Source organism: Mesorhizobium hawassense (genome assembly GCF_003289945.1).
Classification (GTDB): domain Bacteria; phylum Pseudomonadota; class Alphaproteobacteria; order Rhizobiales; family Rhizobiaceae; genus Mesorhizobium; species Mesorhizobium hawassense.
On sequence record NZ_QMBP01000003.1, the window covers coordinates 455,373 to 565,973 of the forward strand.

Genomic DNA, 110,601 nt, shown 5'->3' on the forward strand with positions numbered 1-110,601 from the left:
CCACCATCGCCGCCATGGCGATGAGCAGCTTGTCTTTTTCACGCGGCGTCAGGTTCATGCAAAGTCCCGGTGTTCAAATCAGAGTGACCACAATTTGGGCAGGCCCGCCCGTCCATTGAGCAGTTCGACGAGCGGAACCAGCCGTTTGCGGAGCTGGTACCCGTCGCCGGCGCAAAGCCTCGCAAGAAGCTTGCCAGATCGGCCGACGCTCCAGAAACTGGCGCCACCCGAGCCGCCCATGGTGGGGTCGCCGATGATGGCGCGGGCCGGCTCCAGCAGGCTTTCCGCCTGCGGCGAAATGAGCAGCAACGTGGCCACGGCAAGCGCACCGCCTGTCGCCGCCGGCCGCTGGAGCGTTGCCGCGATCTGCGGGCCGACCCGGAAATCCTCCGCATGGAACAGCACGCCGTTCTGGCGGATTCGCCAGCGGTCGTGGAAACTGCCGTTGACCGTGCGCTCGCCCATCGCAAGCCGGCCGAACAGCGTGGCTTCGAGCACCAATGCCTCGGCATCTTGGGCGAGCTCGACATCCAGCGTGCGGGCGAAGGCGGCATTGTCGAAAACGATGGTTTCCTGCGGCAGCCAGGCGATACGGCCGCCCGGACCGACGCGCAGGCCGACACTCGTCTCGGCCCTGTCGGCGGCGGCGCGATAGACCTTTTCGCAGGCCTGGGTGGTGACGGAGGCAGAGGCGTCGGCATCGACCTCGACCGTCCAGCCGAGACGGTCACCGCCGGTCAGCCCCCCGGCCGTGTTGATCAGCACCGCCTCGAGCGGATCGCCTTGCACCGCCGGCAGTCGGATTTTGGCCGATCCGTCCTGATAAAGCCGCCGCAGGCGCGTGCGGCCACGGCTCTTGCCGCAGAAAAGCCTGCCTAGCCCGGCAACACGTTGCGCGACCGGCAAAGCAGCGGCGTCCGAAGGAGAGGCAGGTTGGGGTGCCAAGGTGTCGTCGGTCATGTCCACGACCCCAGGTTAAGCACTCCGGCGGCTTTGTCGATATATCGCTTGTTGCTTGACATCGTTTCGGTTTCTATAGAGGGAAGCCACCCTGGAGCGGTCGCGCGGTGTCCGGCGAGGCAACGGCAACGGCGTTTGTTGGATCCGGGGATCAAAAAAGGGGCGCTGATCAGTCGGCGTCGGGAACGACAGGGAAGGAACCGAATGGCTGACCAGCTGACGACCGAGATCATCGAAAAGATCAAAGCGCATGCCGATACCGGCGGCGAGGAGATCACCACCAGCACCGATCTCAGCACGCTTGGCATCCATTCGCTGGAGCTGACGGAGATCATCTTCGACCTCGAGGAAAAGTATAACATCGAGATCGAGATGAACACGGTCGACGCCTGGAGCAATCTCAAGAACGTCGGCGACATGGTCGAGGCGGTTCGCGAACTGATCGCGAAAAAAGCCTGACTGCATGCAAAAACGCGTCGTCATCACCGGCATTGGCGGGATTTGCGGGCTCGGCAACGACGTGCCGGCGATGTGGGACGCCATGCGCGCCGGCCGCTCGGCCATCGGCGCGATCGAGAATTCGTCGCTGCACGACCTAAAGGTCAAGGTCGGCTCCGAGGTCAAGGCATTGCCGGACCACGGCATCGACCGCAAGCAGCTGGTGTCGATGGATCGCTTCAGCCTGCTGGCGGTGATCGCGGCCCGCGAAGCCATGCGGCAGTCCGGATTGACGGCGCATGCCGACAACACCTACCGGATGGGCGCGATCATCGGCGTCGGCGTTGCCGGTTTCGAGACCATCGAGGAGAATTATCGCGCGATCCTGGTCGAGGGGCGCAACCGCGCCGCCATCTTCACGGTGCCGAAAGTGATGCCGGGCGCGGCAGCCGGCCAGGTGAGCATGAGCCTCGGCCTGCGCGGACCTGTCTACGGCGTGACCTCGGCCTGCTCGTCGGCCAACCATGCGATTTCCACGGCGGTCGACCAGATCCGGCTCGGCCGCGCCGACGTGATGGTCGCGGGCGGCACCGAGGCGCCGCTGGTGTGGGGCGTTCTCAAGGGCTGGGAGGCGCTCAGGGTGCTTTCGCCCGATACGTGCCGGCCGTTCTCTGCCGACCGCCAGGGCCTTTCGCTCGGCGAAGGCGCCGGCATGGCGGTGCTGGAAAGCTACGATCACGCCATGGCGCGCGGCGCCACCATCCTGGCCGAGATCGCCGGTGTCGGCCTTTCCGCCGACGCCTCCGACATCGTCGCGCCGACCGTCGAGGGGCCGGAAGCGGCGATGCGCTTCTGCCTGGCCGATGCCGGGCTCAATCCGGAAGACGTCGACTATCTCAACGCGCACGGCACCGGCACCAAGGCCAACGATCAGATCGAGACCGCGGCGATCAAGCGCGTCTTCGGCGAGCATACCCGTTCGCTTTCGGTGTCCTCGACCAAGTCGATGCATGCGCATTGCCTCGGCGCCTCGGGCGGACTTGAGATGGTCGCCTGCGTGATGGCGATCCGCGAGGGCATCGTGCCGCCGACCGCCAATTTCCGCGAGCCGGACCCGGAATGCGACCTCGACGTGACGCCGAACACGGCGCGCGAACGCAAGGTGCGCTCGGCGATCAGCAACAGCTTTGCCTTTGGCGGCACCAATGCGGTGCTGGCCTTCAAGGCGGTCTGATCACTGCCCCGGTTGACTGTGTGTCCATGGGCGGCCGGCGCCAGGTGTATTGATCCGGGCCGGCCGGAATCCTAATTCTTCCTCACCTGCCACGAGTGCCGTCCGGCGCCGACCCGCATCCGGAGTTTCCGATGACCGACCTGTCCACCTTTCCGATCACCAAGCGCTGGCCGGCCAAGCATCCCGAGCGCCTGCAGCTTTATTCCGCCACGACGCCCAATGGCGTGAAGGCTTCGATCGCGCTGGAGGAGATCGGCCTGCCCTATGAGCCGCACTACGTCGACATCGGCAAGAACGAGAGCTGGACGTCGGAATTCTTGTCGCTCAACCCGAACGGCAAGATACCGGCGATCATCGATCCGGATGGTCCGGGCGGCAAGCCGATCGGCCTGTTCGAATCGGGCGCCATCCTGCTCTATCTGGCCGACAAGACCGGCAAGCTCATTCCCGCCGATCCGATACGGCGCTACGAGACGATCCAGTGGGTGTTCTTCCAGATGGCGTCGATCGGCCCGATCTTCGGACAGGTCGGCTTCTTCAATAAGTTCGCCGGGCGCGAAATCGCCGACAAGCGGCCGCTGGAGCGCTATCGCGACGAGTCGCGACGGCTGATCGGCGTGCTGGAAACGCGGCTGAAGGGTCGCAAGTGGATCATGGACGACGACTACACCATCGCGGACGTGTCGATGCTGGGCTGGGTGCGCAACCTGATCGGCTTCTACGAGGCACGCGAACTGGTCGGCTTCGATGATTTCCCGACCGTCGCCGATTGGCTGGAGCGCGGCCTGGAACGGCCGGCCGTGAAGCGCGGCCTCACCATTCCGGCAAGGGGCTGAAAGCGATTTCAGGAAAAGGGGCGACGCTCAGGCTCAGCGACTTCGCCGCCTCCTGTCCGGAATTGCATAAAACGCCTATTTCGTCTTGGCCTTGGCGCCACCGCGGCCGAACATGGAGGCCGCAAGTCGCGCGGTAGCGACGACCGCTCCTGTCGCGACGCTGGCCGCGGTGCGGATAGGACCCGACGTCTTTGCCGCCGGCTTCGGATGCTTCGCGGCCTTGGCAGCGACCTTGTGGGCTGTGCCTGGCGTCACCTTCTTCGGCGCCGCCTTGCCGAAAGCCTGCTTGGCATCTTTCGACCGCTCGGCGAGCGCCGGGCCGGCGCCAGCCTTGGCCTGCGCCGTCCTCGATTGGTTGGCCCTGGTTTTTTTGGGGGCGGGTTTTCTGCTGTTGGTTGCCATCTGACGGCTCCTGCTTGTTTTCGTTCGCAATTCCGGGCGGAAAGCGGTTGCGCGCCTTCCTGGAATTGCTCCGGCGCCGGACAATTCGGGATAGGGGCATAACGGCGTGAAAACCTTAAAGTTCCCGCCGGAAAATATTGAAAATTGAGCAGGTTAACCAATGACCATGTCGGCCGGCCGGCGCCGCGCCAGCACCCGTTCGATGTTGGGCATGTCGTTGGAGGCAATCCAGGCGCGGGCATCTTCATCGGACTTGCCATGCTCGCGCCAGCGCTCCATCAGCCGGCGCTCGAGCTCATTGCGCGGCACGTCGACGAAGATGGTGAAATCGAACAACGGCCCCAGCCGCGACCACGGCTCCTCGTCGAGCAGCAGGTAATTGCCCTCGACCAGGATGAACTTGGTGTCGGTGCCGACGATTTCGGCCGCCGCGCGCGATAGTTCGATGGTGCGATCGAACACCGGGATAGCGATGTCGGGCTCGCCGGAGCGGATGCGCTTCAACAGCGTCTCGAAGCCGGCGAAATCGAAGGTTTCCGGCGCGCCTTTGCGAGGGCGCAGGCCGCGGCGGTTGAGAATGATGTCGTCATAGTGGAAGCCGTCCATCGGCACGACCTCCGAGCTGCCCTCGGGCAGAAGCTCATGCAATGACGCCGACAGCGTCGACTTGCCGGAGCCGGGCGGACCGGCGATGGCGACGACGAAGCGCTTGGCCTTGCCGGCGCGCTTGAAGATGGCGGCTGTGATATGGGCGATCTCGGACATCGGCGCCTTTCCGGTAAGGTTGCGGCCCGCATCTTGGCGGTGAAAGGTGGAAATTTCAAACCTCGTTCGCTTATGCCGAAGTTTCGACCGCCAGCCGCTTGGAGATTAGCCGAGGCGCCCATCCCTTCGTCATCCACGGGCGAAGCAAGGAGCGAAGCGACGCGCGCAGACCCTGGAATGACGAACCAGCGGGCCTACGCCGGGATCGAACGCCCGATGCGCAAGAACTCGCCGTCGAACGGCACCTCCTTGGCGGCGCCATCGGCGGCGACGATGCGCAAGCGATCAGGCGCGGTCTCAACGTCGGCCGGCGCCTCGACCTCGGCGAACGGAACCGAGCCGATGACGTGGCGGAAGGAGACCGAGCGGCCTTCGGCCAGCGCGAAGGCCGTCGCCACGCCTTCGTGCTTCAGCCAGTTGTCGCCGAGCGAAGCGGCGTGACCGACCGCGGCGCGGCCGTCCTCGATGCCGAGCACGCCGAGATGGCGCCCGCTCCATGGCGCGTAATCGCGGCCGCCATTCGAAAGCCACAGCATGGTGACCGGCAGTTCGGCCGAGTTCTTCAGCACCAGAACGAGATCCTGTTCGGCGCGCCGCGCGACCGCCGTCCAGCCCGGACCGCCATGATCGGCCTCGACCAAAGTGATGAAATCCTCGCGCCTGTCTTCCATGCGGTAGTCGGTGAGGTCGGTCGTGCCGCCGGCGGCGAGCGGGAACTGGGCAAGATCGGTGGCGCGGGCGGGATATGCCAGTATGAAGCGGCCGCGCGCCGGATCGGGCTCCAGCGGCGTCGCGGGCGTGACAGCCGCGCGCTTGGGCGAGAAGGCAAGCCGGCCGCCGTCCTGCATCGCCGTCATCGGATGATGGGCGACGGAGATGGCGCCGGAGCCGCCGGAAAAGATGTGCTCCTGGTAGAGGAAGGGATGGCCGTCGCGCAGCGTGAAGACCTTGTCGACCGCCGCGCCCATCACCTTGCGGCGCAGCCGGAAGACGGCGCGCCAGCCGCCGGGAACCGCGCCGCTCTCGACGACGTCCCACTCGCTGTTGGCCGGCCAGCCATGCAGGGGCGCTTCCTCGACATCGCTGGTGGAGAACGGCGCGCAAAGGAAATCGCCAGACAGGCGTACGGTGCCGTCGGGGATGTTCGCGGGCAAAGTCTCGCGCGGCGAGCCGACCCAGGGCGCGCGATGCAGCGGTTTCAGGATATGGCCGTCGATCTCGACCTGCATGGCGGCGATATGGCCGACGGAAAGATCGAGCGAAACCGAGATGCCCTTTGCGCCGATCGTGACCGTGTCCATTGATGCCTCCCGCGAATCTTTTGCTGGGCGGCAGGAAAGCCTGTCCGCCGCCGGGTAGGCAAGAGCGGTGATTGGCAATTTGCATCAGCGATTAGTACGACAGCCAATTATCGGCGCCGGCGCCGCCCCTCATTGCCCTGCCGGGCATTTCTCCCCCTGAACGGGGAGAAAGAAGCTAGCTACTGCCGCTTATACTCCCGCACCGGCGACTTCGTGCCGTCGGTATAGGTCACCTGCACGGCCATCGATTTCACGTCCTCCTTCACCTTGAAGTAGGGCTGGTAGTCGGAGGGAATGGCATAAGGGTCCTTGGCGTCACAGGGAGGCATCTTGATCTCTTGGTCGAGCGCCGTGCCGTTCAGGCTGTAATGCACCGCTTTGATGGCGCAGCGGTAGGACAGCATCTGGGTGAAATAGACCAGGCCATGGTTGCCGCCGGAATCGAAGGCGATCCATGAGGTCCAGAACTGGTCGAGGATCTGCTTGTTCTCCTGCTGGAGCGCGCCATCCGGGTCGAAGCGGATCGCGAACGGGCCGGTCTCGCGGCCCCTTATGTCGAGATATTTGATGGCGATGGTGGTGGCGGCGGTGCTGTCGGGCAGCTCGAAGCTCGGATTGGGCATCGGCTTGCCGGTGCGCTGATCGTTCATCGCCATCACGCCGGTATCGGTGAACGGGCCTGAATCGCCGAGACGCCAGGAAATCGCCGTCGCGGCCTCGGGCAGCGAGATCGTCATCGACCAGCCGGCATTGGAGCGCATCGGCGTCAGCGTCGGCGCGAAGCGCGAGGGGTCGAGCACGTCGCCCAGAGCCGTCAGCCGGCTGCGGCTGCGGTCGAGCCAGTCGGCCAGCTGCGTCTGGTCGACGAAATATTTGAGCAGGCCGCCGTCCTTCTCGTAGGAGACGAATTTGGTCAGCGCCTGCGCCTCGCTGCGCTTGTCGGCCAGCGTCTGGCTGCCCAGGCGATCCTCGGAAAATTCCTGCGCCAGGAGAAAGTAGGCCGGCGCGTAATCCGGGTTGGCCGCCAGGAAGGCGTTGAGCTTGTCGAGCCGCTGGGCATCGTCGAACTGCAACAGATGCACGAGCTTGATCGACGGCGCCTTGGCCTTTTCGGCAAGCTGTCCGAACACTTCGCGGGCGCCGGCCTTGCCGTCCTGGACACGAAGCAGCGTGGCAAAGCGCGTGTAGGGGTCGATGGCGTCGACATCGAAGCCGGCAAAGGCGAGGTAGGAACGGCGGGCGTTGAGCATGTCGCCGGCAAGCTCATAGACGCGGGCATTGTGGTAGAACTCGTCCGGACGCTTGGGATCGGCGATCGCGCCGCCCTGCGCGGAGAGCTGGGCAAAGCCCTTGGCGATGGTGTCGATCGAGGCGGCGATCTGCTCGGTAGTCGCCTGCAATTTTTGCGCTTGCGCCTGCTGTTGCTGCTGGCCGGCAGCCAGCGTGTCCGTGGTCTGCTTGACCGCCTCGACGGTCTTCCGCGTCTCGGCGCCCTGCGTCGCCTGCTGCTGCTGGGCGGAGGCGATCTCTTCGGTCTTCTGCGCCACCGTGTCCGTGGTCTGTTTCACCGCTTCGACGGTCTTTTGCGTCTGAGCGCCCTGCGCGGTCTGCTGCTTCTGCGTCGCGGCGATCTCTTCGGCCGTCTTCGCCACCGTGTCGGTGGATTTCTTGACCTCCTCGACGGTCTTCTGGGTCTCGGTGACGGTCTGCTCGATCTTCGCCACCTTTTCGGAGACGATGCCCAGCGACTGCTGCAATTGCGCCACCGCCGGCACGAGGTTGGCGATGATGCCGTTCTGCGAATTGCTTTCCTGCTGGATGCCGTAGACGCCGCCGGCGATCGCCGCGGCACTGGTGGCGAAGATCAGCGCCGGCATGGCCTTGGCCGCCAGCACCAGCCGCAGCACCATGGCGACGGCGATGATGATGGACGCGACGGCCGCGACCAGCGCGATATAGGCTGCGAAGGGTCCGAGCGGGTTGAGCACGTCGCCGACCGCGCCGCTGACAAAGGCAAAGCTCGCCGCCCATTTGCCGGTGCGGCTGAGCGATGCCCTGAGCAACGAGGTCGTACCCGCGGCGATTTCCGACATGCCATTCCCCCCGAACCAAGCCGCACACATCATAGCGGCAAGGCGGTGGGGAAGGCAAAGCGGGGCTGTTGATTGCCAATGGCTTAGGTTGGCGCCGCCCCTCATCGCCCTGCCGGGCACTTCACCCCGTGAACGGGGAGAAGGAATTGGCCGCAACGTTAGCGATTGGCGAAATCGGCGGTGGGAGCGTCCCTCGCCCCGTTCACGGGGGAGAGGATGCCGGCAGGCAGGTGAGGGGCGGCGCCGGCCTCTGAAAGCAAGCAAAAGCTGGGCAAATGCCTTGCTATGCGCGTTAACCAGTTGGACGCGGCACATCGGTTACGTTAGCTTCGCCGCATCTCAGCAACAGCTTTAGAACCACCTTGCCCCGTCCCTTTCTCCTCCTCCAGAAACTGATCGCCGTGTTGGCACTGCTCGCGCTGGTCGCCGGCTGCACGACGGCCGCGCCGCCGGAAAGCGTGCTGACCGTGCCGGCGCAGCCGCAGAAATACGCGGCGATCGTGGTCGATGCCTCGACCGGCAAGACCTTGTTCGAGGTCAATTCGCGGGCGCAGCGCTATCCGGCGTCGCTGACCAAGATGATGACGCTCTACATGCTGTTCGAGGCGATGGAGAGCGGCCGCGTCACCAAAGAGACGCAGATCCCGGTTTCCGCGCATGCCGCCTCGCAGCCGCCGACCAAGCTGCGTTTCAGGCGCGGCGAGACGATCGACGTCGATTCCGCCATCCGCGCCATGGTGGTGAAGTCGGCGAACGACGTGGCGGTGGCGGTGGGCGAATATCTGGGCGGCGGCAGCGAGGACCAGTTCGCCGCCATGATGACCGCCAAGGCGCGCTCGCTCGGCATGACCAGCACCAATTTCCACAATGCCTGCGGCCTGCCCGATGATGCGCAGGTGACCACGGCGCGCGACATGGCGGTGCTGGGCATGGCGCTCGAGCACCGCTTCCCGCAGCATTTCCACTATTTCTCCGAAAGCGACTTCATGTTCCGCGGCCGGCTGGTGCGCGGCCACAACGACATGCTGGGACGCGTGCGCGGCGTCGACGGCATCAAGACCGGCTACATCCGTGCTTCCGGCTACAACATCGTCAGCTCCTACAATGCCGACGGCCGGCACCTGATCGTGGTTGTGATGGGCGCCGACAGCGCGCGCCAGCGCAACGACCATGTCGAGCAGCTGATCCAGCGCAGTCTCGGGCCGACGGTCGCCGACGCCTCTCAACCTAAGCTGATGTATTCCGGGCAGCAGCCGGCCTCGGCGCCGCCCGGCCTGCCGCCGCCAGACATGACGGCGACCGGTTTGCCGGCGTCCGATTCCTCGCTGCCGGGTCTGCCACCGCCGCCGGGTTCGCCGGCGTCCGATCTGCCGTCGCCGGATCTGGCCTCGACCAATTCGCCGCTGCTGCCGACGCAGTAGGGCGGCGCGAGGGCCGTGCCTATCAGCCTCGTCATTCCAGGGCGGAGCAAGGAGCGAAGCGCCGCGCGCAGACCCTGGAATCCATGCCGTGATCTATGGGCGTCACGGCGATGCAGACAATGGCACCGGCGCGCCAGCGTAGACACTTTCTGCTCCGCTGCATTCCTCGGCCGGCGTCACGGCATGGATTCCAGGGTCTGCGCTACGCTCCTTGCTTCGCCCTAGAATGACGAACTGAAAGTGGCGCGCCGCCCTATCTGTAGACCCTACCGAACCACCAGCACCGGGATCCGCGTCAGCGATACAACCTCCGCCGTCTGGCTGCCCAGCACCAACCGACCCAGCCCGCGGCGGCCGTGCGAGGCCATGACGATGAGGTCTGAGCCTTCGCTGGCGGCGACCTCGAGGATCGCCTCGGCCGGCGCCTTGTTCTCGACATACAGGCCCTTCGAGGCGACGCCCTTGGCGTCGGCGTCGGCCTTGCACTTGTCCAGCACCTCGCGGCCGTATTTGCGCGCGCTTTCCTCATAATCGACCAGCGCGTCGGCGGCGACATAGCCGGACATGGCGCCGCCCCAGGCGAGCGCCGGGAAGGCTTCCGAGACATTGAGGAAGGTAACAGTGGCGCCGAGGCCCTTGGCGAGTTCCAGGCCGTGGGCGACGCCCTTGCCGGCGAGTTCCGAGCCGTCGGTGGCGATCAGGATTTTCTCGTACATGATGACGATGCCTCATTTGCGGGGCGAGGCCCCGGTGGTGGCCTGGCCGTGATCAGGCTTAAGCTTGATGTAGTTTGCCGGGTTGGCAAGCCACAGGGGCGGAATGGGGCCAGGCGGCAGGGATTGTCGCGCCAGGGCGGCGTGTACTCGCAAAAGGCGCTCCCCTCTCCGTCTTGGCTTCGCCGAGCCACCTCTCCGCTACGCTATGCACACATCTTCTGTGATTGGCGTGACTGATCGGCCTGAGGCTTGATTGCCAGGTGGTTCCCCCAATCCGTCGCTGCTTCGCAGCGCCACCTTTCCCCCCTCCGGAGGGAAAGGAAGGGAGCGTTGCTGGACGAGCGTTGACGGCAAAAAAGCTTGGCGCGCCTTTCCTCTACCCCGTCGATCGGGGGAGAGGTGGCTCGGCGCGCAGCGCCGAGACGGAGTGGGGGTCGACCAGCGCTATACAAGACAATGCATGCGCCAAGCTGCAGTCCGAGACGGAGAGGGGGCAGCGCCAGCGTATGCAATTGCGCGCCAAGGCCGGCGCGCTTTCCATCCTCATCACAAGAACTTGTTCTGTCATACGCATTACACACTCGGCATGGATATGCCGCGCCGGCTTGGCGTATCGTAGCCGCAGAGACAGGAGCACCGGACATGGCCAGCGAACCCAAGGCGCACAAGAATGCCGACAACGAGAACGACGTCGCCGGCGAATATTTCGAGGCGACCACCGTGCCGGAGGACGCGCATGAGGCGCTGGACGAGATCCTCGAAGCGCCGGAAGTGCCGGATTCCGAGCCGCACGCCGAACCGCATGTGCCGGGCAGGATCAAGCCGAAGAAAAAGCCCTCGGCGATATCGGGGCGCAAATTCCGCAAGCGCGACCTGGTGCGCATCGACGATCTGCGGCCGAGCCTCGCCGACCGCATCCGCTCCGACCATCCCGACCTGCCGCGCGGCGCCCGCATCAGCCGCGAGGAGCTCGGCCGCTACCGCATGCGCTACATGGAGGAGCTGCTGCAGCAGGAGCATGGCGAATTCTCCGAGCTCGACCGCCAGGTGGTGGAATCGATCGCCAGGCAGGACACGATCTCGGAAAACTCGGAAGAGGAATTCGAGGAGCACCGCTCCTTCGCCGACCGCGTCTCCGACGGCATGGCCGAATTCGGCGGCAGCTGGTGGTTCCTTATCTCGTTCGCCAGCGTGCTCTTGATCTGGATCGGCATCAACCTGTTCGAGGGCATGGCGGGCGCCTTCGACCCCTACCCGTTCATCCTGCTCAACCTCCTGCTCTCCTGCATCGCCGCCATCCAGGCGCCGGTGATCATGATGAGCCAGAAGCGGCAGGAAGCCAAAGACCGGCTGCGCTCCTTCAACGACTACCGGGTGAACCTGAAGGCCGAGCTGGAAGTGCGGCACCTGCACGAAAAGCTCGACTACCTGATCTCGCGCCAATGGCAGCGGCTGGCCGAAATGCAGCAGATGCAGCTCGACGCCATGCACGAACTGGCCAGCGCCAAGAAGCAGAAGCGGGCGACGCACGGAACCAGGCGCCGGGTGGCGAAAGCGGAGGTGGAGGGGTGAGGCGGAGGCGCTCGGGTTCCTCGCCCTCACAAAGTGGGGGAGCTCGGCGAAGCCGAGACGGAGAGGGGGAGCGCCATCTCCGATAGTCTATCGGTGACACAATCGACCCATCAGGTGGCCGCCGCCACCAATTGGCCGTTGAAGCCCGCGGCGGCTTCCGCTAAGAAGCCGTGGCTGGCCGGCTCACCGGCTGGTTCGTTTTCCGGTCCCCGGGAAGCACCCGTAGCTCAGCTGGATAGAGCGCTGCCCTCCGAAGGCAGAGGTCGCAGATTCGAATTCTGCCGGGTGCGCCAATTTCTCATTGCATACCAAGTAGTTAGCTCAAAACTTTGCTTACCTGAAGTCCTTCGGGGCTGAGCGGCGTAAGCACTGGGAACCCGAGTTTAGGCAAAGCCATGTCGCCTTATCTCGGAGATTTTCGGGTAAAAACAGTACGAAACGCCAGCTTCCGGCGGGCGAGCTTCAAAAATGAAGGTTGAGCGTTGCCCACAAGAGCAGCGCTCAAGACGACGAAATGGACCGGAGGCGGAAAGACCGGACAGGATTGATTTGTCGCCGTAGCCACGGCCACGCCGTTCATTCCCTGCTCGTTCCGTACTGGAGCACCTGCACTTTCTCCAGCGTCACGAGGCCGCTCGGCATGATGCCTTCCAACACCGGCAGGAAGGCGTTGACCTTTTCCTCGCTGTCGACGATCTCGACGACGAGAGGCAAATCCAGCGACAGCCTGAGGATCTTGGCAGTGTGCAGCCGGCTGGAATGGCCGAACCCCAGTGCGCCGCGCAGCACCGTCGCGCCGGCAAGGTGCATCTCGCGAGCCTTGAGAACGATCGACTCGTAAAGGGGATGGTCGGGACCTCGGTCGTCTTCACCGATGAAGATGCGGAGAAGCACGGCTTGTCGTGGTATCTGCATGGTCATATTCCTCCCAAGCGGGTGCAGCACGCGGCGTCATCGCTTCGGCTTTGTCGTGGCTGATACCGCTGACTTCTTTGTGCGCCGTTCCTTCAAATATTCTGCTGTACAGGTCCTGGCCGAAGCTCGTTTGCAAGGGCGCAGACTCAGACAGTTTAAAGGTTCTTGCCCCATCCTCCCGTCTTTCGGCACGCAGAAACATCGCGTTCCGCAGGTTGCGTTCGTAAAGGCCGTGGGCGAACTCGAAAAGATGGGTCACGAAGTATACCTTGATCCCGGTTTCGGTCAGGGCCCCTACGACCTGTCTTGCAATCTCGGAACCCTCGCGCTCGTTTGTTGCTGCAAATGACTCGTTGAACAGCACCAAGGAACCGGAACCCAGGCGATCAACGATCTCGCTCATCCGGGCGAGCTCCTCGTCGAGCTTGCCGCTCTTCATCGTGGTGTCTTCCTCCCGCTTGAAATGCGTGAACACGCCGTGGGCCACGTCGGCTTGGAAAGTGGTCGCCGCCACGAACATGCCGGCCTGCATCATCAACTGAGCCAGGCCGACGGCGCGAAGGAAAGTGGATTTGCCGCCCTGGTTTGCGCCGGTTATGACGACAAGGTTCTTGCCCTCGGCATGAAGATCGTTGCCGATCACCGGCCGCCCAATATTGACGGCCAAGCACACATCATAAAGCTGTTCGCCTGACTGCCGGTCTCGACCGACACCAGACGCGATCGGAAAGCAGACGGGCTCGCCGATCCGGGCCAAGCGCTCATGGAGGTTCTGACACCCCAGATAGAATGCCAGTTCGGTCCGCAGTTGGGTGAAGAAGCTCAAAATGTGGTCGTTCGACTGCGCGAGCGCATTGGCGACGAGATTCACACCCCGGTCCTGCAACTCCGATAGCGCCCTTGCGCCTTGCTCGTCGCGCGGATGGAGATGATATGTAAGGACCGGTGGTCCCTTAATGAAAAGGCGCCTCAACCAGCTTCGGTCGGTGTTGAGGGGCTTGCGAAGCACGTAGTTGCCGCCCTTGTTTCCGGTCTGCAGCTCGGCGCTCATCAGCACGCCGTCGTTCAGCTTCAACTGCCGGAGATGATACTGGATTTCGGCGAAGTAATCGGCGTCCAGTTCTGCACGGACCATGGCGAAAAAGCTCTGGAATCCGACGGACTTGAAGCCGGCCGCCTGCTTCTCGGCGATCGTCCTCAGCTTGCGCAGGCGCGATACGAACATTGTCAGCACCTCGACCGACCGGCGCAGGACGGTATCGGGGTATCCCATCAGGAGGCCCCAGTGGTTGTTTTTCTCGCTTTCGATCGTATCAACGGCGAGGGCGTAAAGTTCGCGGACCAGCTCCGGATGGCTCAGACAATCCTGCAGGACCTCCTGCCGGTACAGGATCGCCTCCTCGTCCTCCAGGGAGGCCAGGATGACCTTTCGCACGACCTCGAGAAGGAAGCCGTCCTGGGCTGCCATCGCCTTGAACAGAGTGTCGAGCTCGAGGTCCTGCACAAGCGGCCCTGCTTGCCAGGGTAGCGCCTCTTCCCGGTCGAAGTCTCTGTCCTTGAAGAGGAGAAAAGGCTTCATGACGCCAGCCTTTCTCTCAGCTCTTCATAGGCGAGGCGATGTTGGTTGGCGATCGCCATGGCATGGGACAGCCCGTCGGCGGGTCGCCGCACGACCTTGAAGGTTCGCCGAGCCGGAACCTTCGGATCGACCGTGCTGACCATGCTCACCGTCGTCTCGTTCAGCTTGCTCAACTCGTCGACGAAAGTGACGCACACGGCCAGAAGGTCGAGCCCCGTAAGCTCTTCCATGACCTTTTGGCCGAGGAACAGCGCGTCATGCAGCGTCGTGGACGTGAATATCTCGTTCATGATGACGACGCTTTGGGACGTCGCCTGACCGAGTATGGCGTGGATGCGCAAAAGGTCGTCTTCGAGCTTGCCGTGCAGCGACCGGGTGTCCTCTTCCTTTTCGAAGTGGCTGAAAAGCCGGTCGAACAAGAAGAGACGGGCGCTGTTGCCCGGTACTGGACATCCAAGGCTCGCCAGGTAGTGCAACTGACCGAAGGCGCGGGCAAAGGTCGTCTTGCCGCCCTGGTTCGGCCCTGTCACCACGATAATGCGCTCGGGACCCTTCAGATGAAAATCGTTCGCGACGACGACCGCATTCTCGGCATGCAGCTTCTGGGCAAGGGCGAGGTCGAAGCCGCCCGCGCTGCTGACGTTCTTGCCGCCGCACAGCATTTCGGGATAACAAAAATCGAGCCCGTCACGGCGCAGCGGCGCGATGTATTCCAGATAGGCGAGATAGAACTGCACCTGCCGGTCGAAGGCACTGATCTTCGGGTCGACGAAGGTCGCGTTTGCCTCGCAGAAGGCGTGGAGCGCCTGGAAGATCTCCGGATAAAGTTGCGCCACCATGCCAAGCACCGCCGCCTCGACATGGTTCATCTCGAAGAAGTCGGAGAATTTGGCGAGATAGCTCTTCGCAGCACCGCGTTTGAATTTGTCGAAGGTCTTTTCGACCTCAGCGCTGTAGTCGATTTCCATCTCCGGTTTACGGACCCTGATGCGGCCGCCCTTGATGTGAAGGCAGTAGCGGACGTTCGAAAGCTCGTCCTTGATTCGTATTGCCTCCCGGCGAAGCGCCTGGAAATGGCTGGAATTGGCGTGCTGGGCCAGGAAGTCCCGGAACGCGATCAATCCGCGCGACTGCAGTCGCGCGTGGGATAAATCGCCTCCGAGAGCGGTCACAGCATCGCAATGGGCCGTCACCGCGTCGAGAATGACCCGCTCCTTTTGGTAGCGATAGTGGAGCTTGGCCGCCGTCGCGAGGGTCTCACGCATTTCGCGCATCCGCCGCGCAAATTGCCTGACCGCCTGCTTCACGGCTTCGTCTTCAAGGTCGCCGAATACCTCATGCCGGTAGCGAACGACGCCGGCCCGGCGCGCCGGGGCATGGAAGAACGGGATCAGGTTGTATTCGCTCCGCCCGGCCGTAACGGCGGCGACGATCTGGTCGAGATTAAGGTCGACGAAACAGGCCGGTTCGGCGTCGACTTCCTCCGGCGATCCGCCGAGGATGCTTTCCGTAAGCCCAGGTTCAGGGTGCAACGCCACCCTTTGCGCGTTCGGCTGCAAGGCGCTCATCGGACCTGCGCCGTCGGCGGATTCTGTGGGCATGGGCTCCCTCATTTGACGACCAGCACATGGCAGGGTGCGAGTTCGACCAGGCGATCCGTCGTGCTGCCGATCAGCCGATTGTAGAGGGCGGAATGACCCATATAGCCGATCACGAGCAGGTCGAAGCCGCCGCGTTCGATGAAGTCGATGATGCAGGGAACGGCATGGCCGGCGACGACATGGGTATCGAGCTTTACCTGCGCGGCCCTGGCGTGAAATTGCGCCTGCGCGATCACCTGCTGGTAACGGTGATCTTCATCGAGCCTGTCCTCGACGACTTCATCGATCATCGCCGGCACACGCGGCATCTCCTCCACCGAGATCATGGCAAGCTTGGCCTTGAGCCTATGAGCCAGCTTCAGGGCGACGGCGAGCGCCTTGGCGGCTCCGTCCGAGCCGTCATTGGCTATGAGAATGTTGCCGTACATGTCAGGCCTCCTCCTCTGCCGGTCGTGCCGAACGAGCGGCATCCTCGATCGGCTTGAAGCTCGGCTGGAACCAGCGCTGGGCTATGATCGTCGGCACCAGCGCGCTGCCGATCACAGCCGTCACCAGAATCGTATATTGCTGCTGGTCGATGATGTGATTGGTCAGGCCGAAAAGCGCCGAGATGGTGCCGAAGGTCAGCCCGGTCGACATCAGCAAAGTGGTGTACATGCCTTCCCGCGCGCCAAAACGAAACGCCTTAGTGAGCGGCAGGATGCCGACGAATTTGGTGGCCATCTTGATCGCCAGAAAGACGGCGATCAGGCCGGCTGCCGAGAGAACCGCATGGAAATCGACCAGCGATCCAGCCTTCAGGAAATAAAAGGGCGTCAAGATCGTGAAGGCGATGATGCGCATCCGGTGGGGAAGTTCCGGATCGGCGAGGAAGGCCGGTGCCAGCGCCATGCCGACGAGATAGGCCGGAAGCACCGCCTCGCTGCCGGCAACCGAAGCCAGCCCGCCGAGCCCGAGCAGGACAAGGGAGATGAACTTCGTTTCCGGTTCGCTGACGCGGTGGCCGACCCTTGCAAAGAACCACGGTGCGAAGCGGGGCAGCATCCAGAGCGCCACAGCCGTCACGGCGCCGAAAAGCGCCAGCCAATAGTCGAAATGCGCAAAGACGACGCCGAGGGCGAACACGGTGCCGAGATCGTTTATGAAGCAGGCCGCAAGGATGATCTTGCCCATCTCGGTCTTGTTGAAGCCAGTCTCGACCATGACCGCGTAGACGACGGCAACGGAGGTCGTCGAAAGCGATATCCCGGCGATCTGGGCTTGTGGCCAGGGCCAGCCGATGACGTAGCGGGCGTAGAACAGGACGCCGACATAAGGCGCCAGGAAACCCACGACGCCGATCGACATGCTCGACTTGAAGTGCTTGCGCACCACGGTGGGGTCGATTTCGGTGCCGGCCAGGAAAGTCAGCAGGATCGCCCCGAACCCAGCGAGAAAGTTCACCCATTCGGTGAGATGCAGACCGATGGTATTGCCGGCCACACCCCCGACGATGATTTCCACAAGGGCGACCGACATCGCCACCCTGATCGAAATGACTGAAGCCAAAAGGGCCAGTCCTAACCAGACCGCCGAGACCAGCCAGACATTCTCCATCGCACGTTCCCTTCCCAGCCTCGCGGGCTGAAAGCGTTGGCAGGCGTGGCGACGGGCAATAAAAAACCCGCCTCGCGGCGGGCCGATCTCCTGACTCGACTCCCACCGCGCGTTTCCACTCGGCAGGAGTCATTAGCCCCATTGGGCGGTTTTGGGGGACTCCATCCCCTACCAACAAAATAGGAAGTCCAGGCGAAATCGGCAAGGGCGGGCTTCGCGGCGGGCTTTCGCGGCGGTCGCTTTGTGCAGTTGAAATGTTACGACCGTTACAATACAATCTTCGATATGGTAACTCGCCCATGGCTACTGCTGACCTATAAAGTTCCTCCCGAACCCGCCGCCAGGCGCATCGCGTTTTGGCGGCGCCTGAAGGGCATGGGGGCGGTGTATCTGCAGAACGGTGTCTGTCTCCTGCCCAAGACGGATGACCACATTCGTCGACTGAAGATGCTTGAGAACGAAGCGTCCGAAATAGGCGGCGAAGCTGTGATCCTCGAGACCGTTGCCCTCGATCGCGCTCAGGAAGAGAAGGTCATTGCCCGTTTCAAGGCCGACCGGGACGAGGCATACCGCGAGTTCATCGACAAATGCGCGGACTTCGAGGGCGAGATCGCAAAAGAGCGGGCGGCCAACCACTTCACCTACGCCGAGTTGGAAGAGAACGACGTCGACTTGAAGAAACTGCAGGGCTGGCTCGAGAAAATCCGCAAGCTGGACTTCTACGACGCAGCACTGAGCGCGGAGGCCGAAGAGCGCCTTCACGCCTGTGAAGCGCTGCTGGACGCTTATGCCAAACAGGTGTTCGACGCTCATGACGAGAACCGCTGAAGATCAGGCGAAAGAGGCGGCAGCAGCCGGCAATGCCGAGGGGCTCCGTTCGCACTGGCGCGATGTGCCGACCGGCGTGTGGGCCTTGGGCTTTGTCTCGATGCTGATGGACATCTCGTCGGAAATGATTCACGCCCTGCTGCCGGTCTATATGGTGACGGTGCTTGGCACGTCCGCTCTGACCGTCGGCATGATCGAGGGCATCGCCGAGGCGACGGCGTCGGTGACGAAGGTTTTCTCGGGCGCCCTGAGCGACTGGCTTGGCAAGCGGAAATGGCTGGCGGCGTTTGGCTATGGTCTTGCGGCATTCACCAAGCCGATCTTCCCGCTCGCGCCGACAGTCGGATGGCTGGTGGCGGCCCGCTTCATCGATCGGGTCGGCAAGGGCATTCGTGGCGCGCCCCGCGACGCCCTTGTTGCGGACATTAGTCCGCCTCACCTCCGCGGAGCCAGCTTTGGCTTGCGGCAGTCGCTGGACACGGTCGGCGCCTTCCTTGGCCCCCTCATCGCCATTGGCCTGATGTGGCTTACGGCCAATCATTTCCGGGCTGTTTTCTGGTTCGCCGTGGTCCCGGCGTTCCTTTCGTTCGCGCTCATTTCCGTCGCTGTAAGTGAGCCGGAGCGGCCCCCAAACCTTCGGCGTGTGAGGCTGCCGCTGCACCGGAGCGAGCTCGGACGCCTTGGCGCGATATACTGGTGGATCGTGGTCGTCGCCACCGTGTTCACATTGGCCCGTTTTAGCGAAGCGTTCCTTGTCCTGAAGGCGCAGGCGATCGGGGTGCCACTCATGCTGGTGCCTGCTGTACTGGTCGTGATGAACGTCGCCTACGCGATGTCGGCATATCCTGTCGGCATCCTTTCCGACAGGGTCGACCGGGTGGTGATTCTGATCGCGGGCTTGCTGCTGCTCGCCGCCGCCGACCTTGCCTTGGCCTTCGCGCCGGGGCTTTTGGGCCTCGGCATCGGGGTGGTGCTGTGGGGCCTGCACATGGGATTCACGCAAGGGTTGCTCGCAGCCCTCATTGCGGACGCGGCTCCCGCGGAACTGCGCGGCACGGCCTTCGGAATGTTCAACCTGGCTACAGGCGTCGCCCTGCTGGCGGCGAGCATGATCGCCGGCGGCCTGTGGGATGCCGTGGGTCCTGCCGGTACTTTTCTTGCCGGCGCCGCGTTCTCCGCGCTCACGTTGATTGGTCTGTTGACGTTGCGAACACGGCTGGCTTCGCCGGCGGGTTGACGCCCCCGCGGAGGGCCCTCGCGACGGGTGCCCGCCCTCGGCCAGAAATGCCGAGCTTTGCGCCCAGAGTGGTGCCCTTTACGCCAGAGGTCGACCGAGCGACAGCCATTCGTTTAGTAGTACCTGACGTCAACGACACCTGACACCGCTCGGCCGTTATCCAACGTAGACCGCAGGCCTTCGTCGCGTAACAAGCCAACCCAGGAGCAGAGCGAGAAAAAGGTTCGCCAGAGCGAGGCCTGCCAGGGCGGCCAACATGCCTTGGGCACCCCAACGTTCCGACAATAAAGCACCAACAGACGGCGCCGCCGCCTGCGCCAGCAGACTTGGCATGGCGAGTCGGCCCATGAGCTTCGCGTAGCCTGATGGCCCGAACAGGGCGAGCGGAAGAGTCCCTCGCGCAATCGACTCCAGACCGATGCCGGCGCCGTAAAAGGCAAGCGCTCCTGGGATCAATGGCAGACCGGCCCACAGCGCCGAAACGCCGATGGCCACGAACGTCACAGACGCATATTTGGTCCAGATCGGATGATGGTAACGAGCAACCATCATTTCCATCGCCCGAGCCCCTACCTGCGAAGGACCGACGAGAGCTCCAAGCGCGACCGCGGCAGCAAGTGCCATTCCCTTGCTTTGCAAGATCGACAGCAGATGTACCGATAGTGTGGAAGAAATCACCGCTGCGAGCGTGAGCGTGGTGGCGAGAACGACCATGATGCCGAGATTGGAATTGTTTTCACGAAGCGGCGCCGCCAGATCCTTCGAAGCAGATCTGGCCGCTTGCTCGGGCGCGTCTGGGGGCAGGATGAAGAGATACAGGGGAAGCGCGATCAACAGCTGAATCGCGGCGTAGGAGAGGCAAGCTCCTCGCCAGCCGATTTCGGCCATCAGGAACGCCGAGATCGGCCAGCAGATTGTGCTTGCGAACCCGCCGAACAGCGTGAGCGTGGTGATCGCGGAACGCGCACCGTAGCCGTAGAGGCGGCCGAGCGTGGCGAAAGCCGCGTCGTATAGACCGGCGCCCATCCCTAACCCGATAACGAGCCAAGCCATGATGTAGGCGACAAGGTTTGGCGCGGCCGCAAGGCCGATCTGACCGACCCCTATCGCGACAGCACTGAAGGCTAGGACGCCGCGCCCACCGTGACGTTCGATCGACGAGCCTACCCGTGGCGAGATCAAGCCGGCCACCAACAGGCCGAGCGACAGGCCGCCCACCACCCAGGCGAGGGGCCAGCCGGTGTCGGCCGCCACCTTGGGTGCGATAACGGCCGGCAGGTAGTAGGACGATCCCCAGGCCATGATCTGTGTCAGGCCAAGCACCGTCATGATCGTGGCGCGCTTCGGTGTGTTGGTCGTGGATGCCGGCGAACTCATGCCGCGACGCCGCAACCGCAGCCGCTCTTACCCCCAGCTTTTGCTTCGGCATCGGCAATGCAACAGGCGTCGACTTCTTTCGGGGCTGGGCCGCCACAACAGCCTTTCGAGGCTTCGGAGATCGATGAAATCGATCTTGTGGTTGTGCAGGCCCCGGTCTCGGGCAGAGCAAGATGCACCGCATCGGCGGACGCCACGTCGCCGGCAATTGCTGCGGCCACCGAACGCACCTGTTCATAGCCGGTCAACAGCAGGAAAGTCGGCGCCCGACCATAGCTCTTGATGCCGACCGTATAGAAACCGGGCTCGGGATGGCTGAGCTCGCGATGACCGTGCGGGGGGACATCGCCACAGGAGTGCTCGTTCGGATCGATAAGCGGACCTAGCGCTTTCACACCTTCGAGCCAGGGATCTAGATCAAGTCGCAACTCCCTGGTCATTGAAAGGTCAGGGCGTTGGCCCGTCGCAGCGATGATCCGGTCGCCGAGGCCCACCGTTCGCATTCCGTCTGCCGTCAGCCCCTCCACCACAAGGCGACCGTCGACCTCGCGGATTGCCGTCGTCGCGAAACCGGTGACCAACTGGACGCGGCCGCTCTCAACGAGATCTCTAGCATCGGATCCAAGTTCGCCGCGAGCCGGCAATTCGTCGAGATCGCCGCCGCCATAGATGCGGACCAGATCGGTGCCGCGCGTCAACCATATTGCCGAGGTGCCTGGCTCGGCCTCCGCAAGTTCGGCCAGTTCTAGCAAGGCGTTCGCAGCTGAATGGCCCGAGCCTGCCACGATCGTGGTGCGGCCGGCATAGTGGTGACGGTCTCGTCCGAGGACATCCGGTATGCCGTAAGCAATCCGGCTCCCAAATTCTGCTTCACCTTCGGCGGGAATACCACCGGCGCCGAGGGGATTTGGCGTTTGCCACGTTCCCGAAGCATCAATCACCGCGCGAGCGCTGTCGCGCCGTCTCCCGCCAGCGGTCTCGATCAGAAGCATGAACGGTTTGTGTTCCCGCCCCTTGCTTAGGACCTTGTCCGCTCCCCATCGCGAGACTGCCATGACGCGCGCGTTAGTCTCGATTGACGGCGCAAGTTCGGGAAGAGCTGCGAGCGGCGCGACGTATTTGTCTACGATTTCACCGCCGGTTGGAAATGCCCCCGCTTCCGGCATTCGCCATCCATGGCTCTCAAGAAGTCTCCTGGCCGCTGCGTCGACACAATATCGCCAAGGGGTGAACACCCTGACGTGACCCCAATCGCGAAGGTTTGCCCCGACCTGGGCGCCGGCCTCGTAGAGCTTCACCGGGATTCCGCGACTGACAAGGTGTGCCGCTGCGGCCAAGCCGACCGGCCCACCGCCGATCACGGCAACCGGAAGATTTCCAAGGTTCGTCATTTCTTCACCTTCCATGCTTCCAGAATTATCGAAATAACAGACAAAGCAAAAAGGAGAGGCTAAGCCGCGGCCTCCTCCGCCCTCGACACACAGGCGGCATCAGCGCAGCACTCGTCCGCCAGGAAACCGATCAGACCGTTCATCGCGGGATAGTTGGCGCGGCAGATAAGTGTCGTTGCCTGCCTTTCCTGCGTCACCAAGCCGGTGAGAACGAGGCGATGCAAATGATGTGAAAGGGTCGAGGCGGCGATGCCTAGTGTCTCTTGGAGGCTTCCCACAGGTCTGCCCGCCTCCCCTGCCCGGACGAGTAAGCGATAGAGGTTGAGCCTCGTGGGGTTTCCAAGGGCTTCCAGCTGTTTTGCGGCTTGTTCGAGTTTCATGGAAATAAGCTAAGCTCGCGGTCTGGCGCTGTCAAACGCTATTTCGATGATGTTGGAAATAATGTGCCAGCGAGCCAAGACGCGCTGGATCTGGCCAATATGGAGACGCACGACCAGAGCCTGATCCTTGGGCATACGCTGGGTGGCGTGGCGGAGCTGAGCGGCGGCTAGAGGTGGCGACGAGAGCCATGCGGAAGGCGCTAGTTATCTGACGTCCACGGCTCTTGTCGGTGGGTAGGCGAGGCGGGCCTAGTGACCGGGCACATCGAGGGAGAGCGTCCCGTCGTGGTGTTGGCACAGACTATGGTCAGCAAGCGTGTTGATCACAGGGCAGTTCTCCACGCGCTCGTGATCGCAACGTGCCATGCGCTCAAGCTCCGCCTCCAGGGACCGAAGGCTGGCCATCCTGTGCCTTACGTCTGCCAGCTTTGCGACGACGATGGCGTCTGCTTCCGCGCAGGGCTCGCTGGGTCTGTCCTGCAGCTTCAGAAGCGCCCTGATGTCCTTCATGTCGAACCCAAGTTCACGCGAATGGCGGATGAATTTGAGCCGATGGAGATGACGCTCATCATAGAGCCTTCGATTTCCGCCTGTCCGCGGAGGCGAAGCGACTAGCCCGATCTGCTCATAGAAGCGGATGGTGGGCACCTTGACCCCCGTGATGTCCGCTGCGACGCCGATGGTTACCGCTTCCTGCATTTTGTCCTTGCTCCTCTAGTCGCTAGAGGATGTAGGAGCAGGGTCACCGTTTGCAAGCCCGCGAGGTTTCCGTGACCGAAGCTCAAACCCGATACCGTCTGACTGGCATGGACTGCGCGTCCTGCGCGTCCAAAATCGAGACCGCAGCACGCCGTATCGGCGGCGTCGAGGACGTAAGCGTCTCGGTGGCGGCGGGCACGATGACAGTGCGGCACCGCGCCGACAGCGACCTTCCCGCGCTTGAAAGGTCTGTTAAAGGGCTGGGGTACGGTATCTCGCCAGCCAGGCGCGGTGCCGCCGACAGCGCGGCCAGCGACCGGCACGAACATGCCGCAGGAGAGCATCATGAACATGATCATACTGTGCACACTCACGGCGACCACGGGGCGGAGATCGAGGGGCGTTGGTGGAGGTCCAGAAAGGGCCTGCTGACGATTGCCAGCGGCGTTGCGCTCGTTGGCGCTTACGGGATGGGAAAGGCGCTGCCTGAAATCGAGGCATGGGCGTTCATCGCGGCGATGCTTGTCGGGCTGATACCAATAGCGTGGCGTGCGCTGATGGCCGCGCTCAATGGGTCCGTGTTCACCATCGAGCTGCTGATGACAATCGCTGCGGTCGGTGCCCTGATCATCGGAGCGACTGAGGAGGCTGCAACGGTTGTCTTTCTCTTTCTGGTCGGCGAGCTGCTTGAAGGAGTGGCTGCTGGACGCGCCAGGGCGAGCATCAAAAGCCTTACGGCACTCGTCCCGAAGACCGCGCTGGTCGAACGAGATGGCAAAACCGAAGAGGTCCCGGCGGATCAGCTCCAAGTCGGGTCGACAATCCTCGTTCGGCCAGGTGAGCGCATTCCGGCAGACGGAACAATCATCGAAGGCGAGAGCGCCGTGGACGAGGCTCCGGTCACAGGTGAGAGTACGCCTGTGCGCAAGCGCAGCGGGGATGGCGTGTTTGCAGGCACCATCAGCACCGATGCAGTTCTGCGCGTCAAAGTCACGGCGGCAGCGGCGGACAACACCATTGCGCGCGTCGTGCGACTTGTGGAGGAGGCGCAGGAGAGCAAGGCACCCACGGAGCGTTTCATAGATCGGTTCTCCCGTTACTACACGCCCGGCGTGCTCGTGGCTGGGTCACTCGTCGCTGCCGTCCCTCCGTTCTTGTGGGGCGCTGATCTAAGGGAGTGGATCTACAAAGGCCTGGCAATCCTACTTATCGGCTGCCCTTGCGCGCTCGTCATCTCAACCCCTGCTGCCATCGCCGCTGCTCTTTCGGCGGGCGCTCGGCGAGGTCTTCTGATCAAGGGCGGCGGCGTCCTCGAAATGATGGGGTCGATTACCGCAGTGGCTTTGGACAAAACCGGGACGTTGACCGAAGGCAAGCCGAGAGTGACAGACGTGGTTCCTATTGATCGCAGCGAACGCGACGTGATCTCGCTCGCGGCCGCCCTGGAGACCGGCTCGACCCATCCGCTTGCTGTGGCAATCCTTGACCGAGCCAAGGCCGACAAGGTGCCAGTGCCTCCCGCGTCTGAGGGGTCGGCCATTGGCGGCAAGGGGGTGATCGGCAAGGTTGGTGGAAGGAAGGTCTTCCTCGGTTCGGCCTCTGCGGCTCAGGAAAGAGCGGAGGTGGTCGGGGACCAAGCCCGCCGCATCGCAGCCCTCGGCGACGAGGGGAAATCCGTCTCCGTGTTGCTGGTCGACGATCAGGTTGCAGGGATCATCGCCATGCGCGATGAACCTCGTGCCGATGCCAAGGAAGGCTTGGGGGCGCTCAAGGCCGTGGGCATCGAAACTGTCATGTTGACTGGCGACAATCGCCGCACAGCCGAAGCGGTGGGCAAAGCCCTCGACATACCCGTGAGACCGGAAATGCTGCCGGAAGACAAGCAGCGGGTCGTCAAGCAGCTTCAGGCTCGGGGTAAGAAGGTGATCAAGGTCGGCGACGGCATCAACGACGCGCCGGCTTTGGCCGCAGCAGACGTCGGCATTGCCATGGGTGGCGGCACGGACGTGGCGCTGGAAACAGCCGATGCCGCAGTGCTTCACGGTCGGGTCCGGGACCTCGCGGACATGGTCGAGCTTTCAAAACGGGCGATGGCTAACATCCGCCAGAACATCACGGTCGCGCTTGGGCTGAAGGCTGTCTTTCTGGTTACGACGGTGATCGGTGTGACAGGGCTTTGGCCGGCCATCCTCGCTGACACGGGTGCGACAGTTCTCGTCACCGCAAATGCGATGCGGCTGCTTGGTTGGCGAGGTCACGCGGCCCGTTGACGTCCATAGGCTAGGCCGTTCGAGGGGCAAACAGGATTACGGCCACCGCAACAAGTGCGGTAGCGCCGCCCACGAGATCCCACCTATCTGGTGTATGCCCCTCGGCGAGCCACAGCCAAAGCAGCGACGCGATAATGTAGATGCCTCCGTAGGCGGCGTAGGCGCGGCCTGCGTAGTCACTGGGGCTGAGGGTCAGCAGGTACGCGAACAGGACCAGTGATGCGACGCCCGGAACCAACCAGAGGGCTGATTTCCCCAGCTTGAGCCAAGCCCAGAAGGCAAAGCAGCCGGCGATCTCGGCGAGCGCAGCCGCCGCGAACGTGAGGAAAGAGCTGAAGATGATGGTCATGCCGTCGAACTTGTCACAAGCTCGTGGTGATGGCCACCAGCCAATCTGGCAGTGCCTGTTCAAGACCGATTTGGATGGTGCGGTCGAACCCAGTGAGCGTCATGACACCGGCCGCGACGAGCAGGGCACCGAGGGCCATTTTGATCCCGCTGGACGCACTGAGCATTCGACCGCGCCAGCGTAGCAGCGCTTCGCGAGACATCATCGCCAGAACGAGCAGCGGCACTGACGTGCCTACCCCGAAGGCCAGCATGGTGAGAATGACCGAGCCAAGGTTCTCGCCGCGCGCCGCCATGATGGAGGCGGCCCCCAGTGTTGGTCCAACGCAGGGCGTCCATACTGCACCGAGCAGCAATCCGACGCCGAATTGACCTGACATGCCTGAGGTGGAGAACCCGCCAAAGCGGCTCTGCGTCCAGTTGCTGACGGGGCCGGCCGCTGTTGCGAACTGGGTCTGGAACCGGGGCACGAGCAGCACCGCTCCGACTACGATCAGCAGCACTGCGGCAACCATACGAAAGACCGTCATGTCGAGGCCGATAGAGAAGCCGATTGTTGCGACGAAGACACCTATCGACGTGAAGGAGGCCGCGACGCCAGCCGCAAGGGCTAGCGGTGCCAGCCGATGTTCAGCAACCGCGCCCGTTAGGACGACTGGAAGTAAGGGCAGCACACAGGGCGAAAGGATCGAAAGAACACCGGCGAGAAGGGCAAGCACCATGTTTCACAGCGCCTCGCGCAATAACGCTTCAATCACCGCAGGGTCGGTCTGCCCAGTTTGCCGGTCGACTTCCTTTCCGCCCTTGTAGACGATCATCGTGCTTTGCATCTGCACACGGTATCGGGCCAGGATTTCCTTTTGCGTGTCGAAGTCGACATCGAACTTCTTCATGGTCGTGAACTCCGGCGAGGCCAGCAGTGCCGCCACAATCGGCTTTTGCGCCTGACACACTTCGCACCATGGCGCGGTCACGTGGATCAGGATCGGACCTCCGGCCTTGAGCGCCTTGTCGAACCCCGGAATGGTCTCGTCGCCGTTATGGCCCAGCGCCGGCCCGACAGCAGCAGCGACCCCAGCAGCCGCCGAGATGATCAGAAAGTGACGACGTTTCATGTTACGCGATCTCCTTGATGTTCGATGCGGCGAGTTCAGGGGCAAAGTGGCCGAACAAGATGTCCGCCGCTTCGCCAGCTTCGGGCGGCGCGGTGATGGTGAGGATCACTTCGCGAGAGTTGGTCTTCAGATCGAACCCAAGGAATGCACAGCAGGCTTGCTCCTTGCGCATCAAATCTGTGACCTCTTCAAGTGCTTCCCGTCCGTAGATCAGCTTGAGTGACAGGGGCGTGCGCTCGGCGCAATGAAGTGACCGACGGGCCAACGCGCGAATGCTGTCGACGCGTTCCTTGAAATCAAAGGCACCAAGGGTGCAGGCGATAGACAACGCGTTGTTCTCGACCGCAGAGGCACACGATGGACCGCAGCCACACTCGGCCTGCGCTATCAGTGACTGGAATGCGGTGGCAGGCGCGGCTCTCCGGCGTGAGAGCAAATAGACGCCACCGACCGGCACCGCGAGCGCGAGCAGGCCAACACCCCCAGTGCAGACGGCCTCGGTGATGGCTGCCAAGGTTGTCCCAGCCAGTGCTGTCGGGACCACAGCGACGGCGCAACAGGCCGTACAAGCGGCGGCGGCTGCACCGGCCCATTTGAACGTCTTCTTCATCAAAACGGCCTCTTCAGTTTCTCACTTTGCAAAGGCGTACTCCTTCAAGTAACTTGAGGTTCAAGGAGAATTTTTCGATGAACCTTCACATCCGCGTGTTCACCATCGGAACCCTCGCGAAGGCTGCCGGCGTCTCGACACCTACGATCCGTTACTACGAAGAGATCGGGTTATTGCCGCCGGCTCACCGGACGGCGGGAGGTCAGCGCACTTATGACGATGACGATTTGGGGCGGCTGACGTTTATCAAGCAGTGCCGGGATTTCGGCTTCGGCATTGATCAGGTGCGCGTGTTGCTGGATCTATCGATCAGCGACAGCCGTGATTGCACTGAGACGCGCGACATTGCCCAGCTACACCTGAACGAGGTGCGAGAAAAACTTTCCGAGTTGCGCCTTCTCGAACAGAGGCTGGAAGGATTTGTGAGTCGCTGCAATGTCGCTTGTGCCGGCGGGCCCGGCCAAGACTGCGTGATTTTTAAAGACATGTCGGCACCGGCCAAAGGCGGCTGCTGCGGGTAGGCGCGCCTACTATCGGGGAGCAAGATTCCCTCCTTCTTGGCGGGCCAGCCTCGCCGAATTGCCTGATCATCCCCAGCACCGCGCAGGCGATGGGTGGGACGCCACGGCAACATCACCCGCCCTCCGAAGCCCTCGGACGGGCTTCCGACCCTCGACATATCGTGCGACTACACGGCGGTTGCCGCCTTTGCACAACCACCGCTTTAAATCGAGCGTTGGCAACCCGCCTAGCAACCTCCTCCGCGCTTTCGACGCGCTCGGAATAACGGTTGGTGAGACAGGCCGTTCGATCGCGCAGGAGCAGCGTGAACTTCATCAGTTCCTCCATGACGTCAACGATGCGGTTGTAATAGGGCGATGGCTTCATGCGGCCAGCCTCATTGAACTCATTGAAGGCCTTTGCCACGGACGACTGATTCGGGATGGTGAACATCCGCATCCAGCGGCCGAGGATCCGCAATTGATTGACGGTGTTGAAGCTTTGCGAGCCGCCGGACACCTGCATAACGGACGGGTCCGGCCCTGGGTGGGCCGCACGCCACCCAGAGAGAGACAGCCAGTCGATCTGCGCCTTCATCACGCCCGTCATGGCGCCATGACGTTCGGGAGAATACCAGACCTGGGCTTCCGACCAGAGCGAGAGATCCCGCAGTTCCTTGACCTTGGGATGGTCGGCCAACGTCGAATCCGGCAGCGGCAGGCCGGATGGGTTATAGATGCGCACCTCGGCCCCAGGACGACGCAAGATGCGCGCCGCCTCCTCGGTTACGAGCCGCGAATAAGATCGCTCGCGCAACGACCCATAAAGCATCGACACGCACGGCTTGCGGATCGAGCGCGGGGTTTCGAGCAACGCCTGCAGGTCGATTGGCTGAAACTGTTCCTCGTCGACGTTCGGCAAGGAGTCGTCAGGCACGCGGTCAGGCAACGCGCCGACCCTGCGTGTCGATGACGACGTCGCCATCTTCCTTCGTAAACGGACCGATATCCGGATTAGGGAGGATGCTGAACACAGCTTCCGACGGCCTGGCGAGGACGACACCGAGTGGCGTGACGACGATCGGTCTGTTGATCAAAATCGGATGCTCGAGCATGAAATCGATCAATTGATCGTCGGTCCATTTCGGGTTGCCGAGATCGAGCTCCGCGTATGGCGTCCCGTTCTCGCGCAATAGCTTGCGCGGCGTCATGCCCATCTGGCCGATCAGTTCCCCCAGCTTCTCCCGCGACGGCGGGTTCTTGAGATATTCGATGATCTCTGGTTCCTCGCCGGACTGCCTGATCATCGCCAACGTGTTGCGCGAGGTGCCGCAATCGGGGTTGTGATAGATCGTAATAGTCATTCCGCGGCTTTCAATTTCGGGTTGGCCACGGGGGCGGGTTTCGGTTCCGCAAGGAGCCATCCGGCAAGGAGCAGAGCGACAACCGCTCCGAGGATTTCGGCAATGATGAAGGCCGGCAGGTCAACTGGTCGGATGCCTGCGAATGTGTTGGAAAAGGCGCGCGCGATCGCCACCGCTGGGTTGGCGAAGGACGTCGAGGCGGTGAACCAGTAGGCGGCCGTAATGTAGAGCCCGACCAGCCACGGAATGGCATCGGAGCGGAAGCGCAGGCCGGCCAGGATGGTGAAGACAAGGCCGAAGGCGGCAACTGCTTCCGCAAACCATTGACCTGACCCCGTCCGCGCGTGTGTCGAAATCTGGATGAGCGGGAGCTCGAACATCCCGTGCGCGACCAGTGTGCCAACGATGCCGCCGACAATCTGCGCCAGGATATAGAGCGCGGCAGCGTTGACCGAAATATCGCGTCGCAACCCGAAAACCAGCGTCACAGCAGGGTTGAAGTGAGCGCCTGACATCGGACCGAGGATGGTGATCAGCACGACGAGGATGGCGCCCGTCGGCAGGGTGTTGCCGAGAAGCGCCAGCGCAACGTCACTGGTCAGCTTGGCGGCCATGATCCCCGAGCCGACAACGGTCGCGACGAGGATCGCGGTGCCTAGTGCTTCCGCCACAAGGCGGCGTGGCAAATCGGCGACCATCGCCTCAGCCTGCTTTGCGCAGATCGCGACCAATCTCGTCCAGGCTCGTTTGCAGAGCGAGGTTGTCGAGCTTGTTCATCGGCAGGCTGACGAAGATCGAGATCCGGTTGTTGAGCATCCGGTAGGTATCAGCAAAGGCGAGGCGCTTTTCGGCCTCGGAGCCTTCCACCGCCGCCGGATCGGGCACGCCCCAATGAGCCGTCATCGGCTGACCCGGCCATATCGGGCAGGACTCGTTGGCCGCGTCGTCACAGACTGTGAATACGAAATCCATCTGAGGCGCGCCTGGCTTCGCGAACTCTTCCCAGTCCTTGGAGCGTGCGAACGAGATGTCATAGTTGAGGCCCTTCAGAAGCTGCAGCGTGTAAGGATGAACAGTGCCCTTTGGGTGAGAGCCAGCTGAGTAGCCTTTGAATTTGCGTGCACCCACACGATTGATGATCGCCTCGGCGATGATCGATCGAGCCGAATTACCGGTGCAAAGAAACAGGACGTTGTAGATCGGATCGCTCATGGCACCCTCCTTTAGCAATCGCACGTAACTGCCTTGATGACCGGCTGGCAGAGCTCCGGTTTGCCGTTGCAGCAATCTTCCATCAGGTATGCGAGCAGGTCCCTGAAGCCCGTCATGTCGACGACGTAGCGGATCATTCGGCCGTCACGTTCGGCCCGGACGAGCCCGGCGTGGTCGAGCACCTTAAGGTGCGCGGACATTGTGTTTTGGACCGCGCCAAGGAGCGCTCCTATTTCGCCTGCCGGCAGGCCATCCGGCCCGGCTCGCACCAGAAGCCGAAAAACCTCAAGCCTGGTGTCCTGGCCGAGCGCAGAGAGTGCTGCAATTGCTTTGATCTTATCCATATATCCCTATATCTCGATTTATCGTACCCGTCAAAAAAAGCGGGGGTGGAGGTTAGTAACCCGGCGCGACCAAAGGCGCCTCACTCCCGCTCTCACCAGCCTTTCGCGTCGATCTGGCAAAGCCCGATTCCATGTCGGAGCGTTTTACGCTAAAAGGACTTCGCGTCTGCACGACGCGATGGGCGGTTCTCGTGGGGGAATGAAAATCTACAGCGCAGCGCAACTGTCTGCTTTGACCCGGCTGTTCTCAGCAACCGTTTTCCGCGAAATGGCGAAGAACGGCCGATCCGGCTTGTTCCGTCGGCTGCTCGAGCAGACCAATCTGGTCGAGTGCGCGGGCACGCGAGCGACTGTCGGCGACATCTTCGACTCGGCGTTCGAGATTCTAAAGGTCGCAGGGCACCGCGACGAGTACATCTATCGCGCGGCGATCAGCCACAAAGTGCTGTTGGGCACGCACTCGTTGCGTACTGCCTCGATGCTCAACGAATTCCGGGCAGGTAACTGCAAGGCGGACCTCGTCATCTTGAATGGCACGGCGACAGTTTATGAGATCAAGTCCGAGAGGGATACGCTCGCGCGGCTTGCCAACCAAGTCGACAATTACAAGCGCGTCTTCGCCAAGGTTAACGTGATCGCGAGCGAAGGCCATGTTGAAGGCGTGCTGGCCACGGTTCCGGGCGATGTCGGAGTAATGTGCCTGTCGAAGCGCTATCAGATCACAACGGTGCGCGACGCGATCGACCGCCCGGCGCGTATCTGCCCGGTCACCGTCTTTGAATCGCTGCGCACGGGCGAGGCTACCGCGATCCTCAAGGCGATGGACGTGATCGTGCCGCAAGTCCCGAACACGCAGCGGCACGCGGTGATGCGCGATCTCTTCGCCGCGCTCGATCCGGCTACGCTGCACGTCGAGATGGTACGGACACTCAAGCGGACGCGCGATCTCGCACCGCTCGGCGAACTCATTGACCATCTTCCGGCGTCCTTGCAAGCGGCCGCCCTGTCGGTGTCGGTGCGACGCGTCGACCATCCGAGACTGGTCGACGCCGTTTCGACGCCGCTGCACGCGGCCATGACCTGGAACTGACGAGCGGATGTATCACCCCTATTTTCGCGGCAAGCAGTTTGAACTTCTGACCGTCCGGGAAACCGCGAAGCTGATGGCGGAGCAGAATTTTGTGCCAGTCATCGAGCCCGTGAAGGAGTCGTTAGGCGGCCTTGAAAAGGCGCTAAAGGAGATTTGTGATGCCAAGGGCCAGGCGATCGTCATCGTGAACCCGTACCATGGCGACCATCAGGAGAATGGAACCGGCATTTCGCAGCTTTTGCAGCAGGGCCTGTTCGGCGGCGCGATCTCGGCGGGTATCCTCCTGCGCGGCAACATAAACCTCGCCGACGCGGTCGCATGTCACCAAGCCCATCTCGGCCATAATCCGACCTTCGTCCACGCCGGGTTCACCGAGCAGAAGGGGCTCGCCGGCTACCTGCACAACACGCTGCCGCAGACCCGGCATGTCTTCATCGAGGAACATGCCAATACACTTTACCGCAAGCACTTCGAGGGCAGCACCCGCATCCTAGTTCGCGACGGCTTCAAGCGGCGCAAGAACGCCGAGTTCGCCAAGATCCCGGTCGAGGAATTCTCCGAACTCCATCTCACCTTCAAGAGCGATCTCGGAATGGATGGCTTTGGTGATTTCCTGATGGTCGGCGACGTCTATTCCGAAGGTGGCGGCCCCGCCTATGCCGTTGCGATTCACCTGACCTTCATCGACCCCGATGCCGACGAGGTCATGTACATCTATCACTTCGTTTCGATCACAAACGACACGCCCACGGACCCCGCAGGCAAGTTTGGCCAGGCACTACAGAAGCTAATCCTTAAGCTCAACTCGGGAACGTCGAAGCTTTTGGAAACGAGCGCAATCAAGGAGTTTCGCGACCTCCACGCTAAGGGTCATTTTCCGGGCCTCGGCTATGTCAAAAAGCTCTCGATGAAGCACCATATCGAGACGCTCGCCGACTATCTTGGCTGAGCCTATGGCACAGCGGTTCTGCTGCCCGGAGTGCTTCGACGATCGCGGTCTGCGCGATCAGCTCTTCCCGTCGCTCGACCCGGGTCGTGGCACCTGCGATTTCTGTGGGACAGCTGACACTCAACTCCTCGAGCCAGGCAAGCTCGCCAATTATTTCGAGCTGTTGGCCAACGTCTATGAGCCGAGTGACGACGGGAAATCGCTAGTCGAATGGATGAAGGACGATTGGCAGATCTTCAGCCATCCGCGCATGGACATCGCACACGCCAAGGAATTGCTAGGCGAGATCCTCAATGATGGTGAGATCGTGCGGCGTAGCTTCGCCCCGTCGGCGAGCTATATCAGCGAAGGGCTCGCGCAGTGGGATAAGCTGCGCGACGAGATGATGTATGCCAATCGCTGGTTTCTCGACGTCGCCATCGATTTGGACCGTCTCCGCCAGTTGCTGGACATGCTGCTGGCGCCTCCCTTACCCCGGCAATGGTACCGCGCGCGAATTCGCACTGAGGATGAGGTCTTCCCGATTGAAAAGATGGGCGCACCGCCGAAGCGACGGTCGTCACACGGCCGGGCTAATCCGGCCGGCATCCCCTATCTCTATCTAGGGTCGCTTCCCGAAACGGCTGCGGCCGAGATCAGGCCCCATACCGGCGAGGTTGCTTGCGTTGCGGATTTCACCATTCCCGAGATCAAGGCCGTGGATCTGCGCTATCCGCGCAAGCTCGTGTCGCCCTTCATCCTGACCGACGCGAGTGAGATCGGCCAGTTGCGCGCCGACTTGCCGTTCCTCGAACGCCTGGGCGAGGAGTTGACCCGGCCGGTGCAGCCGGCGGGGGCGGCGATCGACTATATTCCGAGCCAATATCTGTGCGAGTTCATCAAAAAGAGTGGCTTTGATGGCGTGGTCTATCGCAGCTCGGTCAGCGATGGCATCAATCTCGCCCTGTTCGATCCCACTCAGGCGGTTGGCGGGACGGTGGCGCTCTACAACGTGTCCAAGGTGTGGGTCGAAGTTGCCGCCGCCTGAAGCAGAACGCATTTGACATGGGCAGTCTCGTGAACAGTAGCTTCTTGAACCTGCGGGCCGATTGTTGGACTGTCCGCGATGAAGGCGAAGCAGACTTTCGGTAGGACCCCAATCATGCTGCTGAGCGTTGAATAACCCTTCCTTCCGATGTCGGCTCGCCCAGGAAAAGCGCAAGGGCCGCCTTCCTGGAATCGCGATCCAGCGCATAGGCGGTGTGGGTGAAGGCGACACCATTAAGCAGGCCCTGGATGTAGCCAGCGATGCTGTCAGCCGCCATGATGAGAGCAGTGTCCACGGTATGGATGTAGCGGCTCGTCACCGTTCCGCGTGAGTGCCCAACCAGGGCGGCGATCGTCGCCTCGGTGAACCCAAGGTCATTGCCGATGCTGGCGAAGCTGTGTCGCAGAACATGCGGCGTGATGTCGGCCAGGTCGGTATCCTTGAGCAACTTCGTCCACTGCCTGGGGAAGCTCCCGAATGGCATGCCGTCCTCCCAGCCGGGAAAGACGTAGTCTTCAGCACCCTGTTCCTCGTCGCGGCGCTCTTCGAGGTATTCCAGGGCGGGCAAGCCGATGGGACGCACCGATGCTCCCTCTTTGCTGTCGGCGAGGCGCAGGCAACTGCCCTCGATATCGACTTCGCTCCAACGCAGACCGATGACCTCGCTGCGCCGGCAGCCCGTCAAGGCTATCACCCGGATCATTGCCGCGGTGGTCTCGTACTGTCCGTCCTCGGCCGCTTTCCGCAAAATATCGCCGAGCGTGCGGTATTCCTGCTCACTGAGACGGCGGGCATTGACCTGGTCCTTCGGCTTTCGAACCCCATGCACAGGGTTCTGCTCGATAATGCCGAGTTCGCCCGCGTAGGTGAGAATGCCGCCGAAGAGACCGATCGTGCGAGATGCAGTGCCAGCTCCGCCACGCACGATTGCTCGCCCACGCAGCTTTTCCGTCTTCACGTTCGCTCGGGTCTTGCCCCCCATGATGTCCTTCATGGCCTGCGTTATGTCGGACTTGGCCAAATCCCGCACCCGTCGACGCCCGAGCAGAGGAACGATGTGGCGCTCTATGCGCCCGACATCGGTGGAGATCGTCGTGGCCTTCTTAGGCCGACCTCGCTTGCCGAGCACAAGGCCGTTCCTCAGGTCTTCGAGGTAGCGGGTGCAGAGTTCCTTGACCGTGATCGCTTCGCGATCGAGCTTGCGTTCCTCGGCAGGGTTGCCGCCTCGTGCGACCTGGCCAAGCAGGACTTTTGCTTCGCGCCTGGCCTCCTCAGGAGTCCAAACGCCATGCAGCCCGATCGTGTAGCGACGCGACCGGCCTGCAGCCCGGTATTGGACGACGTAGCTTTTCTTACCCGAGGCGAAGGCGCGCAATCCGAAACCGGGCAACTCCTCGTCCCAAATGACATAGTCCGCTAAACGAATTTCAGTGGTATCAACAGTTCGCTTGGTCAGCTTCGCCATGCTCGGGCGCCTCCTTGAAAGATTCCGCGCGTAAGCAAAGCGTAAGCACGGCAGGGCAGGGTTTCGGTCGCCCTGTCGTAGCGCCGGCGCTGATTGAATTCAAATTTGTTTTGTGCTTTCAGTGACATAGCGCGCAATCGGATAGAAATGGACAGGTTCGGCGAAAGCCATTATCCATTCTCCGAAGGCAGAGGTCACAAGTTCGAATCTTGTCGGGTGCGCCATTTCTAACATATTGATTTAGCGTAATATTTTTCGGACCAGACGATAAAACCGGGAACCGGCGTGTGCTTACGCTGTTGGTGCAGCGGCGAATGCCAGCTTCTCAGTGAATCAACAGCTAATTTTCGACACCACATAGAGGATCTTGCCGCTCATTATAGATAGGCACCCATTGAATCGTTATTTTGCAGCTGTAATTGTACGAGACATGCCCCAAAACGTCTTTTTTGTGATCCTCGCCTGTCGATACTATTTTTATTTCATGTTCCGGTCCAATGCCTCGGCCCTTAAGGCTTTGATTTATAAGTTCGTTACACCAATTACCTGGATTGGAACCTCCACCGACCCACCCTGAGGTTTGTGAGATGTCTTCACTCCTGGCCCAACCAGATTGGCCGAACTCCGGTCGGGGGCAAGTTTTATAAGTTACTGGCTTTTTGCAAACCTGCGCTATAGCCACATCGACCATCTTCTCACGGCAAGTCCTGACGTTGAATAGTTCCCCCCCAAGTTGGTCCTGAGTAACGTTCTCGAACGTTTTCACCAACACTTGGCCAGATACGTCAGCAGATCCATTCCCTACAATCTTGGTGATGATGTTGCCCACGGTAGCGTCAAGCTTGCCATTGGCGTCGACGGTCGTGGATTTACCGGACGTTTCAATCTCTCCGCAAATCCTGATCGCAAATGTAGAAACATCGTCCAGGCAGCTTGCAAAGGCGGGAGCCGATGGCAAACAAGCTATAACCAAAGCGAAAAGTAACCTTTTCATGCTGGCCTCCTTCGCGGACGTCTTGCAGAATGCCAATGGTACACGCGTGTTGCAAGGATATTATGTTGCAGAATTGCTGGAAGGCTGAGTTTTTATAGGACGGACCGATCCAGGCTACTTTTGTCGAGGCTCGTGCGGGCCGCGCATCTGTTCAAGTGGGCGGGTCAACTCACGGACTTCCCGGCGGCGGGCTCCCACCTCGTCGGTGCGATCGAAGGCCCGGCGGGTGTACGGCTTGGTCCATTTGCCAGTCTTCGGCGAGATGACGGTCCACCAGCACTTCGGAGTTGCGGTCACAGTGCATTCAAATTCTGCGCCTGGCCGTTGTCTAAGACGGTCACCGATCTTCTATCTTGAGAAATTACCTCGTACAAACAATGACATACGAGTGCCCGGTTTTATCCCGTCGGGCGCGCCAAAAATAACTTTTCTATGTAGCGGAACCTCGATAGCACGCCAGCCGCCTACGTTAGATATAGGGGTGACCGATTGTCGTTTGCCGACAACCATCGCAAATAGCCATCTACAGATGGGCCTCCAAGGTTGATCGCAAATTCTTCTCCAAATATGCAGATAACTCCGTAAAGTTCATTCTCATCTGTCACTAAAATTGAATACTCGTGGAGAACTTGGTGGTTTGAGTCACCGTCAAAAAATACATGGTCTTCATGATATATTCGACGCCGACTGATAGGCCACTTTTCTGGCTGATCCCCGCGCCGTACGAAGCGGCGAATGGGCTTTAGCTCCTCTGAAGCAATCATTTGCGCTACGGTGATACCTCCCTCTAGCGCCTTGGCTACATACGCTTCGGTGGCGATCTTTGCTATGAAACGAGCAAGCAACCGCTCGTCAATTGGTTCCGAGAAGGGGAGACAAAACGTGCCTCTTCGCGCATTGTTCACAGTCCGCACAAACTGGACATCGTCCTTGGCGTGCCAAGCGCCTACCGACGTTCCTTCGTCAGGTGAAGTTCGTAGAGCAATCGGGACTGCCGCCTGTGGAAAGGTGCCATACTGAAACGGGATAACACCGCGCTTGTTCGTAATCTGTTGGCGACCCCTCAGGTTTTGGAAGTGCGTCGACGACAGGATCGGCTCTTCTATCTTCGACGCAAAATAATTATTGCATTTGTCACAAACTATTCCACGAGCAAGGATGTGCTCCTTGTTTCCAAGAGATTCAGGAATGACATGCTCTACGCTCCGCGACGTCGACGTGTCATGCTCGCAAAAGACGCACCACATTAGTCCCGCCCTCTTCCTCAAATGAAGCCAATTGGTGAAGGCGCTTTGCCTCCGACGCGGTTATTCGAGAAAGCACCTGCGGTGGATGGAACCCTTGCTTCCAGTCACGCAACTGCTCGATTCCGATTGGCTTTATCCGTTGAACCTTCGAAAGGCGGATGCCTATCGCCTCTCGCGCTCCCAAAAAGTAACGGTCAAAATCGCTACGATTGATCGCGATGCGATCAAAGTAGGTTTCCCAGACAGCTTGGGGCGTACCCCGAAGGATCGTGTCTATGACCGTAACTCCCGCTACAGCACCTACTGGCCGCGTGACATAGATCCATAGGCGCGCGCCCACCTCTATGGGCGGAATCCGACGACGAAGTTCGACCGTTTTATTGCCGGACAAAATCGCCTCCGCAAACGCGGGACGAATTGAAATGATTGCTTCAGTGAGTTTTGCCAATGGACCACCCGCACGCGAGGATAGAGTCGATCTGCTCGCTTGAGAGTGAGACGGCAGATATCAGGTTCGCTGGGCCTACCGCATCGAAGCGCTTTAACGTTCCGAATGTCACCGGCGAGGGGAATGCCATCAAATTGTCAAATGTGGTTAAGAGCAAATCGTCCGTTGCAGAAAAACCGTCGGACTTGTCGATTACCAATCGTCTGTCAGATTTAGGATCCAGCTGCGATTTGGAAACTACAATGGAATTGACAATTCGTGCCACGGCTACAGCGGCTCCGCGCCCATTGCCCTTCCCCTTCGACTCGTAAAATATGATAGGAGCACCGGCGCTCATTTTCTTCGCCGATCGTGGCGAATTGACGTAGCCACGTAAAGAAAGGAACGCCGCGTCGCGGTTCGCTACAAACGCCAAATTTGGTTGAACCGCCGTGCCTAACAACTCGTCGGCGTATGCTCGTGTTATCGGAACAATAACTCCGCAACGCCCGGGCCAAACCAAGAGCGTTGGGCCAAGCAGGTCTTCCAAAACGGCAACGCCGACCCTCGCTTTGGTTCCGTTAGGCGTCTGGATGTCAATCTCTTTGCCGGTAGAGGCCGCAGGTAGTGCGTCAGGTAGAATAAGCCCCGTTCGCCGCCGCACCTGTTGAACAACGGCAGGCCATGTGCTTGCTGAGCAAGGTTTCCCAACTGCAATTTTGAAGAACGCTGACGAATTCCCGTGCCGATGAAATCCTCGCGCAACAGCGAGTTTATGGACGATCGATTGCCCCGGAAGATGAGCCAATTCGATCGTGACAGGTGCGCCTTGGCTCGATGCCCGTATTAGCGCACTTAAGAGATAATCTGCGTACAACTCGGCATCGTGTTCGTGTCGAACATGTACAACCATTTTCGCGATAGGTTCGACGCCCTTGGGAACTTGAATCATGCCTGCCGCAACGATGCGCCCCCCGCATTCAATTCCTTCGCGGTAGACGAGTTCCTCCGAGGAAGCCTTTATCAGTTCTGAGACTGTCGAGGCAGCGACACCTGCCTCCAATAGATAACTGCACAATTTTGCACTATCTATTGACCCTATTTCGAACCCTTGGCCATGCAAGCCGACCCCGGAAGTGCCGAGAGGTTCGGGTAATAAGTCTAGAACTTCTTCGACTGTCGCTATGTCAATTCCAATCGTCGAAAGAAGTTCATTGCGCGCGTTTAGGATCGGACCATCACGCGTAATAAACGCCGCGGCGCGCGAGATGACGGCATGCGCAAGATGCCTTGCGTCGCTCTTGGCTTGTTCGGTGCCTACCCCCTTCGCATTTCGCTGCACGAATACCGTGTCGTAGATTTGGTTTGCCAATTCATGTAACGCGGCTCCGTCAGGCTTTGGCAATCGTGGTAGCTGCAAAGCCATTTGAAGGACAGGGTCGGCAGTAGGCGCCCTAGATGTTCGACGAAGTTCGGCTACGAATTCGTCCGCGACAGCAAGACGAATTGTATGTCCTAGTGCTTCACCAAACAGCCTACGAGCATGCTCCGATTGATTTCTCTCTCTCACAAGATCGAAGTACACATTCAAATCGAATGCAAAAACCGGGGCTTCCCCGGGATTGCGATGGCGTACTGCGAGATCAGTCAAAGCCGCCGCTTGGACCGGCGTCGCAAGGGAAAAAAGGTTGTCAGTGTCGAGTTGACGCGAATGAACAATGATCTTCCGCCCGCGCGTTTTTCCTCCAGCACGCTCAAGCACTGCCTCAAAGCCGCTTTTGGCGTAAAATGCGAGTGCCCCAGAAAGATCGGACGCTATGTCTGCTCGAATGGACATAAATCCCAAGCGTTCAAGGTCTGAAACAAGTGATCTGAGCAAAGTCGACGCGACACCAATCTTACGCGCCTTGCGGATCGACGCGATCTGTTGGATTTTTGCGTTGGGAAACACGCCACTGTGCAAGAGATAGCCGGCAAAGGTGCGAGAATTCCCATCGTTAGTGACGGCCACAAGCAACCGGCCGCGCCCAATTGCGTCTTCAAACGCCCTCGCCGGCAAAAAACCAAGCGCATCTTTTTCAGAGTCGGCGAGGGCTTGAACCTCTTGAAGAAGCGAGGTCAGTACTCCGACGTCTCGTTCTATGCTGACACTAGGCCGCTTCATCGCTCAGAGAGTCTTGGTGAGATTCGGGCTGGATTGGAATGTCATAAGTTGATTACTAGCAGAGAACTGCACAGGCGCAACGCCGCTCGTGTAACGGGATCTCGTCCGATTGGGCTTGGACACTTATAATGCGCTCGCATGGCTGGTGGCGGTGGAACCAGAAGCGCAAAAATCCTGACAAGACAACTTTATTAGATTTCGGCCCGTGTGACGTCGCGAATCACCTCTATAACTGCCGAGATCAGTGCGGCTCATCTCACCCCAGCGTCTCCCTGATCGCCGCCGCCAGCCTCTCCACCCCTTCCCTTGTCTGCGCCGCGTCGCACGCGGCATAGCCCAGCACCAGCCCCTGGGTCGGCGCGGTGTTCTGGAAATATTTCGACAGCGGCGAGACGTTGATCGCCCTTTTCGCCGCCGCCTGGCTGACCTTGATGTCGTCGATGCCTGCCTTGAGATAGCCCACCACCTGGATGCCGGCTTCGGCGGGGGAGAGGGTGATCTCGTCGCGCAGGCGCTCGGCCACGATCTCTCGGAAAAGCTGGCGGCGCTGGGCGTAGATGCGGCGCATGCGCTTCAGGTGCCGGCTCATATGGCCTTCGGTGATGAAATCGGCGAGCGCGGCCTGCAAGAGCAGCGGCGCGAATTGGCCGGTGGTGGAGAGCGCGTTGACGATGCGGCCGGCGAGCTCCGGCGGGAGCACCATGAAGCCGATGCGCAGCGCGGGGAACAGGAGCTTGGCGAAGGTGCCGACATAGATGACGCGGCCGGCGCGGTCCATGCTCTGGATCGCCGGCACGGGCCTGCCTTGAAAGCGGTATTCGCCGTCGAAATCGTCCTCGATCACCCAGGCGTTGGCGGTCTCGGCGATGTCGAGCAGGCGCAGCCGCTCCTCCATGCGCATGGTGATGCCGAGCGGATGCTGGCAGGCCGGCGTCACATAGATGAGGCGGGGCGAAAACTCCGGCGCGTCTGACTCTTTGTTGGAGCATGATCTTTGTCCGAGAACCGGTTCCCACTTCTCGGGATCATGCTCAAAACGCCAGCCGCGCTCCTGGTCGACCGGGATGGGCAGGATCTTTGCGCCGGCCACGGTGAAGGCGGCCTTGGCGCCGTAATAGCCGGGCTCCTCCATCCACACCGTGTCGCCGGGGTCGAGCAGCAGGCGGGCCAGAAGATCGAACGCGGCCTGCGCGCCGGTGGTGACGACGATCTGCTCGGGACGGCAGCGCACGCCGCGCGCGGAGAACAGATAGCCGGCGATCGCCTCCTTCAGCGCCGGATGGCCGGTGACGTCATAGGTGCCGAACAGCGTCTCGCCGCCATGGCTGGCGCGGCGCGCCACCAGCCGGCCCCAGACGCCGAAGGGAAAGCTCTCGTGATCCGGCATGCCGGGGTGGAAGGCGACATGGCCCGGCCTGCCGTGGTGATAGGGCTGGCTGAGCAGCTCCTCGCCACGGCGCGAGGGTGTGCGCAACGGCATGGGCGCCGCTTGGGCCGGTGTTTCGCGCGGGCCTTCGGGCAGGTCGACGATGACCGGGCGAGCGCCCTGGCGGTTGGCGAGGTAGCCTTCTGTGACGAGCTGGTCGTAAGCGGCGACGATGGTGTTGCGGCCAAGGCCGAGCTCGGCGGCCAGGGCGCGGGTCGAGGGCAGCTCCGAGCCCGGCGCCAGCGTGCGGTCGCGGATGATGGCGACGAGGCCGTGATAAAGCTGGCGGGACAGATGCTCGGGGCTGGCGCGGTTCACCGCCAGCATGTCGAGCGGGAAGGCCTGGGGTTTGGGGTGGGGGCGCATGGGCTATGTCGCGCCGTGTGTGCGATGGCGTGCCGAGACAGGCTTGTCCTGTAAGGTCGAGTTCCTTCGCCCCCCTCTCTGTCCTGCCGGACATCTCCCCCTTAAGGGGGGAGATTGGCAGTTCGAGCGCCTCGCTTCTCTTTGCAACGTTGGCGATAGGCCAAAGCCGCCGCGACATCCGATCTCCCCCTTTGAGGGGGAGATGCCCGGCAGGGCAGAGAGGGGGGCCTCGCGCCGCCGCGTGATGATTTTCCGATGTCCCATCCGCCCATCCTGCCACAGCCGTGACCGCGCACAACTGGTTCCTTCATTTTCCGGAAAACTGGCCCTCGCGAGGGAGACAGAGCGGCGTAGACTTCTCTCGCTGACGTTGGGGTAGGACGTCGACGAGACGACAGGTTCGGCAGGACTCCGGGAGGGCGTCCGGCCGAACGAAGAACAAGCGGGGCTTCGCATCCGCCACCAGAACCGCAGCCATCTCCTCCCGAGACCATGACCCCCGCAGCCAGCCTGCTGCGGGGCGGAAAGCGCGCAATGACGACAGTTCGACTTGGCATCAATCCGATCACCTGGACCAATGACGACGTGCCGGAACTGGGCGGCGACACGCCGCTCGAGACGTGCCTCAGCGAAACCGCCGAAGCCGGTTACGCGGGAACGGAGCTTGGCGGCAAGTTCCCGCGCGACAGCCGAGCGCTGCGGCCAATCCTCGACCATTACGGGCTGGCGCTGGTCTCCGGCTGGTATGACGGGCGCATCTGCGAGAAGGATGTGGATGAGGAATTCGAGGCGATCCGGCCGCATCTGACCTTGCTGCGCGACCTCGGCGCTGGCCAAGTCGTTTATGCCGACACCTCGCGCGGCCGGCATGGCGCCATCCACGACCCGATCTCGCAGCGGCCGACGCTGATGGACGGGGAGTGGAAGGCCTACGGCGCCAAGATCACCAGGCTCGCCGAACGGTTCTCCGATTTCGGCGTCGGCATGGCCTTCCATCACCACATGGGCACGATCGTCGAGACCGACCAGGAGATCGACAGGCTGATGCACACAACCGGCGAGGCTGTCGGCCTGCTCTACGACACCGGGCACTGCGCTTTCTCCGGCGGCGACCCGGAGCAATTGCTGCGCCGGCATGTGAACCGCGTCGTGCATGTCCATTGCAAGGATGTGCGCCCGGCGATGCTGAAGAAGGCGCGCGACACCGATATGAGCTTCATGGGCGCGGTGATGGAGGGCATCTTCACCGTGCCCGGCGATGGCGCCATCGACTATGCGACACTGCTGAAAATCCTCGCCGGCCGGGGCTATTCCGGCTGGCTGGTGGTGGAGGCCGAGCAGGACCCGGCCAAGGCGCACCCCTTGACCTATGCGACGATGGGGTATCGCAATCTGAAGCGGCTCGCCGAGGGCGCAGGCTTCCACGTCCACGAGCGGAAGGGGTGAGACACGAGCGGGGGCGCCGGGGAGGGCGATGAGTTCGGTTCTGTACAAAAACGTGGTCAAGAATTTCGGCGCGCTCAACGTGCTGCGATCGCTCGACCTTGCCGTGCCGGACCATAAATTCCTCGCCCTCCTCGGTCCATCGGGCTGCGGCAAGACGACGGCGCTGCGCATCCTGGCGGGGCTCGACATGCCGACATCCGGCAAGGTGTTCATCGGCGAGCGCGACGTCACCCGGCTGCAGCCGCGCGACCGCGACATCGCCATGGTGTTCCAGAGCTACGCGCTCTACCCGCAGATGACGGTCGCCGAGAACATCGGCTATCCGCTGTGGATCCGCGGCACGCCGGACGCCGGGCGCAAGACCAAGATCGGCGAGGTCGCCGCCATCCTCGAAATCGGCCATCTGCTCGACCGCCGGCCGCGCCAGCTCTCCGGCGGGCAGCGGCAGCGCGTGGCGCTGGCGCGCGCCATCGTGCGCGATCCGGCGGCCTTCCTGATGGACGAGCCGCTGTCCAATCTCGACGCAAGGCTCAGGCTCACCATGCGCGGCGAGATCAAGCGGCTTTGCCAGCGCCTCAGCGCCACCACCATCTATGTCACCCACGACCAGGTCGAGGCGCTGACCATGGCCGACCTCGTCGCCGTCATGCATGGCGGCGAGCTGCAGCAGATGGCGCCGCCCATCGACATCTACGACCGCCCGGCCAACCGCTTCGTCGCCACCTTCGTCGGCAATCCGCCGATGAACATCCTGCCGGCGGCGCTTTCCGAGCAAGGCGTGATGGTGGGCCGCAAGGTCGTCCCGCTGGAACGGACGCGGCTCACCGCGTGCCGGCTGGCCGAGATCGTCGAGATCGGGCTTCGGCCCGAAGATTGCAGCGTCGCCCAATCGGATGCGCCGGATGCGCTGCCCGGCGAAATCTACGTCGTCGAACCGATGGGCAACGAGACGCTTGTCAATGTGCGGCTCGACGGCGGCAACGTCTCGGTCCGGGCCGGGCGCGATTTCCGGGGTGTGGTGGGTGAAAGCATCGGCGTCGCCTTCGACCCGGCGAACGCCTGTTTCTTCAATTCGGCCGGCCTCACCGCCGTCCACAGGGTCAACAACAATGGGAGAGTGACATGATGCATTCCAGCAGACTTACTCGCCGCTCCGTCATCAAGGGCGGGCTCGGCCTGGCCTTGGCGACCACCGCGCTGACCACGCTCGGCCTGCCGCTGCCGGCCCGCGCCGCCGGCAAGAAGGTGATCATCGGCGCCTTCGCCGACGGCGGACTGACGCCGTTCAAGGAAAAGATCATCCCGCTGGCGAAGGAAAAGGGCTTCGACATCGAGTTCCTCGAGGACGAATACGGCGTGACGTTGGAGAAGTGGTTCGCCGATGCCCAGAGCGGCGCCGGCCAGTACGACCTCTATCTGCTCGACGATCCGTGGGTGCCGCAGTTCGGCGCCGCCAACGTGCTCGAGGATCTCGGCGCCGGTGGCATCGATGCGACCGACAAGGACTGGATCGGCTCTATGATCGACATGGGCTACTGGCCACCGCAGCAGGGGCCGCGCGTCAAAGGCTTCGAGAACGCCAAGCCGACGCTGATCTGCGTGCCTTTCGTCGGCGATTTGCAAACGCTCACCTATCGCAACGACGTCTTCACCGGCGGCGCGCCGAAGACCTGGGACGAGGTGATCGCCAAGGGCAAGGAAGGCGTCGCCGCCGGCAAGATCAAATATCCGGTCGTGTTCCGCGGCGTCACCGGCAACCCGATCGTCACCAGCTGGTATCCGATCTTCCTGTCGTTCGGCGGCTCGTTCTTCGACGACAAGTGGAACCCGATCTTCAATTCGGCGCAAGGCAAGGCTTCCGCCGATTTCTTCGTCGGCACGATGAAGCAGAACACGGCGAGCGGCGTGGTCGAGTTCGATTCCGACCAGGAGGGCGCGGCGATCCTGGGCGGCGATGCCGGCGCCATCATCCAGTATTCGGGCAACGCGCTGAAGGCCGACGATCCGGCGCAGACCAAGGTCGCCGGCAAGCTCGATTTCGGCGTCGTGCCGAAGCAGGAAAAAGCGATCGCGCAGATGGGCATCTTCATCGCCGGCGTGCCGAAATCGGCGCCCAACAAGGCGAACTCGATCGAGTTCCTGAAGTGGTATGTCAGCGCCGAAACCCAGGCGAAGCTGTCGGAAGCCGGCTCCATTCCCGTCAAGCGCAGCGCCTTCGGCATCGCCAAGCCCGGCAACCGGCTGATCCCGGTCGCGCTGCAGCAGCTCGACGCCGGCGCGCTGCCCAGGCCGCGCACGCCGGACTGGGCGAAGGTCGAGGAACTGCTCGGCATCGAGCTCAACAAGGCGCTGCAGGCCGGCTCCGGCGGCGGTGCGGCGCTCGACACGGCGGCCAAGCAGGTCAAGGACTATCTGACCACGGCCGGTTACTACTGATGCAAGCGGGCACGCAGGCGCGCAAATATCGCCTGCAGGGGGCGGGGCTCGACCTCGCCCTCCCCTATCTCATGCTGGCGCCGGGCCTGACGATCGTGCTCGGCGTGCTGGTCTATCCGCTCTGGGATGGGCTGCGCGCCAGCGCAAAAGCCTACCGCTACGGCTCGCCGGTCGCCGATGTCGGCCTGCAGAACTATCTGCGTCTGTGGAGCGACGCGCAGTTCCTGAATTCGCTCTGGGTCACGGTGAAGTTCGTCGCGCTCTCGGTGTCGTTCGAGGCGGTGCTGGGCTTCGCGCTGGCGCTGTTTTGCCTGCACGAATTCCGCGGCATCCGGCTGCTCAGGACCGTGCTGATCATCCCGATGGTGGTCACGCCCGTCGTCGTCGCCATCGTCTTTAGGCTGATCTATGCCAGCGACGCCGGCATGCTGACGGCGCTGTCGGAGGCGATGGGCGGCGGCGCGGTGCAGATCCTCGGCAATCCGCTCAATGCCTTCATCGGGCTGGTCGTGCTCGACGTCTGGGAATGGACGCCGCTGATGTTCCTGATCCTGCTCGCCGGGCTGCAATCGCTGCCGCACGAGCCGTTCGAGGCGGCGCGCGTCGACGGCGCCGGCGCCTGGCGCGTCTTTGCCGACCTCACCTTCCCGATGATGCGGCCGGTGCTGGCGGTGGCGATCGTGCTCCGCACCATCGACGCCTTCGGCACTTTCGACCAGGTTTTCGTGCTGACCCGTGGCGGGCCGGGCGAAGCGACGCGGCTGATCTCGATCTACGGCTACGACACCGCGTTCAAGTTCCAGCAGACCGGATATGCGGCGGCGCTGTTCGTGACGATCGGCCTCGTCGTGCTCGCGCTCGCCTTCAGCGCCATCAGGCTCCTGCGCAGGGTCGACGCGTCATGAGCACCCGTATGGCGCGCATCCTCACCACCGTCTTCGTGCTGGCCGTCGTGCTGTTGCCGATCTACTGGCTGGTCTCGACCTCGCTCAAGTCGAACCGCGAGATCACCCAGGAAGGCACGCTCTACCCGCATGTGCCGACGCTCGACAATTACGTGCGGCTGTTCACCGAAAAGCAGTTCGGCTCCTACCTGACGAACTCGCTGGTGGTGACTTTCTTCTCGGTCGCCATCGCGCTCGCCGTCGGCGCGATGGGCGCCTATGCGATCGCCAGGTTCCGCCTGCCTTTTGCCGCGGAGCGCAAGGTCGGCCTGTTCCTTTTGACGCTTCGCATCATTCCGCCGGTCGTCATCCTAATCCCGGTCTATCTCCTGATGCTCAGCCTCGGCCTGCTCGACAGCTGGCTCGGCCTGATCGCCACCTACACCGCCTTCAACGTCACCTTCTGCGTCTGGATGATGGAGAGCTTTTTCCGCGAGATCCCTGTCGATCTCGAGGAGGCCGCGATGGTCGACGGCGATTCGCGCTTCGGCGCCTTCCGCCGCATCACGCTGCCGCTGGCGGCGCCGGGGTTGGCGGCCACCGCCATCTTCGCCGTGCTGGTCACCTTCAACGAGTTCCTCTTCGCGCTGGCGCTGACGGCGACGCCGCGCGCAATGACCATGCCGCGCGGCACCGCGACGCTGATCGGCCGCATCGACACCGACTGGGCCTCGATGTCGGCGGCCGGCGTCATCGGCGCGCTGCCGATCGTCTTCTTCGCGCTCCTGGTGCAGCGCCATCTGGTGCGCGGGCTCACCATGGGCGCGGTGAAATGAATGCCGCGCGGGCAATTGAACCGGCCGCTCCGCCAAGGCGCGGCCCGATAGGAAAGTCGAACGCATGATGGATGTCTGTCTGTTCGGAGTGGGGCTGATCGGCCGTGTGCATGCGGGCAATCTGGCGCGCCACCCAAAGGTGCGGCTGCGCTACATCGTCGATCCCAATCGCGAGGCGGCGCAGAAGGTCGCCGCGGTTACCGGCGCCGAGATCGCCGACACCGAGACCGTGATGAACGATCCGGCAGTGAAAATGGTGTTCATCGCCTCGGCGACGCGCACCCATGCCGAGCTCGCCATGGCCGCGGCGGCGAAAGGCAAGGCGATCTTCTGCGAGAAGCCGATCGATCTCGACCTCAAGCGCACCGACGAATGCCTGGCCGCGGTGGCGAAGGCCGGCGTGCCTTTCCAGATCGGCTTCAACCGTCGCTTCGATCCGAGCTTCCGGGCGCTGAAGGAGCGCCTCGACGGCGGCGAGATCGGCGCCGTCGAGCAGGTCATCATCACCAGCCGCGACCCCGAGCCCGAAACCGAGGAAGCGCTGGCCGGAGGGGGGGGCGTCTTTCGCGAGATGACGATCCACGACTTCGACATGGCGCGCAACATGCTCGGCGAGGAGCCGGTGGAGCTGTTCGCGACCGGCTCCTCGCTGGTGGCGCCGCAATACGGGAAGCTCGGCGACTACGACACCGCGATGTTCATCCTGCGCACCGCGTCGGGCCGGCAATGCCACATCAACAACAGCGTCAGGGCCGCCTATGGCTACGACCAGCGCATCGAGGTGCATGGCGCCGACGGCATGCTGCAGGCAGGCAACCGGCTGCCGACCTCGGTGGAAATGTATGGCGGTACGGGCATATCGCGCGACAAGCCCTATTACTTCTTCGTCGAACGCTATGCGGAATCCTACGCCGCCGAGATCGATCACTTCATCACCTGCGTCGAAACCGGCGGGAAGCCGGCGGTTACCGCCAGCGACGGCCGCAAGGCGATGATCCTTTGCGAAGCGGCCATCGCGTCGGCCCGGTCCGGCCGGTTCGAGCCGGTAAAGCTCTGAGCGGATGACCTGAAGGCAAGCGGGAGTCCCAAATGAAGATTGGCATGATCACCGACAGCCTGGGCAACCTGTCCTTCGACGAGATGCTGCGCGCCTCGGCCGAGCTCGGGCTGGAGACGCTGGAATTCGCCTGCGGCAACTGGTCGTCGGCGCCGCATATCGATCTGACGGCGATGCTGGACAGTGCCGCGACCCGCGCCGAATTCGTCGCCAAGGTCCGCGACCACGGGCTGACGATCGCGGCGCTCAACTGCTCGGGCAACCCGCTGCATCCGGGACCGCAGGGCAAGAAGCACCGCCAGGTGACCGAGGACACGATCCGGCTGGCGAGCCTGATGGGCATCGACCGCGTGGTGATGATGTCCGGCCTGCCCGGCGGGCCCGGCGATGCCAACCCCAACTGGATCATCACCGACTGGCCGCCAGAATGCGCCGACATCCAGCGCTACCAGTGGGACGATTGCATCATCCCCTACTGGCGCGATCTGGTGAAATTTTCGAACAATCTCGGCATCGGCAAGCTGTGCCTGGAATTGCACGGACATCAGGCCGTCTACAATGTCCAGACCTTGTTCCGCCTGCGCGATGCGGTCGGCGAGACCGTCGGCGCGAACTACGATCCGAGCCATCCGATGTGGATGGGCGCCGATCCCCTAGCCGCCGTGCGCAAGCTTGGCTCCGCGATCTACTATGTCCACGCCAAGGATACGCGCGTCGAGCCGGTGCCGGCCGGCATCGACGGCGTGCTCGATGCGCGTCCGCCAAATCACTATGCCGAAAGGGCCTGGAACTACATCACGCTGGGCTACGGCCATGGCGAGACCTGGTGGCGGCAGTTCTGCACCGCCCTGAAGCAGGCCGGCTACGACGACGTGCTGTCGATCGAGCACGAGGACATGATGCTGTCGCCGATGGAAGGCATGCGCAAATCCGTGGCGCTCTTGCGCAACGTCGCCATCAATCTGGCCTGAATGCCCGGGTCCGATCTCGAATTAGAGCGCCGGCCGTCACATCGGTCCCGACGCTTGGCTCGATTACCTCACATCGACCCAGCGCTGTTCCTGGAACGAGCGCGCCATCGCATGCACGGTGCGCTCGATCTCCAGCCCCTCGTCGAAGTCGATGATGCGGGCCGGGTTGCCGGCGATGCGCATCAGCAGCTCGCGGCATTCGATCATCTTGAGGTCGTTGAAGCCGAGGCCGTGGCCGGGCGCCGGCAGGAAGGAATCGTAGGGCTTGTGGTGCGGTGCGACCAGGATGGTGCGGTAGCCCTGCTCGGTCGGCCGGTCGGCGGTGAGGTAGAGCTGGAACTCGTTCATCCGCTCCTGGTCGTAGAGGATCGAGCCCTTCGAGCCGAAAATCTGGATGGCGATACGGCCCTTGCGGCCCCAGGCCGAGCGGTTGACCAGCAGCGTGCCGGCCACGCCGTTTTCGAGATGCATCAAGACGCTGGCGATGTCGTAGGTCTCGACGGTGCGGCGGCCGCCGGAAGCGAGTTTGCGGTCGGCATAGGGCTTCGCCATGTCGCACATCACCCGGCCGACACGGCCGAACAAAACCTTGATCAGCGACAGCGGATGCACGGCGAAATCGTCGAGCGCGCCATAGCCGGAAGCCGCCTCGTGCTTCCAGAAGAACAGTGCCTCCGGGTCGGCCATGAAATCCTCGTCCATCTCGATGCGCACGAGGTTGACGTCGCCGATGATCTTCTCTTCCAGCAGCGCGCCGATGTGGCGGATGGCGGGGTTCTGGATGTAGTTGTAGCCGAGCACCGCGACCTTGCCCGATTGTTTGGCGGCCTTCGCCATCGCCTCGGCCTCGGCAAAGCTCGGCGCCATCGGCTTCTCGCACCACAGATGCTTGCCGGCTTCGAGGATGGCGATCGCCATTTCGGGATGGAACTGGTTGGGCGTGGTCAGCGAGACGATTTCGACCTCCGGATCGTTGACCACGGCGCGCCAGTCGCCGGAGGCTTTGGCGAAGCCGAACTCGCCGGCCTTGCGCCTGGCAAGCTCGTCATTCACCTCGCCCAGGTGCACCAGCCTCGGCTTGTCGACGTCGGGGAAGACGGTGCCCACCGCGTTCCAGGCGATGGCGTGGCACTTGCCCATGAAGCCCGTGCCGATGAGGCCCACTCCGACCATGTCGATCGTCTCCGAGATAAGGAAAGAATTGGTCTGGATGAATTAGTCCATTTTCCTAAAGAATGGAACATCCAAATCATTTTTTATGGTGTTCTTGCGCGAACTCGCTATGATGAGGCAGGAGAGGGACAAAACCTTATGGGCGCTGACGGAGCGACGATGGACGAACGGGTGCCTCGCGATTTCGAAACGCTGCGCGCGACCATCCTGGACAGGCGCGCCAGCCTGCCCAAACGCATCGCGCAGATCGCCGCCTACGCGCTCGACAATCCCGACGACATCGCCTTCGGCACGGCGGCCAGCATTGCAGCTTCGGCCGGCGTGCAGCCCTCGACACTGATCCGTTTTGCCCAGCAGCTCGGCTTCGACGGCTTCACCAGCCTGCAGCAGGTCTTCCGCGAGCGGCTGCGCGAGCGCAACTCCTCCTATGACGAGCGGCTGGCGGCGCTGCGCGCCAAGGCCGAGGACGGCGGCGGCCACCGGGCGATCTTCGACGGTTTCGTCGCCGCCGCCAGCACGTCGCTGGGCGATATTTCGCGGTCGCTCAACGATGCGCATTTCGAGGAGGCGGTGGCGCTTCTGGCGAAGGCCGAGACCATCTATGTGCTGGCCAGGCGCCGCTCCTATCCGGTCGCATCCTACATCGCCTACGCGCTGGGCAAGCTCAAGATCCGCAACCAGTTGGTGGAATCGGCCGCCGGGCTGAACGCCGAGATGATCGGCTTCGCCACGCCGCGCGACGCGGTGATTGCCATCAGCTTCTCGCCTTACGCGCCCGCGACCATCGACGAGACGCGCGCGATCGCCGAACAAGGCGTGCCGATCGTGGCGATCACCGACTCATCCTTCTCGCCGCTGGCGCAATTCGCCAAGGTCTGGTTCGAGGTCGCCGAGGCCGATTTCGGCGGCTTCCGTTCGATCTCGGCGACCATGGCGTTGGCCATGGCGTTGACCGTCGCCGTCGGCGAGAAGCGCCGCGAAGCCGGGCGTCGGCGCAAGGGCTGAGCCTTCAGACAAGCGCTTTTCGCTTCGGGAACGCTCATTCCATATTGACTACAGATTGGAATTAATATTTCATATTGATGGCGCCACGCCGTCGCTTGCGCGTGCTGTCCAAAACGACGCTGCTCTGCATAACAAGGCCGATGGGAGGTTCGAATGGGCGAAGCCGTGGAAGGGAAATACCCGCCGCTCGACGTCATCACTATCGGCCGCGCCTCGGTCGATCTCTATGGCCAGCAGACCGGCTCGCGGCTGGAGGACATCGCCTCTTTCGCCAAGTCGGTCGGCGGCTGCCCGGCCAATATTTCCGTCGGCACGGCAAGGCTCGGCCTGCGCTCGGCGCTGCTGACGCGCGTCGGCGACGAGCAGATGGGCCGCTTCATCCGCGAGCAGCTTCGGCGCGAGGGCGTCTCGGTCGACGGCTTGAAGACCGACAAGGAACGGCTGACGGCGTTGGTCCTGCTCTCGGTCGAGAGCGAAGGCGTCTCGCCGATGATCTTCTACCGTTCCGACTGCGCCGACATGGCGCTCGCCGAAGAAGATATCGACGAGGCCTTCATTGCCTCGGCGCGCTCGGTCGTCGTCACCGGCACGCATTTTTCTCGCCCCAATTCGGATGCCGCGCAGCGCAAGGCGATCCGCCTGATGAAAGCCAAGGGCGGCAAGGTCGTCTTCGACATCGATTACCGCCCGAACCTTTGGGGCCTCGCCGGCCATGCCGAGGGTTTCGAGCGCTACGTCAAATCCGACCGCGTCTCGGCGCAGCTGAAGACCGTGCTGCCGGATTGCGATCTCATCGTCGGCACCGAGGAGGAGATCATGATCGCCTCGGGCGCCGACGATTGCCTGAGCGCGCTGAAGACCATCCGCGCGCTGTCTTCGGCCACCATCGTGCTGAAGCGCGGCGCCAAGGGCTGCATCGTCTATGACGGGCCGATCAGCGACGACCTCGAGGACGGCATCGTCGGCAAGGGTTTTGCGATCGAGATCTACAACGTGCTCGGCGCCGGCGATGCCTTCATGTCGGGCTTCCTGCGCGGCTGGCTGGGCGGCGAAAGTTTCGCCACGGCCGCCACCTGGGCCAATGCCTGTGGCGCCTTCGCCGTGTCGCGCCTGCTCTGCGCGCCGGAATATCCGACCTTCGAGGAGCTGCAGTTCTTCCTCAAGCACGGCAGCAAGCATCTGGCGCTGCGCAAGGACGAGACGATCAACCACATCCATTGGGCGACGACGCGCAGGCGTGACATTCCTTCGCTGATGGCGCTGGCCTGCGATCACCGCGTCCAGCTGGAAGACGTCGCGGCGAAAGTCGGCGCCGACGCCGCGCGCATCCCCGACTTCAAGGTTCTTACCGTCAAGGCGGCGGCCAAGGTGGCCGCCGGCCGCGACGGTTACGGCATGCTGATCGATGAGAAATACGGCCGCGACGCGATGTTCGAATTCGCCCGCCATCCCTTCGCCTGGCTCGGCCGCCCGGTCGAATTGCCAGGATCACGGCCGCTGCGCTTCGAATTCTCGCAGGATATCGGCTCGCAGCTCATCGAATGGCCGATCGACCATTGCATCAAATGCCTGTGCTTCTATCACCCGGACGACCCGGAAGCGCTAAAGACCGAGCAGCAGCAGAAGATCAGAGCTTTGTTCGAAGCCGCGCGCAAAGTCGGTAGGGAACTTCTCGTCGAGATCATCGCCGGCAAGCACGGCAAGCTCGACGACACCACCATTCCGCGCGCGCTGGAGGAGCTCTACGCGCTGGGCATCAAGCCCGACTGGTGGAAGCTCGAACCGCAGGCCTCGGCCGGCGCCTGGGCGAAGATCGAACAGGTGATCGTCAAGAACGACCCGTGGTGCCGCGGCGTCGTGCTGCTCGGGCTGGAGGCGCCGCAGGACGAGCTGGTCGCGGCGTTTGCCGCAACGAGCAACGCGCCGATCGTCAAGGGTTTCGCCGTCGGTCGCACCATCTTCATCAATGCCGCCGAACAATGGCTGGCCGGCAAGATGTCAGATGACGAGGCGATCGCCGACATGGCCGCTCGCTTCGAACAGCTGACGGAGGCGTGGCTTGCCGCGCGCGGCCGCAAGGCCGCATAAGAAGAACGGCGCCAACGAAAGCCGGAGGAAACGACAAATGATCAAGACCGTTCGCCTGACGATGGCGCAGGCTGTTACCCGCTTTCTCAGCCGCCAGATGACCGAGATCGACGGCAAGCAGGTGCCGATCTTCGGCGGCGTGTGGGCGATCTTCGGCCACGGCAATGTCGCGGGCATCGGCGAGGCGCTCTACCAGGTGCGCGACGAGCTGCCGACCTTCCGCGCCCATAACGAGCAGGCGATGGCGCATGCGGCGATCGCTTATGGCAAGGCCAATTTCCGGCGCCGCTTCATGGCCGCGACCACTTCGATCGGCCCCGGCGCGCTGAACATGGTGACGGCTGCCGCGCTCGCTCACGTAAACCGGTTGCCCGTCCTGTTTTTACCGGGCGACGTCTTCGCCAACCGGCTGCCCGATCCGGTGCTGCAGCAGGCCGAGGATTTCTCCGACGGGACGGCGAGCGTCAACGACTGCTTCCGTCCGGTATCTCGCTATTTCGACCGCATCACCCGGCCGGAGCAGATCATCCCGGCGCTCAACCGCGCCATGCAGGTGCTGACCGATCCGGCCGAATGCGGCCCGGTGACGTTGTCGCTCTGCCAGGACGTGCAGGCCGAAGCCTATGACTATCCCGAAAGCCTGTTTGCCGAGCGCGTCTGGACGCCGCGCCGGCTGCGCCCGGACCGCAATGAGCTGGCGGCAGCCGTCGCGGCGCTGAAGGGGGCGAAGAAGCCGCTGGTGATCGCCGGCGGCGGCGTCCTCTATTCGCAGGCCTCGGACGAGCTCGCCAAGCTGGTGCAGGGCGCCGGCATTCCGGTCTGCGAGACGCAGGGCGGCAAGTCCGCCTTGCCCGACGACCATCCCCTCAACATGGCGGCGGTCGGCGTCACCGGCACCTCCGCGGCCAACCGGCTGGCGGAGGAAGCCGATGTCGTGCTTGCCGTCGGCACCAGGCTGCAGGACTTCACCACCGGCTCCTGGGCGCTGTTCAAGAATGCCGGCCGCACCATCATCGGGCTCAACACGCAGGTCTTCGACGCCGGCAAGCACTGGGCGCTGCCGCTGGTCGCCGACGCGTCCGAGGGGCTCGCCGAGCTTTCTGCCGCGCTGAAGGGCTGGAAGGCGCCGTCCGCCTGGACCGACAATGCGCTGAAAGGCAAGACCGACTGGCAGGCCGCCGCCGCCAAGGTGACGGCGTCGACCAACGCCGCCTATCCTTCGGACGCGCAGGTGATCGGCGCCGTGCAGCGCGCCATGGGCTCGGGCGTCACCTTGCTGCATGCCGCCGGCGGGCTGCCCGGCGAATTGCACAAGCTCTGGCAGGCCGGCGCGCCTGGCTCCTACCATGCCGAATACGGCTTCTCGACCATGGGCTACGAGATTGCCGGCGGGCTCGGCGTCAAGATGGCGAAGCCCGACCAGGAGGTCGTCGTCATGGTCGGCGACGGCTCCTATTTGATGCTGAATTCCGAGATCGCCACTTCGGTGATGCTCGGCCTGAAGCTCACCGTCGTGCTGCTCGACAATCGCGGCTATGGCTGCATCAACCGGCTGCAGATGGCGACAGGCGGGGCCAACTTCAACAATCTGCTCAAGGACTCGCGCCACGAGATTCTGCCTGACGTCGACTTTGCCGCGCATGCGGCGAGCCTCGGCGCCGTCGCCGAGAAGGTGGCCTCGATCGCCGAACTGGAGACGGCGCTGGGCAAGGCGAAGAAGACCGACAAGACGACGGTGCTGGTGATCGACACCGATCCGCTTGTGTCGACCGAGGCAGGCGGTCATTGGTGGGATGTCGCCGTGCCGGAAGTCTCGTCGCGGCCGCAGGTGAACGCCGCGCGCAAGAAATATGAGGAAGCCGTGGGCAGCCGCCAGGGCTGAACCGGCCTCGCAACGAACCGACATTGGAGTGACGACTTGAAAGCCAAACTGGGCATGTCCCCCATCGCGTGGTGGAACGACGATCTCGTGGAATTGAGCGACGACGTGTCGCTGGAGGAATGCCTGCGCCAGTCGCGCTCGGCCGGCTTCACCGGCATGGAGATGGGCCGCCGCTTCCCCAACGACCCGAAGGTGATGCTGCCGATCCTGAAAGAGGCCGACGTGACGCTTTGCGGCGGCTGGTTCTCCGGCACGCTCGTCAACGAGGATCTGGCGAAGAACAAGGACCGCATCCAGCCGATGATCGACCTGTTCAAGGCCGTCGACGCGCCCTGCATCGTCTATGGCGAGGTCGGCCGTTCCATCCAGGGCGATCGCTCCAAGCCCCTGGCCACCAAGCCGAAGCTCACCGGCGACGAAATGAAGGCCTATGGCCGCCGCGTCACCGAATTCGGCGAATGGTGCGCCGAGCAGGGCATGCCGCTCTCCTACCACCACCATATGGCGGCGGTGGTCGAGACCGAGCCGGAGGTCGATTCCTTCATGCACCATTCCGGCGAAGGCATCCCGCTTTTGCTCGACGCCGGCCATCTCGCCTTTGCCGGCGGTGACGTGCTGCGCGCCATCGACAACCACCACAAGCGCATCAACCACGTCCATGTGAAGGACGTGCGCATGGACGTCATCGACGGGCTCGACCGCTCGAAACAATCCTTCCTCGATGCCGTGGCGCTCGGTGCCTTCACCGTGCCGGGCGATGGCTCGCTCGATTTCGGCGCCATCGTCCAGCGTTTCGCCGATCACGGCTATGAGGGCTGGTTCGTGGTCGAGGCCGAACAGGATCCGAAGAAGAACCCGCCGCTGAAGATGGCTCAAGTCGGCCACAAGGAGCTGATGCGGGTGATGACGGCCGCCGGCTATACGGTCGAGACGCAAGGGTTCCCGGCCTGAACGGTGGATTGGCCATGAATGATGGATTAGTCGGGGCGTCCGGTCTATCTGATACGCTTTGGGCAATCCTGGATTGGCGCGATGAAAGACTATGAGCATCCCTTCTTCCGGCCGCTGTGGCGACGCATCGCCGTCGTCGCGGTCTGCCTGATCTGGTCGGTGATCGAGTTCGCCTCCGGCACGCCATTCTGGGGCGTCATCGCGCTCGGCTTCGCCGGTTATGCTGTGTGGCAGTTTTTCTACCTCTACAAGCCGGTTGAGGAGACCAAACCTCCGGCCGAGCCGAAGGAATGATCTAACGGAGCTCCCTATGTCGAAACTGCTCGTCAAGGCCGACAAAGGCCACGGCCACGTCGCTCACGTCACGCCGCAAAGCGCCGGCTGGACTTATGTCGGGTTCGATCTGCATCGGCTGAAGCCCGGCGAGACGGCGTCCGGCAAGACCGGCGACCGCGAGGTCTGCCTGGTCTTCGTCACCGGCAAGGGCAAGGCTTCGGCCGGCGGCAAGGATCTCGGCCTGCTCGGCGAGCGCATGTCGCCCTTCGAGGGCAAGCCATGGTCGGTCTACGTGCCACAAGGCTCCGACTGGTCGGTGACGGCGGATACGGAACTGGAGCTCGCCGTCTGTTCGGCGCCGGGCTTGAGCGGCGGCCTGCCGGTGCGCGTCATCGGGCCCGACGATCTCGGCCAGGAAGTGCGCGGCAAGGACACCAACACGCGCTACGTCACCAACATCCTGCCGGAAGGCAAGCCGGCGGATTCGCTGCTGGTGGTGGAGGTCATCACGCCCGGCGGCCACACCTCCAGCTATCCGCCGCACAAGCACGACCAGGACAATCTCCCCCTGGAATCCTATCTCGAGGAGACCTATTACCATCGCCTCAACCCGCCGCAGGGCTTTGCCTTCCAGCGCGTCTACACCGATGCCGACCGCAACGGGGTGCGCGAACTGGACGAGGCGATGGCGATCGAGGATGGCGATGTCGTGCTGGTGCCGAAGGGCTATCACCCCTGCGCCGCCTGCCACGGCTACGACCTCTATTATCTCAACGTCATGGCCGGCCCGAAGCGGACGTGGAAATTCCACAATGCGGCCGAGCACGAATGGCTGATGAAGGCCTGATCAAGCAGCTCGGCAAAGCCGTTGGTCCAGTCGGGAAAAATCGTCGGCTAACGACCTTGCGGCTGGACTTGCCTTCGAAAACCCATGAAAGCTTCGTCAATCCGTCATGGAAATCACCTATGGCAGCGGGTCTGATGCATGTCGCCGCAAGCGCTGACGCGTTTTGGGACACGACTTGCCAAAAACAATGACTTGAAGCGCGTCGCATACTCCTTCGGGCGCAGCGCGCTTTGATGAGGACCGTTCATGCGCTACGCCATCTACTACACCCCGAGGCAGGACGAGGCTCTGGCGCGCATTGCCGCCAACTGGCTGGGCCGCGATCCGTTCGGCGCGGCGACGCGGCCGGTCGAGGCCGTGGGTGATCTGTCGGCGGCGGAAGTCGCCTTCCACACCGCCTCGGCGAGGCGTTACGGGTTCCATGCAACGCTGAAGGCGCCGTTCCGGCTGGCGCCGAACGAGACGGAAGCCTCGCTGCGCGCCGCGCTCGACACCTTTGCCGAAGCGACGCCGCAGGTCGTCGTTCCGCGTCTCGTCCTCGGCCAGATCGACGGCTTCTTCGCGCTGGTGCCGGAGACCCAGTTCGCGCCGCTCAACGGCTTCGCCGGCGAGGTGGTGCGCGCCTTCGATCGCTTCCGCGCGCCGCTGACCGAGGCCGAGATCGAGCGCCGCAGCCCGGACGCACTGAAGCCGGACGAGTTCCGCAACCTCTGCCAATGGGGCTATCCTTACGTCTTCGACACGTTCCGCTTCCACATGACGCTGTCGGGACGCGTCGGGCCCCAGGAAAGCCTGCGTCTTCGTGCAGCGATCGACGGATTGTTCGCCGACGTGCTGCGGCAGCCGGTGCCGGTGGATGGGTTGACATTGTTCGTCGAAAACGAGCCCGGCGCCCCGTTCATGGTGCTTTCCCACCATGCGCTTGGCCGTGGCCCGGCCCGCAAGACCGCCTAGGGCGGATCAGCGGAAACGCTGAACCGCCCTATCTCTTTGATTTACGCAATTCCGAACGGAAAACCGCAAAACACTTTTCCTGGAATTGCTTTGGATGACCGCTGACAGACCGCTCGAGATAGGACGCCTGAGATGACCGCCGAAACAATTCTCACCAATGCCCGCATCGTGCTGCCCGACGAAATCGTCGAAGGCTCGCTCCTGTTGCGCGATGGCCTGATCGCCGCCATCGAGCCGGGTGCCGCCCGCACCGGCGAGGATATGGGCGGCGACTACATCATCCCGGGCCTCGTCGAACTTCACACCGACCATCTCGAAGGCCATTACGCGCCGCGCCCTAAAGTGCGCTGGAACCCGATCGCCGCCGTGCTTGCCCATGACGCGCAGGTCGCGACCGCCGGCATCACCACCGTGCTCGACGCCTTGCGCGTCGGCATGGACGAGGATGCCGACCTCACCTCCGACGACATCCGCAAGCTCGCCGACGCGATCGAGGACAGCGTGCGCGAGGATCGCCTGCGGGCCGATCATTTCATCCATCTGCGCTGCGAAGTCTCGGCGCCGGATTGCCTCAAGGCATTCGCCAATTTCGAGACCGACGAGCGGGTGAGGCTTGCCTCGCTGATGGACCACGCGCCCGGACAGCGCCAGTTCGTCAACCTCGAGACCTATGCCTATTACTATCAGCGCAAGCTGAAGCTGACCGATCAGGACTTCAAGAAGTTCTGCGAAAAGCGGATGGGCGAATCGGCCCGCAATTCCGGCCCGAACCGCGTCTTCATCTCGGCGGCCTGCCATGAGCGCGGCATCGTGCTGGCCAGCCATGACGACGCCACCGCCGGCCATGTCGACGAGGCGATCGAACAGGGTGTGCGCGTCGCCGAGTTCCCGACGACCGAAGAGGCGGCCAAGGCTTCGAAGGCAGCCGGCCTCGGCGTGCTGATGGGCGCGCCGAACGTCATGCGCGGCGCTTCGCATTCCGGCAACGTCTCAGCGCGCACGCTTGCCGCCGACGGCCTGCTCGACATCCTGTCGTCGGACTACATTCCCTTCAGCCTGATCCAGTCGGCCTTCTTCCTCGGCGATGTCGTCGAGGGCATAACGCTGCCGCAGGCCGTCGCCATGGTGACGAAGAACCCGGCCGAGGCAATCGGGCTTGCCGATCGCGGCGTCATCGAACCCGGCCGCCGCGCCGATTTGGTGCGGGTGCGCCTCGACGACCATGTGCCGGTCGTGCGCACCGTGTGGCGTCAGGGCGGCCGGGTCGCATGATGGTCTCGGCTTTGATCGAGCGCGAGCTGGCCGAAAGCCTGCCGATCCGCAACGGCGTCTTCGTCGCGGTGGTCGGCCCGAGCGGCGCCGGCAAGGATACGGTGATCGGTTATGCCAAGGCGCATTTTGCCGGCGAGACGCGGCTGGAATTCGTGCGCCGCGTCATCACCAGGCCGAGCGACGCGGCGAGCGAGGACCACGATACGCTGGCCGATGCCGCCTTTGCCGAAGCGGAAGCCGACGGCGCCTTCTCACTTTGCTGGGACGCGCACGGCCTGCGCTATGGCCTGCCGGCCGATGTCGACTGGGCCGTCGCGAACGGCCATGTGGCGGTCGCCAACGTCTCGCGCGCCGTCATCCCGGCGCTGCGTGAACGCTACGCCAATCTGGCCGTGGTCGAGATCACCGCCACGCCGGAGATCCTCGCCGAGCGGCTGGCGGCGCGCGGCCGCGAATCGCGCGGCGAAGTGCTCGCGCGCCTGGCGCGCAGCACCAGCGTCAAGCTGACGGGGCCGGACGTGACCTCCATCGACAACAGCAGCGACAAGCAAATCGCCGGCGAACGCTTCGCCGAGGTGCTGCGCAAGGCGATGGCGTTCTCGGACCTGTCGGACATGATCTAAGATGTGCTGATATTCAGGTGAGGCCGGCCTGCAAATGGCGGCTTCCTGCGCTTCCGGTGCTCACGTACGAAAAGTACGCTCCGCTCCGGTTCTCGGAAGCCACCACTTTCGGCTCGGCCTGACCTGAATCTCAACACATCTTGGTGCCGAGCAGCCCGGTCTTCACTTGTTGAAGTTGGCGATGAACTGCTTGAACTGCGGCGTCGGCGGCTTGGCGAACATTTCCTTCGGTTCGCCAACCGAATCCACCTCGCCCTTGTGCAGGAACATCACCTTGCTCGATACGTCGCGGGCAAAACCCATTTCATGGGTAACGACGAGCATGGTGCGGCCTTCTTCGGCGAGCGAGCGCATGACGCGCAGCACCTCGCCGACCAGCTCCGGATCGAGCGCCGATGTCGGCTCGTCGAACAGCATGACCTTCGGGTTCATCGCCAGCGCCCGCGCTATGGCCGCGCGCTGCTGCTGGCCGCCCGACATGTGCGGCGGATAGTAGTTGCGCCGCTCCCATATGCCGACGCGCTTCAACAATGCCTCGGCCTGTTCCAGGCATTCCGCCCGCGGCCGCTTCAGCACATGCGTCGGCGCTGCGACGAGGTTCTCGAGCACGGTCATGTGCGACCAGAGATTGAAGCTCTGGAAAACCATGGCGAGGTTGGCACGGATCCGTTCCACCTGACGGATATCGGCCGGCATCTGGCGGCCATCCCGTGCCTGCTTCATCCGGATTAACTCGCCATCCACCCGCACTTCGCCGGAGTCCGGCGTCTCCAGGAGGTTGATACAGCGCAGCATCGTGCTCTTGCCCGAGCCCGAGGAGCCGAGAATCGAAATGACATCGCCCTTGTGCGCCTCGAGCGAAATGCCCTTGAGCACCTCATGATCGCCGAAGCACTTGCGCATGTCCCTGACGCTGATGGCGGACTTGTCTTCCGGGGACGGTGCCGCTTTCGCGGCAGCGGCGACATTTGCCGACATCACAACACCTCCGGGACGGGTTTGATTTGCTGGCTCTGCTCAGGCGGGGGACGCAGATGCGGCGAAAGCCGGTATTCGACCCAGGCGAACAGCCGGGCGATCGACAAATTGAGCAGCAGGTAGATCACGCCGGCGCAGGTCAGCACCTCGATCGGCCGGAACGTGTCGTGCTGGATCTTCTGCGCCGTTCCCATCATCTCCATGATGGTGACCACGGAAGCGAGCGCGGTTGCCTTGGTCATCAGGATGATTTCGGTCGAATAGGCCGGCAGCGCCAGCCGCAGCGCGATCGGCAGCGTGACAAGGCGGAAGCGGGTGAACGCCGGCATACCGAACGCCTTGGCCGCCTCGATCTGGCCGACGGGCACCGCCCGCAGCGCGCCGCGGAAAATCTCGCTCTCATAGGCGGCCGTGTTCAAGGCCATGGCGACGATCGTGCAATACATCGGATCGCGCAGGATCGGCCACAGTATCGGGCTGTGGCGAACGAAATCGAACTGGGAGAGCCCAAAATAGATCAGATAGAGCTGCACCAGCAGCGGCGAGCCGCGGAAGACGAAGACATAGGCGCGGGTGAAATATTCACCCAATTTGTGGCCGGAAGCCCGCAGCCAGGTCAGGCCGGTGGCGATGATGAGCCCGAAGGCGATGCCGAAGAACCAGATTTCGAGCGTCAGCGGCAGCGCCTTCAGGACGCTCCACATGGTCGAAAGGTAGAAATCAAAATCCACCGTCACCTCTCACTTCGGCCGCGTGAAACTGCGCGAGGTGTAACGCTCGGCCTTCTCGAAAATCGGCGTCGAGACCGAGGTCATCACCAGGTAAAGGATGCCGGCGACCGTGTAGAAAAGCAGCGAATGGTGCGTCGAGCGCGCCGCCTTGTTCGCCGTCAGCATCAGCTCGGCGACGCCGGTAACCGAGATCAAAGCCGAATCCTTGATGGTGAGCTGCCAGACATTGCCCAGTCCCGGCACCGCCAGGCGCAGCACCTGCGGCATTATCACGAGGCGAAAACGCTGGAAGGCCGACATGCCGTAGGCGCGGGCCGCCTCGAGCTCGCCGCGATGGATGGCGAGGAACGAGCCACGGAAGACCTCGGCCTGATAGGCGCCGGAAATGATGCCGACCGCGAGAACGCCGCCGAGGAAGCTCGGCATGTTTAGAATATCCGTCGAGCCTATCGATCCGGTCGACCGCGCGACGCCGGTCAGGACCTGCGTGCCGCCATAGTAGAAAAGATAGATGATCAGGAGTTCCGGTTCGCCGCGGAAGACGGTGGTGTAGCTCTCACCGATAAACCGCAACCCGCCGCGAGGCGAAAGCTTGGCCGCCGCCACCAGCGACCCGAGCATCGCGCCGATCAGCATCGAGACCATGGTGACGGCGAGCGTCCAGGCGATGCCCCAGAGCAGCTGCACGCCCCAGCCGGCGGCCAGCAACTCATAGGCCGTCGAAAACTGCGCCTGCAGATCGCTGAGAAACTCCACGTACGCCTCCCTCCCGGCGCCGGTTGCTTATCTTAAAGCGCGTCGCGTCGAAACGGAATCAGGCGACGCGCTTTAAGTCTCTGTTCTGGTGCATGTCGTTCTCCCAAAACCGCATGCACACTTTTGGGCGACATGCACTCGATGCAAAAACGGGAGCAGCCAAGGCTGCTCCCGTCGCGACATTACTTGGTAATGTCGATCTTGAACCACTGCAGGCTGTATTTCGACACCGAGCCGTCGTCGATCGCGGCCTTGAGCGCCTTGTTGTAGATGTCCTGCAGGTCCTTGTCGGTCTTGCGGAAAGCGGCGCCGATGCCCGGTCCGAGGATCGGCCCACCCTTGAACTGCGGGCCGACGAAGGCCAGGTCCTTGGCATCGGGCTTGGCCAGCGTGCCGAGGAAATAGGTGGTGTCGGCGAAGGCGACGTCGATACGGCCGGCCATCAGGTCGAGGTCATGCTCGTCGGTGGTCTTGTACTCATGGACGTTGGCGACATCCTTGAGATACTTGTCGGCAAACGTCGCCTCCGTGGTCGAAACCTGCAGGCCGAGATTCTTGCCGGTCAGTTCCTTGCGCAGAGTGTCGAGCGCCGCCTTGGATTCGGCGTCGTCCTTCGAGAGGTCGATCATCTTGCCGCTGTTGGAGAGCTGCGCCAGCGGACCGTTCTTGTCGGCAAGGAAAGCCACCGGCGAGGACGCGTAGGGGATCGAGAAGTCGATCGTCTTCATGCGCTCTTCGGTGATCGACATGCCGTCCATGACGATGTCGAATTTGCCCGCGGTCAGGCCGGGAATGACGCCGTCCCAATCCTGCGCCACGATGTTGCATTCGAGCTTCGCGCGGGCGCAGACGTCGTTTAGGATGTCGACCTCGAAGCCGACGATCTTGCCGCTGGCATCCGTCTGGTTCCAGGGGGCATAGGAGCCCTCCATGGCGACAGACACGGTCTTCCAGTCCTTGGCCATCGCCGGCGTCGAACAGGTCAGCGCCAGCGCGGCAAGTGCGATCCAACGTGAAGAAGTCACAGTATTTCCTCCCATATTTTGTCCTGGAACAATGCGATTACAGATTGCTTAGCCCAGCCCCAATTCGCCGACAAGGGCTGTTTTCGGGTTCACGCGTTGTTGCAATCCGCCCGCGAATCCGGACTTGCCCGGCGGCTTCCACCGCGAGCATCGATCCAATCGGGATCGTTGACGGAAGAGGGAGGCTATTCCGCGGGCGCGCCGGCGACGTTCTGGCGCGCCGCCTCGACCATGCGGCGCCGGGCGCGGAAGACACCCCATTGCTGGTCGACCAGCACGCCGATCAGGATCACGCCGCCCATCACCGCGAAGTTCAGCGAAGACGGGATGCCGAGCAGATTGACGAGGTTCTGCAACTCCTGCAGCAGCACGGTGCCGAGGATGACGCCGACCAGCGAGCCCTCGCCGCCGCGCAGCGAGAAGCCGCCGAGCACCGCCGCCGCGATGGCATAGAGCTCGTAGAACTGGCCGTGGCTCGCCGGCGAGATCGAGCGCGTGTACATGGCGAAATAGATCGCCGACAGCGCCGTCAGCACGCCGCAGATGACGTAGGCCGCGATGATCACCCGGCCCGTGCGGATGCCGGAATATTTCGCCGCTTCCTCGTTCTTGCCGATGGCATAGAGATAGCGGCCGAACACCGAGCGGTGCAGCACCACCCACATGACGATGGCGATGATGATCAGCGCGATGAAGCTGTTCGGCACGCCGTATGAACGGCCGGCCGTCAGGAATTCCAGGTCCGGGAAATTCTGACCGAAGGCGAAGCCCGCCGTGCCGTCGGCGGTGTAGAAGCGCGCCACGCCGCGATAGATGAGCAGGCCGCAGAGCGTCACCACGAAGGGCTGCAATTTCAGCCGCGTGATCAGCCAGCCATGCACGAAGCCGATGATGGCGCCGAGCAGGATGATCACCACGAAGGCCAGCGGCCAGTCGAGCTCACGTACCGCGATGAAGTCGATGAACAGCGTGCCGAGCAGCGCGACCAGCGAGCCGACCGACAGCTCGATGCCGCCGGTGATGATGACGAAGGCCTGGCCGATGGAAAGGATGCCGAACAGGCCAATCAGGTTGGAGGTGTTGGCGAGGTTGATCGGCAAAAGGAAGCGCGGGTTGATGGCCGTCACCACCGCGCCGACCACCAGAATCAGGATCAGCAGGCCGAGATCTTTCTTGCTCATTGCGCTTCTCCCGCCGCTTGCAGCAATTTCGGCTTCTTGCCGACCGCCAGCAGGAGCACGTTCTCCTGGCTGAAGTCGTCCTTGTCGAGGATGCCGGAGATCTGCCCCTCATGCATGACCGCGATGCGGTCCGAGACGCCGATCACCTCTTCCATGTCGCTGGAGATCATCAGCACCGCGACGCCGGCGTCGGCCAGCGCGCGCATCAGCCCGTAGATTTCGGCCTTGGCGCCGATGTCGATGCCGCGCGTCGGCTCGTCCAGGATCATCACCTTCGGGTTCATTGCCAGCCATTTGGCCAGAACCACCTTCTGCTGGTTGCCGCCCGACAGCGTGCCGGTGCGGGTCAGGACCGACGGCGCCTTGATGCCGAGGTTCTTCTTCTGCTTTTCGGCCGTCGCCAATTCCGCGTTGGTCGAGACCAGCGAGCGCCTGGCATGCGCCGGCAGATTGGGCAGCGATATGTTCTGGGCGATCGACAGATCTAGCAATATGCCGGTCAGCTTGCGGTCTTCCGGCACAAGGAAGATGCCGTTCGCCACAGCATCGGCGGCCGATCCGACATCGAGCGGCTTGCCGTCGAGCGTGACATTGCCTGCCAAACGCTCGTCGATGCCGAACAACACGCGCGCGAGCTCGGTGCGGCCGGAGCCGACAAGGCCGGCAAGGCCCAGGATCTCGCCGCGCCGAAGCTCCAAGCTGACCGGGCGGTCGGGATAGGTGCTGGTGCGGATCGCTTGCGCCGATAGCGCGACCGGGCCCGGTGCCCGCGTGGCCTCGCCAGCCTTCTCGCGCTCCTTCAGCATGCGGCCGATCATCAGCCTGACCATCTCGTCGTGATTGATCTGGGCCTTCGGCAGCGTGCCGGCCAGCGTGCCGTCGCGCAGCACCACGACACGGTCGGCGACGCGCTCGATCTCGTGCAGCCGGTGCGAGATGAAGATGACGCTGATGCCTTCCGCCTTCAGCCCCTTGATGACGTCGAGCAGCTTTTCCGTCTCGGCGATCGGCAGGCTGGAGGTCGGCTCGTCGAGGATCACCAAGCGGGCCTTGATCGACAGCGCCTTGGCGATCTCGACCATCTGCTGCTGGGCGAGCGACAGCGAGGCGACCGGCGCGTCGGCCGAGAAATTGGCCCCGACGCGCTTCAGGAGCGGCGCCACCATCTCGCGCAATTTGGCGCGATCGACCAGCTTCAGCGGCCCGGCGCGCAGTGGCTCGCGGCCGAAGAAGACGTTGGCGGCGACATCGAGGTTTTCGAACAGGTTGAGTTCCTGGTGCACGAAGGCGATGCCGGAACCGATGCTTTGTTCGACGGTCAGCCCGTCATGCGCCGCGCCATCGACGGTGACGGCGCCGCTGTCGGGCCGCGTCACGCCGCCGAGGATCTTCATCAGCGTCGATTTGCCGGCGCCGTTTTCGCCGACCAGGCCGATGACCTCGCCGGGTCGTACCTCCATCGAAAACCTGTCCAGCGCCACAACACCCGGATAGGTCTTGCGCACGGCCTCAAGGCTCAGGAACGGAGCGGTGTTTGGGTGAGTGGTGTCGGTAGGGATCATCACGCCTGAACAGCAGCCGGTGGGCCACAGACTGACGGGCCTTGGCGGCTCCGTCAATACGAACGCCGGCTCAAGGAGACCCTTGAGCCGGCGCAACGGTTTTGGACTTATTTGCCCGCCATCGCCTTGAGGTTGGCGGCGTAGGCGTCGACGTCATCCTTGCCGATGATCTTGGTCGGGATGATGATCAAATTGCCGGCCGGGATGCCCGACTTGTCGCCCTTGAGGTAGGCGGCCATCAGCTTCATGCCCTGATAGGCCCATTCGAAGGGCTGCTGCACCACGGTCGCGGCGACGGTGCCTTCCTTGACGCCGCCCAGCGTGATCGGATCGTCGTCGAAGCCGACGACGGTGATCTGGCCGAGCTTGCCGGCGTCGCGCAGCGCTTCATAGATGCGCGGCGTGTTGTAGGAATAGAAGCCGACCATGCAGGTGATGTCGGGGCTGGCGACCAGCGCGTCCTCGACGTTCTTCTTGGCGCGCGCCTGGTCGATATCGTCGCCACGCACGTCGACGAGCTCGATCTTGCTGCCGGCGAGGCCGTCCTTCATGCCCTGGATGCGTTCCTTGGCGTTGTCGGCGCCGAGCAGGCCGACGAAACCCAGGCACTTGCCGCCGTTCGGCATCGCCTTCTTGGCGATCTCGGCCGCCTGCTTGCCGGCATCGACATTGGACGAGCCGATATAGGCGACGCGCTTGGTCTGCGGCGCATCCGAGTCGGTGGTGAACAACGCGGTTTCCGACGCGATCTTGTTCAGCCCGTCTGTCGAGGTCTTGGGATCGACGGCCGAAACCATGATGCCCTTGACGCCCGCCGTCACCAGATCGTCCATCAAGCGCTGCTGGATGGCGACCGAGGACTGTTCCGGATATTTGAGCTCGAGATTGTAGTCGGGCAGTTCGCCCTGCGCCTTCTTGACGCCGGCTTCCGCCGCCTTCCAGAAGTCTGACGCACCGTTGACGACGAAGGCCAGCGTCGGCTTGTCGTCCGCGCGGGCAATCGCCGTGGCCGTAAGCCCAATGAGCAGGGCCGCCGCGGCGACAGATGCGTTACGGATTACTGATTTCATAGTTCATCCTCCCTTGTAGAACTCGTCGCTGATGTCTCGGCTGCGGCCTGGATAACCCCTCCTCCTCAAGGGTCCGGCGAAGGTCCGCCGACTCAAGAACGGTGCCGATCCGGGCCGCTACCCGAGACACTAGACACTGATGTGGCGTTCGTAAATAGTCCGATTTGTCTGACATTTTCGTGAAATGGATGTAGGCCGATCCGGCGATGCAGCCGGGTGTCGAACGGGCATCCTTCGCACTTGCCGGCGCCGATCCGACGTCTGGATGGTTGCGGCGAGTTGACAGTAGAACGCTTACGACTATTAGTAAATAGTATTAGTTATGAGCCGAGTGCCGCGACTTCGAAGCGGAGGAGACGCCAGTCGAAAACGCGCTGGGAGTGAGGCGAACGAGCGGCGGCAAGGCTTGCAGCCGCATGGAAACCGCGGAATTGTCAGCACTGCTGACCTTGTCTGACCGGTTTTGCCGGGATGCCAGGCGGCTGGTGATTTGCATGCCGCGCTTGCTAATATATATTAGCTGAGCGCACTTCGATAAACGGACCGGCCTCGACCATCTTGCCGTTGCCGCCGCCTTTGCTTTAGAGCCGGCGGGGTTTGGGAAACGACCATGAGCGAACCGACGGAACTGCGCGATCCTCCCGGGGCTTCCAGGCGCCGCAAGCCAGCCGCCAAGCCCAAGGGACGTGTCACCATGACCGACATTGCGCGCGCCGCCGGCTGCTCGCAGGCGACGGTCTCCTTCGTGCTCAACAATTCGCCGGGTATCCGGCTGTCGCAGCAGACGCGCGACCGCGTCATCGAGGCGGCGCGGTCGCTGGGCTACTCGCCACCGGTCTTCTCGGCGCTGCGGCCGGCGGTGACGCCGTTCGAAGGCCTGGATGGCGTCATCGGCTTCGCGGTCGACCAGCTCGCCACCAGCCCCGAGGCGGTGGTCGCGATCGAGGGCGCGCGGCAGGCCTCGTGGAACGCCGGCAACGTGCTTCTGGTGGCGCAGACCATGGGCGATTCGGTGATGGAGCCGCGCGCCATCCAGGCGCTGACCAGACGCGGCATCTCGGCGCTGATCTACATGACCATCTTCACGCGCGAGATCACCGCGCCCGATTTCCTCTACAGCCTCGAGATCCCTGTCATCCTTCTCAATTGCTACACCGCCGACTACGCCTTCCCGGCCGTGGTGCCGTCCGAGATCGCCGGCGGCCAGAGCGCCACCAGGCATCTGATCGGCCACGGCCATCGCCGCATCGCCACCATCACCGGCGAGCCGTGGATGCAGGCGGCGCAGGACCGGCTGAAGGGCTATCGCCGCGCTTTGGCCACCGCCGACATCCCGTTCGATCCGGAGCTGGTGGTCGAGGGCGATTGGTCGGCCAGCGCCGGCTACGCCGCAACCGTCAAGCTGCTTGCGTTGAAAGACCGCCCAACCGCCATCTTCTGCCAGAACGACCGCACCGCGATCGGCTGCTACGAGGCGCTCAAGGAAGCGGGGCTGCATATCCCGCAGGACATCTCGGTGGTCGGCTATGACGACGAGGAGATCGCCCGCCACCTCTTCCCGCCGCTCACCACGTCGATCCTGCCGCATCTGGCGATGGGCCAATGGGCGATCGAGCAGCTGGAGACGCCGCCAACACCCGGCCGCGGCCGCTATCCCATCACCAAGCTGGAGTGCCCGCTGGTGGAGCGGGAAAGCGTGGCGCGCGTTCGGGACAAATCAGGATGACTCTCCCAACGCAAGCACTTCTGGGTGCGCATCTGTATTGACATTGTCATGACAAATCTTAGATAATCCATCCTGATTAAGGAGAATCTTTTCCATGGTGCAGCCCGGTCACCGTAATCATGACGCGGCCCGCAAGGATGACGTGATTCAGATCCGTGCTTCGGCGGGGACCAAAGCCATTCTTAGCCGCGCCGCGAGCCTGCGCGGGCAGAAACTGTCGGAGTTCATGCTGGACAGCGCCCGCAGGCAGGCGGAGGAAACCATTCTGGATCAGCGTACCTTCTTTCTCGATGCCGACGCGCATCAGAAATTTCTCGACCTGCTTGACGCCCCGAGCAAGCCCTCCAACGAACTTCGCGCGCGCATGACGCGCAAGCCGGCCTGGGAGCGCTGATGCCCACTGGGCAATTGCACGTCCGCCCCCCGGAACGGCTGACCGTCGGCCATGACGTTTCCGAATTTCGCAACGGCAAGCATGGGTCCCTTGATGACTGGTTGCGCAACCGCGCCCTCTCTGGCGAGGGCCTTTCTGCTCGTACCTACGTCGTCTGCGACGCCGGTACCAAAGATCGCGTCGTCGGCTACTACGCGATATCGACGGCTATGGAGGAACGGGTTGCGCTGCCAAGCGCGAAGCTGCGGCGGGGCATGCCCGAGCAGGTACCACTACTGCTGATCGGTCGGCTGGCGGTCGATCAGGCGTTCCAGGGAATGGGCCTCGGTGGCGACCTGCTTTCCGATGCACTGCGGCGCTGTCTGGCGGTCTCAGAAATTGCTGGCGTTCGCGCCGTGGTGACGCATGCAATCGACGATGACGCCGTCGGCTTCTATCGGCTGCACGGCTTCGTTTTGTCACCGCTGGGAGAGCGTGTCATCTTGATGCCGGTCGAGACAGTGCAGGGGCTGTTCTCGAAAGTTTGAGTCGCCCAACATCGGCCCTTACCCGCCGACCATCAGCTTGACGACCTCGTCGTGGTTGGTCTCGGCGATCTTGCGTTCGCCGGCCTGGACGCCGCGCCTCAGCACCACGATGCGGTCCGACACGGCGAAGATGTCCTGCAGATTGTGCGAGATGAAGATCACGCCCCGCCCCTGCGCCTTGAGCTGGTGGATGAGCGAGATCACCTTGCGCTGCTCGGGCACGCCGAGGGCCGCGGTCGGTTCGTCCATGATCAGGATCTGGGCGTCCCAGTAGACGGCGCGGCCGATGGCGACGGCCTGGCGCTGGCCACCGGAGAAGTTGCTGACCGGGGCCTCCAGCCGGCTGACATGGAAGTCGAGCCGGCTCATCGTTTCCTTGGCCGCCGCCGCCATCCGCTTGCGATCCAGCACCGGCAGGAAGCCGAAGGCTCTGCGCATCGGCTCGCGGCCGAGGAAGATGTTGGCGCCGATCGACAGATTGTCGGCAAGCGCGAGGTCCTGGTAGATCGTCTCGATACCCTTCTCGCGCGCCTCCTGCGGCGTGGCGAAGCTCACCGGCTGGCCCCTGAGCAGGATTTCGCCGGCCGTCGGCTGGTAGACCCCGGATATCGCCTTGATCAGTGTCGTCTTGCCGGCGCCATTGTCGCCGGCCAGCGCGACCACCTCGCCCGGGCGCACCGCCATGGAGAAGTCGCTCAGCGCGCGCACGGCGCCGAAATGCTTGGAAAGGTTCCTGACCTCGAGGAGAGGCGCGGTCTGCTCGGCGTTAGTCATCCTGGCGGGCTCCGCTGAACCGGCGCTGAGCCTGGTCGATGAGGACGGAAATGATGATGACGACGCCGACGGCGATGAACTGCCAGAACGGCTCGACATTGACGAAGACCAGCCCGTATTGGATGACCGCGATCACCAGCGCGCCGGCCACCGTGCCGAGGATGGTGCCGGAACCGCCGAACAGGCTGGCGCCGCCGATGACCACGGCCGCGACGCTGTCGAGCAGCAGCGGCTCGCCGGCCTGGGCCGCGCCGGCGGTGAAGCGCGCGGCATAGAGCGCGCCGCCGAGGCCCGCGCACATCGCCGACAGCACATAGAGGCGCAAGATGTGATCCTTGATGTCGATGCCGGCCCGGCGCGCCGCCTGGATGTTGGCGCCGATGGCGTAATTGTGCTGGCCGAACCGGGTCTGGCTCAGCACATAATGCATCACGATGACGAAGATCGCGGTGATGATGACGAGATAGGGCACGCCGTAGAGCTTGCCGTTGCCGAGCACCGCGAACCAGGAATTCTGCACCGGCACCGTGGTGCCGCCGGCCATCAGGTAGGCGGCGCCGCGCGCCACGCCGAACATGCCGAGCGTGCCGATGAAGGGCGGCACCTTGAGGCGTGAGATCAACAGGCCGTTGATGACGCCGGGCACGCCGGCGACGATCACGGCCGCAAGGATGCCGGCAAGCATGGCCAGCGGCAAGGGAATGGCGGCGCCCGCAATGTTGGTGGCGTGCGCGGCGATGACGGCGGCGAGCCCCATGATGAAGCCGAGCGACAGATCGATGCCGCCCGAAATGATGACGAAGGTCTGCCCGGTCGCCAAAAGCAGCGGCGCCACGGCGAAGATGGCGATGGACTGCACGTTGAACGGGTTGAGCACGAAGGTGGCGCCGAAGGCGAAGCGCGACCAGACCTCGAAGCAGATGACCAGGCCGGCAAGGAAAAGCCAGGCGCGCCCTTCGGCGATCCTGCGGACCAGGCTCTTGGCCGTATCGCTGTGGTCGGCCTGAGGGGCAACGTGCTTTTCGGCTTGCTGGGCTGGTGATGTCGAGGTCATGAACGCTCCGCCGTAGGCTTCCTTCGAACGGGATCCGGTTGTCGCCGGGATCCGACGCAAGCCTCCTCCCGGCGGGCCGGGAGGAGGCCAGGCGCGCTGGTTACTCGGAGTAAAGATACTTCGAGATGTTCGGGTCGGCGATGTTGGACTTGTCCATGATCGTGAAGCCGGTGCCGATCGAGACCGGGATCGAATGTCCGGTCAGGTGGGCATAGGCCGAAACGACGCCATAATAGCCGATCTCGGCCGGGTGCTGGGCGATCGCCACGTCGACCAGCCCGGTGTTGATGTTGTCGACGATGCTGGTCGGAGCGTCGAAGGCGACCACCTTGACAGTGCCCGTCTGCCCGGCCTGCTTGACGCCGTTGGCAGCGCCCAGCGCCGAGAACAGGTTGGCGCCGAAGACGCCGACGAGATCGGGATTGCGCGCGAACACCGCCTGCAGCTGCGAAGCCGCCTTGTTGGCGTCGTCGTCGTTGAACTGGGTTTCCAGCACGGTGATGCCGGTGTGCTTGGCCATCTCCTTCTTGAAGCCTTCCTCGCGCTGGTCGGTGGTCGAGATGCCGGGCTTGACGTTCGAGACATAGACCTTGCCCTTGTCGCCAATGGACTTGGCAAGCGCCCGCGCCGCGATCTCGCCGCCGAGCACGTTGTCGGAGGCGATGTAGGCGAGCGGGAAGTCGGCATCGCCGGCGCCGGTCTGGTAGGCGCCGGTGCCGATGAAGGTGTCGACGGTGATCACCGGGATGCCGGCGTCATTGGCCTTGCGCAGCGGCTCGACCAACTGGACCTTGTCGGTCGGCGCGATCAGGATCGCGTCCGGCTTCTTGGCGATGACGGCGTCGAGCACCGGAACCTGCGTCACCGGGTTGAAGTCGGGCGCGCCCTGGAAGACCAGGTTCACGCCGAGCGCGTCGGCCGCCGCCTGCGCGCCCTTGCGCATGGTAATGTAGAAGCCGTCGGTGGTCAGGCCCGGAATGAGCGCGATGGTGTATTTCTTATCCTCGGCGTGGGCGGGCGCGATCAGCGCCGATGCCGAAACGGCGAGCACCGCAAGCGCGGCAACGATCTTCCTCATGAAACTCCTCCTCGAGATGTTGGCAGATGTACGGTTGACACTGGGTAGTCTGCTTGCCGCTGCGGGCGGCTTTCCTCCTCAGCGCCCAGCCGTTGGGTCAGCCGGCGGAACCCGGCCATTTCGATGTCGGCGGTTTCGTTGCCTGCCTCCGCAGGGATCGAAAAACCGCGCTACCCGGCACGCTTCCGCACCAAGCCGGCAACGTTGTAACACTTTGCTGAAATAAATTGCAAGCGGATCCTGGACGGCCCGAACCGCCACTGCTTTCCGATCGGACAAGCATCGTGTGCTCCGCTCAGCCCCGCATCGGCGACTATCGCGCCAAGCCGTCGCCGGCACAACGGGAGATTTCCGCGGCTGCAACGCCTATCCGGCAGCGCGAGAAAAGTGCGGAGCGAGTTCCGTTTGGAACCAGGCGAGAATATGGGAGGCTCAACCGCCCTGGTTGAGCCGCTCCAGGATGGCCTGCGCCGTCTTGGTGTCCGTGACAAGCGCGCTGATCAGCCTGGCGCGGGCCGCGCCGATGATGGCCTTGGCCTTCTCCGGCCCCGAAGCGACGCCGATCACCAGCGGAACGGCACGGAGCTGGTCGGGCGACATGGCGATCATCCGGCTCTCGCCTTCCCAGGAGATGAGGGCGCCGTCGGCATCGAAATAATGCCGGAGCACGTCACCAGCGGCCTGCACCAGGGCCTGTTCGCTCAGCGTCGCGGCGCTTGCCTCCGGCGCATTGATTGCATGCGGCAGGCCGACGCCGACGATTGCGATGTCGGTCCGGCCCCAGAGGGACACGGCGTCATGTATGGCCGCGTCGGCAAGAAAGACTTCGCGCAATTCGCTGGACGGCAGGTAGGGCGCGTGGATGAAATGCGGCGTTCCGCCGAACTCCTCGGCCGCCAGCCGCACGAACTCGTTGATCTGGAAATGCGGCGCCTGCTGCTGCATGCCGCCGGTGGCGGCAACCGTCAGCACGCCTGGAAAGCGCGGCAGGCCGGCGCGGATCACTTCGCGGATGGCGCGGCCCCAGCCGATGGCCACCACAGAACCGGCCGAAAGTTCCGCCTTCTTGAGCAACCGGCCCAGCGGCGCCGCAAGCGCCGTCAGCACGCCTGCCGCCGGCGTCTCGACGATGGCTGCGTCGCGCAAACCCAGCCTCTCGACCAACTGCGAGGTGAGGGCCTCCGGCGTGACGATATCGAGCACCTCGATGCGCACGATGCCCTCGGCCCGCGCGCGCTGCAGAAGCCGCGAAATGGTGGCGGTGGAGACGCCAAGCCGGCGCGCGATATCGACCTGCGACATCTCCGCCTCGTAATGCAGCTTGGCGACCGTGTGCAGCATCGTGCGTGATGCGGTCGCGTCCTGTATGGGAGGTACAGACAGCTTGCAATTCCTTTCAGCAATGTGTTACAGGCCTGTCGACCGATGGGAGTTATCGCCCAAATTCGGCAAACCCGCAACTTGGGGGCGCTCCTTCGGCACGCTGTTCCGCCCGTCATGGCAGGCGCGTCGGAACAGTGAAGCTTGCGGCCTCAAGACAGGCAGAAGGCACCTCCAAGGATAGCGCGTCCCGATGCGTAGGATGCGCCGAGATCGGACCGATGACCATGACCAAGATGACCACCGCGGAACTGCGCGGCTACCAGCAGATTTGCGGCAAGGACGGGGCCATGATGGCCATTGCCTGCGACCAGCGCGGCGGCATGCGCACGCTGCTGGCGTCGGATCCGGCGGAGCAGGCCGCGATCACCAACGACATGCTCGGCGACACCAAATCCGACATCACCCGATATCTCGCCAGCGAGGCGTCCTGCGTGCTGCTCGATCCGCTCTGCGCGGTGCCGCGTGTCGTCGATGAAGGCGTGCTCAACCGCGACACGGCACTGCTCATCGGCCTCGACGCCTCGGGCTACGACGTCTCGCCGGAAGGCTACCGCCTGTCGCGCCTGGTGCCCGGCATCGACGCGCGCCGCGTGCGCGAGCTGGGCGGCACCGGCGGCAAGATCATGGTGTATCTGAGGGCCGATCGGCCCGAAGCGAACGAGCACAACATCGCCATCCTCAAGCAATGCATTGCCGACTTCGCCAAGGAGGATCTTCTGCTAATCGTCGAGTTCCTGACCTACCAACTCGAACGCGAAAGCCCCGAGGACTATGCCGCGAAGATCCCGTCGCTGGTCGAGGAGGGCACGCGAATTTCCCTGGACTGCGGCGCCAAGGTGCTGAAGCTGCCCTATCCCGGAACGCCCGAAGCCTGCGCCAGCATCACCAGGATTGCCGGCGACGTGCCTTGGGCGGTGCTGTCGGCCGGAGTCAACCATGCGACCTTCCTCGGCCAGGTCGAGATCGCCATGAAGAACGGCGCCTCGGGCGTGATCGCCGGCCGGTCGCTGTGGAAGGATTGCATCTCGCTCGACCGCGACGTCCAGCGCGAGAAGCTCAAGACAGTCGCGGTTTCCCGTTTGCGGGAAATCCAGGCGGTCATCGGCAACTATCGCCGCAAAGCTGCCTGAGGCATGTTGATCTTCAGCTCAGGCAAGCCTGAGCTGAAGATCAGGTCGGCGCCTAGACAGTACGGGACGTCATGCCACACAAATCGATGGCCATAGGGATCGATATCGGCGGCACCAATCTGCGGGCCGCGCTGATCTCGCACTCCGGTGAAATCCTTCGTCGCGTCTCCGAGAAGAGCGCGCCCGATCCGGAGCTGGTGCTCGGCCGCATCGCCGACATGGTGCATCGGCTCGACGGACCGCAGGTCGCGGCCATCGGCGTCGGCGTTCCCGGACGTGTCGATGCGGAAAATCGCGCGGTGCTTTCCGGCGGCTATGTCGATCTTGCCTCGGTTGCCCTGGCGCACCGGCTGGAAAGCATGGCCGGCCGGCCCGTCGTCATCGACAATGACTGCAACATGGCACTGGTCGCCGAAATGGCGCTGGGCGCCGCCTCCGGCCAAGCCAATGTGGTGATGTTCACCATCGGCACCGGCATCGGCGGCGCGGTGGCGGAAGGGCGGCGCATCGTGCGCGGCAAGGCGACGGCCGGCCAGCTCGGCCATATCGGCGTCGAGCTCGACGGCGAGGTCTGCAAATGCGGCCGGCGCGGCTGCGTCGAAACCGTGAGCTCGGGCACCGCGCTCGGCGGTCACATCGCCCGTGCCGGCCTCGGTCCGGACGTCTCGGTCGACCAGCTCTTTGCCCGCGGCGCCGCCGGCGATGCGACGGCGCGCGGCATATTGGACGCCTGGGCGCGGCCGCTGCGCGCGGCGATCGACACGGCGGTCGCCATGTTCAATCCGGAGCTGGTGCTGCTCGGCGGCGGCCTCGGCGAGGCCGCGCACAGAGCGCTTGCCGATCTGCCGGCGCTGGCGCCCTGGTATCAGGCGGCGGTGCAGCCGGCGAAGCTCGGCGACGACGCAGGCGTCATCGGCGCCGGCCTGCAGGCGCTCGCGTCGGTGGTTTCCCAGGCTTCGGCCCGGCCGGCCGGCGGCCGGCGCGCGGTGCTGGTCAACGGCATTCCGGCCTCCGGCAAGAGTACCGTCGCGCGCGGCATTTCCGAACGCATGGGCTGGCCGCTGCTGGCGCTCGACACCATCAAGAACCCGTTCCTCGAAGCGCTGGGCGGCGCGGACCGCGAATTCAACCGCACGCTCGGCCGCGCCAGCTACGCGGCCATCTGGTTGGTGGTCGGCGAAGCGCCCGCGGGCGCCACATTCGTCGTCGATGCCTGGTTCGGCTTCCAGCCACGCGCGCTGCTGGAAGATCACCTGGGCCACGCCGGCGTTGGGCAGACCGCCGAAATCTGGTGCCATGCGCCGGGCGAGGTGCTGGCCGAACGCTACCGCGCCCGCCTCGACCAGCGCCCCGCCGGCCATCCCGGCGCCACCTACATTCCAGAGCTGGTCGAACTGGCCAAGCGCGCGGAGCCGCTCCGGCGCGGCCCGCTGTTCGACGTCGACACCACCAAGCCGATCGATTTCGACGCCATCAGCCAATGGCTGCGTGAAGTGATGCACGGCTAGAGCCGTCAATCCGTGAAAACTCTCACCGCTTGGCAGCAATCCCGTCAGGGTCTAGCTTGACGGTCAGCCACCGGGAGAACGCGATGACATCGATTTTCACCGTGCACGCAGCCTCGGGCTACGAGCAGTTGATGGGACGCTGGAGCCGCAGGCTGGCACCCAAATTCATCGACTTCGCCGGCCTGGCCGGTGGCGAAAAAATCCTCGACGTCGGCTGCGGCACCGGCAGCCTGACCTTCGAACTGGCGAAGTCCGCCGATCTCGCCGAGATCCAGGCCATCGACTTCTCGCCGGTCTTCGTCGCGGCGGCGAAGGAGAAGAACAGCGATCCGCGCATCACCTTCAACCAGGCCGACGTCACCGCGCTTCCCTTTGCCGACAAAACCTTCGACCGCTCGCTGGCGCTGCTGGTCCTGCACTTCGTACCGGAGACCGGCAAGGCGGTGGCCGAGATGCGCCGCGTGGTGCGGCCGGGCGGCGTGGTCGCGGCCGTGGTCTGGGATCATTATGGCGGCATGACCGGCATGCGCATGATGATCGACACGGTGGCGGCGCTCAGCGAAAGCGGGCGCCAGATGCGCAGCCGCTATTGCTTCCAGCCGATGATGCAGCCGGGCGAAATGAAGCGGACCTTCGCCGAGCAAGGCCTGGCCGACGTCAGCGAAGCCGAATTGATGATCCGCATGGACTATGAGAATTTCGATGACTTCTGGGCGCCGATCCGCGCCGGCGAAGGCCCGCTCGGCAGATACATGACCACGCCGGACCCGGCGGAGCGGGATCGCATCGAGGCCGCCGTCCGCGATGCCTATCAGGCCGGCCGGCCCGACGGCCCGCGATCCTTCGCCAATGTCGCCTGGGCCTGTCGCGGCATCGTGCCCTGAGATCGTGTCGGCGCAGCCGGGCAGTGCCAGCACCGAACCATTGGCTTGTCAAAAGCCGGCAACGTGTCAGTTGCCGGCGGCAGCCGAGGCATTGATCTCCCAGCCGTCGACCCAGACCTGCCGCAGCCGGTCGCCCTCGCCCTTGAACCACAGGCCCGCCGGCCGGCAATCCTCGATGCGGTCGCTGCGGAAATTGCGGATGGCCAGGCGCAATTCGCACCACGCGACGATGTTGGCCGTCTCGGCATAGTAGATCAGCGCGATCGGCCGGATCGTGCGTTCGGTCGCCCGTCCCGCTTCGTCGCGATAGGACAAAGCGAGTTTCTCCTCGTCGCGGATGGCGCGGCGGACCAGCGCGAGGTCGACGGCGGAAGCGGAAGGTGCCGCAAAACCCCAGGCATGCAGCGCATTGGCGTCGAGCGTCTGCCGCAAGGGGGGCGGCACCGCGCCCGCGATCTTGGCGCCGACGCGTTTCGCCGCCTGCTTGAGCTCGTCGTCGCCGGTGCGCTCGAGCAGCGCCAGCGACAAGACGATCGCCTCCATCTCCTCGATGGAAAACATCAGCGGCGGCAGGTCGAAGCCGGGGCGCAGTATGTAACCGATGCCGCGCCCGCCCTCGATCGGCACGCGCATCGCCTGCAGGGCGGCGATGTCGCGATAGACCGAGCGCACCGTCACCTCCAGCCGCTCGGCGATCGCCGCTGCCGTCACCGGCTTTCTGGCCAGCCGCAGGATCTGGATGATCTCGAACAGGCGCGAGGCCTTGCGCATTTTTTTTCACACCCATCAGAAACGCAACTGACACATCCCCGTCAGTTGGGGTGACCTATAGGACCGCCTACCCGCTTGAAAATCAACAGATTCCTTTTTCTCGCGGCGAGTGAGGCAGCAGGCAACTGACATGAGCTATGGCGAGAACCTCTGGCTGTTCTTCGTGCTTCTGTTCGGCATCATCGCCGTTCCGGGCATGGATATGCTGTTCGTGCTGGCCAATGCGCTGACCGGCGGCAGCAACAGAGGGCTGGCTGCGACCGGCGGCATCATGCTGGGCGGCGCCGTGCACACGCTGAACGGCGCGATCGGCGTTGGCCTGCTCATGCACTTCGTCCCGATGCTGTTCACGCCGCTGCTGATCGCCGGCGCCGCCTACATGGCCTATATCGGCATTTCGCTGATGCGCAGCTCCATCACCGTCGGCGACGACACGTCCACCGGGAGCCGGTCGGCCTGGAAAGCGTTTCGGCAAGGCATGCTCACCTGCCTGATCAATCCGAAGGCCTATCTCTTCATCATCGCCGTCTATCCGCAATTCCTGAAGCCGGCTTACGGTCCGATCTGGATGCAGGCGACAATCATGGGATTGCTGACCCTCGTCACGCAGGCCGCCATCTATGGCGGGCTCGCCGTCACCGCCGGGCGCAGCCGGGGGCTGCTTGTCGACAATCCGCAAGCGACCATATTGGCCGGGCGCGCGGCAGGGCTGCTGCTGTTTGCCGTTTCGATATTCACCGCCTGGGAAGGATTGAGGGCGGCGTGATCGCCGCCCTCCCCATTTTCGCTCAGGCCGCGCCCTGCCGGCTGGCGAGCATCTCGCGCTTCACCGACCGGCGCCATTCGACGGCGCCGGCGAGGCCGTGCAGCACCGTTTCGGTGGTCGCCCAGTCGATGCAGGCGTCGGTGATGCTCTGGCCGTAGGTGAGCGGCTTGCCGGGCACCACATCCTGCCGGCCGGCGACGAGATTGCTCTCGATCATGACGCCGATGATGCGCTCGTCGCCTGCGGCCACCTGCCCGGCCACGTCGGCCGCGACCTTAGGCTGGTTCTCCGGCTTCTTGGCGCTGTTGGCGTGGCTGACATCGATCATCAGCCGCGGCGCGACGCCGATGCGGCCGAGTTCGCCGGCAGCCGCGTCGACGCTTGCGGCATCATAATTCGGCGTGATGCCGCCGCGCAGGATGACGTGGCAATCCTCATTGCCGGTGGTCGCAGCGATTGCGCTGCGGCCGCCCTTGGTCACCGCCATGAAATGATGCGGCTGGGCGGCAGACTTCACTGCCTCGCCGGCGATCCTGAGATTGCCGTCGGTGCCGTTCTTGAAGCCGACCGGACAGGACAGCCCCGAGGCCAGCTCGCGATGGATCTGGCTTTCGGTGGTGCGCGCGCCGATGGCGCCCCAGGCGACGAGGTCGGCAATGTATTGCGGCGTCGTCATGTCGAGGAACTCGGTCGCCGCCGGCAGGCCGAGATTGTTGACGGCCGACAGCACGTTGCGCGCCATGCGCAAGCCCTTGTCGATGTTGAAGCTGCCGTCGAGATCGGGATCGTTGATGAGACCCTTCCAGCCGACCGTGGTGCGCGGCTTCTCAAAATAGACGCGCATGACGATCTCGAGCCGGTCGGCCAGGGCCTCGCGCAGCGCCGCCAGACGGCTGGCGTAGTCCACGGCGGCGACCGGATCGTGAATGGAACAAGGGCCGACGATGACGACCAGTCGATCGTCGGCCCCCGTCAGGATCGAATGGATGGCGTTGCGTGAGGCGGCAACGGTGCGCGTCGCCGTGAGCGAGCGCGGTATCTCGCGCATCACCTCTTCCGGCGTGGTCAGTACCTTGAGTTCCTTGACCCGAAGGTCGTCTGTGGTGGTCAACACGGCTTTCTGCTCCTGGTTAGGAGACCTGCCGGCTTGAAACAAAAAAGCCGCCAGGTCTGGCGGCTTGTCGGATTTTGATCTGGAATTTTCAGATCGAGCGCAATCCTCCCGCCGCCAGCGAGCTGCTAAAGTACCAATAGGTGGCGGACAGGTTGATCATCCGGCTCATATAGTCGATGCGAAGGCGGTTGTCACGTGCTTGATGGGCAGAAGGTTTCTCATCACGCGCAACCCGTTGCCCTAACGCTCAAGGCTGATATCGGCGCAGCGCAGTGGTGACTTCAAGAGGAATTCCGCAAGCGTACCCTTTCGCCGGGTTTTTCGAAGCCATTCTTCGGCCGACACCACTACCACGCTTGGTTTGCCGTTTTCGGTGATCGTCTGCGGCGCGTACTGCGCCTGCTCGATAACCTCGGCGAACTGGGCTTTGGCCTCGCCGACGGTCCAGCTGATATCTTTGGGCGCAGACATCATTCCACTCCCATGCTTGTTTCGACTACATGACTATGAGGGAATGGCAATGTTGCGGCGACAGGTAGGCATGTGGGCTCTAAGAGAGCATACACCGTTGCGCCGAGCCCGAACTGGCGTGCGGCGGCTCGGTCGCTACTCCCCGACCACCCCAGCGATGTTCTGGTCATAATCAACCAGCGAGCCGGTCATGACGCCGGCCTGGGGGCTCAGCATGTAGGTGATCAGCCGGGCAAGCTGCGCGGGCTTGACCAGCTGGCCCATCGGCTGCGCGGCCTCGGCCTTTTCCAGCCAGTCGTCGGGCGCGTCGTGCCACTTCTTCTGCACGATCGCCTCGCCCTCGGTATCCATCCATCCCGGCAGCACGGCGTTGCAGCGGATGCGGTTCTTGCGATACGAGCTCGCAACATTCTTGGTCAGCGTCATCAGCGCGCCCTTGCTGGAGGAATAGGGCGCCAGGAAGGACTGGCCGCAATGCGCCGCCATCGACAGGACATTGACGATCGAGCCCGGCGCTTTCTTTTCCAGGAGATGCGCCACCACGCCCTGCATCAGGAAGAACGGGCCGCGCACATTGGTCTGAAAGATCTGGTCGAAGGTCTCCTCGGATGTTTCGACCAGCGAACCGCGCGCCGACGTTGCGGCGGCGTTGACCAGCGCGTTGATGGTGCCGAAATGCGAGATTGCCGTGGCCACGGCGCGCTTGCAGTCGGCGACCTTGGCGACGTCGGCGCTGATGAAGATCGTATCGACGCCGAGCTTCTCGAAATGGGCAACCGCCTTGTCGCCCTTCTCCTGCGAGCGGCCGATCAGCGCCAGTGCCTTGCAGCCCTCTTCCGCCAAGACTTCGGCGACGGCAAAGCCGATGCCTTGCGCGCCGCCAGTGACGATGGCGCGCGTCTTCGAATTGCGATCGGCTGATATGCTCATCGCCCTGCTCGCTGGGTCGGGGTTCAGTTCTTACTTGTCGAGACGGACGGTCTTGCCTGACGTCGCATCCGCGAGCTGCCCAGCAGCCTCAAGACTGCCGCGGATGAAGTCCATGCTGCTGCCGATCGCTTCGGCCGGGTTTGCCAGCCGGTGGACCTCTGTCGAGAACGGCTCATAGGAGAACGCGCCGGCATAGCCATTGTCCAGCAAAGCACGTATCTGGTCGACATTGCCCAGCCGATCCCTATCATCGACGAGGATCCGATGCCCGTCCTGCATCTGCTCGGCGCTCAACCCCTGATCGACGACGCCGGAGATATGGACAATGCCGGTGTATGCCGGGAAGATGTCGCGCTCACCCGCGAGGTGATGGTGGAAGGTATCGTGCACGAGTTTGTAATGCGCCTCCCCTCCAACAGCCTCGATCGCGGCGATGGCGTCAGCCTTGTGGCGCAGCGACGAAGTGACGAAGCCGAGCGGTTCGATCAGCGCAACAAGACCGGCTCTCGCCAGCATCGGCAGGATTTCACCGAGCGAGCGGCGCAGCGCCTCATCGCGCTCGCCCGCCGCATATTGCGGCGCGTCGTTACGCGGGATGAGGCTGATCGACTCGGCGCCGGCTTGCGCGGCCTCGTCAATCAGCATCTGCACTTTTGCGCGCATCCCATCGGACCATGTGTTGAAGCCGTAAGCTTCCGACAAGCCGAGAAGCCGAAGCCCTTTCGATCGCGCGTAGCTGCCTATGACAGTCGGCGCTTCGCCGTCGAAAAATGCGGCGGTCGACAGTTTCTTGTCGGCCAGGTCATTGCGAAGTTCGACTCCGATACAGCCAAGAGAGGCGGCGAGATCGAGGAACGCACGGCAGTCGAGCCTGGGGGTCGCAATGTGGTTCAGCGAGAACTTCAGTTGCGCGGTCATCGTATTTCTCAGCCAAAATCCTAGATCGACACAGCCTTGCCGGTCTTGACCGACTTCAGCGCCGCATCGGCCAACTTCAACGCAACCAACCCATCGGCGCCGCTCGGCGCTGCCTTCTTGCCCGACGTCGCCGCGGCGATGAAGGACGCGATCTCATTGGCGTAGGCGTCGAGGTAGCGGGTCATGAAGAAGTCGTGCAGCGGCGGACGGGTGTAACCCTTGTCGTTGGCGAGCTCGATCGACACCGGCCGCTGGTTCTCGGCCGCGACCATGCCCTTGGAACCATGCACTTCGATGCGCTGGTCGTAACCATAGGTGGCGCGGCGCGAATTGGAGATGACGGCCTGCTTGCCGGAGGCGGTTTCGAGGATGACGCTGACAGAGTCGAAATCGCCGGCTTCGCCGATCTTCTTGTCGACCAGCACCGAGGCATGGGCGCTGACGGCAACGGGCTCCTCGCCGAGCAGGAAGCGCGCCATGTCGAAATCATGGATGGTCATATCGCGGAAAATGCCGCCGGAGCGGGCGATGTAATCGAGCGGCGGGGCGCCCGGATCGCGCGAGGTGATGGTAACCATCTCGACCGTGCCGATGGCGCCGTCGTCGATCGCCTTGCGCACGGCGGCGAAATGCGGGTCGAAGCGGCGGTTGAAGCCGACCATCAGCGTGGCGCCGGTCTTCTCGACCACCGCAAGGCATTTTTCGACGCGCTTGACGGAAAGATCGATCGGCTTCTCGCAGAAGATCGCCTTGCCGGCCTTGGCGAAGCGCTCGATCAGGTCGGCATGGGTGTCGGTGGGCGTGCAGATGATGACGGCGTCGATGTCGTTGGCTTTCTCGATGGCATCGATCGTGCGGACTTCCGCGCCATAGGCGGAGGCCAGTTCCGTCGCCGCTTTCTCGAAGGCATCGGCCACGGCCACGAGTTTGGCTTGCGGGTTGGAGGCAACGGCGCGGGCATGCACCTTGCCGATACGGCCGGCGCCGAGAAGAGCGAAGCGGAGTGTCATGGAATGTCCCTCGAGGGTGGGTTTTACAGGCAGGTCCGCGCCTGTCGGCGCGAACGATTGGTTGATCCCGTCGCGGCGCCCCGTCAGGCGGCCTGCAGCTCCGCCTGTCCGGTCTTGGCGCCGGTGATGTAGGCGACGATATCGTTGCCGTCGGTATCCTGCTTGCGCAGATTGGCGACGATCTTGCCGCGGCGGAAGACGACGATACGGTCGACCAGGTCGAACACCTGGCGCATGTTGTGGCTGACCAGGATCAGCGGCTCGCCGTTCTCCTTCAGCGTGCGGATGATGTTTTCGACCTGCGCCGTTTCCTGCACGCCGAGCGCTGCCGTCGGCTCGTCCATGATGATCAGCTTGGAGGCGAAGGTCGCCGTCCTGGCGATCGCCACGCACTGACGCTGGCCGCCCGACATGTGGCGGATGGTGCTGGAGAGGTTCGGGATCTTCACCGCCGTGCGGACAAGCGCTGCCTCGGTCGCCTTGCGCATCGCCTTGCGGTCGAGGATGGAGAACGGGCCGAGGTTGAACAGCACCTTCTCGCGACCGAGGAAGAGGTTCGACGGCACGTCGAGATCGTCGGCCAGAGCGAGGTTCTGGAACACGGTCTCGATGCCCGCCTCGCGAGCCTCGATCGGACCGGAGAAATTCACCTCCTTGCCGTCGAACCAGATCTTGCCGTCGGTGCGCTGCTCGACGCCGGTGATCTGGCGCACGAAGGTCGACTTGCCGGCGCCGTTATCGCCCATGATGGCGACATGCTCGCCCTTGCGCAGCTCGAAATTCGCCTCCTGCAGCGCGTGCACGCCGCCATAGTGCTTGGTGAGGTTTTCGGTTTTCAGAACGATGTCGGACATGCTCAAGCTCCTATCGCCCGGCGGCGCTGGCGCCATTGATCGAGAACGACCGCGCCGACGATGATCACGCCCTTGACCATCTCCTGATAATAGGCGTCGAGGCGCAGGAAGGTGAAGCCGGAAATGATGACGCCGAAGATCAGCGAGCCGATCACGGTGCCGATGATCGAACCGCGGCCGCCCGACAGCGAAACGCCGCCGATGACCGCCATGGCGATGGCGTCGAGCTCGTACATCACGCCCATGCCGGCCTGGGCGGTGAGGTTCTTGGAAGAGAGCACCACGGCCGCAAGCGAGGCGAGAATGCCGGCGATGGCATAGACCAGCACCTTGTGGTTGGCGATCTTGATGCCGGACATGCGCGCGGCGTCCTCGTTGGAGCCGATGGCATAGCAGTGCTTGCCGTATTTCGTGTAGGTCAGGATGAGCTGAAACAGGATCGCCAGCGAAATGAAGATGACGACCGGCATCAAGCCCTTGCCGATGGCCGCGAAGCTGTCGGTCGGGAAAGAGATCGGCTGGCCCTTCGACCACCATTTGGCGATGCCGCGGGCGGTGACCATCATGCCGAGCGTGGCGATGAAGGGCGGAATACGGGTGTAGGCAATGAGCAGGCCGTTGATCAGGCCGGCGATCAGGCCGCAGCCGATGGCGACCAGCAGCGGCACGATGACCGGCAGGTCGGTCAGGCCGTAGTCGATGAACATCGCCTTGGGGTTGGGATTACCGTTGACGGTCGCGACCTGCGCGAAGCTCATGGCGATCATGGCGGTGGCGCCGACGATCGAGCCCGAGGACAGGTCGATGCCGCCGCAGATGATGACCTGGGTGACGCCGATGGCGATGATGCCGACGATCGACACCTGCAGGATGATGATCTGCAGGCGCTGTTCGTTGAAGAGACCGGACACATTCTCACGGGTGTTGAACAGGAAGCTGTCGCCCAGGAAGACGCGGCCGATCAGCTCGAAGGCGGCGACCAGGATGACCAGCGCCAGGAACACGTTGAACTCGGCAGGCCATGGACGCTTCTTGGCGTCGTAACTCAAGCCGCCAATGCCATGCGATGACTGTGACACGTCTTGTTCCTCCGAATGACCGCGCCCGTTCTCCCGCCCGGTCGGGCGGGAGAGGAACAGAGCGGCGCCGCTTCATCAGCAGCCGATTTCAGCCAGTCCGATGCGCCGCGGCACCACTCGGTGAGTGGCCCAGCCTTCAGTTCTTCTTCAAGAACTTGTCGATGTTCGCCGGGGTGACGAGCTGGAACGGGATGTAGACCTTGTGTTCCACCTTTTCGCCCTTGGCGAGCTTCAGCGCCGCGTCGAGCGCGCCGGCGCCCTGGCCAGCCGCATCCTGGAAGACGGTCACGTCGAGATCACCCGCCTGCATCGCGACAAGCGCGTCCTGCGTCGCGTCGACGCCGCCGACCACGACCGCCTTCATGTCGACATTGGCGGCCTTCATCGCCTGGATGGCGCCGATGGCGCTTTCGTCGTTGTTGGCGATGACGCCGTCGAACGCCTTGCCCGACGACAGCCAGTTGGTCATCAGGTTCTGCGCCTGGTCACGGTCCCAGTTCGAGGTCTGCTTGTCGATGATCTTGATGAAGCTGCAGTCCGGCGTGGCGATGACTTCCTCGATGTCCTTGGTGCGCTGCACCGCGGCCTGGTTCGAGAGCTCGCCCATGATCACATAGACATTGGCTTCCTTCTTGCCGGCTTCCTTGAACAGGCGGCAGGCTTCCTTGGTCTCGAGCGTGCCGGATTCGGCCTCGTTCGAAGCGACGAAGGCCTGATTGTCGGGCAGTGAGTCGACATTGACCGGCTGGCGGTTGACATAGACCAGCGGGATCTTGGCCGCGGCGGCCGCATCCGACATCGCCTGGGTGGCCGAAGTGTCGACCGGATTGACGATGATGGCGTCGACGCCCGAGGCGGCGAAGTTCTTGATCTGGTCTAGCTGCTTGGCCACGTCGTTCTGCGCATCCTCGACCTGCAGCTCGACGCCGCTCATGCCCTTGGCCTGCGCGATCATGCCGTTGCGCAGCACGGTCAGGAAGTTGTCGTCGAACTTGGCCATCGAAACGCCGATCTTGGCGGCGAAGGCGGATGAACACATCAGCGCCGAAAGCGCGACGCCCAAAAGCAGTTTCTTCATTTTATCTCTCCTCCACTTGGTGTCCGGCTGCACCTATTGAACCGGAATTCCCGGTTTGCCCGGAGAATCTCTCCCTGCGGCCATCTGGCGTTGCCATCGCTTGGAACGCCTCGTCCTCCGCTCGAACAGACGTTCCGGAACGAAAGAACCAAAAAGCCTAGTTAGTGAAATATTTATTCCATTTCGTTTTGGAAACGTCAAGGGCGATTCCGACCGGGGCAGCCGGTTTTTCGATCACCATCGACGTGACGAAGATCAAAATCGTCGAAATTTACGCCCGAACCCGGATGAACCACGATGAAAGAATCCATCAGCCTGATGGATTGCATCACATCGGCTGCAGGCTCGGCGCTCAGATGTTTTCCGGCAGATAGATGTCGAAGGGCAGGAAGGTCTGTCCCGGCGCATTGGCGGCGCCGCTTTCAATGGCATGCGCCATCAGCCCGACGAGCTCCCGGCAGAGCGCGGCAAGCGGCGTCGAGATCACCATGGTGAGGATGCTGTCGGCGAGCGCCGCGCGCGAGACGGCGTTGATCTCGTTGCAGATGACGACCGGCATTTGCGCCGGATTCGCAATCCTCAGCGCCGAGACCGCGCCTTCCATGCCGCCGCCGGCGACATAGCAGCCGGCGAGATCGGGATGGCGCGCCAGGAGATCGAGCATGGCATCATGCGTCACGTCATTGGCCTCGAGGTTGACCAGCGTCTCCATCACGGTGAAGTCCGGCGCGTGCTCGCGGAAGAAAGAGCGGAAGCCGATCTCGCGCAGCTCATGGCCGTGGAAGCGGTGGCTGCCGACGAAGAGCGCCACCTTGCCGGGCTTCCTCGCGGCCTTGGCGATCATCCATGCCGCGCTGCGCCCGACCTTGCGGTTGTCGAGCCCGACATAGCCCTCACGGATGCCGGCGGCAAAGTCGGACAGCAGCGAGAAGACCGGCTGCCCCCTCGCCTTCAGCGTCTCCACGACGGCCGTCAGGTTGGGGTGATCCGGGCCGACGACGGCGATGGCCCTCGATTTCGCGGCCAGCTTGCGCATCTGGGCGGCGATCTCGTCCGGCGCCAGGGAAGCGGCGAACTCGACGGTCGCAACGCCGCGGAAGCGCTGCGACTGCGCGACCGCCAATTCGAGCTCCCTGGCGAAATCGCCATAGAAGACGTCATTGCCCCTGAGCAGCAGGAAGCCGAGCCGGTATTCCGGCAATTCCTGGCGCATGCGCTGCTTGATCAGCCCGGCGGCGTGGTAGCCGATCTCGGTGGCGGCGTCATAGACCCGGCGCGCGGTCTCTTCGCGCACCGGCAGGCGGCTGTTCAAAACCCGGTCGACGGTGGCGACGCTGACGCCCGAGACGCGCGCCAGATCGGTGATCGTCGGTCGCTTTGCCATGAACGGCGCTCCATCGCCTAACCCGACTCAGGGTAGCTCATCCTGATATGAAATGATAGAATCTATCTTTGTGACGTTGAGACTATCAGCTCTTGCGGCTATGGTGAAGTCGAAAGTCAGCGATGCGCGGGCCCAGGCGGTTGGAGCTGTCCGCAAGGCGCTGATGGAGGAACCCCAATGACGGCAATCACGTCTTCGGCAGCGTCGCCGCGCGACTACAGCCTGACCGGGCGAGACGCCAGGCTCGCGGTCGAAAACGGGCTTTCGGCGGCACAGTGGTATCACACCGACGTCCCGCGCAAGCAGATGAAGGAGCTGATGCAGCGCTCCGACCAGCCGGCGATCCGCGACACCATCATCTGGCTGGCCGCTTTCGTCGTCAGCGCCGCGGGCGCCATCTGGTTCTGGGGCAGTTGGTGGTGCGTGCCGTTCCTCTTCGTCTATGGCACGCTCTACGGCTCCTCGACCGATTCCCGCTGGCACGAATGCGGCCACGGCACCGCCTTCCGCACGGAGTGGATGAACGATGCCGTCTACCAGTTCGCCTGCTTCATGATCATGCGCAATCCGGTGACCTGGCGCTGGAGCCACACGCGCCACCACACCGACACCATCATCGTCGGCCGCGACCCGGAGATCGCCGTCATGCGGCCGCCGGATCTGCTGCGCGTGGTGCTCAACTTCTTCGGCATTCTCGATGCCTGGCACGCGATGGTCGACATGGTGCGCAACGCCGCCGGCGTCATCAGCGCGGCGGAAAAGACCTTCATTCCCGAGCAGGAGCAGCCGAAGGCGATCCGCGTGGCCCGCATCTGGCTGGCCATCTATCTCGCGACCATCGCATTGGCGCTCTATCTGCATTCGTGGCTGCCGCTGATGCTCGTCGGCCTGCCCCGCCTCTATGGCGCCTGGCATCACGTGATGACCGGCCTGCTGCAGCATGGCGGCCTCGCCGACAATGTCACCGACCATCGTCTGAACAGCCGCACCGTGCTGATGAATCCGATCAGCCGCTTCATCTACTGGAACATGAACTACCATGTGGAGCATCACATGTTCCCGATGGTGCCCTATCACGCGCTGCCGAAGCTGCATGAGCTGATCAAGCACGATCTGCCGACGCCGACGCCGTCGATCCTGGCCGGCTATCGCGAAATGATCCCGGCCTTCCTGCGCCAGTTGCGGAACGAGGACTATTTCCTCAAGCGCGCGCTGCCGCCGACGGCAAAGCCCTACCGGGAAGAGCTGCACAACGACAATCCGGTGGCGGCGGCGGCCGAGTGAGCGGCCCGACCATCTGACATGAGCTTTTGGAGGACGAGATGAGCGATTGGGTCGAGGCCTGCGCGGCCGGGGATATCGACGAAGAAGACGTGATGCGGTTCGACCATGGCGGCCGCACCTTCGCCATCTACCGCAGCCCGGAGGACGAATATTTCGCGACCGACGGCCTGTGCACGCATGAAAAGGTGCATCTGGCCGACGGGCTGGTGATGGACGACATCATCGAATGCCCCAAGCACAATGGCCGCTTCAACTACAAAACCGGCGACGCGCGCGGCGCACCAGTCTGCGTCAACCTGAAGACCTATCCGGTCAAGGTCGACGCCGGCAAAGTCCTCATTCAGGTCGGGTGACGACGATGACGGGAGGAATGGTGATCATCGGCGCCGGCGAATGCGGCGGGCGCGCCGCGCTTGCGTTGCGCGATCTGGGTTTCGAAGGGCCGGTGACACTGGTCGGCGACGAGCCGCATCTGCCCTATGAGCGGCCTCCGCTGTCGAAGGAGGCCATGACCGGCGAGGCTCCAGCCATCAAGACCATTACCACCGACGCGCTTTTGGCCGAGCGCTCAATCCGGCACATTCATTCCGTCCGGGCCGCGGCGATCGACCGCGCCGCGCATGCCGTGCGGCTGTCGGACGGCTCCTCCCTTTCCTATGACAAGCTGCTGCTGGCGACCGGATCCGTACCGCGCAAGCTGCCGATGCCGGGGCTGGGCGGACGCTGCGTTTACTTGAGGACCTTCAACGATGCGCTGGCCATCCGCGCCCATCTCAGCGCCGGAAATCGCGTCGCCATCCTCGGCGGCGGCTTCATCGGCCTGGAGCTGGCTGCTTCGGCGCGCAAGCTCGGCGCCACTGTCACGGTCATCGAGGCGCAGCCGCGCATCCTGATGCGCGGCGTGCCGGCCGAGATTGCGGAGATCATTCACAAGGCGCATGAGGCCGAGGGCGTGAAAGTCCTCACCGGACAGGGCATCACGGCGATTGCCGACGACGGCCCGCAAGTTGGCATCACGCTTGGCGATGGACAGGAAGTCGTCGCCGATCTCGCGGTCATCGGCATCGGCGCCGTGCCGGTGACGGCGCTCGCCGCCGCGGCGGGGCTCGCGATCGACAACGGCATCGCCGTCGACGCGACGCTTCGTACGGCCGACCCGGATGTCTTCGCCGCCGGCGATTGCTGTTCGTTCCCGCTCGCGGTCTATGGCGGACGGCGCGTGCGGCTGGAAGCCTGGCGCAACGCCCAGGAGCAAGGCGCTTTAGCCGCCAGGAACATGCTCGGCGCCAATGAGGCGCATGCCGCCGTGCCATGGTTCTGGTCGGATCAATACGGCCTCACGCTACAGATCGCCGGGCTTTCCGACGAAGGTCGCGCGATCGTCCGGCGCGACCTCGACGATGGCGCCTTCATCCTGTTCCACCTGGCCGAGGACGGCAGGCTGGTCGCCGCCAGCGGCATCGGCCCCGGCAATGCGGTGGCGCGCGACATCCGCCTGGCCGAAATGCTGATCGCCAGGCGGGCGATGCCGGCGCCGGAAGCGCTGGGCTCGCAAGCGGTCAAGCTGAAGTCGCTGCTGGCGGCATAGTCCGCCTGCAACCGGCATTGAGGGATCAAGACATATGGCACGCAGCAGACCGACCGTCGCCGATTTGCAGTCACTGAAGGGCAAGCGCCAGCTTTCCAAACTGCGCGTCTTTTCGCTCGAGGAGGCTGAAGCCGCCGAACGCGCCGGCATCGACCTCATCTCGGTTCCCTATGATGTGATGCTCGACCCGCGCTTTCGCGACGCCGCACCCACCTGCTTCGCCATCCCCGGCGATGAACGCATCAAGCTCGGCGCCACCGCGAACGAGATCCTGCGCATGGCGGTGAACCTGCGCGCGGCAAGCGCCGACGCCATGTATTGCTCGGCCAGCCTGCGGACGATCCGCCGGCTGCGCGACGAGCATATTCCGGTCTGCGGCCATGTCGGCCTGATCCCGGCGCATGCGACCTGGACGGGCGGCTTCAAGGCGGTCGGCAAGACGGCCGAAAGTGCCGCCTTCGTGTGGAAGCAGGTCCGGGATCTGGAGGCCGCCGGCGCCTTCGCGGCCGAAATCGAGGTGGTGCCGGCCAGTGTCGCCGCCGCGATCTCGCGGCGCACGCCCCTGATCATGATCTCGATGGGCGCGGGCACCGGCTGCGACGCGCAATATCTGTTCTCGGAAGACGTGCTCGGTTCCAATCGCGGCCGCTATCCGCGCCATGCCAAGCGCTACCGAGATTTCAGCGCGGAGTTCGATCGGCTCCAGAACGAGCGCATCGCCGCCTTCCGCGAATATGCCGACGACATCCAGTCCGGCGCCTATCCGGAGCCGCGCCACACCGTCGAGGCGGACCCGGAGGAAATGCGAAAATTCGAGGCGTATCTGGAGTCGGAAGGCTACTGAGCCAAACGATTAGAAAAGCGCCTTCAGTTCGTCGAGCTTGTCGTTGACCAGCCAGCCGTAATAGTTCTCCTCGGGCAGCTTTTCCGGCTCTCCGGCCGCGCGGCGCTTCTCGTTCTCGGCCTTCAGCGCCTCGGCGCGCTGCTCCGGATTGCCGACATTGTAGAGCGTGGCGGTCAGGCCCGGGTTATGCGAGATGTCGAAGCCGGCAATGTTGCGGTAGGCGTCGATCGACTTCCTGATGGTCGCGGCGACGTAAGGCAGCGTCAGATCCGGATCCATGATGGTCTTGTAGACCATGTTGGGATCGTTGACGTCGAGCTCGGGCAGGCCGGAAACCTTGTGCACGAGGTCGCTCATCTGAAGCGCCGTCAGCGGGTTGAGCTGGCCGAGACCAAAGGTCTGGCCGGCATAATAGGGCTGGAAGAAGGTGGCACCGAAGCGATCGTTGGGGAAATCCTCGCCGCCGACGGTCTGGCCTCGGAAGGAATGGTTCCACACCTGCTCGCGGCATTCCCAAAGGTCGTAGCTGTCGCCCATGCCGGCGCATTTCTCGAATTCCGGCCGCTTGATGAAATCGCTGACATCCTCGCCCTCATAGGCAAAGGTCAGCTTGCTCGACAGATAGGAGATCGCCTTGACGTAATAGGTCTGCAGACGGTCATAGGCGTCGACATTGTAGGTGTGCTCGCCGACGATCGCGCCGACGATATGCATCGGGTCGATGCCATAGGCCGCCGCCGCCTTCCTGATCTTGGCGCGCAAGTCGGCGTCGTTCTGCAGCAGCGCGTAGACCTTGCGGTACTTGGCCTGGAAGGTGGTGTTGGTGGCCTGGGTGCGCCGGCTGGACGCGCCCGGAATATCCGGCTGCACGCTGTTGCGGTTGCCGGGCGGCACCATGGTTGCCGCATCAGCGGTTGCCACCGCCGCCGCCAGCACGAGACCAGCCAGTAGAAACAGGTATTTCTTCATACGCCGCCGCCTTTGAATCGGCGGCAACCTAGGTAAAGCGCTCGGCGGAGTCGAGAGAAGGCTTGAACCCGCCGCCAAGAATGGTGACCAGATGCTTCCATTTGGCCACACCCAGGATTTGTCAGCCGGACAATTCGGGCCGGCGGTCAGGCCGGCCCGAATTCAAAAAATCAGAGAATGAACCGCGACAGGTCGGTGTTGCGCGACAGGTCGCCGACATGCTTCTCGACATAGGCGGCGTCGATGGTGACCGCCGTGCCGTTGCGGTCCGGCGCGTCGTAGGAGATTTCGTCCAGCACGCGCTCCATCACCGTCTGCAGGCGCCGGGCGCCGATGTTCTCGACGCTGGCGTTGAGGTCGACAGCGATGCCGGCGAGCGAATCGATGGCGTCGTCGGTGAAGGTCAGCTCGACGCCCTCGGTCTTCATCAGCGCGATATACTGCTTGATGAGGCTCGCCTCCGTCTCGGTGAGGATGCGGACGAAGTCCGACTTCTCCAGCGCGCGCAGCTCGACGCGGATCGGCAAGCGGCCCTGCAGCTCCGGCAAAAGGTCCGACGGCTTGGAGACGTGGAAGGCGCCGGAGGCGATGAACAGGATATGGTCGGTCTTGATCGGCCCATATTTGGTCGCGACCGTCGTGCCTTCGACCAGCGGCAGCAGATCGCGCTGCACGCCTTCGCGCGACGGGCCGCCCGAAATGTCGCTTCGGGCCGCGATCTTGTCGATCTCGTCGAGGAAGACGATGCCGTCGTTTTCGGCCGATTCCAGCGCCCTGCGCACCACTTCGTCCTGGTCGAGCAGCTTGTCGGACTCGTCATTGACCAGCAGCGCGTAGGAATCGCGCACCGTGGTCTTGCGGGTCTTGGTCTTGCGGCCGCCCATCGCCTTCGACAGCATGTCGTTGATGTTGAGCACGCCGACATTGGCGCCGGGCATGCCGGGAATCTCGAAGCCGGGCATGCCGCCGGTGCCGGTGTCGGCCACCTCGATCTCGATCTCCTTGTCGTCGAGCTCGCCGTCGCGCAGCTTCTTGCGGAAGCTGTCGCGCGTGGCCGGGCTCGCCGTCTTGCCTACGAGGGCTTCAAGCACGCGCTCCTCGGCATTGACCTGCGCGCGCGCGCTGACGTCGCCGCGCATCTTCTCGCGCGCCAGGCCGATGGCGACCTCGACGAGGTCGCGCACGATCTGCTCGACATCGCGGCCGACATAGCCGACCTCGGTGAACTTGGTCGCCTCGACCTTGACGAAGGGCGCGCCGGCGAGCCGGGCCAGGCGGCGCGAGATCTCGGTCTTGCCGACGCCGGTCGGGCCGATCATCAGGATGTTCTTCGGCATCACCTCTTCACGCATCTGGCCTTCCAGCTGCTGGCGGCGCCAGCGGTTGCGCAAGGCGATGGCCACGGCGCGCTTGGCGTCCTTCTGGCCGATGATGAAGCGGTCGAGTTCCGAAACGATTTCACGGGGAGAAAAGGTGCTCATAAGACTCAAATTCCACTTTGCCACTGCCTGATGGACTCGAACGGATGCAGCAGCATGATCACGTTGAGCGTCAGATTGTCCCGGATGATGTAGCCCGTGCCGAACTCGAAGATGAGCGCCAGGGCCACGATCACCCATATAGGTAGCTTTCGCGCCATCACAAATCCCAGCGCCATGAACAGCGTGTCGGACACCGAATTGATGATGCTATCGCCGTAATAGTTGAGCGAGATGGTGCCGGCGCGGTAGCGCTCGATGATGAAGGGGCTGTTTTCCAGAAGCTCCCAGCCGCCCTCGATGAGGACGGCAAAGGCCAGCCTCAGCCCGACCGGCGAGCGCGGAAACAGGAACGTCGCCAGCGCATAGAACAGGAAGCCGTGAATGATGTGGGAGAAGGTGTACCAGTCGGCGATGTGCTGGGAATTCTCCGAGCTGTTGACCACGCCGTGCCAGAGCTTGACGTAGCCGCAGGTGCAGATCGGCGGATGGCCCATGCCGTACAGGGCGCCCGCCTGGAAGATGATCAAGGCGAGCACGAGCAGCAGGCCCATGCGCCAGCTGTCTTCATAGGCCGAAAGCGTCTTGTCCTCTCCGGATGCGGTCATTGACTCAGTCCCCCAGATTTTCGTCGTCCTCGGCCACGTCGACGGCCATCAGCACGACGTCCCCATATTGCGAATGCCTGCGGCCGATCGACCTGAAGCCGGCCTTCTCATAGGCGCGGATGGCGCGGCCATTGTCGGGATGCGGATCGATGATGACGCGCGGCGCGCCTTCCTCGAACAGCTCCTCGACGAACTGGCGCACGATGGCCGAGCCATGGCCGACGCCGACCAGTTCCGGCGGGCCGATCGTGAGATCGATGCCCAGCGCGCCGAACGGCTGGTCGGCATAGGGATGGTCGTCCTCCATATGCGGATCATAGCTCTGCAGATAGGCGATCGGCCTGCCGTCGAGTTCGACGATCAGCGGCTCCACCGAGACCGAATCGATATGCTCGCGGATCTCGGCGATTTCCTTCGCCGGATCGTCCCACCACCGAGCGACATGCGGCTGCTCGAGCCAGCCGGCGATCATCGGCAGGTCTTTTTCGGTGACCGGCCGAAAATCATAGCTGTCTTCCTGTTTGGCCATGATCTCTTCCAAAAACCGGTTCCCACTTTTTGGGATCATGGCCGAACACGCTCAGGCGGCATCGAGCGTTTCGACGACGAAATTGTTGTTGGTGTAGACGCAGATGTCGGACGCGATCTGCATCGCCTTGCGGGCGATCTCCTCGGCATCCTTGTCGGTGTCGATCAGCGCACGGGCGGCGGCCAGCGCGTAATTGCCGCCGGAGCCGATGGCCATCACGCCGTGCTCGGGCTCGAGCACGTCGCCATTGCCGGTCAGCGCCAGCGAGACGGACTTGTCGGCGACCAGCATCATCGCTTCCAGGCGGCGCAGATAGCGGTCGGTGCGCCAGTCCTTGGCAAGCTCGACGCAGGCGCGGGTCAATTGATCCGGATATTGTTCGAGCTTGGCTTCGAGCCGCTCGAGCAAGGTGAAGGCGTCGGCGGTGGCGCCGGCAAAACCGGCGATGACGCTGCCGTCCTTGCCGATGCGGCGCACCTTGCGCGCGTTGCCCTTCATGATCGTCTGGCCAAGGCTGACCTGGCCGTCGCCGGCGATCACCACCTTATTGCCCTTGCGCACGCTGACGATGGTCGTGGCGTGCATGGTCAGTTCATTCGACATTCTTGGCTCCGATGCGCGCTATCCCTCTTGAAGGCGATTGGCGCGGTACGAGTGAGTTGGATCGGCCATATGTATGCATGAGGCTAACGATTGCAAACCGCCCCGGACCAGCCCGATAGCGACCGGAATGGCAACTGGCAATCGCCGGATCATGCTGATAGAAGGCTCTCGTTTTCAAGCCCGAAGCCTCCGAACCGGGCAACAAGGACAGAACGATGACGCGTTCCGCCGAAGTCAGCCGCAAGACCAAGGAAACCGAGATCAGCGTCTCGGTCCATGTCGACGGCAAAGGCAAAGCCGACATTTCGACCGGTGTCGGCTTCTTCGACCATATGCTCGACCAGCTGTCGCGGCATTCGCTGATCGACATGACCATCAAGGCCAAGGGCGACCTGCATATCGACGACCACCACACGGTCGAGGACACCGGGATCGCGATAGGCCAGGCGTTGAGCAAGGCGCTGGGCGAGCGGCGCGGCATCATGCGCTATGCCTCGATCGATCTTGCCATGGACGAGACGCTGACCAGGGCGGCGATCGACGTCTCCGGCCGACCCTTCCTGGTCTGGAACGTCGGCTTCTCGTCGCCGAAGATCGGCACGTTCGACACCGAGCTGGTGCGCGAGTTCTTCCATGCGCTGGCGCAGAATGCCGGCATCACGCTGCATGTGACCAACCATTACGGCGCCAACAACCATCACATCGCCGAAACCTGCTTCAAGGCGGTGGCGCGCGCTTTGCGCGCGGCGCTGGAGCCCGATCCGCGCCAGCCCGACGCGGTGCCCTCCACCAAGGGTTCCCTGAAAGGATAGCCCTATGGCGATCTATGTCGTGATGGAGCCGCCGGCTGGCAACAAGGCCGAGGACATCCGTTTCGTGCGCGACAGCTTCACCTGGCTCGGCTTCCTGGTCTCGCCGCTCTGGCTCGCCTGGAACCGGCTGTGGATCGAGGCGGTCTTGGCCTTCGTCGTCATGGCGGTGCTGTCGGCGGTCGGTGAGAGGCTCGGGCTCGAATGGGCCGGATCGATGCTGTCGCTGCTGGTCTCGCTCTATGTCGGATTCGAAGGCCAGGGCTTGCGCATTGCCGCGCTGCGCCGGCGCGGCTGGCGCGAATGGGGCGTGGTCGCGGCCGCCAATCTGAGCGAGGCCGAGATGCGCTACGCGCAGGAAGCCGGCGACGATGGCGACGAGCCGGCGCCGATGCCGCGCATCGTGCCGGACGCGTCGCTGGCACGGCCGCCGCAGACCGGCATGGCGCTGGGGCTGACCCACACGCCTGGAAGGCCCTGACATGCGGGTAGCGATCATCGACTACGGCTCGGGCAATCTGCGCTCGGCCACCAAGGCCTTCGAGCGCGCCGCGCATGAGGCTGGCCTTGCCGCGACAATCGAACTCACGGCCGATGCCGAGCGCGTGCGCGGCGCCGACCGAATCGTCCTGCCGGGCGTCGGCGCCTATGCCGATTGCGCCGCCGGACTGCATGCCGTCACCGGCATGTGGGAGGCGGTGGAAGAGGTGGCTCTGCGCAAGGGACGGCCGTTCCTCGGCATCTGCGTCGGCATGCAGCTGATGTCGGAACGCGGCCTCGAAAAGACCGTCACCAAGGGCCTCGGCTGGATCGCCGGCGACGTCAAGGAGATTCGGCCGTCCGACCCGGCGCTGAAGATCCCGCAGATCGGCTGGAACACGATCGAGCTGCAACGCAATCATCCGCTGTTTTCCGGCATCGAGACCGGCCCGAAGGGGCTGCATGCCTATTTTGTCCATTCCTACCATCTCGATGCGCGGAAGGCGGACGAGGTTCTGGCGACAGCGGACTATGGCGGCCCGGTAACGGCGGCCGTTGCCCGCGACAACCTTGCCGGCACGCAGTTCCATCCCGAGAAAAGCCAAGCACTCGGCCTGGCGCTGATCACCAATTTCCTGAAATGGAGGCCCTGATGACAGCCAAGAAGGGCTATTGGATCGCGCTGATCGATGTGCGCGACCAGGAAATCTACAAGAAGTACATCGAGGCCAACGCCAAGGCCTTCGCCAAATATGGGGCGAGGTTCGTCGTTCGGGCGGGCCGCTATGAAAATCCCGAAACGCCGACGGGCAATCGTCATGTGGTGGTGGAGTTCGATTCCTACGACACGGCGGTCGCCTGCTACCAATCGCCCGAGTACCAGGAGGCGTCGAAATACAGGCTTGCCGGCTCCACCGGGCATTTCGTCATCGTCGAGGGCGCCTGACCGTGATCCTGTTTCCGGCAATAGATCTCAAGGACGGCAAATGCGTGCGCCTGAAACACGGCGACATGGCCACCGCCACCATCTACAACGACGATCCGGCAGCCCAGGCCAGGGCCTTCGAGGACCAGGGCTTCGAGTGGCTGCACGTCGTCGATCTCAATGGCGCCTTCAAGGGCCAGAGCGTCAACAGCGCCGCGGTCGGCGCCATCCTCAAGGCGACGAAGAACCCGGTACAGCTCGGCGGCGGCATCCGCACCCTGCCGCAGATCGAGGACTGGCTCGATCGCGGTCTGGCCCGCGTCATTTTGGGCACGGTCGCGGTGCGCGAGCCGGAGCTGGTCAAGCAGGCTTGCAAGGCTTTCCCGGGCAAGGTCGCCGTCGGCATCGACGCCAAGGGCGGCAAGGTCGCGGTGGAAGGCTGGGCCGAGGCTTCCGAGCTCGGCGTCGTCGAGCTGGCGAAGAAATTCGAAGGCGCGGGCGTGGCGGCCATCATCTACACCGACATCGACCGCGACGGCGTGCTTTCCGGCATTAACTGGGATTCGACGATCAGCCTGGCCGAGGCGGTGTCCATCCCGGTGATCGCATCCGGCGGCCTCGCCTCGATCGCCGATATCGTGCGCATGACCATGCCGGATGCCAAGAAACTCGAAGGCGCGATCTCGGGCCGCGCCCTATATGACGGACGTATCGACCCGGCCGAGGCACTGGCGATCCTGCGCGGCGAGACGGCGGAGGCAAGACCGTGAACATTTCGATCATCCTGGCATCCTATGACAGCGGCCATTTCCACGGCGGCTGCGGCCAGGGACCGGACGCGCTGATCTCCGGTGGGCTGGCCGAGGCGCTGAAGCTCGCCGGCCACGATGTCGACGTGAACGACATCGGCAAGGTGGTCGAGGATGAGCAGGAACGTGAGATCGGCACCGGCTTTGCCGTCTGCAACGCCGTTTCGGGCGAGGTGCGCATCGCGCTGGACAAGAAGCGGTTTCCGATCGTGCTGGCCGGCAACTGCCTGACCAGCGCGGGCGCCGTGGCGGGTGCCGGCGCCGACGCCATCATCTGGGCAGACCAGCATGGCGACCTCAACACGCCGGAGACCTCGACCACCGGTTTTCTCGACGGCATGGCGCTGGCCACCGTGCTCGGCCTCTGCTGGCGGCCGATGGCCAGCCAGATCCCCGGCTTCAAGCCGGTCGATCCGTCGCGCTGCGTCCTGGTCAACGCGCGCGACCTCGACGATGCGGAAAGAGAGCTGCTGAAAGCGCTGCCTATCATCCGGACCGAATGCCCGGACTGGAAGAGCGCTGCGCAGAGACTGAAGGCCGACGGCGCCAAGCGGGTGCACATGCATGTGGACCTCGACGTGCACGACCCGGAGAAGCTGCAGGCCAACCGCTACACCACGCCTGGCGGTCCGGCGCCCGAACAGGTGCGCACCGCCATGTGCGGCCTCGCCGGCCCGCTCAGCGTCGCCGGACTGACCATTTCGGCCTACGATCCGGCCTTCGACCCCAAGGGCGATGTGCCGCCGCTGGTCGGCGAGCTGGTGGTCGACCTGCTCGCGACGCTGGAAGGCAAATGATGCTGAAGGCCCGCGTCATCCCTTGCCTCGACGTCAAGAACGGCCGCGTGGTCAAGGGCGTCAATTTCGTCGATCTCGTCGATGCCGGCGATCCGGTCGAAGCCGCCAAGGCCTATGACGCGGCCGGCGCCGACGAGCTCTGCTTCCTCGACATCACCGCGTCGTCCGACAATCGCGAGACGATCTTCGACGTGATCGCCAGGACGGCCGAGCAATGTTTCATGCCGCTCACGGTCGGCGGCGGCGTGCGCCAGGTGGCCGACATCCGCAAGCTGCTTCTGGCCGGCGCCGACAAGGTGTCGATCAACACGGCGGCGGTGAAGAACCCGGATTTCGTCGCCGAAGCCGCCGACAAGTTCGGCAACCAGTGCATCGTCGTTGCCATCGACGCCAAGAAGGTATCGGCGGCCGGCGAGAGCGACCGCTGGGAGATCTTCACCCATGGCGGGCGCGAGAAGACCGGCATCGACGCCGTCGACTTCGCCAGAAAGATGGTCGAGCGCGGCGCCGGCGAGATCCTTTTGACCTCGATGGACCGCGACGGCACCAAGGCCGGCTACGACATCGCGCTGACGCGCGCGATCGCCGACGCGGTGCGCGTGCCGGTGATCGCATCAGGCGGCGTAGGCACGCTCGATCATCTGGTCGAAGGTATCCGCGACGGCCATGCGGGTGCTGTGCTTGCCGCCTCGATCTTCCATTTCGGCACCTACACGATCGCGCAGGCCAAGGCACATATGGCAAAGGCCGGGCTGCCGATGCGGCTGGACTCACCCGTCGAACGAGCATAAACGACTGTTATGGCAGACTTTTCGCTCGCCGAGCTGGAACAGATCATTCATCAGCGCGCCCATTCCGGCGACCCGGACTCATGGACGGCGAAACTGTTCGCCAAGGGCATCGACAAGGCGGCGCAGAAGCTCGGCGAGGAAGCCGTCGAGACGGTCATTGCCGCCGTCAAGGCCGACAAGAAAGGCCTCGTTTCGGAAAGTGCCGATCTCCTATATCATTGGCTGGTCGTCCTCGGCATCGCCGGCGTGCCGCTGGACGAGGTTCTGAAGGAGCTCGAGGGCCGCACCGGCCGCTCGGGCATCGCCGAAAAGGCGTCGCGCCCCAAGGGCTGAAAGAGACTGATCGAGCATGATGTCGCCCGAAAACCGCTTCACACTTTTCGGCATCATGCTCTAGGAGGGCAGGAGACTCGATGGACCAGCTTGCTCCCACCGAGAAATATTCCCCCTATCGTTTCTTCTCCGCCGAGCAATGGTCGCAGTTCCGCGCCGACACGCCGCTGACGCTGACTGGCGACGAGATCGACAGGCTGCGCTCACTCAACGACCCGGTCGACCTCGAAGAGGTCAAGCGCATCTATTTGTCGCTGTCGCGGCTGCTGTCGGCCCATGTCGAGGCAAGCCAGTTGCTGTTCAGGCAGCGCCAGGCCTTTTTCAACGCGCAGGACATCGTCAAGACGCCCTTCATCATAGGCATTGCCGGCTCGGTCGCGGTCGGCAAGTCGACCACGGCGCGTGTGCTGAAGGAGTTGTTGGCGCGCTGGCCATCGAGCCCGAAGGTCGATCTCATCACCACCGACGGCTTCCTGTTGCCGAACGAGATCCTGCGCCGCGAGAACCTGATGGAGCGCAAGGGCTTTCCCGAGAGCTACGACGTCGGCGCGCTGCTCAGGTTCCTGTCCGGCATCAAGTCGGCGCAAAGCAGTGTCCGCGCGCCGGTCTATTCGCACCTGACCTACGACGTCATTCCCGGCGAGTTCGTCACCATCGACCGTCCCGACATATTGATCTTCGAAGGCATAAACGTCCTGCAACCCGGCAAGCTGCCGAAGGACGGCAAGATCGTGCCTTTCCTGTCCGATTTCTTCGACTTCGCCATCTATATCGACGCCGACGAAAAGCTGATCCATCAGTGGTACATCCAGCGTTTCATGCGGCTGCGCGAGACCGCCTTCCGCAATCCGGACTCCTTCTTCCATCGCTATTCGCAGCTTTCGCAGGATTCCGCGCGGGCCATCGCCGAAGGGCTCTGGGCCAACATCAACCTGAAGAACCTGCGCGAGAACATACTGCCGACCAGGGCGCGCGCCGACCTCATCCTGCGCAAGGGCGCCAACCACCTGATCGAGGAAGTGGCGTTGAGGAAATTATGATTTCTTAACGGCGGCTTAGGCAATCCCGACTAGCTTTGCGAGCCAAACTCCAGCGGGTGTCGGGAGGCAACCGGTGATCAAGGCGGGCAATGCCGCGGGCCGCCAGGCCCCGGTCTATTCACTGGTCATTCCGATCTTCAACGAAGAGGCGGTGCTGCCGTTGCTCGTGCGGCGGATCACGGCCTTGCTCGACAAGCTCGACGGCAGAGCCGAAGCCATCTTCGTCGACGACGGCAGCCGTGACACCAGCGTCATCTTCCTGCGCGGCATGGCAGCCGAGGATCCGCGCTTCCGGCTGATCGAACTGTCGCGCAATTTCGGCCACCAGATCGCGATCACCGCCGGCATGGACGCTGCGGCTGGCGACGCCGTGATCGTCATGGACGCCGACCTTCAGGATCCTCCCGAAGTGGTGCTCGACCTCGTCGCCAAATGGAAGCAAGGCTACGAGATCGTCTACGCCCGCCGCACCAAACGCGAGGGCGAGACGCTGTTCAAGCGCATCACCGCCAACCTGTTCTATCGCGTGCTCGAACAGATGACGTCGGTCGACATCCCGCGCGACGTTGGCGATTTCCGCCTTGTTGGCCGAAAGGCGCTGGACACGTTCAAGCGCATGCCGGAGCGCGACCGCTTCGTGCGCGGCATGTTCGGCTGGATGGGCTTCAAGCAGACGGCGGTATCGTTCGAGCGGCCCGAGCGGGCCGCAGGCGAAACCAAATACCCGTTCTGGAAGATGGTGCGGCTGGCCGTGCACGGCATCGTCAGTTTTTCCGACAAGCCGCTGCGGCTGGCGCTGTGGGCGGGACTGGCCATCTCGGGTTTTGCGGCCCTGCTCGGCGTCTATGCGCTGTTTTCCTGGCTTTTCGTCAGCAGTGTCGTCCATGGCTGGACTTCGACCGTGGTCATCATCTCCTTCTTGTCCGGCATCAATCTCTTCATGACCGGCATCATCGGTCTCTATGTCGGCGGCATCCATGCCGAGGTGAAGCGGCGGCCGCTCTATGTGATCGATCGACTGACCGGCTTCGAGGAAGCGGTCGCCGCGATGCGAAATGCCGAGACATCAAAGGATGTGCCCGCTGGGCGCGAACGGCGGCTCGGCTGACTTTGCGGCAGGTGATGAAATCCGAAAAGGCGTTTGCCGCCGAGGGGATGGCCTCGGTCGGGCATCCATTCTGGTCATGGGCGATGGGTCGTTCAGAGCCCGCGCGTGTCCTGCGGTTTGCCGCGATCGGTGGCCTGTCGACGCTGATCTACGCCACGGGCGCGCTGATTCTGTCGGACCAACATAGTTTTGGCATGCCGGCTGTGATCGCTTCGGTCGTCGCCTATTGCACCGCCGCAGTATTTTCCTATTGGGGGCACCGCCTCGTGACCTTCATGTCCGATGGTGCGATCGGCTTCGAGGCCGCCCGCTTTGCCTGCGCCACCGCGGTCGGATTTCTCCTTTCCGTCGGGCTGGCCACGGTCCTTACGGATATCGCCGGATTGCCACCGTCGGTGCCGGTGATCCTGGCCTGCATCATGGTTCCGATCCTGAATTTCATAATCCTGCGCAGGTTTGTCTTTGTCGGGGCAGCCCGATGAGCGCCGGCGGTCTCGTCCGCTCAAAGGGGAAAAGGCTGTGACGGTCATCCAGGAGCGGCCAAGCACCGATGCGCTGGGGCTCGATGCCCGCAGCTGGAGTGCGCTGACGGCGGTTCTCTGCCTGCTGGTGCTGGGCGCCGCCATTCTCTGGCAGACCCGATGGGGTGTCATACCGGACACCAGCTGGATAATCACCATGTGCGAGCGAATGCTCGCCGGAGACCGGCTGTATATCGACCTAGTCGAAACCAATCCGCCTTTCACACCATGGATGTTCATGCCGGCCGTCGTGCTCGCGCACAAACTCGGTGCGTCACCGGAAATCGCGATCCATGCCTACAGCTATGCGATCTGCCTGGCGGGATTGGGCTTTGCCACGCTGATCGCCAAGCAGGCCGGTTTTGCCGAGAACCCCGCGCTGTCTCCAATGCTGCCCTTGTTCCTGGCCCTGTTGGTCATCTTCCCAGGCAATGCTTTCAGCGAACGTGAGCAGCTGGGGATCGCGCTGCTTTTGCCGCTGCTGGTGCTGACGGCGTGGCGCGCGGCGCCGATCGAGGGGCGCGTGCCAAGTGTTCCGGCGGCCGTTCTTGCAGGGCTTGGCGGGAGCGTGCTGGTTCTTGTGAAGCCCTATTACGCGCTGGTCGTGCTCGTTCCGGCTCTCTACGCGGCCTGGTCCCGCCGGTCGATCCGGACGCTTTTCGCCATCGAGTACTGGGTGATCGGCCTGCTTTGCGTCGCATATGCCGTCGCCGTGCAGCATTTCTACCCGGAGTTCCTAAGCGTCATCTACCCGATGCTGGCCGACACCTATATGCGGATGCAGAAGATCCAGGCGCTGCTGACCACCTACAGTCCGGTCTATCTGCTCGCGCTGGTGACGCTGCGCCTTCTTCGACCGGGATTGCCTTTGTCGCCGCTGGTCACCGTGTTCACGCTTGCCTCGCTGGCCGCGACCGTGGCGCTGATTTACCAGGCCAAAGGCTGGCCCTATCACGCATTTCCGGCCTTCAGCCTGATCCTGGCCGCCCTCCTGTTGAGGATCTCGCAACCGGCCCCGGCAACAAACAAGCCGTCGGGCATGGCCATGGCGCTGGGGCGCAAGCTGCTGCTGGCTGCCATCATTGCCGCAGCCGCCATCCCGTTCATGCAAATACAGAAGCCCAATGCCGAGGTTGTCGCCAAGCTCGCGGCCGCGACTCCTCAGCCGGGCGTGGCACTCGTCGGTGCCGACATCTCGGGGGGCCATCCGCTTGTCCGCATGCTCGGCGGGACATGGATTTCACGCTATTGCAGCGACTGGCTGGGTGAATCGGCGCGTTATCTTTCGAGCGCCGCAACCCGGGACGGCAACAAAGAGATGGCGTCCCACTATCGGCAGATCGCCGATCGCTACATCGAGGGCAAGATCGCCGAACTCGAAACCAAACAGCCCGCCGTGATCATCGTCGAGAAAAAGGACGTCGACTGGAATGCCGAGCTTTCCCGGTGGCAGGGCTACGTCAACTTCCTGCGAGGCTACCAGCAGATTGCCGAGGATGACGAAGTGCGGGTGCTGTTGCGCAATGCTGGAACTGCCCAGCCAGAGTGATCCTTAGAGCGGTTCGGCGGGTTTCGCGAAACGCCGGGCCGCTTTAGGCCAAGGACGGCTCCGCGGAGATTTCGGCCTTCCGGCCTGTCGCCCGTATCGAAAGCATCATCCACGCGGCTAGAAACAGCGGGATCAGGACGCCGACGCAATATCCGCCGTGGATGAACAAATGCGCGACGAACGGCCAGAGCCAGCAAATCGCCAGTATCAGCCGGGGCGGCCGTGAAACCATCGTGGCGAGCATGGCGACCGCCACGGCCACACCGATCGTGTCGTAGGTGTAGCCGTAGGGCGTGGCAAGGACTGCGAGGATCGCGGTAAGCACCACGCGTTCCTGATGCGAAACCAGGCGCCCCGGCCACCAGAGCCACACCGCCGCGGCAATGCAAGCGACGGTCGCGACCGCCTGCACGCCGTAAGCGGCGGTCACCCCGATGCCGATTGCCCTGGCGGTGAAAAACACCGTTATGGCGTTGTATTGATAGGGCTGCGGATAAGGCGCCTCCATGATCGCCGTCATCAAGGGACGGGTTTCGGTCAGGAACAGCCGCCAGACATCGAAGCCGAAGAACAGGCCGGTGGCGACGGCGATCAGGACCGCGGTGCCGATGGCGGCGAAAATGGCCCGCCAGTTGCCGTTGGCGAGCAGGCAGAAAGGCACGAGGATGCCAAGATGCGGCTTGATCGTCAGCAGGCCGAACAGGATCCCGGCCAGCAGCGGACGCCTGGGCGCCACGGCGAGGCCTCCGACCAGAAGCGCGGTCGTCAGCGCGCCGTTCTGGCCGAAGACCGAGTTCCAGATCACCGCGGGACTGAGGACGATCGCCAGTTCCACCGCCGCTCCGAGCTTCAGCGGCCGGATTGCCAGCCACAGACACAGAGCGGTTCCAACCGTCCAGACCACGTAGGCAGGCAGGATCGGCAAGGCGGCAAGCGGAACGCCGAGCAGGAGGATGTTCGGCGGATAGCTCCACTCCTGATTTGGCAGGTCGGGCGAAAACATGGCGCGCAGCGCGGCGCGGTAGGCATCCACGTCGAAAAGCACGGCAACATGGCCGTCAATGGCCATGCGCGAACCTGCCCAGAGATTGGTGAAATCCCAGTAGGGAAGTCTGTGCGAAAGCTCGGAAAACCCCCTGCCGTCGAGATTCCACAGCATGCTCATGTAGAACCCGGTCATCCAGACGCCGATGATCGACACGACCGTCACGATGGCCACGTCCAAGAGGCTTCGGGTGCTGATCCAATTCGGTTCCATGGCGGCCTCGGTTTCGCAGCCCGCTTTGTAGTCCTGGTGTCCTTAAGATCGCGTTGCCCCGGTTGTCGGCACCGTCACCCGCCGCAACGTCAGATTGATGCGGCCGCCATTCTTCAACAGCGCGGACGTCGCGGCGTAGATGCGGTCGACGCCGTGGAAGGCGAGGCGCCCCTCGCCGCCAAGCACGACTACGTCGCCACTCTTCAGCCTGAACGATTTCGTGCCGCCCTCGCGCGTGTCCTGGCCGACGCGGAACAGGCAGTCGTCGCCCAGCGAGACCGACACCACGGGGGCGGCGAAATCCTTCTCGTCGCGGTCCTGATGCAGGCCCATTTTGGCATCCGCCGCATAGAAGTTGACCAGGCAGGCTTCGGGCGGATGCGGGTAGGCCGAGACCTCGCGCCACAATTGCAGCAAAGCTTCCGGGATTGGCGGCCAGGGCTTGCCCGTCACCGGATGCGTCGCCTGGTAGCGATAGCCGCGCTCCCTGTCGGTCACCCAGCCAAGCGCGCCGCAATTGGTCATGCGCACGCTCATCTCCTTGCCGGTGCGCGGCATGGCCGGGACGTAGAGAGGTGCTGCCTGCACGACGCGCCTGATCTCCTCGACCAGCGCCTCCTGGGCGGGGCGCGCGAGGTAACCCGGCATGTGGCGGACGCCTTTCGGCAGAACGAGCATGGGTCGATCCTGTTGACTGGCGCAAGCATGCCACCAGCAAAAGAAAACGGCGACCCGAAAGCCGCCGCTTGCCTTCCGGGCTACGGTTCTCAGTCGTTCTCGACCCGGCCGCGCAGCTTCTTTACCGTCGACCGGCCCGCCTTGCTCTTCAGGCGGCGCTCCACCGCGCCTTTGGACGGCCTGGTCTTCTTGCGCGGCGGCGGCGGCGGTTCGGCCGCCTTGGCGATCAGCGCGGTCAGCCGCGCCCGCGCATCGGCACGATTCTGCTCCTGGGTGCGGAAGCGGCCGGCCTCGATGACGATGACGCCGTCCTTGGTGGCGCGCTGGCCGGCAAGCTTGATGGCGCGCTCGCGCACGCGCTCGCTGAGGCCCGCAGCGTTCGCCGCGTCGAAGCGCAGTTGCACGGCGGTGGCCACCTTGTTGACGTTCTGGCCGCCCGGACCGGACGAGCGGATGAAATCCTCATGCAGGTCGCCCGGACGGATGACCGCTTCGCTGCTGATGATGATGTCGTCGTCGCTCGCCATGCACGCACTCATGACGCGACGGCGGCAAAAAGAAAAGCCCGGCGCTGGCCGGGCTCTGGAGGAAGGTGTTGGATGCCGGTTGCTACTCGGCCGCTTCCTGCAGCCGCGGCGCGGCGCCGAGGATGGTCGCGTCGACGTGGCGTTCGAACTTCTCGAAATTGACGGCGAACATGTTGACCAGCTTCGAGGCCTGGCGATCGTAACCAGCCTTGTCCGCCCAGGTCGAGCGTGGGTTGAGAATGGCGCCGTCGACGCCCGGAACCGCCACCGGCACCTCGAAGCCGAAATTGGCGTCGGTGCGGAACTCGGCCGATTTCAGCGAACCGTCGAGCGCGGCGCCCAGCAAGGCACGGGTCACCTTGATCGGCATGCGGCGGCCGGTGCCGTAGGCGCCGCCGGTCCAGCCGGTGTTGACCAGCCAGCAATCGACGCCGTGGCTGGCAATCAGCTCGCGCAGCAGATTGCCGTATTCGGAGGGGTGGCGCGGCATGAACGGGGCGCCGAAGCAGGTCGAGAACGTCGCCTCCGGTTCGGTGACGCCCTTTTCCGTGCCGGCGACCTTGGCGGTATAACCAGACAGGAAGTGGTACATCGCCTGCGCCGGGGTCAGCCTGGCGATCGGCGGCATGACGCCGAAGGCATCGGCGGTCAGCATGATGATGTTCTTCGGATGACCGGCGCGGCCGGTCTTCGAGGCATTGGGGATAAAGTCCAGCGGATAGGCGCAGCGCGTGTTCTCGGTGAGGCTGCCATCGTTGAAATCCGGCACGCGGCCGGCATCGAGCACGACGTTCTCCAGCACCGTGCCGAAGCGCTGCGTGGTGGCGAAGATTTCCGGCTCGGCCTCGGCCGAGAGCCTGATCGTCTTGGCGTAACAGCCGCCCTCGAAATTGAAGATGCCGTGCGGACCCCAGCCATGCTCGTCGTCGCCGATCAGCGTGCGCGACGGATCCGCCGACAGCGTCGTCTTGCCGGTGCCGGACAGGCCGAAGAACACCGCAGCGTCGCTGTCCGGCCCCTCATTGGCCGAGCAGTGCATCGGCATGACGCCCTTTTCCGGCAGCAGATAGTTCAGCATGGTGAACACCGACTTCTTCATCTCGCCGGCATAGGACGTGCCACCGATCAGCACGATCTTGCGGTTAAGATCGACCGCGATCACCGTCTCGGTGCGGGTGCCGTGACGCGCCGGATCGGCGCGGAAGGAGGGCAGGTCGATGATCGTCATCCGCGGCACGAAACGCTTGAGTGCCTCAGCTTCGGGGCGGATCAAAAGATTGCGGATGAACAGCGAATGCCAGGCGAATTCGGTGACGACTCGTACCGGCAGCTCGAGATCGGCGTCGGCGCCGCCGACCAGGTCTTGCACATACAGATCTTTGGTGGCCGCATGGGCGCGGAAATCGGCATGGAGCGCTTCGAACTGCGCCGGCAAGATCGCCTTGTTGTTGTCCCACCAGACTTGGCGTTCGGTGCTATCGTCGCGCACGACGAATTTGTCCTTCGGCGAACGCCCGGTGTGCTGGCCTGTCTCGGCGACCAGGGCGCCCTGCGCCGTCAACCTCGCCTCGCCGCGCCGGATCGCTTCCTCGTAGAGTTCGGCCGCGCCGAAATTGTAGCGCACCACGCCCGTGGTCTTCAGGCCGATCGCGTCAATCGCGCAGTCGGGGTTGCGTTTGCCGGCTTCCGACATCAAATTTCCTCTCTGGATTTGGCCGCATCTGACGGGTGATTTTTCCACAGCCCGCGCTGGGTTGCCAGGTTCAGAACCAGAAAAGCCGAATGATATCAAATCTTTAATCGATTTAAAAAATTTGAAAGTTGTTTAAATCGTTTATATGTGCAAAAAACCATAGAGGTTGCCCAAAGGATTGGCAGGCTTCGCTCGTCCAATCCCAATACGGGTGCGATCGTGTGTAGCGGCAGGCCGCCCGTGACTTCGGACCGGGCCCGTGCCACATTTTGTACCCAATTTGT

The 110,601-nt window shown here is 63.4% G+C and carries 114 protein-coding genes, 1 tRNA gene and 1 riboswitch (1 of these 116 cut by a window edge); of the genes, 53 read left to right on the forward strand and 62 right to left on the reverse strand.

All coding sequences use genetic code 11. From position 1 onward, the window contains the following. A protein-coding gene (locus DPM33_RS09460; RefSeq protein WP_112097128.1) for an urease subunit gamma crosses the window boundary here: on the reverse strand, positions 1 to 58 show its start. The gene continues 245 nt to the left of window position 1, outside the view; only the first 58 of its 303 coding nucleotides appear in the window; it begins with the start codon at positions 56 to 58; the stop codon falls past the left edge of the window. A gap of 20 nt (positions 59 to 78) precedes the next feature. Beyond that, positions 79 to 960: an urease accessory protein UreD gene (locus DPM33_RS09465; RefSeq protein ID WP_112097129.1), complete on the reverse strand. Its 882-nt coding sequence runs from the start codon at positions 958 to 960 to the stop codon at positions 79 to 81. A gap of 204 nt (positions 961 to 1,164) precedes the next feature. On the opposite strand from DPM33_RS09465, the gene DPM33_RS09470 reads away from it, so the two are divergent. The 3 genes from DPM33_RS09470 to DPM33_RS09480 all read left to right on the forward strand — a co-directional run bounded on the left by DPM33_RS09470 (position 1,165) and on the right by DPM33_RS09480 (position 3,468). Beyond that, on the forward strand, positions 1,165 to 1,419 hold the full coding sequence (locus tag DPM33_RS09470) for an acyl carrier protein (RefSeq protein WP_112097130.1): 255 nt from the start codon (positions 1,165 to 1,167) through the stop codon (positions 1,417 to 1,419). A 4-nt stretch (positions 1,420 to 1,423) separates the two neighbouring features. Further along, positions 1,424 to 2,632: a beta-ketoacyl-[acyl-carrier-protein] synthase family protein gene (locus DPM33_RS09475; protein WP_112097131.1), complete on the forward strand. Its 1,209-nt coding sequence runs from the start codon at positions 1,424 to 1,426 to the stop codon at positions 2,630 to 2,632. A gap of 131 nt (positions 2,633 to 2,763) precedes the next feature. After that, positions 2,764 to 3,468 carry a glutathione S-transferase family protein gene (locus DPM33_RS09480; protein ID WP_112097299.1) on the forward strand — a complete coding sequence of 235 codons (705 nt, stop codon included), beginning with the start codon at positions 2,764 to 2,766 and terminating at the stop codon, positions 3,466 to 3,468. A 75-nt stretch (positions 3,469 to 3,543) separates the two neighbouring features. Here the strand turns inward: DPM33_RS09480 and DPM33_RS09485 are convergent, their stop codons facing one another. From DPM33_RS09485 to DPM33_RS09500, 4 genes are all read right to left on the reverse strand, one after another. Further along, a complete protein-coding gene (locus DPM33_RS09485) occupies positions 3,544 to 3,870 on the reverse strand; it encodes a hypothetical protein (protein WP_112097132.1) in 327 nt (108 codons plus the stop codon). Positions 3,871 to 4,023: 153 nt separating this feature from the next. Then, positions 4,024 to 4,635: a nucleoside triphosphate hydrolase gene (locus DPM33_RS09490; RefSeq protein WP_112097133.1), complete on the reverse strand. Its 612-nt coding sequence runs from the start codon at positions 4,633 to 4,635 to the stop codon at positions 4,024 to 4,026. Between the two features lie 194 nt (positions 4,636 to 4,829). Continuing rightward, positions 4,830 to 5,936, reverse strand: a complete 1,107-nt coding sequence (locus DPM33_RS09495; protein WP_112097134.1) for a hypothetical protein — start codon at positions 5,934 to 5,936, stop codon at positions 4,830 to 4,832. Between the two features lie 179 nt (positions 5,937 to 6,115). Further along, on the reverse strand, positions 6,116 to 8,029 hold the full coding sequence (locus tag DPM33_RS09500; protein WP_245442058.1) for a methyl-accepting chemotaxis protein: 1,914 nt from the start codon (positions 8,027 to 8,029) through the stop codon (positions 6,116 to 6,118). Between the two features lie 362 nt (positions 8,030 to 8,391). Between DPM33_RS09500 and DPM33_RS09510 the strand changes: the two genes are divergently transcribed. Beyond that, positions 8,392 to 9,450 (forward strand): D-alanyl-D-alanine carboxypeptidase family protein, encoded by a 1,059-nt coding sequence (locus tag DPM33_RS09510; protein ID WP_112097135.1) that lies wholly within the window; start codon positions 8,392 to 8,394, stop codon positions 9,448 to 9,450. A gap of 266 nt (positions 9,451 to 9,716) precedes the next feature. Here DPM33_RS09510 and DPM33_RS09515 read toward each other — a convergent pair whose 3' ends face one another. Beyond that, positions 9,717 to 10,166 carry a universal stress protein gene (locus DPM33_RS09515; protein ID WP_112097136.1) on the reverse strand — a complete coding sequence of 150 codons (450 nt, stop codon included), beginning with the start codon at positions 10,164 to 10,166 and terminating at the stop codon, positions 9,717 to 9,719. 642 nt (positions 10,167 to 10,808) lie between these two features. On the opposite strand from DPM33_RS09515, the gene DPM33_RS09520 reads away from it, so the two are divergent. Together DPM33_RS09520 and DPM33_RS09525 are read left to right on the forward strand one after the other, a co-directional pair. Then, the gene (locus DPM33_RS09520) at positions 10,809 to 11,738 is read left to right on the forward strand and encodes a DUF1003 domain-containing protein (RefSeq protein ID WP_112097137.1); all 930 of its coding nucleotides are present in this window, start codon (positions 10,809 to 10,811) and stop codon (positions 11,736 to 11,738) included. Between the two features lie 216 nt (positions 11,739 to 11,954). After that, a tRNA-Arg gene (locus tag DPM33_RS09525) sits at positions 11,955 to 12,031 on the forward strand. Between the two features lie 283 nt (positions 12,032 to 12,314). Here DPM33_RS09525 and DPM33_RS09530 read toward each other — a convergent pair. The 5 genes from DPM33_RS09530 to DPM33_RS09550 are packed head-to-tail and all read right to left on the reverse strand — an operon-like array spanning position 12,315 to position 17,429. Beyond that, the gene (locus DPM33_RS09530; RefSeq protein ID WP_112097138.1) at positions 12,315 to 12,653 is read right to left on the reverse strand and encodes a DUF190 domain-containing protein; all 339 of its coding nucleotides are present in this window, start codon (positions 12,651 to 12,653) and stop codon (positions 12,315 to 12,317) included. Then, the gene (locus DPM33_RS09535; protein ID WP_112097139.1) at positions 12,607 to 14,232 is read right to left on the reverse strand and encodes a MutS-related protein; all 1,626 of its coding nucleotides are present in this window, start codon (positions 14,230 to 14,232) and stop codon (positions 12,607 to 12,609) included. The genes DPM33_RS09530 and DPM33_RS09535 overlap by 47 nt, the downstream gene beginning before the upstream one ends. Next, the gene (locus DPM33_RS09540; RefSeq protein WP_245442059.1) at positions 14,229 to 15,833 is read right to left on the reverse strand and encodes a MutS-related protein; all 1,605 of its coding nucleotides are present in this window, start codon (positions 15,831 to 15,833) and stop codon (positions 14,229 to 14,231) included. Before DPM33_RS09540 ends, DPM33_RS09535 begins: the two co-directional genes overlap by 4 nt. Positions 15,834 to 15,841: 8 nt before the next feature. Then, positions 15,842 to 16,261 (reverse strand): universal stress protein, encoded by a 420-nt coding sequence (locus DPM33_RS09545; RefSeq protein ID WP_167449004.1) that lies wholly within the window; start codon positions 16,259 to 16,261, stop codon positions 15,842 to 15,844. A gap of 1 nt (position 16,262) precedes the next feature. Then, complete coding sequence (locus DPM33_RS09550; RefSeq protein ID WP_112097141.1) at positions 16,263 to 17,429, reverse strand: cation:proton antiporter; 1,167 nt, start codon at positions 17,427 to 17,429, stop codon at positions 16,263 to 16,265. A 116-nt stretch (positions 17,430 to 17,545) separates the two neighbouring features. Next, positions 17,546 to 17,607: riboswitch (Fluoride riboswitch) on the reverse strand. A 107-nt stretch (positions 17,608 to 17,714) separates the two neighbouring features. Here DPM33_RS09550 and DPM33_RS09555 point away from each other — a divergent pair. Then, positions 17,715 to 18,257, forward strand: a complete 543-nt coding sequence (locus DPM33_RS09555) for a Chromate resistance protein ChrB (RefSeq protein ID WP_112097142.1) — start codon at positions 17,715 to 17,717, stop codon at positions 18,255 to 18,257. Continuing rightward, complete coding sequence (locus DPM33_RS09560) at positions 18,241 to 19,494, forward strand: MFS transporter (protein WP_112097143.1); 1,254 nt, start codon at positions 18,241 to 18,243, stop codon at positions 19,492 to 19,494. Before DPM33_RS09555 ends, DPM33_RS09560 begins: the two co-directional genes overlap by 17 nt. A 156-nt stretch (positions 19,495 to 19,650) precedes the next feature. Here the strand turns inward: DPM33_RS09560 and DPM33_RS09565 are convergent, their stop codons facing one another. The 4 genes from DPM33_RS09565 to DPM33_RS09580 form a co-directional block, all read right to left on the reverse strand. Further along, positions 19,651 to 20,871, reverse strand: coding sequence for an MFS transporter (locus DPM33_RS09565; protein ID WP_112097302.1), 1,221 nt, complete (start codon positions 20,869 to 20,871; stop codon positions 19,651 to 19,653). Continuing rightward, positions 20,868 to 22,277: an NAD(P)-binding protein gene (locus DPM33_RS09570; RefSeq protein ID WP_245442060.1), complete on the reverse strand. Its 1,410-nt coding sequence runs from the start codon at positions 22,275 to 22,277 to the stop codon at positions 20,868 to 20,870. Before DPM33_RS09570 ends, DPM33_RS09565 begins: the two co-directional genes overlap by 4 nt. Before the next feature lie 44 nt (positions 22,278 to 22,321). After that, positions 22,322 to 22,642 carry an ArsR/SmtB family transcription factor gene (locus DPM33_RS09575; RefSeq protein WP_112097145.1) on the reverse strand — a complete coding sequence of 107 codons (321 nt, stop codon included), beginning with the start codon at positions 22,640 to 22,642 and terminating at the stop codon, positions 22,322 to 22,324. A 249-nt stretch (positions 22,643 to 22,891) separates the two neighbouring features. Continuing rightward, positions 22,892 to 23,341, reverse strand: a complete 450-nt coding sequence (locus tag DPM33_RS09580) for a MerR family transcriptional regulator (RefSeq protein ID WP_112097146.1) — start codon at positions 23,339 to 23,341, stop codon at positions 22,892 to 22,894. A 107-nt stretch (positions 23,342 to 23,448) separates the two neighbouring features. On the opposite strand from DPM33_RS09580, the gene DPM33_RS09585 reads away from it, so the two are divergent. Then, positions 23,449 to 25,611 carry a heavy metal translocating P-type ATPase gene (locus DPM33_RS09585; protein WP_112097147.1) on the forward strand — a complete coding sequence of 721 codons (2,163 nt, stop codon included), beginning with the start codon at positions 23,449 to 23,451 and terminating at the stop codon, positions 25,609 to 25,611. A 10-nt stretch (positions 25,612 to 25,621) separates the two neighbouring features. Here DPM33_RS09585 and DPM33_RS09590 read toward each other — a convergent pair whose 3' ends face one another. Genes DPM33_RS09590 through DPM33_RS09605 form a run of 4 tightly spaced genes read right to left on the reverse strand, consistent with a single transcriptional unit; the run spans position 25,622 to position 27,684 of the window. Further along, on the reverse strand, positions 25,622 to 25,960 hold the full coding sequence (locus tag DPM33_RS09590; protein ID WP_112097148.1) for a YnfA family protein: 339 nt from the start codon (positions 25,958 to 25,960) through the stop codon (positions 25,622 to 25,624). Positions 25,961 to 25,973: 13 nt separating this feature from the next. Further along, the gene (locus DPM33_RS09595) at positions 25,974 to 26,681 is read right to left on the reverse strand and encodes a cytochrome c biogenesis CcdA family protein (RefSeq protein ID WP_112097149.1); all 708 of its coding nucleotides are present in this window, start codon (positions 26,679 to 26,681) and stop codon (positions 25,974 to 25,976) included. A gap of 3 nt (positions 26,682 to 26,684) precedes the next feature. Continuing rightward, a complete protein-coding gene (locus DPM33_RS09600; protein WP_112097150.1) occupies positions 26,685 to 27,074 on the reverse strand; it encodes a thioredoxin family protein in 390 nt (129 codons plus the stop codon). A gap of 1 nt (position 27,075) precedes the next feature. Continuing rightward, positions 27,076 to 27,684: a hypothetical protein gene (locus DPM33_RS09605; protein ID WP_112097151.1), complete on the reverse strand. Its 609-nt coding sequence runs from the start codon at positions 27,682 to 27,684 to the stop codon at positions 27,076 to 27,078. Positions 27,685 to 27,761: 77 nt separating this feature from the next. Here DPM33_RS09605 and DPM33_RS09610 point away from each other — a divergent pair, with 77 nt between their 5' ends. Then, on the forward strand, positions 27,762 to 28,205 hold the full coding sequence (locus DPM33_RS09610) for a MerR family transcriptional regulator (protein ID WP_112097152.1): 444 nt from the start codon (positions 27,762 to 27,764) through the stop codon (positions 28,203 to 28,205). A 112-nt stretch (positions 28,206 to 28,317) separates the two neighbouring features. Here DPM33_RS09610 and arsH read toward each other — a convergent pair whose 3' ends face one another. From arsH to DPM33_RS09635, 5 genes are read right to left on the reverse strand one after another with little or no spacing between them, the layout of a single operon-like run. After that, positions 28,318 to 29,121 (reverse strand): arsenical resistance protein ArsH, encoded by an 804-nt coding sequence (arsH, locus tag DPM33_RS09615; protein ID WP_281004791.1) that lies wholly within the window; start codon positions 29,119 to 29,121, stop codon positions 28,318 to 28,320. A 4-nt stretch (positions 29,122 to 29,125) separates the two neighbouring features. Continuing rightward, positions 29,126 to 29,548 (reverse strand): arsenate reductase (glutaredoxin), encoded by a 423-nt coding sequence (arsC, locus tag DPM33_RS09620; RefSeq protein ID WP_112097154.1) that lies wholly within the window; start codon positions 29,546 to 29,548, stop codon positions 29,126 to 29,128. Further along, positions 29,545 to 30,246 carry an aquaporin gene (locus tag DPM33_RS09625; RefSeq protein ID WP_112097303.1) on the reverse strand — a complete coding sequence of 234 codons (702 nt, stop codon included), beginning with the start codon at positions 30,244 to 30,246 and terminating at the stop codon, positions 29,545 to 29,547. Before DPM33_RS09625 ends, arsC begins: the two co-directional genes overlap by 4 nt. Positions 30,247 to 30,250: 4 nt before the next feature. Further along, positions 30,251 to 30,760, reverse strand: coding sequence for an arsenate reductase ArsC (locus tag DPM33_RS09630; protein WP_112097155.1), 510 nt, complete (start codon positions 30,758 to 30,760; stop codon positions 30,251 to 30,253). Between the two features lie 11 nt (positions 30,761 to 30,771). Continuing rightward, complete coding sequence (locus DPM33_RS09635) at positions 30,772 to 31,104, reverse strand: ArsR/SmtB family transcription factor (protein ID WP_112097156.1); 333 nt, start codon at positions 31,102 to 31,104, stop codon at positions 30,772 to 30,774. A gap of 199 nt (positions 31,105 to 31,303) precedes the next feature. On the opposite strand from DPM33_RS09635, the gene DPM33_RS09640 reads away from it, so the two are divergent. From DPM33_RS09640 to DPM33_RS09650, 3 genes are read left to right on the forward strand one after another with little or no spacing between them, the layout of a single operon-like run. Then, the gene (locus DPM33_RS09640) at positions 31,304 to 32,194 is read left to right on the forward strand and encodes a sce7726 family protein (RefSeq protein WP_112097157.1); all 891 of its coding nucleotides are present in this window, start codon (positions 31,304 to 31,306) and stop codon (positions 32,192 to 32,194) included. Positions 32,195 to 32,201: 7 nt separating this feature from the next. Next, the gene (locus DPM33_RS09645) at positions 32,202 to 33,143 is read left to right on the forward strand and encodes a sce7725 family protein (RefSeq protein WP_112097158.1); all 942 of its coding nucleotides are present in this window, start codon (positions 32,202 to 32,204) and stop codon (positions 33,141 to 33,143) included. Between the two features lie 4 nt (positions 33,144 to 33,147). Further along, positions 33,148 to 34,170 (forward strand): RES family NAD+ phosphorylase, encoded by a 1,023-nt coding sequence (locus tag DPM33_RS09650; RefSeq protein WP_112097159.1) that lies wholly within the window; start codon positions 33,148 to 33,150, stop codon positions 34,168 to 34,170. Between the two features lie 112 nt (positions 34,171 to 34,282). Here DPM33_RS09650 and DPM33_RS09655 read toward each other — a convergent pair whose 3' ends face one another. The 6 genes from DPM33_RS09655 to mocR all read right to left on the reverse strand — a co-directional run bounded on the left by DPM33_RS09655 (position 34,283) and on the right by mocR (position 42,259). Continuing rightward, complete coding sequence (locus DPM33_RS09655; protein WP_112097160.1) at positions 34,283 to 35,635, reverse strand: tyrosine-type recombinase/integrase; 1,353 nt, start codon at positions 35,633 to 35,635, stop codon at positions 34,283 to 34,285. Positions 35,636 to 35,975: 340 nt separating this feature from the next. Further along, positions 35,976 to 36,629: a hypothetical protein gene (locus DPM33_RS35790; protein WP_146770222.1), complete on the reverse strand. Its 654-nt coding sequence runs from the start codon at positions 36,627 to 36,629 to the stop codon at positions 35,976 to 35,978. Positions 36,630 to 37,093: 464 nt separating this feature from the next. After that, positions 37,094 to 37,876 carry an HNH endonuclease gene (locus tag DPM33_RS37730; protein ID WP_112097161.1) on the reverse strand — a complete coding sequence of 261 codons (783 nt, stop codon included), beginning with the start codon at positions 37,874 to 37,876 and terminating at the stop codon, positions 37,094 to 37,096. Further along, positions 37,851 to 38,324 carry an ASCH domain-containing protein gene (locus DPM33_RS09665; RefSeq protein WP_167449005.1) on the reverse strand — a complete coding sequence of 158 codons (474 nt, stop codon included), beginning with the start codon at positions 38,322 to 38,324 and terminating at the stop codon, positions 37,851 to 37,853. The genes DPM33_RS37730 and DPM33_RS09665 overlap by 26 nt, the downstream gene beginning before the upstream one ends. Then, positions 38,308 to 40,467 carry a GNAT family N-acetyltransferase gene (locus tag DPM33_RS09670; protein ID WP_112097163.1) on the reverse strand — a complete coding sequence of 720 codons (2,160 nt, stop codon included), beginning with the start codon at positions 40,465 to 40,467 and terminating at the stop codon, positions 38,308 to 38,310. The genes DPM33_RS09665 and DPM33_RS09670 overlap by 17 nt, the downstream gene beginning before the upstream one ends. A gap of 256 nt (positions 40,468 to 40,723) precedes the next feature. Then, complete coding sequence (gene mocR / locus DPM33_RS09675; RefSeq protein WP_112097164.1) at positions 40,724 to 42,259, reverse strand: rhizopine catabolism transcriptional regulator MocR; 1,536 nt, start codon at positions 42,257 to 42,259, stop codon at positions 40,724 to 40,726. Positions 42,260 to 42,793: 534 nt separating this feature from the next. On the opposite strand from mocR, the gene iolE (DPM33_RS09685) reads away from it, so the two are divergent. From iolE (DPM33_RS09685) to DPM33_RS09715, 7 genes are all read left to right on the forward strand, one after another. Then, complete coding sequence (gene iolE, locus DPM33_RS09685; RefSeq protein WP_112097165.1) at positions 42,794 to 43,705, forward strand: myo-inosose-2 dehydratase; 912 nt, start codon at positions 42,794 to 42,796, stop codon at positions 43,703 to 43,705. Between the two features lie 28 nt (positions 43,706 to 43,733). Continuing rightward, positions 43,734 to 44,831, forward strand: a complete 1,098-nt coding sequence (locus DPM33_RS09690) for an ABC transporter ATP-binding protein (RefSeq protein WP_112097166.1) — start codon at positions 43,734 to 43,736, stop codon at positions 44,829 to 44,831. After that, the gene (locus DPM33_RS09695) at positions 44,828 to 46,141 is read left to right on the forward strand and encodes an extracellular solute-binding protein (RefSeq protein WP_112097167.1); all 1,314 of its coding nucleotides are present in this window, start codon (positions 44,828 to 44,830) and stop codon (positions 46,139 to 46,141) included. Before DPM33_RS09690 ends, DPM33_RS09695 begins: the two co-directional genes overlap by 4 nt. Then, on the forward strand, positions 46,141 to 47,046 hold the full coding sequence (locus DPM33_RS09700) for a carbohydrate ABC transporter permease (RefSeq protein WP_112097168.1): 906 nt from the start codon (positions 46,141 to 46,143) through the stop codon (positions 47,044 to 47,046). Before DPM33_RS09695 ends, DPM33_RS09700 begins: the two co-directional genes overlap by 1 nt. Next, the gene (locus DPM33_RS09705; protein WP_112097169.1) at positions 47,043 to 47,861 is read left to right on the forward strand and encodes a carbohydrate ABC transporter permease; all 819 of its coding nucleotides are present in this window, start codon (positions 47,043 to 47,045) and stop codon (positions 47,859 to 47,861) included. Before DPM33_RS09700 ends, DPM33_RS09705 begins: the two co-directional genes overlap by 4 nt. Positions 47,862 to 47,925: 64 nt before the next feature. Beyond that, positions 47,926 to 48,918 carry an inositol 2-dehydrogenase gene (iolG, locus tag DPM33_RS09710; protein WP_112097170.1) on the forward strand — a complete coding sequence of 331 codons (993 nt, stop codon included), beginning with the start codon at positions 47,926 to 47,928 and terminating at the stop codon, positions 48,916 to 48,918. Between the two features lie 32 nt (positions 48,919 to 48,950). Continuing rightward, positions 48,951 to 49,889 carry a sugar phosphate isomerase/epimerase family protein gene (locus tag DPM33_RS09715; protein ID WP_112097171.1) on the forward strand — a complete coding sequence of 313 codons (939 nt, stop codon included), beginning with the start codon at positions 48,951 to 48,953 and terminating at the stop codon, positions 49,887 to 49,889. Positions 49,890 to 49,952: 63 nt separating this feature from the next. Here DPM33_RS09715 and DPM33_RS09720 read toward each other — a convergent pair whose 3' ends face one another. Beyond that, on the reverse strand, positions 49,953 to 51,062 hold the full coding sequence (locus tag DPM33_RS09720) for a Gfo/Idh/MocA family protein (RefSeq protein ID WP_112097172.1): 1,110 nt from the start codon (positions 51,060 to 51,062) through the stop codon (positions 49,953 to 49,955). Positions 51,063 to 51,221: 159 nt separating this feature from the next. Between DPM33_RS09720 and DPM33_RS09725 the strand changes: the two genes are divergently transcribed. The 10 genes from DPM33_RS09725 to phnN all read left to right on the forward strand — a co-directional run bounded on the left by DPM33_RS09725 (position 51,222) and on the right by phnN (position 60,960). After that, a complete protein-coding gene (locus tag DPM33_RS09725; protein ID WP_167449006.1) occupies positions 51,222 to 52,067 on the forward strand; it encodes a MurR/RpiR family transcriptional regulator in 846 nt (281 codons plus the stop codon). Between the two features lie 153 nt (positions 52,068 to 52,220). Beyond that, entirely contained in the window at positions 52,221 to 54,155 is a 1,935-nt protein-coding gene (locus tag DPM33_RS09730; protein WP_112097174.1) for a bifunctional 5-dehydro-2-deoxygluconokinase/5-dehydro-2-deoxyphosphogluconate aldolase, read from the forward strand. Between the two features lie 37 nt (positions 54,156 to 54,192). Next, positions 54,193 to 56,037 carry a 3D-(3,5/4)-trihydroxycyclohexane-1,2-dione acylhydrolase (decyclizing) gene (gene iolD, locus DPM33_RS09735; RefSeq protein WP_112097175.1) on the forward strand — a complete coding sequence of 615 codons (1,845 nt, stop codon included), beginning with the start codon at positions 54,193 to 54,195 and terminating at the stop codon, positions 56,035 to 56,037. A 36-nt stretch (positions 56,038 to 56,073) separates the two neighbouring features. Then, positions 56,074 to 56,988 (forward strand): myo-inosose-2 dehydratase, encoded by a 915-nt coding sequence (iolE, locus tag DPM33_RS09740; RefSeq protein ID WP_112097176.1) that lies wholly within the window; start codon positions 56,074 to 56,076, stop codon positions 56,986 to 56,988. Between the two features lie 81 nt (positions 56,989 to 57,069). Then, positions 57,070 to 57,282, forward strand: a complete 213-nt coding sequence (locus DPM33_RS09745; protein ID WP_112097177.1) for a DUF3329 domain-containing protein — start codon at positions 57,070 to 57,072, stop codon at positions 57,280 to 57,282. Between the two features lie 16 nt (positions 57,283 to 57,298). Beyond that, entirely contained in the window at positions 57,299 to 58,111 is an 813-nt protein-coding gene (gene iolB / locus DPM33_RS09750) for a 5-deoxy-glucuronate isomerase (protein WP_112097178.1), read from the forward strand. Then, complete coding sequence (locus DPM33_RS35795; protein WP_146770223.1) at positions 58,093 to 58,302, forward strand: hypothetical protein; 210 nt, start codon at positions 58,093 to 58,095, stop codon at positions 58,300 to 58,302. The genes iolB and DPM33_RS35795 overlap by 19 nt, the downstream gene beginning before the upstream one ends. A 55-nt stretch (positions 58,303 to 58,357) precedes the next feature. After that, positions 58,358 to 59,065 (forward strand): DUF1045 domain-containing protein, encoded by a 708-nt coding sequence (locus DPM33_RS09755; protein WP_112097179.1) that lies wholly within the window; start codon positions 58,358 to 58,360, stop codon positions 59,063 to 59,065. A 132-nt stretch (positions 59,066 to 59,197) separates the two neighbouring features. Then, complete coding sequence (locus tag DPM33_RS09760; protein ID WP_112097180.1) at positions 59,198 to 60,337, forward strand: alpha-D-ribose 1-methylphosphonate 5-triphosphate diphosphatase; 1,140 nt, start codon at positions 59,198 to 59,200, stop codon at positions 60,335 to 60,337. After that, on the forward strand, positions 60,334 to 60,960 hold the full coding sequence (gene phnN / locus DPM33_RS09765; protein ID WP_167449007.1) for a phosphonate metabolism protein/1,5-bisphosphokinase (PRPP-forming) PhnN: 627 nt from the start codon (positions 60,334 to 60,336) through the stop codon (positions 60,958 to 60,960). The genes DPM33_RS09760 and phnN overlap by 4 nt, the downstream gene beginning before the upstream one ends. Before the next feature lie 162 nt (positions 60,961 to 61,122). Here phnN and DPM33_RS09770 read toward each other — a convergent pair whose 3' ends face one another. The 7 genes from DPM33_RS09770 to DPM33_RS09800 all read right to left on the reverse strand — a co-directional run bounded on the left by DPM33_RS09770 (position 61,123) and on the right by DPM33_RS09800 (position 68,263). Next, entirely contained in the window at positions 61,123 to 61,938 is an 816-nt protein-coding gene (locus tag DPM33_RS09770; protein WP_112097181.1) for an ABC transporter ATP-binding protein, read from the reverse strand. Continuing rightward, on the reverse strand, positions 61,938 to 62,675 hold the full coding sequence (locus DPM33_RS09775; protein ID WP_342634326.1) for an ABC transporter permease: 738 nt from the start codon (positions 62,673 to 62,675) through the stop codon (positions 61,938 to 61,940). The genes DPM33_RS09770 and DPM33_RS09775 overlap by 1 nt, the downstream gene beginning before the upstream one ends. Before the next feature lie 3 nt (positions 62,676 to 62,678). Further along, on the reverse strand, positions 62,679 to 63,425 hold the full coding sequence (locus DPM33_RS09780; protein ID WP_245442061.1) for an ABC transporter permease: 747 nt from the start codon (positions 63,423 to 63,425) through the stop codon (positions 62,679 to 62,681). Positions 63,426 to 63,607: 182 nt separating this feature from the next. Beyond that, a complete protein-coding gene (locus tag DPM33_RS09785) occupies positions 63,608 to 64,450 on the reverse strand; it encodes a transporter substrate-binding domain-containing protein (RefSeq protein ID WP_208648376.1) in 843 nt (280 codons plus the stop codon). A 185-nt stretch (positions 64,451 to 64,635) separates the two neighbouring features. After that, positions 64,636 to 65,631: an ABC transporter permease gene (locus tag DPM33_RS09790; RefSeq protein WP_112097183.1), complete on the reverse strand. Its 996-nt coding sequence runs from the start codon at positions 65,629 to 65,631 to the stop codon at positions 64,636 to 64,638. Next, the gene (locus DPM33_RS09795) at positions 65,628 to 67,193 is read right to left on the reverse strand and encodes a sugar ABC transporter ATP-binding protein (protein ID WP_112097184.1); all 1,566 of its coding nucleotides are present in this window, start codon (positions 67,191 to 67,193) and stop codon (positions 65,628 to 65,630) included. The genes DPM33_RS09790 and DPM33_RS09795 overlap by 4 nt, the downstream gene beginning before the upstream one ends. Before the next feature lie 107 nt (positions 67,194 to 67,300). Further along, positions 67,301 to 68,263, reverse strand: coding sequence for a sugar-binding protein (locus DPM33_RS09800; protein WP_112097185.1), 963 nt, complete (start codon positions 68,261 to 68,263; stop codon positions 67,301 to 67,303). Between the two features lie 610 nt (positions 68,264 to 68,873). Here DPM33_RS09800 and DPM33_RS09805 point away from each other — a divergent pair. The 3 genes from DPM33_RS09805 to DPM33_RS09815 all read left to right on the forward strand — a co-directional run bounded on the left by DPM33_RS09805 (position 68,874) and on the right by DPM33_RS09815 (position 70,910). Further along, on the forward strand, positions 68,874 to 69,989 hold the full coding sequence (locus DPM33_RS09805; RefSeq protein ID WP_167449008.1) for a LacI family DNA-binding transcriptional regulator: 1,116 nt from the start codon (positions 68,874 to 68,876) through the stop codon (positions 69,987 to 69,989). 94 nt (positions 69,990 to 70,083) lie between these two features. After that, positions 70,084 to 70,383, forward strand: coding sequence for a type II toxin-antitoxin system TacA family antitoxin (locus DPM33_RS09810; RefSeq protein WP_112097186.1), 300 nt, complete (start codon positions 70,084 to 70,086; stop codon positions 70,381 to 70,383). Then, a complete protein-coding gene (locus tag DPM33_RS09815; RefSeq protein ID WP_112097187.1) occupies positions 70,383 to 70,910 on the forward strand; it encodes a GNAT family N-acetyltransferase in 528 nt (175 codons plus the stop codon). Before DPM33_RS09810 ends, DPM33_RS09815 begins: the two co-directional genes overlap by 1 nt. 18 nt (positions 70,911 to 70,928) lie before the next feature. Here DPM33_RS09815 and DPM33_RS09820 read toward each other — a convergent pair whose 3' ends face one another. The 4 genes from DPM33_RS09820 to DPM33_RS09835 all read right to left on the reverse strand — a co-directional run bounded on the left by DPM33_RS09820 (position 70,929) and on the right by DPM33_RS09835 (position 75,157). Beyond that, on the reverse strand, positions 70,929 to 71,684 hold the full coding sequence (locus DPM33_RS09820) for an ATP-binding cassette domain-containing protein (RefSeq protein ID WP_112097188.1): 756 nt from the start codon (positions 71,682 to 71,684) through the stop codon (positions 70,929 to 70,931). Beyond that, positions 71,677 to 72,738: an ABC transporter permease subunit gene (locus DPM33_RS09825; RefSeq protein ID WP_112097189.1), complete on the reverse strand. Its 1,062-nt coding sequence runs from the start codon at positions 72,736 to 72,738 to the stop codon at positions 71,677 to 71,679. The genes DPM33_RS09820 and DPM33_RS09825 overlap by 8 nt, the downstream gene beginning before the upstream one ends. Before the next feature lie 100 nt (positions 72,739 to 72,838). Next, positions 72,839 to 73,816 carry an ABC transporter substrate-binding protein gene (locus DPM33_RS09830; RefSeq protein ID WP_112097190.1) on the reverse strand — a complete coding sequence of 326 codons (978 nt, stop codon included), beginning with the start codon at positions 73,814 to 73,816 and terminating at the stop codon, positions 72,839 to 72,841. Positions 73,817 to 74,248: 432 nt separating this feature from the next. Further along, entirely contained in the window at positions 74,249 to 75,157 is a 909-nt protein-coding gene (locus DPM33_RS09835) for a sugar-binding transcriptional regulator (RefSeq protein ID WP_112097191.1), read from the reverse strand. Between the two features lie 266 nt (positions 75,158 to 75,423). Between DPM33_RS09835 and DPM33_RS09840 the strand changes: the two genes are divergently transcribed. The 3 genes from DPM33_RS09840 (at position 75,424) to DPM33_RS09850 (ending at position 78,721) form a co-directional block, all read left to right on the forward strand. Then, positions 75,424 to 76,329, forward strand: a complete 906-nt coding sequence (locus DPM33_RS09840) for a tagatose-bisphosphate aldolase (RefSeq protein WP_112097308.1) — start codon at positions 75,424 to 75,426, stop codon at positions 76,327 to 76,329. 86 nt (positions 76,330 to 76,415) lie between these two features. Next, positions 76,416 to 77,837, forward strand: a complete 1,422-nt coding sequence (locus DPM33_RS09845; protein WP_425373479.1) for an ROK family protein — start codon at positions 76,416 to 76,418, stop codon at positions 77,835 to 77,837. Positions 77,838 to 77,920: 83 nt separating this feature from the next. Further along, entirely contained in the window at positions 77,921 to 78,721 is an 801-nt protein-coding gene (locus tag DPM33_RS09850; protein WP_112097193.1) for a class I SAM-dependent methyltransferase, read from the forward strand. Between the two features lie 66 nt (positions 78,722 to 78,787). Here DPM33_RS09850 and DPM33_RS09855 read toward each other — a convergent pair whose 3' ends face one another. Next, positions 78,788 to 79,492, reverse strand: a complete 705-nt coding sequence (locus DPM33_RS09855) for a helix-turn-helix transcriptional regulator (RefSeq protein WP_112097194.1) — start codon at positions 79,490 to 79,492, stop codon at positions 78,788 to 78,790. A 130-nt stretch (positions 79,493 to 79,622) separates the two neighbouring features. Between DPM33_RS09855 and DPM33_RS09860 the strand changes: the two genes are divergently transcribed. Further along, the gene (locus DPM33_RS09860; RefSeq protein ID WP_112097195.1) at positions 79,623 to 80,258 is read left to right on the forward strand and encodes a LysE family translocator; all 636 of its coding nucleotides are present in this window, start codon (positions 79,623 to 79,625) and stop codon (positions 80,256 to 80,258) included. A gap of 22 nt (positions 80,259 to 80,280) precedes the next feature. Here the strand turns inward: DPM33_RS09860 and DPM33_RS09865 are convergent, their stop codons facing one another. The 9 genes from DPM33_RS09865 to DPM33_RS09905 all read right to left on the reverse strand — a co-directional run bounded on the left by DPM33_RS09865 (position 80,281) and on the right by DPM33_RS09905 (position 89,096). Further along, positions 80,281 to 81,372, reverse strand: coding sequence for a 3-deoxy-7-phosphoheptulonate synthase (locus tag DPM33_RS09865; RefSeq protein WP_112097196.1), 1,092 nt, complete (start codon positions 81,370 to 81,372; stop codon positions 80,281 to 80,283). Between the two features lie 240 nt (positions 81,373 to 81,612). Further along, positions 81,613 to 81,846 carry a type II toxin-antitoxin system Phd/YefM family antitoxin gene (locus tag DPM33_RS09870; RefSeq protein WP_112097197.1) on the reverse strand — a complete coding sequence of 78 codons (234 nt, stop codon included), beginning with the start codon at positions 81,844 to 81,846 and terminating at the stop codon, positions 81,613 to 81,615. Positions 81,847 to 81,978: 132 nt separating this feature from the next. After that, on the reverse strand, positions 81,979 to 82,773 hold the full coding sequence (locus DPM33_RS09875) for an SDR family oxidoreductase (protein ID WP_112097198.1): 795 nt from the start codon (positions 82,771 to 82,773) through the stop codon (positions 81,979 to 81,981). Positions 82,774 to 82,803: 30 nt separating this feature from the next. Continuing rightward, the gene (locus DPM33_RS09880) at positions 82,804 to 83,691 is read right to left on the reverse strand and encodes a TIM barrel protein (protein ID WP_112097199.1); all 888 of its coding nucleotides are present in this window, start codon (positions 83,689 to 83,691) and stop codon (positions 82,804 to 82,806) included. A 20-nt stretch (positions 83,692 to 83,711) separates the two neighbouring features. Continuing rightward, on the reverse strand, positions 83,712 to 84,701 hold the full coding sequence (gene iolG, locus DPM33_RS09885; protein WP_112097200.1) for an inositol 2-dehydrogenase: 990 nt from the start codon (positions 84,699 to 84,701) through the stop codon (positions 83,712 to 83,714). Between the two features lie 83 nt (positions 84,702 to 84,784). After that, the gene (locus DPM33_RS09890) at positions 84,785 to 85,555 is read right to left on the reverse strand and encodes an ATP-binding cassette domain-containing protein (RefSeq protein ID WP_112097201.1); all 771 of its coding nucleotides are present in this window, start codon (positions 85,553 to 85,555) and stop codon (positions 84,785 to 84,787) included. A 2-nt stretch (positions 85,556 to 85,557) separates the two neighbouring features. Then, positions 85,558 to 86,634 (reverse strand): ABC transporter permease, encoded by a 1,077-nt coding sequence (locus DPM33_RS09895; protein WP_112097202.1) that lies wholly within the window; start codon positions 86,632 to 86,634, stop codon positions 85,558 to 85,560. Positions 86,635 to 86,770: 136 nt separating this feature from the next. Beyond that, a complete protein-coding gene (locus DPM33_RS09900; RefSeq protein ID WP_112097203.1) occupies positions 86,771 to 87,712 on the reverse strand; it encodes a sugar ABC transporter substrate-binding protein in 942 nt (313 codons plus the stop codon). A gap of 352 nt (positions 87,713 to 88,064) precedes the next feature. Continuing rightward, a complete protein-coding gene (locus DPM33_RS09905; protein ID WP_112097204.1) occupies positions 88,065 to 89,096 on the reverse strand; it encodes a LacI family DNA-binding transcriptional regulator in 1,032 nt (343 codons plus the stop codon). Between the two features lie 177 nt (positions 89,097 to 89,273). Here DPM33_RS09905 and DPM33_RS09910 point away from each other — a divergent pair, with 177 nt between their 5' ends. From DPM33_RS09910 to DPM33_RS09925, 4 genes are read left to right on the forward strand one after another with little or no spacing between them, the layout of a single operon-like run. Beyond that, entirely contained in the window at positions 89,274 to 90,380 is a 1,107-nt protein-coding gene (locus tag DPM33_RS09910; RefSeq protein ID WP_112097205.1) for a fatty acid desaturase family protein, read from the forward strand. Positions 90,381 to 90,418: 38 nt separating this feature from the next. Next, the gene (locus tag DPM33_RS09915) at positions 90,419 to 90,733 is read left to right on the forward strand and encodes a Rieske (2Fe-2S) protein (RefSeq protein WP_112097206.1); all 315 of its coding nucleotides are present in this window, start codon (positions 90,419 to 90,421) and stop codon (positions 90,731 to 90,733) included. Positions 90,734 to 90,738: 5 nt separating this feature from the next. Next, the gene (locus DPM33_RS09920; protein ID WP_112097309.1) at positions 90,739 to 91,968 is read left to right on the forward strand and encodes an NAD(P)/FAD-dependent oxidoreductase; all 1,230 of its coding nucleotides are present in this window, start codon (positions 90,739 to 90,741) and stop codon (positions 91,966 to 91,968) included. Positions 91,969 to 92,002: 34 nt separating this feature from the next. After that, positions 92,003 to 92,812: a 3-methyl-2-oxobutanoate hydroxymethyltransferase gene (locus DPM33_RS09925; protein ID WP_112097207.1), complete on the forward strand. Its 810-nt coding sequence runs from the start codon at positions 92,003 to 92,005 to the stop codon at positions 92,810 to 92,812. Positions 92,813 to 92,821: 9 nt separating this feature from the next. Here DPM33_RS09925 and DPM33_RS09930 read toward each other — a convergent pair whose 3' ends face one another. The 5 genes from DPM33_RS09930 to hslV all read right to left on the reverse strand — a co-directional run bounded on the left by DPM33_RS09930 (position 92,822) and on the right by hslV (position 96,999). Then, the gene (locus DPM33_RS09930) at positions 92,822 to 93,781 is read right to left on the reverse strand and encodes a DUF1402 family protein (protein WP_112097208.1); all 960 of its coding nucleotides are present in this window, start codon (positions 93,779 to 93,781) and stop codon (positions 92,822 to 92,824) included. Between the two features lie 170 nt (positions 93,782 to 93,951). Further along, a complete protein-coding gene (gene hslU / locus DPM33_RS09935) occupies positions 93,952 to 95,262 on the reverse strand; it encodes an ATP-dependent protease ATPase subunit HslU (protein WP_112097209.1) in 1,311 nt (436 codons plus the stop codon). 5 nt (positions 95,263 to 95,267) lie between these two features. Next, positions 95,268 to 95,867, reverse strand: a complete 600-nt coding sequence (locus DPM33_RS09940; RefSeq protein WP_112097210.1) for a DUF2585 domain-containing protein — start codon at positions 95,865 to 95,867, stop codon at positions 95,268 to 95,270. A gap of 4 nt (positions 95,868 to 95,871) precedes the next feature. Further along, complete coding sequence (locus DPM33_RS09945; RefSeq protein ID WP_112097211.1) at positions 95,872 to 96,396, reverse strand: GNAT family N-acetyltransferase; 525 nt, start codon at positions 96,394 to 96,396, stop codon at positions 95,872 to 95,874. 51 nt (positions 96,397 to 96,447) lie between these two features. Next, entirely contained in the window at positions 96,448 to 96,999 is a 552-nt protein-coding gene (gene hslV, locus DPM33_RS09950; RefSeq protein WP_112097212.1) for an ATP-dependent protease subunit HslV, read from the reverse strand. Between the two features lie 215 nt (positions 97,000 to 97,214). On the opposite strand from hslV, the gene hisB reads away from it, so the two are divergent. The 12 genes from hisB (at position 97,215) to DPM33_RS10010 (ending at position 106,161) form a co-directional block, all read left to right on the forward strand. Then, the gene (hisB, locus tag DPM33_RS09955) at positions 97,215 to 97,811 is read left to right on the forward strand and encodes an imidazoleglycerol-phosphate dehydratase HisB (protein WP_112097213.1); all 597 of its coding nucleotides are present in this window, start codon (positions 97,215 to 97,217) and stop codon (positions 97,809 to 97,811) included. Positions 97,812 to 97,815: 4 nt separating this feature from the next. Beyond that, entirely contained in the window at positions 97,816 to 98,289 is a 474-nt protein-coding gene (locus DPM33_RS09960; RefSeq protein ID WP_112097214.1) for a DUF2628 domain-containing protein, read from the forward strand. A 1-nt stretch (position 98,290) separates the two neighbouring features. After that, complete coding sequence (gene hisH, locus DPM33_RS09965) at positions 98,291 to 98,941, forward strand: imidazole glycerol phosphate synthase subunit HisH (protein WP_112097215.1); 651 nt, start codon at positions 98,291 to 98,293, stop codon at positions 98,939 to 98,941. After that, positions 98,941 to 99,234 (forward strand): DUF1330 domain-containing protein, encoded by a 294-nt coding sequence (locus tag DPM33_RS09970; RefSeq protein WP_112097216.1) that lies wholly within the window; start codon positions 98,941 to 98,943, stop codon positions 99,232 to 99,234. Before hisH ends, DPM33_RS09970 begins: the two co-directional genes overlap by 1 nt. Positions 99,235 to 99,236: 2 nt before the next feature. Next, positions 99,237 to 99,983, forward strand: a complete 747-nt coding sequence (gene hisA, locus DPM33_RS09975; RefSeq protein WP_112097217.1) for a 1-(5-phosphoribosyl)-5-[(5-phosphoribosylamino)methylideneamino]imidazole-4-carboxamide isomerase — start codon at positions 99,237 to 99,239, stop codon at positions 99,981 to 99,983. Next, positions 99,980 to 100,819 (forward strand): arginase family protein, encoded by an 840-nt coding sequence (locus DPM33_RS09980; protein ID WP_112097218.1) that lies wholly within the window; start codon positions 99,980 to 99,982, stop codon positions 100,817 to 100,819. The genes hisA and DPM33_RS09980 overlap by 4 nt, the downstream gene beginning before the upstream one ends. Beyond that, positions 100,816 to 101,610, forward strand: coding sequence for an imidazole glycerol phosphate synthase subunit HisF (hisF, locus tag DPM33_RS09985; protein WP_167449009.1), 795 nt, complete (start codon positions 100,816 to 100,818; stop codon positions 101,608 to 101,610). Before DPM33_RS09980 ends, hisF begins: the two co-directional genes overlap by 4 nt. Positions 101,611 to 101,619: 9 nt before the next feature. Beyond that, positions 101,620 to 101,943: a phosphoribosyl-ATP diphosphatase gene (locus DPM33_RS09990; protein WP_112097219.1), complete on the forward strand. Its 324-nt coding sequence runs from the start codon at positions 101,620 to 101,622 to the stop codon at positions 101,941 to 101,943. Between the two features lie 80 nt (positions 101,944 to 102,023). Beyond that, a complete protein-coding gene (gene coaA / locus DPM33_RS09995; protein WP_112097220.1) occupies positions 102,024 to 102,983 on the forward strand; it encodes a type I pantothenate kinase in 960 nt (319 codons plus the stop codon). A gap of 73 nt (positions 102,984 to 103,056) precedes the next feature. Then, complete coding sequence (locus DPM33_RS10000) at positions 103,057 to 104,091, forward strand: glycosyltransferase family 2 protein (protein ID WP_112097221.1); 1,035 nt, start codon at positions 103,057 to 103,059, stop codon at positions 104,089 to 104,091. A gap of 14 nt (positions 104,092 to 104,105) precedes the next feature. Next, on the forward strand, positions 104,106 to 104,573 hold the full coding sequence (locus tag DPM33_RS10005; RefSeq protein ID WP_146770224.1) for a GtrA family protein: 468 nt from the start codon (positions 104,106 to 104,108) through the stop codon (positions 104,571 to 104,573). Between the two features lie 37 nt (positions 104,574 to 104,610). Continuing rightward, positions 104,611 to 106,161, forward strand: a complete 1,551-nt coding sequence (locus tag DPM33_RS10010; protein ID WP_112097223.1) for a hypothetical protein — start codon at positions 104,611 to 104,613, stop codon at positions 106,159 to 106,161. 43 nt (positions 106,162 to 106,204) lie between these two features. Here DPM33_RS10010 and DPM33_RS10015 read toward each other — a convergent pair whose 3' ends face one another. From DPM33_RS10015 to DPM33_RS10030, 4 genes are all read right to left on the reverse strand, one after another. Continuing rightward, the gene (locus DPM33_RS10015; protein ID WP_167449010.1) at positions 106,205 to 107,380 is read right to left on the reverse strand and encodes a glycosyltransferase family 87 protein; all 1,176 of its coding nucleotides are present in this window, start codon (positions 107,378 to 107,380) and stop codon (positions 106,205 to 106,207) included. A gap of 81 nt (positions 107,381 to 107,461) precedes the next feature. Then, positions 107,462 to 108,097, reverse strand: a complete 636-nt coding sequence (locus tag DPM33_RS10020; protein WP_112097225.1) for an alpha-ketoglutarate-dependent dioxygenase AlkB family protein — start codon at positions 108,095 to 108,097, stop codon at positions 107,462 to 107,464. 89 nt (positions 108,098 to 108,186) lie between these two features. Continuing rightward, positions 108,187 to 108,624: an alternative ribosome rescue aminoacyl-tRNA hydrolase ArfB gene (arfB, locus tag DPM33_RS10025; RefSeq protein ID WP_112097226.1), complete on the reverse strand. Its 438-nt coding sequence runs from the start codon at positions 108,622 to 108,624 to the stop codon at positions 108,187 to 108,189. Between the two features lie 82 nt (positions 108,625 to 108,706). Continuing rightward, positions 108,707 to 110,317 (reverse strand): phosphoenolpyruvate carboxykinase, encoded by a 1,611-nt coding sequence (locus DPM33_RS10030; protein ID WP_112097227.1) that lies wholly within the window; start codon positions 110,315 to 110,317, stop codon positions 108,707 to 108,709. Positions 110,318 to 110,601: the final 284 nt, after the last annotated feature.

Bases quoted from the DNA above. Each gene is read 5' to 3' on its own strand.
- iolB (WP_112097178.1), top strand. From the start codon at position 57,299: ATGTCGAAACTGCTCGTCAAGGCCGACAAAGGCCACGGCCACGTCGCT.
- DPM33_RS09880 (WP_112097199.1), bottom strand. From the start codon at position 83,691: ATGACCGCGCAACTGAAGTTCTCGCTGAACCACATTGCGACCCCCAGG.
- DPM33_RS09560 (WP_112097143.1), top strand. From the start codon at position 18,241: ATGACGAGAACCGCTGAAGATCAGGCGAAAGAGGCGGCAGCAGCCGGC.
- DPM33_RS09760 (WP_112097180.1), top strand. From the start codon at position 59,198: ATGACCGCCGAAACAATTCTCACCAATGCCCGCATCGTGCTGCCCGAC.
- DPM33_RS09690 (WP_112097166.1), top strand. From the start codon at position 43,734: ATGAGTTCGGTTCTGTACAAAAACGTGGTCAAGAATTTCGGCGCGCTC.
- DPM33_RS09945 (WP_112097211.1), bottom strand. From the start codon at position 96,396: ATGGCCAAACAGGAAGACAGCTATGATTTTCGGCCGGTCACCGAAAAA.
- DPM33_RS09585 (WP_112097147.1), top strand. From the start codon at position 23,449: ATGGACTGCGCGTCCTGCGCGTCCAAAATCGAGACCGCAGCACGCCGT.
- DPM33_RS09850 (WP_112097193.1), top strand. From the start codon at position 77,921: ATGACATCGATTTTCACCGTGCACGCAGCCTCGGGCTACGAGCAGTTG.
- iolG (WP_112097200.1), bottom strand. From the start codon at position 84,701: ATGACACTCCGCTTCGCTCTTCTCGGCGCCGGCCGTATCGGCAAGGTG.
- hslV (WP_112097212.1), bottom strand. From the start codon at position 96,999: ATGTCGAATGAACTGACCATGCACGCCACGACCATCGTCAGCGTGCGC.
- DPM33_RS09795 (WP_112097184.1), bottom strand. From the start codon at position 67,193: ATGATCCCTACCGACACCACTCACCCAAACACCGCTCCGTTCCTGAGC.
- DPM33_RS09835 (WP_112097191.1), bottom strand. From the start codon at position 75,157: ATGCTGCACACGGTCGCCAAGCTGCATTACGAGGCGGAGATGTCGCAG.
- DPM33_RS10030 (WP_112097227.1), bottom strand. From the start codon at position 110,317: ATGTCGGAAGCCGGCAAACGCAACCCCGACTGCGCGATTGACGCGATC.
- DPM33_RS09570 (WP_245442060.1), bottom strand. From the start codon at position 22,277: ATGGAAGGTGAAGAAATGACGAACCTTGGAAATCTTCCGGTTGCCGTG.
- DPM33_RS09470 (WP_112097130.1), top strand. From the start codon at position 1,165: ATGGCTGACCAGCTGACGACCGAGATCATCGAAAAGATCAAAGCGCAT.
- DPM33_RS09700 (WP_112097168.1), top strand. From the start codon at position 46,141: ATGCAAGCGGGCACGCAGGCGCGCAAATATCGCCTGCAGGGGGCGGGG.
- DPM33_RS09485 (WP_112097132.1), bottom strand. From the start codon at position 3,870: ATGGCAACCAACAGCAGAAAACCCGCCCCCAAAAAAACCAGGGCCAAC.
- DPM33_RS09575 (WP_112097145.1), bottom strand. From the start codon at position 22,642: ATGAAACTCGAACAAGCCGCAAAACAGCTGGAAGCCCTTGGAAACCCC.
- DPM33_RS09915 (WP_112097206.1), top strand. From the start codon at position 90,419: ATGAGCGATTGGGTCGAGGCCTGCGCGGCCGGGGATATCGACGAAGAA.
- hslU (WP_112097209.1), bottom strand. From the start codon at position 95,262: ATGAGCACCTTTTCTCCCCGTGAAATCGTTTCGGAACTCGACCGCTTC.
- arfB (WP_112097226.1), bottom strand. From the start codon at position 108,624: ATGGCGAGCGACGACGACATCATCATCAGCAGCGAAGCGGTCATCCGT.
- DPM33_RS37730 (WP_112097161.1), bottom strand. From the start codon at position 37,876: ATGTGGTGCGTCTTTTGCGAGCATGACACGTCGACGTCGCGGAGCGTA.
- DPM33_RS09990 (WP_112097219.1), top strand. From the start codon at position 101,620: ATGGCAGACTTTTCGCTCGCCGAGCTGGAACAGATCATTCATCAGCGC.
- DPM33_RS09480 (WP_112097299.1), top strand. From the start codon at position 2,764: ATGACCGACCTGTCCACCTTTCCGATCACCAAGCGCTGGCCGGCCAAG.
- DPM33_RS09515 (WP_112097136.1), bottom strand. From the start codon at position 10,166: ATGTACGAGAAAATCCTGATCGCCACCGACGGCTCGGAACTCGCCGGC.
- DPM33_RS09630 (WP_112097155.1), bottom strand. From the start codon at position 30,760: ATGAGCGATCCGATCTACAACGTCCTGTTTCTTTGCACCGGTAATTCG.
- DPM33_RS09635 (WP_112097156.1), bottom strand. From the start codon at position 31,104: ATGGATAAGATCAAAGCAATTGCAGCACTCTCTGCGCTCGGCCAGGAC.
- DPM33_RS09815 (WP_112097187.1), top strand. From the start codon at position 70,383: ATGCCCACTGGGCAATTGCACGTCCGCCCCCCGGAACGGCTGACCGTC.
- DPM33_RS09720 (WP_112097172.1), bottom strand. From the start codon at position 51,062: ATGGTCGGAGTGGGCCTCATCGGCACGGGCTTCATGGGCAAGTGCCAC.
- DPM33_RS09970 (WP_112097216.1), top strand. From the start codon at position 98,941: ATGACAGCCAAGAAGGGCTATTGGATCGCGCTGATCGATGTGCGCGAC.
- DPM33_RS09465 (WP_112097129.1), bottom strand. From the start codon at position 960: ATGACCGACGACACCTTGGCACCCCAACCTGCCTCTCCTTCGGACGCC.
- DPM33_RS09495 (WP_112097134.1), bottom strand. From the start codon at position 5,936: ATGGACACGGTCACGATCGGCGCAAAGGGCATCTCGGTTTCGCTCGAT.
- DPM33_RS09870 (WP_112097197.1), bottom strand. From the start codon at position 81,846: ATGATGTCTGCGCCCAAAGATATCAGCTGGACCGTCGGCGAGGCCAAA.
- DPM33_RS09590 (WP_112097148.1), bottom strand. From the start codon at position 25,960: ATGACCATCATCTTCAGCTCTTTCCTCACGTTCGCGGCGGCTGCGCTC.
- DPM33_RS09550 (WP_112097141.1), bottom strand. From the start codon at position 17,429: ATGGAGAATGTCTGGCTGGTCTCGGCGGTCTGGTTAGGACTGGCCCTT.
- DPM33_RS09920 (WP_112097309.1), top strand. From the start codon at position 90,739: ATGACGGGAGGAATGGTGATCATCGGCGCCGGCGAATGCGGCGGGCGC.
- DPM33_RS09845 (WP_425373479.1), top strand. From the start codon at position 76,416: ATGGCCATAGGGATCGATATCGGCGGCACCAATCTGCGGGCCGCGCTG.
- hisH (WP_112097215.1), top strand. From the start codon at position 98,291: ATGCGGGTAGCGATCATCGACTACGGCTCGGGCAATCTGCGCTCGGCC.
- iolD (WP_112097175.1), top strand. From the start codon at position 54,193: ATGATCAAGACCGTTCGCCTGACGATGGCGCAGGCTGTTACCCGCTTT.
- DPM33_RS09790 (WP_112097183.1), bottom strand. From the start codon at position 65,631: ATGAGCAAGAAAGATCTCGGCCTGCTGATCCTGATTCTGGTGGTCGGC.
- DPM33_RS09875 (WP_112097198.1), bottom strand. From the start codon at position 82,773: ATGAGCATATCAGCCGATCGCAATTCGAAGACGCGCGCCATCGTCACT.
- DPM33_RS09545 (WP_167449004.1), bottom strand. From the start codon at position 16,261: ATGTACGGCAACATTCTCATAGCCAATGACGGCTCGGACGGAGCCGCC.
- DPM33_RS09910 (WP_112097205.1), top strand. From the start codon at position 89,274: ATGACGGCAATCACGTCTTCGGCAGCGTCGCCGCGCGACTACAGCCTG.
- DPM33_RS09555 (WP_112097142.1), top strand. From the start codon at position 17,715: ATGGTAACTCGCCCATGGCTACTGCTGACCTATAAAGTTCCTCCCGAA.
- DPM33_RS09625 (WP_112097303.1), bottom strand. From the start codon at position 30,246: ATGGTCGCCGATTTGCCACGCCGCCTTGTGGCGGAAGCACTAGGCACC.
- DPM33_RS09595 (WP_112097149.1), bottom strand. From the start codon at position 26,681: ATGGTGCTTGCCCTTCTCGCCGGTGTTCTTTCGATCCTTTCGCCCTGT.
- DPM33_RS09860 (WP_112097195.1), top strand. From the start codon at position 79,623: ATGAGCTATGGCGAGAACCTCTGGCTGTTCTTCGTGCTTCTGTTCGGC.
- DPM33_RS09520 (WP_112097137.1), top strand. From the start codon at position 10,809: ATGGCCAGCGAACCCAAGGCGCACAAGAATGCCGACAACGAGAACGAC.
- DPM33_RS09830 (WP_112097190.1), bottom strand. From the start codon at position 73,816: ATGAGGAAGATCGTTGCCGCGCTTGCGGTGCTCGCCGTTTCGGCATCG.
- DPM33_RS09600 (WP_112097150.1), bottom strand. From the start codon at position 27,074: ATGAAACGTCGTCACTTTCTGATCATCTCGGCGGCTGCTGGGGTCGCT.
- DPM33_RS09755 (WP_112097179.1), top strand. From the start codon at position 58,358: ATGCGCTACGCCATCTACTACACCCCGAGGCAGGACGAGGCTCTGGCG.
- DPM33_RS09900 (WP_112097203.1), bottom strand. From the start codon at position 87,712: ATGAAGAAACTGCTTTTGGGCGTCGCGCTTTCGGCGCTGATGTGTTCA.
- DPM33_RS09645 (WP_112097158.1), top strand. From the start codon at position 32,202: ATGTATCACCCCTATTTTCGCGGCAAGCAGTTTGAACTTCTGACCGTC.
- DPM33_RS09905 (WP_112097204.1), bottom strand. From the start codon at position 89,096: ATGGCAAAGCGACCGACGATCACCGATCTGGCGCGCGTCTCGGGCGTC.
- DPM33_RS09855 (WP_112097194.1), bottom strand. From the start codon at position 79,492: ATGCGCAAGGCCTCGCGCCTGTTCGAGATCATCCAGATCCTGCGGCTG.
- DPM33_RS09730 (WP_112097174.1), top strand. From the start codon at position 52,221: ATGGGCGAAGCCGTGGAAGGGAAATACCCGCCGCTCGACGTCATCACT.
- DPM33_RS09805 (WP_167449008.1), top strand. From the start codon at position 68,874: ATGAGCGAACCGACGGAACTGCGCGATCCTCCCGGGGCTTCCAGGCGC.
- DPM33_RS09650 (WP_112097159.1), top strand. From the start codon at position 33,148: ATGGCACAGCGGTTCTGCTGCCCGGAGTGCTTCGACGATCGCGGTCTG.
- DPM33_RS09640 (WP_112097157.1), top strand. From the start codon at position 31,304: ATGAAAATCTACAGCGCAGCGCAACTGTCTGCTTTGACCCGGCTGTTC.
- DPM33_RS35790 (WP_146770222.1), bottom strand. From the start codon at position 36,629: ATGAAAAGGTTACTTTTCGCTTTGGTTATAGCTTGTTTGCCATCGGCT.
- DPM33_RS10020 (WP_112097225.1), bottom strand. From the start codon at position 108,097: ATGCTCGTTCTGCCGAAAGGCGTCCGCCACATGCCGGGTTACCTCGCG.
- DPM33_RS09475 (WP_112097131.1), top strand. From the start codon at position 1,424: ATGCAAAAACGCGTCGTCATCACCGGCATTGGCGGGATTTGCGGGCTC.
- DPM33_RS09925 (WP_112097207.1), top strand. From the start codon at position 92,003: ATGGCACGCAGCAGACCGACCGTCGCCGATTTGCAGTCACTGAAGGGC.
- DPM33_RS09605 (WP_112097151.1), bottom strand. From the start codon at position 27,684: ATGAAGAAGACGTTCAAATGGGCCGGTGCAGCCGCCGCCGCTTGTACG.
- DPM33_RS09800 (WP_112097185.1), bottom strand. From the start codon at position 68,263: ATGAAATCAGTAATCCGTAACGCATCTGTCGCCGCGGCGGCCCTGCTC.
- iolE (WP_112097165.1), top strand. From the start codon at position 42,794: ATGACGACAGTTCGACTTGGCATCAATCCGATCACCTGGACCAATGAC.
- DPM33_RS09960 (WP_112097214.1), top strand. From the start codon at position 97,816: ATGGCGATCTATGTCGTGATGGAGCCGCCGGCTGGCAACAAGGCCGAG.
- DPM33_RS09725 (WP_167449006.1), top strand. From the start codon at position 51,222: ATGGACGAACGGGTGCCTCGCGATTTCGAAACGCTGCGCGCGACCATC.
- DPM33_RS10005 (WP_146770224.1), top strand. From the start codon at position 104,106: ATGAAATCCGAAAAGGCGTTTGCCGCCGAGGGGATGGCCTCGGTCGGG.
- mocR (WP_112097164.1), bottom strand. From the start codon at position 42,259: ATGCGCCCCCACCCCAAACCCCAGGCCTTCCCGCTCGACATGCTGGCG.
- DPM33_RS09770 (WP_112097181.1), bottom strand. From the start codon at position 61,938: ATGTCGGCAAATGTCGCCGCTGCCGCGAAAGCGGCACCGTCCCCGGAA.
- hisB (WP_112097213.1), top strand. From the start codon at position 97,215: ATGACGCGTTCCGCCGAAGTCAGCCGCAAGACCAAGGAAACCGAGATC.
- DPM33_RS09580 (WP_112097146.1), bottom strand. From the start codon at position 23,341: ATGCAGGAAGCGGTAACCATCGGCGTCGCAGCGGACATCACGGGGGTC.
- hisF (WP_167449009.1), top strand. From the start codon at position 100,816: ATGATGCTGAAGGCCCGCGTCATCCCTTGCCTCGACGTCAAGAACGGC.
- DPM33_RS09565 (WP_112097302.1), bottom strand. From the start codon at position 20,871: ATGAGTTCGCCGGCATCCACGACCAACACACCGAAGCGCGCCACGATC.
- arsC (WP_112097154.1), bottom strand. From the start codon at position 29,548: ATGACTATTACGATCTATCACAACCCCGATTGCGGCACCTCGCGCAAC.
- DPM33_RS09540 (WP_245442059.1), bottom strand. From the start codon at position 15,833: ATGCCCACAGAATCCGCCGACGGCGCAGGTCCGATGAGCGCCTTGCAG.
- DPM33_RS09670 (WP_112097163.1), bottom strand. From the start codon at position 40,467: ATGAAGCGGCCTAGTGTCAGCATAGAACGAGACGTCGGAGTACTGACC.
- DPM33_RS09705 (WP_112097169.1), top strand. From the start codon at position 47,043: ATGAGCACCCGTATGGCGCGCATCCTCACCACCGTCTTCGTGCTGGCC.
- DPM33_RS09825 (WP_112097189.1), bottom strand. From the start codon at position 72,738: ATGACCTCGACATCACCAGCCCAGCAAGCCGAAAAGCACGTTGCCCCT.
- DPM33_RS09840 (WP_112097308.1), top strand. From the start codon at position 75,424: ATGACCAAGATGACCACCGCGGAACTGCGCGGCTACCAGCAGATTTGC.
- DPM33_RS09890 (WP_112097201.1), bottom strand. From the start codon at position 85,555: ATGTCCGACATCGTTCTGAAAACCGAAAACCTCACCAAGCACTATGGC.
- DPM33_RS35795 (WP_146770223.1), top strand. From the start codon at position 58,093: ATGGCTGATGAAGGCCTGATCAAGCAGCTCGGCAAAGCCGTTGGTCCA.
- DPM33_RS09930 (WP_112097208.1), bottom strand. From the start codon at position 93,781: ATGAAGAAATACCTGTTTCTACTGGCTGGTCTCGTGCTGGCGGCGGCG.
- DPM33_RS09715 (WP_112097171.1), top strand. From the start codon at position 48,951: ATGAAGATTGGCATGATCACCGACAGCCTGGGCAACCTGTCCTTCGAC.
- coaA (WP_112097220.1), top strand. From the start codon at position 102,024: ATGGACCAGCTTGCTCCCACCGAGAAATATTCCCCCTATCGTTTCTTC.
- DPM33_RS09810 (WP_112097186.1), top strand. From the start codon at position 70,084: ATGGTGCAGCCCGGTCACCGTAATCATGACGCGGCCCGCAAGGATGAC.
- DPM33_RS09530 (WP_112097138.1), bottom strand. From the start codon at position 12,653: ATGCAGATACCACGACAAGCCGTGCTTCTCCGCATCTTCATCGGTGAA.
- DPM33_RS09820 (WP_112097188.1), bottom strand. From the start codon at position 71,684: ATGACTAACGCCGAGCAGACCGCGCCTCTCCTCGAGGTCAGGAACCTT.
- DPM33_RS09655 (WP_112097160.1), bottom strand. From the start codon at position 35,635: ATGGCGAAGCTGACCAAGCGAACTGTTGATACCACTGAAATTCGTTTA.
- phnN (WP_167449007.1), top strand. From the start codon at position 60,334: ATGATGGTCTCGGCTTTGATCGAGCGCGAGCTGGCCGAAAGCCTGCCG.
- DPM33_RS09490 (WP_112097133.1), bottom strand. From the start codon at position 4,635: ATGTCCGAGATCGCCCATATCACAGCCGCCATCTTCAAGCGCGCCGGC.
- DPM33_RS09745 (WP_112097177.1), top strand. From the start codon at position 57,070: ATGAAAGACTATGAGCATCCCTTCTTCCGGCCGCTGTGGCGACGCATC.
- DPM33_RS09535 (WP_112097139.1), bottom strand. From the start codon at position 14,232: ATGAAGCCTTTTCTCCTCTTCAAGGACAGAGACTTCGACCGGGAAGAG.
- iolG (WP_112097170.1), top strand. From the start codon at position 47,926: ATGATGGATGTCTGTCTGTTCGGAGTGGGGCTGATCGGCCGTGTGCAT.
- DPM33_RS09500 (WP_245442058.1), bottom strand. From the start codon at position 8,029: ATGTCGGAAATCGCCGCGGGTACGACCTCGTTGCTCAGGGCATCGCTC.
- DPM33_RS09940 (WP_112097210.1), bottom strand. From the start codon at position 95,867: ATGACCGCATCCGGAGAGGACAAGACGCTTTCGGCCTATGAAGACAGC.
- DPM33_RS09610 (WP_112097152.1), top strand. From the start codon at position 27,762: ATGAACCTTCACATCCGCGTGTTCACCATCGGAACCCTCGCGAAGGCT.
- DPM33_RS09695 (WP_112097167.1), top strand. From the start codon at position 44,828: ATGATGCATTCCAGCAGACTTACTCGCCGCTCCGTCATCAAGGGCGGG.